The 112,412-nt window shown below is 44.2% G+C and carries 72 protein-coding genes and 4 pseudogenes; 43 read left to right on the top strand and 33 right to left on the bottom strand.

Features of this window, described 5'->3' with window-relative positions; translation table 11 throughout:
• A partial coding sequence (locus AB4585_RS10445) for a tandem-95 repeat protein (RefSeq protein ID WP_372169767.1) occupies positions 1–19,299 on the top strand: 19,299 nt, incomplete at its 5' end.
• 209 nt (positions 19,300–19,508) lie between these two features.
• Positions 19,509–19,862: a hypothetical protein gene (locus tag AB4585_RS10450; RefSeq protein WP_017072193.1), complete on the top strand. Its 354-nt coding sequence runs from the start codon at positions 19,509–19,511 to the stop codon at positions 19,860–19,862.
• Between the two features lie 187 nt (positions 19,863–20,049).
• Here AB4585_RS10450 and AB4585_RS10455 read toward each other — a convergent pair whose 3' ends face one another.
• The 5 genes and pseudogenes from AB4585_RS10455 to AB4585_RS10475 all read right to left on the bottom strand — a co-directional run bounded on the left by AB4585_RS10455 (position 20,050) and on the right by AB4585_RS10475 (position 26,182).
• The gene (locus AB4585_RS10455; RefSeq protein WP_229647550.1) at positions 20,050–20,946 is read right to left on the bottom strand and encodes an RNA polymerase sigma factor RpoD/SigA; all 897 of its coding nucleotides are present in this window, start codon (positions 20,944–20,946) and stop codon (positions 20,050–20,052) included.
• Between the two features lie 414 nt (positions 20,947–21,360).
• The gene (locus AB4585_RS10460) at positions 21,361–21,693 is read right to left on the bottom strand and encodes an Hpt domain-containing protein (RefSeq protein ID WP_017060508.1); all 333 of its coding nucleotides are present in this window, start codon (positions 21,691–21,693) and stop codon (positions 21,361–21,363) included.
• Positions 21,687–23,276: a response regulator gene (locus AB4585_RS10465; RefSeq protein WP_017064673.1), complete on the bottom strand. Its 1,590-nt coding sequence runs from the start codon at positions 23,274–23,276 to the stop codon at positions 21,687–21,689. The genes AB4585_RS10460 and AB4585_RS10465 overlap by 7 nt, the downstream gene beginning before the upstream one ends.
• 289 nt (positions 23,277–23,565) lie before the next feature.
• Complete coding sequence (locus AB4585_RS10470) at positions 23,566–25,116, bottom strand: DHA2 family efflux MFS transporter permease subunit (RefSeq protein ID WP_372169769.1); 1,551 nt, start codon at positions 25,114–25,116, stop codon at positions 23,566–23,568.
• A 3-nt stretch (positions 25,117–25,119) separates the two neighbouring features.
• Positions 25,120–26,182: pseudogene (locus tag AB4585_RS10475) on the bottom strand (HlyD family secretion protein).
• Between the two features lie 128 nt (positions 26,183–26,310).
• On the opposite strand from AB4585_RS10475, the gene AB4585_RS10480 reads away from it, so the two are divergent.
• The gene (locus AB4585_RS10480) at positions 26,311–27,213 is read left to right on the top strand and encodes a LysR substrate-binding domain-containing protein (protein ID WP_372154472.1); all 903 of its coding nucleotides are present in this window, start codon (positions 26,311–26,313) and stop codon (positions 27,211–27,213) included.
• 68 nt (positions 27,214–27,281) lie between these two features.
• On the opposite strand, the gene AB4585_RS10485 is transcribed toward AB4585_RS10480, so the two are convergent.
• The 4 genes and pseudogenes from AB4585_RS10485 to AB4585_RS10500 all read right to left on the bottom strand — a co-directional run bounded on the left by AB4585_RS10485 (position 27,282) and on the right by AB4585_RS10500 (position 32,628).
• Positions 27,282–29,678 (bottom strand): glycoside hydrolase, encoded by a 2,397-nt coding sequence (locus AB4585_RS10485; RefSeq protein ID WP_372154471.1) that lies wholly within the window; start codon positions 29,676–29,678, stop codon positions 27,282–27,284.
• A gap of 103 nt (positions 29,679–29,781) precedes the next feature.
• A pseudogene (locus AB4585_RS10490) lies at positions 29,782–30,594 on the bottom strand (DUF2861 family protein).
• Positions 30,594–31,241, bottom strand: coding sequence for a response regulator transcription factor (locus AB4585_RS10495; RefSeq protein WP_017066451.1), 648 nt, complete (start codon positions 31,239–31,241; stop codon positions 30,594–30,596). The pseudogene AB4585_RS10490 and the gene AB4585_RS10495 overlap by 1 nt, the downstream one beginning before the upstream one ends.
• Positions 31,219–32,628 carry a DUF3404 domain-containing protein gene (locus AB4585_RS10500; RefSeq protein WP_372169772.1) on the bottom strand — a complete coding sequence of 470 codons (1,410 nt, stop codon included), beginning with the start codon at positions 32,626–32,628 and terminating at the stop codon, positions 31,219–31,221. The genes AB4585_RS10495 and AB4585_RS10500 overlap by 23 nt, the downstream gene beginning before the upstream one ends.
• 242 nt (positions 32,629–32,870) lie before the next feature.
• Between AB4585_RS10500 and AB4585_RS10505 the strand changes: the two genes are divergently transcribed.
• Together AB4585_RS10505 and AB4585_RS10510 are read left to right on the top strand one after the other, a co-directional pair.
• Positions 32,871–33,404 carry a YbhB/YbcL family Raf kinase inhibitor-like protein gene (locus AB4585_RS10505; RefSeq protein WP_372154468.1) on the top strand — a complete coding sequence of 178 codons (534 nt, stop codon included), beginning with the start codon at positions 32,871–32,873 and terminating at the stop codon, positions 33,402–33,404.
• A 56-nt stretch (positions 33,405–33,460) separates the two neighbouring features.
• Entirely contained in the window at positions 33,461–34,258 is a 798-nt protein-coding gene (locus tag AB4585_RS10510) for a helix-turn-helix transcriptional regulator (RefSeq protein WP_102320430.1), read from the top strand.
• 14 nt (positions 34,259–34,272) lie between these two features.
• On the opposite strand, the gene AB4585_RS10515 is transcribed toward AB4585_RS10510, so the two are convergent.
• The gene (locus AB4585_RS10515) at positions 34,273–35,466 is read right to left on the bottom strand and encodes a CynX/NimT family MFS transporter (RefSeq protein ID WP_372055142.1); all 1,194 of its coding nucleotides are present in this window, start codon (positions 35,464–35,466) and stop codon (positions 34,273–34,275) included.
• A 133-nt stretch (positions 35,467–35,599) separates the two neighbouring features.
• Between AB4585_RS10515 and AB4585_RS10520 the strand changes: the two genes are divergently transcribed.
• The 11 genes and pseudogenes from AB4585_RS10520 to AB4585_RS10570 all read left to right on the top strand — a co-directional run bounded on the left by AB4585_RS10520 (position 35,600) and on the right by AB4585_RS10570 (position 48,552).
• Entirely contained in the window at positions 35,600–36,931 is a 1,332-nt protein-coding gene (locus tag AB4585_RS10520) for a D-serine ammonia-lyase (protein ID WP_372154476.1), read from the top strand.
• A gap of 267 nt (positions 36,932–37,198) precedes the next feature.
• Positions 37,199–37,999, top strand: coding sequence for a hypothetical protein (locus AB4585_RS10525; protein ID WP_372169776.1), 801 nt, complete (start codon positions 37,199–37,201; stop codon positions 37,997–37,999).
• 250 nt (positions 38,000–38,249) lie between these two features.
• Positions 38,250–39,311, top strand: coding sequence for a tryptophan--tRNA ligase (gene trpS / locus AB4585_RS10530; RefSeq protein ID WP_372154467.1), 1,062 nt, complete (start codon positions 38,250–38,252; stop codon positions 39,309–39,311).
• 397 nt (positions 39,312–39,708) lie between these two features.
• Positions 39,709–41,739 (top strand): annotated as a pseudogene (locus AB4585_RS10535) (M4 family metallopeptidase).
• 191 nt (positions 41,740–41,930) lie between these two features.
• Complete coding sequence (locus AB4585_RS10540; protein ID WP_371705855.1) at positions 41,931–42,308, top strand: VOC family protein; 378 nt, start codon at positions 41,931–41,933, stop codon at positions 42,306–42,308.
• Positions 42,309–42,444: 136 nt separating this feature from the next.
• A complete protein-coding gene (locus AB4585_RS10545) occupies positions 42,445–42,906 on the top strand; it encodes a hypothetical protein (RefSeq protein ID WP_029235242.1) in 462 nt (153 codons plus the stop codon).
• Positions 42,907–43,263: 357 nt separating this feature from the next.
• On the top strand, positions 43,264–44,127 hold the full coding sequence (locus tag AB4585_RS10550; RefSeq protein ID WP_372154465.1) for a delta-class carbonic anhydrase: 864 nt from the start codon (positions 43,264–43,266) through the stop codon (positions 44,125–44,127).
• 235 nt (positions 44,128–44,362) lie between these two features.
• Positions 44,363–44,988 (top strand): annotated as a pseudogene (locus AB4585_RS10555) (LysE family translocator).
• Positions 44,989–45,129: 141 nt separating this feature from the next.
• Complete coding sequence (locus tag AB4585_RS10560) at positions 45,130–46,080, top strand: LysR family transcriptional regulator (RefSeq protein WP_372122755.1); 951 nt, start codon at positions 45,130–45,132, stop codon at positions 46,078–46,080.
• Positions 46,081–46,519: 439 nt separating this feature from the next.
• Positions 46,520–47,575 (top strand): DUF1254 domain-containing protein, encoded by a 1,056-nt coding sequence (locus AB4585_RS10565; RefSeq protein ID WP_136973497.1) that lies wholly within the window; start codon positions 46,520–46,522, stop codon positions 47,573–47,575.
• A gap of 413 nt (positions 47,576–47,988) precedes the next feature.
• Entirely contained in the window at positions 47,989–48,552 is a 564-nt protein-coding gene (locus AB4585_RS10570; RefSeq protein ID WP_372133307.1) for a type II secretion system protein, read from the top strand.
• 113 nt (positions 48,553–48,665) lie between these two features.
• Here AB4585_RS10570 and AB4585_RS10575 read toward each other — a convergent pair whose 3' ends face one another.
• A complete protein-coding gene (locus tag AB4585_RS10575) occupies positions 48,666–50,048 on the bottom strand; it encodes an MATE family efflux transporter (RefSeq protein WP_050648643.1) in 1,383 nt (460 codons plus the stop codon).
• Positions 50,049–50,458: 410 nt separating this feature from the next.
• Between AB4585_RS10575 and AB4585_RS10580 the strand changes: the two genes are divergently transcribed.
• Together AB4585_RS10580 and AB4585_RS10585 are read left to right on the top strand one after the other, a co-directional pair.
• On the top strand, positions 50,459–50,758 hold the full coding sequence (locus tag AB4585_RS10580) for a hypothetical protein (protein ID WP_102331904.1): 300 nt from the start codon (positions 50,459–50,461) through the stop codon (positions 50,756–50,758).
• A 143-nt stretch (positions 50,759–50,901) separates the two neighbouring features.
• On the top strand, positions 50,902–51,693 hold the full coding sequence (locus AB4585_RS10585; RefSeq protein ID WP_372169781.1) for a DUF3800 domain-containing protein: 792 nt from the start codon (positions 50,902–50,904) through the stop codon (positions 51,691–51,693).
• A 329-nt stretch (positions 51,694–52,022) separates the two neighbouring features.
• Here the strand turns inward: AB4585_RS10585 and gcvP are convergent, their stop codons facing one another.
• From gcvP to AB4585_RS10600, 3 genes are all read right to left on the bottom strand, one after another.
• A complete protein-coding gene (gene gcvP, locus AB4585_RS10590) occupies positions 52,023–54,902 on the bottom strand; it encodes an aminomethyl-transferring glycine dehydrogenase (protein ID WP_372169783.1) in 2,880 nt (959 codons plus the stop codon).
• An 89-nt stretch (positions 54,903–54,991) separates the two neighbouring features.
• On the bottom strand, positions 54,992–55,372 hold the full coding sequence (gcvH, locus tag AB4585_RS10595; protein ID WP_017072176.1) for a glycine cleavage system protein GcvH: 381 nt from the start codon (positions 55,370–55,372) through the stop codon (positions 54,992–54,994).
• A gap of 51 nt (positions 55,373–55,423) precedes the next feature.
• Entirely contained in the window at positions 55,424–56,716 is a 1,293-nt protein-coding gene (locus AB4585_RS10600) for a serine hydroxymethyltransferase (protein WP_017072175.1), read from the bottom strand.
• Positions 56,717–57,156: 440 nt separating this feature from the next.
• Between AB4585_RS10600 and AB4585_RS10605 the strand changes: the two genes are divergently transcribed.
• The 3 genes from AB4585_RS10605 (at position 57,157) to AB4585_RS10615 (ending at position 60,702) form a co-directional block, all read left to right on the top strand.
• Positions 57,157–57,780 (top strand): helix-turn-helix domain-containing protein, encoded by a 624-nt coding sequence (locus AB4585_RS10605; RefSeq protein WP_017059847.1) that lies wholly within the window; start codon positions 57,157–57,159, stop codon positions 57,778–57,780.
• A 447-nt stretch (positions 57,781–58,227) separates the two neighbouring features.
• Positions 58,228–59,361 carry a glycine cleavage system aminomethyltransferase GcvT gene (gene gcvT / locus AB4585_RS10610; protein ID WP_017059846.1) on the top strand — a complete coding sequence of 378 codons (1,134 nt, stop codon included), beginning with the start codon at positions 58,228–58,230 and terminating at the stop codon, positions 59,359–59,361.
• A gap of 279 nt (positions 59,362–59,640) precedes the next feature.
• Positions 59,641–60,702 (top strand): trypsin-like serine protease, encoded by a 1,062-nt coding sequence (locus AB4585_RS10615; protein ID WP_136981868.1) that lies wholly within the window; start codon positions 59,641–59,643, stop codon positions 60,700–60,702.
• Between the two features lie 100 nt (positions 60,703–60,802).
• Here AB4585_RS10615 and AB4585_RS10620 read toward each other — a convergent pair whose 3' ends face one another.
• Complete coding sequence (locus AB4585_RS10620) at positions 60,803–61,129, bottom strand: hypothetical protein (RefSeq protein WP_029236416.1); 327 nt, start codon at positions 61,127–61,129, stop codon at positions 60,803–60,805.
• Between the two features lie 200 nt (positions 61,130–61,329).
• On the opposite strand from AB4585_RS10620, the gene AB4585_RS10625 reads away from it, so the two are divergent.
• Positions 61,330–61,647 (top strand): helix-turn-helix transcriptional regulator, encoded by a 318-nt coding sequence (locus AB4585_RS10625; protein WP_017059843.1) that lies wholly within the window; start codon positions 61,330–61,332, stop codon positions 61,645–61,647.
• Positions 61,648–61,740: 93 nt separating this feature from the next.
• Here the strand turns inward: AB4585_RS10625 and arfB are convergent, their stop codons facing one another.
• A complete protein-coding gene (gene arfB / locus AB4585_RS10630) occupies positions 61,741–62,151 on the bottom strand; it encodes an alternative ribosome rescue aminoacyl-tRNA hydrolase ArfB (RefSeq protein ID WP_017059842.1) in 411 nt (136 codons plus the stop codon).
• A gap of 87 nt (positions 62,152–62,238) precedes the next feature.
• Between arfB and AB4585_RS10635 the strand changes: the two genes are divergently transcribed.
• A complete protein-coding gene (locus AB4585_RS10635) occupies positions 62,239–62,844 on the top strand; it encodes a beta-phosphoglucomutase family hydrolase (RefSeq protein ID WP_372169805.1) in 606 nt (201 codons plus the stop codon).
• A gap of 63 nt (positions 62,845–62,907) precedes the next feature.
• Here AB4585_RS10635 and AB4585_RS10640 read toward each other — a convergent pair whose 3' ends face one another.
• The 4 genes from AB4585_RS10640 to AB4585_RS10655 form a co-directional block, all read right to left on the bottom strand.
• A complete protein-coding gene (locus AB4585_RS10640) occupies positions 62,908–64,812 on the bottom strand; it encodes a diguanylate cyclase (RefSeq protein WP_372155689.1) in 1,905 nt (634 codons plus the stop codon).
• Positions 64,813–65,019: 207 nt separating this feature from the next.
• Positions 65,020–66,768 (bottom strand): formate--tetrahydrofolate ligase, encoded by a 1,749-nt coding sequence (locus AB4585_RS10645; RefSeq protein WP_372155690.1) that lies wholly within the window; start codon positions 66,766–66,768, stop codon positions 65,020–65,022.
• Positions 66,769–67,062: 294 nt separating this feature from the next.
• A complete protein-coding gene (locus AB4585_RS10650; RefSeq protein ID WP_372155691.1) occupies positions 67,063–68,367 on the bottom strand; it encodes an inosine/guanosine kinase in 1,305 nt (434 codons plus the stop codon).
• A 129-nt stretch (positions 68,368–68,496) separates the two neighbouring features.
• Positions 68,497–68,976: a CreA family protein gene (locus tag AB4585_RS10655; protein WP_017064645.1), complete on the bottom strand. Its 480-nt coding sequence runs from the start codon at positions 68,974–68,976 to the stop codon at positions 68,497–68,499.
• A gap of 248 nt (positions 68,977–69,224) precedes the next feature.
• Here AB4585_RS10655 and AB4585_RS10660 point away from each other — a divergent pair, with 248 nt between their 5' ends.
• From AB4585_RS10660 to AB4585_RS10670, 3 genes are all read left to right on the top strand, one after another.
• The gene (locus tag AB4585_RS10660) at positions 69,225–69,719 is read left to right on the top strand and encodes a hypothetical protein (protein WP_017064644.1); all 495 of its coding nucleotides are present in this window, start codon (positions 69,225–69,227) and stop codon (positions 69,717–69,719) included.
• 60 nt (positions 69,720–69,779) lie between these two features.
• Complete coding sequence (locus AB4585_RS10665) at positions 69,780–71,594, top strand: HD domain-containing phosphohydrolase (RefSeq protein WP_372155692.1); 1,815 nt, start codon at positions 69,780–69,782, stop codon at positions 71,592–71,594.
• A 303-nt stretch (positions 71,595–71,897) separates the two neighbouring features.
• Entirely contained in the window at positions 71,898–72,623 is a 726-nt protein-coding gene (locus tag AB4585_RS10670) for an HAD-IA family hydrolase (protein ID WP_017059834.1), read from the top strand.
• A gap of 408 nt (positions 72,624–73,031) precedes the next feature.
• Here the strand turns inward: AB4585_RS10670 and AB4585_RS10675 are convergent, their stop codons facing one another.
• Together AB4585_RS10675 and AB4585_RS10680 are read right to left on the bottom strand one after the other, a co-directional pair.
• Complete coding sequence (locus tag AB4585_RS10675) at positions 73,032–74,456, bottom strand: methyl-accepting chemotaxis protein (protein ID WP_136973510.1); 1,425 nt, start codon at positions 74,454–74,456, stop codon at positions 73,032–73,034.
• A 148-nt stretch (positions 74,457–74,604) separates the two neighbouring features.
• Positions 74,605–75,828 (bottom strand): aromatic amino acid transport family protein, encoded by a 1,224-nt coding sequence (locus tag AB4585_RS10680; RefSeq protein ID WP_017064640.1) that lies wholly within the window; start codon positions 75,826–75,828, stop codon positions 74,605–74,607.
• 780 nt (positions 75,829–76,608) lie between these two features.
• Between AB4585_RS10680 and AB4585_RS10685 the strand changes: the two genes are divergently transcribed.
• Both AB4585_RS10685 and AB4585_RS10690 read left to right on the top strand, forming a co-directional pair.
• Complete coding sequence (locus AB4585_RS10685) at positions 76,609–77,220, top strand: ACP phosphodiesterase (protein WP_017059830.1); 612 nt, start codon at positions 76,609–76,611, stop codon at positions 77,218–77,220.
• Between the two features lie 57 nt (positions 77,221–77,277).
• A complete protein-coding gene (locus AB4585_RS10690; RefSeq protein ID WP_017059829.1) occupies positions 77,278–78,549 on the top strand; it encodes a DEAD/DEAH box helicase in 1,272 nt (423 codons plus the stop codon).
• Positions 78,550–78,664: 115 nt separating this feature from the next.
• Here AB4585_RS10690 and AB4585_RS10695 read toward each other — a convergent pair whose 3' ends face one another.
• Positions 78,665–79,408: a TetR/AcrR family transcriptional regulator gene (locus tag AB4585_RS10695; protein WP_017069888.1), complete on the bottom strand. Its 744-nt coding sequence runs from the start codon at positions 79,406–79,408 to the stop codon at positions 78,665–78,667.
• 150 nt (positions 79,409–79,558) lie between these two features.
• On the opposite strand from AB4585_RS10695, the gene AB4585_RS10700 reads away from it, so the two are divergent.
• The 3 genes from AB4585_RS10700 to AB4585_RS10710 are packed head-to-tail and all read left to right on the top strand — an operon-like array spanning position 79,559 to position 84,758.
• Positions 79,559–80,647, top strand: coding sequence for an efflux RND transporter periplasmic adaptor subunit (locus AB4585_RS10700; RefSeq protein WP_017064636.1), 1,089 nt, complete (start codon positions 79,559–79,561; stop codon positions 80,645–80,647).
• Positions 80,647–81,702, top strand: a complete 1,056-nt coding sequence (locus AB4585_RS10705; RefSeq protein WP_017065790.1) for an efflux RND transporter periplasmic adaptor subunit — start codon at positions 80,647–80,649, stop codon at positions 81,700–81,702. The genes AB4585_RS10700 and AB4585_RS10705 overlap by 1 nt, the downstream gene beginning before the upstream one ends.
• The gene (locus AB4585_RS10710; protein ID WP_372097482.1) at positions 81,699–84,758 is read left to right on the top strand and encodes an efflux RND transporter permease subunit; all 3,060 of its coding nucleotides are present in this window, start codon (positions 81,699–81,701) and stop codon (positions 84,756–84,758) included. The genes AB4585_RS10705 and AB4585_RS10710 overlap by 4 nt, the downstream gene beginning before the upstream one ends.
• Positions 84,759–84,937: 179 nt before the next feature.
• On the opposite strand, the gene AB4585_RS10715 is transcribed toward AB4585_RS10710, so the two are convergent.
• Together AB4585_RS10715 and AB4585_RS10720 are read right to left on the bottom strand one after the other, a co-directional pair.
• The gene (locus tag AB4585_RS10715; protein WP_029235240.1) at positions 84,938–85,675 is read right to left on the bottom strand and encodes an EAL domain-containing protein; all 738 of its coding nucleotides are present in this window, start codon (positions 85,673–85,675) and stop codon (positions 84,938–84,940) included.
• Positions 85,676–86,251: 576 nt separating this feature from the next.
• Entirely contained in the window at positions 86,252–86,887 is a 636-nt protein-coding gene (locus tag AB4585_RS10720; protein WP_029236415.1) for a hypothetical protein, read from the bottom strand.
• Positions 86,888–87,139: 252 nt separating this feature from the next.
• Here AB4585_RS10720 and AB4585_RS10725 point away from each other — a divergent pair, with 252 nt between their 5' ends.
• The 3 genes from AB4585_RS10725 (at position 87,140) to AB4585_RS10735 (ending at position 88,644) form a co-directional block, all read left to right on the top strand.
• Entirely contained in the window at positions 87,140–87,385 is a 246-nt protein-coding gene (locus tag AB4585_RS10725; protein ID WP_229647529.1) for a DUF2164 domain-containing protein, read from the top strand.
• A gap of 153 nt (positions 87,386–87,538) precedes the next feature.
• A complete protein-coding gene (locus AB4585_RS10730) occupies positions 87,539–88,078 on the top strand; it encodes a cytochrome b (protein ID WP_017059820.1) in 540 nt (179 codons plus the stop codon).
• Positions 88,075–88,644, top strand: coding sequence for a YceI family protein (locus AB4585_RS10735; protein ID WP_017059819.1), 570 nt, complete (start codon positions 88,075–88,077; stop codon positions 88,642–88,644). The genes AB4585_RS10730 and AB4585_RS10735 overlap by 4 nt, the downstream gene beginning before the upstream one ends.
• Before the next feature lie 273 nt (positions 88,645–88,917).
• On the opposite strand, the gene focA is transcribed toward AB4585_RS10735, so the two are convergent.
• The gene (gene focA, locus AB4585_RS10740) at positions 88,918–90,369 is read right to left on the bottom strand and encodes a formate transporter FocA (protein WP_017064629.1); all 1,452 of its coding nucleotides are present in this window, start codon (positions 90,367–90,369) and stop codon (positions 88,918–88,920) included.
• Between the two features lie 273 nt (positions 90,370–90,642).
• On the opposite strand from focA, the gene AB4585_RS10745 reads away from it, so the two are divergent.
• Together AB4585_RS10745 and AB4585_RS10750 are read left to right on the top strand one after the other, a co-directional pair.
• Positions 90,643–91,548, top strand: coding sequence for a LysR substrate-binding domain-containing protein (locus AB4585_RS10745; RefSeq protein WP_017064628.1), 906 nt, complete (start codon positions 90,643–90,645; stop codon positions 91,546–91,548).
• Positions 91,549–91,752: 204 nt separating this feature from the next.
• Positions 91,753–92,247, top strand: coding sequence for a DUF1097 domain-containing protein (locus tag AB4585_RS10750; RefSeq protein ID WP_017059817.1), 495 nt, complete (start codon positions 91,753–91,755; stop codon positions 92,245–92,247).
• Positions 92,248–92,418: 171 nt separating this feature from the next.
• On the opposite strand, the gene AB4585_RS10755 is transcribed toward AB4585_RS10750, so the two are convergent.
• Complete coding sequence (locus AB4585_RS10755; protein ID WP_372169791.1) at positions 92,419–94,170, bottom strand: ATP-dependent endonuclease; 1,752 nt, start codon at positions 94,168–94,170, stop codon at positions 92,419–92,421.
• Positions 94,171–94,408: 238 nt separating this feature from the next.
• Between AB4585_RS10755 and AB4585_RS10760 the strand changes: the two genes are divergently transcribed.
• The 7 genes from AB4585_RS10760 to AB4585_RS10790 all read left to right on the top strand — a co-directional run bounded on the left by AB4585_RS10760 (position 94,409) and on the right by AB4585_RS10790 (position 103,559).
• Positions 94,409–96,148 (top strand): bifunctional UDP-sugar hydrolase/5'-nucleotidase, encoded by a 1,740-nt coding sequence (locus AB4585_RS10760; protein WP_102333460.1) that lies wholly within the window; start codon positions 94,409–94,411, stop codon positions 96,146–96,148.
• Positions 96,149–96,722: 574 nt separating this feature from the next.
• Positions 96,723–97,724, top strand: a complete 1,002-nt coding sequence (locus AB4585_RS10765) for a TerC/Alx family metal homeostasis membrane protein (protein WP_017059813.1) — start codon at positions 96,723–96,725, stop codon at positions 97,722–97,724.
• A 313-nt stretch (positions 97,725–98,037) separates the two neighbouring features.
• Complete coding sequence (locus AB4585_RS10770) at positions 98,038–98,226, top strand: hypothetical protein (protein WP_017059812.1); 189 nt, start codon at positions 98,038–98,040, stop codon at positions 98,224–98,226.
• A 175-nt stretch (positions 98,227–98,401) separates the two neighbouring features.
• Positions 98,402–99,142, top strand: coding sequence for a DUF1223 domain-containing protein (locus tag AB4585_RS10775; RefSeq protein WP_372169793.1), 741 nt, complete (start codon positions 98,402–98,404; stop codon positions 99,140–99,142).
• Positions 99,143–99,343: 201 nt separating this feature from the next.
• On the top strand, positions 99,344–100,633 hold the full coding sequence (locus AB4585_RS10780; protein WP_372169796.1) for a DEAD/DEAH box helicase: 1,290 nt from the start codon (positions 99,344–99,346) through the stop codon (positions 100,631–100,633).
• A 214-nt stretch (positions 100,634–100,847) separates the two neighbouring features.
• Positions 100,848–102,566, top strand: coding sequence for an autotransporter assembly complex family protein (locus AB4585_RS10785; RefSeq protein WP_102319724.1), 1,719 nt, complete (start codon positions 100,848–100,850; stop codon positions 102,564–102,566).
• A 228-nt stretch (positions 102,567–102,794) separates the two neighbouring features.
• Positions 102,795–103,559, top strand: coding sequence for an aspartate/glutamate racemase family protein (locus AB4585_RS10790; protein ID WP_372169798.1), 765 nt, complete (start codon positions 102,795–102,797; stop codon positions 103,557–103,559).
• Positions 103,560–103,653: 94 nt separating this feature from the next.
• Here the strand turns inward: AB4585_RS10790 and AB4585_RS10795 are convergent, their stop codons facing one another.
• The 6 genes from AB4585_RS10795 to AB4585_RS10820 form a co-directional block, all read right to left on the bottom strand.
• The gene (locus AB4585_RS10795) at positions 103,654–105,117 is read right to left on the bottom strand and encodes a phospholipase D family protein (protein ID WP_372169800.1); all 1,464 of its coding nucleotides are present in this window, start codon (positions 105,115–105,117) and stop codon (positions 103,654–103,656) included.
• A gap of 79 nt (positions 105,118–105,196) precedes the next feature.
• Positions 105,197–107,479, bottom strand: coding sequence for a carboxylesterase family protein (locus AB4585_RS10800; RefSeq protein WP_372169802.1), 2,283 nt, complete (start codon positions 107,477–107,479; stop codon positions 105,197–105,199).
• A 251-nt stretch (positions 107,480–107,730) separates the two neighbouring features.
• Positions 107,731–109,389: a hypothetical protein gene (locus tag AB4585_RS10805; protein ID WP_104216369.1), complete on the bottom strand. Its 1,659-nt coding sequence runs from the start codon at positions 109,387–109,389 to the stop codon at positions 107,731–107,733.
• Between the two features lie 326 nt (positions 109,390–109,715).
• Entirely contained in the window at positions 109,716–111,071 is a 1,356-nt protein-coding gene (locus AB4585_RS10810) for an FUSC family protein (protein WP_017059804.1), read from the bottom strand.
• A gap of 9 nt (positions 111,072–111,080) precedes the next feature.
• Positions 111,081–111,947, bottom strand: coding sequence for an HlyD family secretion protein (locus AB4585_RS10815; protein WP_017059803.1), 867 nt, complete (start codon positions 111,945–111,947; stop codon positions 111,081–111,083).
• A gap of 10 nt (positions 111,948–111,957) precedes the next feature.
• Positions 111,958–112,170, bottom strand: coding sequence for a DUF1656 domain-containing protein (locus AB4585_RS10820; RefSeq protein WP_017059802.1), 213 nt, complete (start codon positions 112,168–112,170; stop codon positions 111,958–111,960).
• Positions 112,171–112,412 lie beyond the last annotated feature (242 nt).

A 112,412-nucleotide genomic window follows, 5' to 3' on the forward strand; every position in this document is an offset into this window, starting at 1 on the left:
TACGATGGCGGTGACGGTATTCTTACCGACAACGGTAATGGCACATACACCTTTGCGCCAAATGAAAACTTCAATGGTGACGTAAACTTCGGCTTCGATGTGTCAGATGGCACCGATACGGTATCAGCAAACATCGACGTGAGCGTAACTGCCGTTGATGATGCGCCAGTGTCTGGCGACCTAGCGTACTCAATCGACGAAGACGGTTCTATCCGTTTAAGCCAAGAGCAATTGCTATCGCAAGCGTCAGATGTTGAAGGCGATGACCTGACAGCTAGCGACCTTACGGTTGGTGGAGATGCAACGGTTGTAGCTAATGATGACGGCAGCTTCACGATTACGCCAGATGAGAACTTCAACGGTGACATCGATATCAGCTTTGATATCTCAGATGGCACTAACACAGTTCAAGCTTCGGCTGACCTTACAGTTAATCCTGTAAATGATTTACCAGTCCCTCAAGACCAACAGTTCAGTATTGCAGAAGACGGTACTTTACTGTTCACAGACGCGGACCTGCTTACAGGCGCGACAGACGTTGAAGGTGATAACCTGACGGTTGAAGGTATCACTTATGAAGGCACTGATGGCGTACTGACTGACTTAGGTGAGGGCTCATATAGCTTTGCGCCAAACGAAAACTTCAATGGTGATGTGAGCTTTAGCTTCGATGTGTCGGACGGTACCGATACGGTGTCTGCAAACATTGATGTTAGCGTGACTCCTGAGAACGATCCGCCTGTTGCGGGCTCAACGTCCTACACGGTCAATGAAGATAATTCGATTACCATTTCTGATGCACAACTATTGGCAACATCTTCAGATATTGAAGGTGATGTATCGATAGACAGCGTGACTTACTCTGGTAGCGACGGTGTCCTTGAAATCAATGGTAACGGCACTTACACCTTCTCGCCAAATGAGAACTTCAGCGGTGAAATTGCACTGGATGTGGTTGTTGCTGATGAAGATGGTGCGACCGACTCAACGACCGCGGGCATCAATGTTCTTGAAGTGAACGATCCGCCGGTTGCAGGCCCTACGTCTTACACCATTGATGAAGACTCAGTACTTACCTTCAGTGAGTCTCAAGTGTTGCTTAACGCCTCAGATGTAGAAGGGGATGTTGAGCTTGTTGGTATTAGCTACGATGGCCCTGAGGGTATCTTCTCAGTAAATGGTGACGGCACTTGCAGCTTCGCTCCAAATGAGAACTTTAATGGCCAAGTTCAGCTTGATGTCACCATTCGTGATGAAGATGGTGCAGAAGTGGAAACCGTCATCAATGTTGACGTATTACCAATCAATGATGCGCCAGTGTCTGGTGATTTGGCTTACACCGTTAACGAAGATGGTTCAATCACACTGAGCCAAGATCAGCTGTTGTCTCAAGCGTCCGATGTAGAAGGCGAAGATCTAACCGCAAGTGACTTAACAGTTGGTGGTGATGCGACGGTTGTAGCTAACGATGACGGCAGTTTCACCATCACACCAGATGCGAACTTCAATGGTGACATTGATATTCAATTCAACATCACTGACGGTACTGACACGGTTCAAGCAACCGCCGATCTTACTGTTAACCCAGTTAATGACTTGCCGGTTCCTCAAGACCAACAATTCAGTATCGCAGAAGACGGTACGCTTCAATTTACAGACGCCGACTTACTTACCGGTGCCACCGATATTGATGGCGACGACTTAACCGTTGAAGGTATTAGCTATACAGGTGGTGATGGCGTACTGACCGACCACGGTGATGGTACTTATACCTTTGCGCCAAACGAGAACTTCAATGGCGATGTGAACTTCAGTTTCGATGTGTCTGATGGCACAGAAACAGTCAGCGCTAACATTGATGTGAGTGTGACTCCTGAGAACGATCCGCCAGTTGCGGGTTCAACCTCATACATGGTCAATGAAGACAATGCCATCACAATTTCTGATGAACAGTTGCTAGCTAACTCTTCGGATATTGAAGGTGCGGTGTCGGTTGATACTGTGACTTACAGTGGCACTGATGGTGTGTTCCAAGATAACGGCGATGGCAGCTATACCTTCCTTCCTAATGAAAACTTCAGCGGTGATATCAGCCTTGATGTGATTGTTGCAGATGAAGAAGGTGCAATTGATGAAACCACAGCAGGTATTACCGTTCTTGAAGTGAACGATCCACCAGTTGCGGGTCCAACGTCATACACCATTGACGAAGATTCGGTTCTGACGTTCAGTGAATCTCAGATTCTTGTGAATGCTTCGGATATCGAAGGCGATGTAGAACTTGTTGGCATTAACTACGATGGCTCTGACGGTATCTTCACTGTAAATGGTGATGGAACATGCAGCTTTGCACCCAACGAAAACTTCAATGGTCAGGTTCAACTGGGTGTGACCATTCAAGATGAAGATGGCGCAACGGTTGAAACACACATTAACGTTGATGTATTGCCAATCAATGATGCGCCAGTATCGGGCGATTTGGCTTACACCATCAATGAAGATAGCTCCATCACGCTAAGCCAAGAGCAATTGCTAGCAAGAGCAGGTGATATCGATAGCGACAACTTAGAAGCTATCAACCTATCTACTGATGAAAATGCGACCATCCAACACAATGATGATGGCAGCTACACCATCACACCGAACGCAGATTACAACGGTGACCTAGATCTGAACTTCGATATCATCGATAACGATGGTGGTTCAGTTCAAGTTGGCCTAGACATTACCGTGAATCCGGTTAATGACTTGCCACAAGCGCAAGATCAACAGTTCACGATTGAAGAAGACGGTACGTTACTCTTCACCGATGCTGACCTGCTTGTAGGCGCGTCGGATGTTGATGGTGACGAGCTGTCGATTGAAAACGTGCTCTACACTGGTGCAGATGGTGTTCTTAGCGATAATGGCGACGGCACATATAGCTTTGCTCCAAACGAGAACTTCAATGGTGATGTTCAATTCTCATTCGATGTCTCTGACGGTACTGATTCAACATCAGCTGTTATTGATGTCAGCGTAACGCCTGAGAATGACCCACCAGTAGCGGGCTCAACATCGTACACAGTTCAAGAAGATGGCCAAATCACGATCAGTGATGAGCAATTATTGGCAAACTCTTCCGATGTAGAAGGTGATGTTTCACTGTCTGGAGTATCGTACTCCGGTGATGACGGCTCTTTTGTTGATAATGGCAATGGTACTTACACCTTTACGCCAAATGAAAACTTCGATGGTGATATTTCACTAGACGTTGTTGTCGTTGACGAAGACGGTGCAACCGCAACCACAACCGCTGGCATCGATGTTATCGCTGTGAATGACGGACCTGAAACTTCGGGCATTCAGGCTGAAGTCGATGAAGATAATTCAATCACCATTACTCAAGAGCAGTTACTCGCTAATGCGACCGATGTTGAAGGTGATGAGTTAACGGCATCTAACCTACAAACCAACGATCCAGATGCGACAATTGTTACTAATGACGATGGTTCATTCACTATTACGCACACAGAAAACTTCAATGGCGAGTTGGACTTCACATACAGCATCAGTGATGGTGAGAATGAAGTTCTGACGACACTCGACTTGACGGTTAACCCTGTCAACGATGCGCCAGAAGCGGGCGATGAAATCTTCATCCAAGCGCAAGAAGACCAAACAGTTGGTGTGACACTTCGTGAAGAACCAGCACTACGTTTAGACCAAGCGCCAGAAAACGGCATCATTGAAGCAAATGTTAATGACGAATGGGTGGTACTGGAAGTAGGACAAGAAGTTCCTGCAGATACCGAAGTGCGCTTTGTTCCAAGTGAAGATGCTCTTGCTGAAGGTACACACACCACACAAATCGGTACGTTTGACGATAACGCGAGTGTGGATGATTGGGGTACAGAAGTTGACCCTTATACGCGTGAGTTCTCAGATGGTGACTTAACGGTAACTGTTCAAAGTAACGATGACCCTCTTGGTGCCTGGAATGGCAACACCCACATTGGTCATGGTATCGGTGATACTGACCGCCAAGGCTTAAGTGGTGATGAGAAACTGACGGTTTCAGTTGAAGGTCAAGACATCAATGAAATCAGTTTCCACCTAGATGGTTTGGGTGGCTGGTTCATGGAAGAGTCTCGTCACTTTACAGAAGTAGAAATCAAAGCGTTCAATGAGGATGGCGACCTAATTGACTCGATGACTTACCACAAAGAAGACCGTGGTACTTTCGAGACAGATTACACGCTAACGGTTGATCAACCAGTGTCCTACTTTGAGCTCGGTACCGTGCAAGGTAATGGTACTTACGTCGTTCAAAACATGACAGTGTCACAAACTTGTCATGATGAAGCGGTGTTTACATCGATTGGTGTAGATGGCTCAGAGATTACTGAAACGGTTGAGTTGAATATCCATGCGGGTGACAACGAAATCGAGTTAACGGCTGATCTTCCGAATATTACTGTCGATACCGATGGTTCTGCCCAGTTTGCTTCGGTTGTGATTACCGAAGAGCAACTACTGGCGCAAGCATCTGATATTGATGGCGACGACCTTGATATTGAAAATCTAGAGCTAGTGGGTGAAAACTCAGAGCATGCAACACTCACCGATAATGGTGATGGCACTTGGACGGTAACACCGGATGAAAACTTCCATGGTGAAATCGAACTTGGTTACCAAGTTACCGATGGTGAGCTGACAGACAGCAATATCATCAATATCAATTTCGAATCAGTAAATGATGCGCCAATCGTTTCTGGCCCGATTGTTCTATCGACAGATGAAGATGAAGGTATCACGTTCAGTGCAGATGACTTGCTAGCGAACACCACAGATGTGGAAGGCGATACGCTGTCTATTTCTGACATCACTTACGGTGGTGATAACGGTGAGCTAGTTGATAACGGCGATGGTACGTTTACCTTCATGCCGAATGAAAACTTCAATGGTGAAATCGACATCGACTACAAGGTGTTTGATGGAACTGATGAAGTTGCAACGCATCTAGACCTAACGGTCGTACCAGTCAATGATGTGCCGGTTCCGGGTGAACCATTGCACACCCAAATGCTTGAAAACGGCTCCATGATCATCGAAGCGAAAGACCTATTGTCTGGTGCTACCGATGTTGATGGCGACATTCTTCATGTCGAAAACCTATTACTTGCAGACCAAACGCAAGGTACGTTAACGGATAACGGTGATAATACCTTTACCTTCGAACCTGCAGAAGACTTCTACGGTGAAGTGAATCTGACTTTCGATATCAGTGATGGCCAAGCAAGCGCACCAAGTACAGCAAGAGTTGACGTTGAAATTGTCAATGAAGGCCCAGAGGTTGGTGGTCCAATTGAAGCCGCTGTTGATGAAGATGGTTCAATCACTATCACTCAAGAGGATCTGTTAGCGAATGCGACGGATGTCGATGGCGACAACCTTGAAGCCGTTAACTTAGCGACCAACGATCCAAATGCGGTTGTTGTAGAAAACCCAGACGGTAGCTTCACTATTACACCAAGTGCAGATTTCTTTGGTGAGATTGAGTTTACTTATGATGTCACTGACGCGATCGAAACTGTTGCGGCTGACCTCAACCTAACCGTAAACCCTATCAACGATGCTCCAGACGTGCCTGACATGTCTTTCACTACGGAAGACGGTCAAGCGATTACCATTACCGAAGCTGAACTATTAGCACAAGCGACAGACATTGAAGGCGACGAACTGTCAGTTGTGAATGTGACGAGTGCAAGCGACACGGTAGAAGTCACAGACAATGGCGATGGAACATACACATTAACACCAGAGCAGGGCTTCTTCGGTAACGTTGACTTAGCGTTTGATGTGAGCGATGGCACTGATGTGGTTGCCGCAAACATCGACCTAAAAGTTGAGTTCGTCAACGATGCGCCAGAAGCGACGCCAATGGTGGCAGATGTCGACGAAGATGGTTCAATCCTCGTTACACAAGAAATGTTGTTGGAGAACGCGAGCGACCAAGATGACGATGAGTTGTTTGCAAGCGCGCTTGAAACTAACGATCCAAATGCCAGCATTGTAGACAATGGTGATGGCACGTACACAGTGACACCTTCAGAGAACTTCAATGGCGATATTGCATTCACTTATGAGGTGAGCGACGGTGAGCTGAGCACGTCTAATGATATGACATTGACCGTTAATCCGGTGAATGACATTCCAATTGTTGCTCCAGGAATGTACCACATCGAAGAGGATGGCAGCATCCTGTTCACTCAAGAAGATCTATTGAGTGGTGCAATTGATATTGATGGCGACGACCTAAGCGTTACCAGCATCAATTACTCTGGTGATGAAGGCACAGTAACCGACAACGGCGATGGCACGTTCAGCTTCGTTCCTGAAGAGCACTTCAGTGGTGATCTGCAGTTCAGCTTTACTGTGACAGACGGTACGGATGAAGTTGAACAAGACATTAATGTTCACATTGAAGCAGTTGCTGATGCGCCTGACTTAGTTATCACGGATGGTGATGGTGTTAACGTCGACGACCAGGCGATTTTGGTTGAGCCAGGCGGTATTGTTGAACTGAACATTGCTGCGGCACTTGTCGACCAAGACTTGTCTGAAACACTCACTGTTACAGTAGATGGTGTGCCAGAAGGTTCGGTTATTCAATACGATAACGAAGGCGTTCTGAATGACCAAGAGAACGGTATCACCAGTTACAACGACACTGAAATCACAGTAACGTTTGAAGGTGAGACGGCTGGCTACCAAAACGCTGCGGGTTACTACAAAGTAGACGAAGACGGCAACATCACAGGTGTTGAAGTTGTTTACGAAAACGCATCACAAGTTGGTGGTGGCGGCGACCTTGTTCCAGGGCAAGATCAATTCAGCTTCCAAGTCGAGGAAGGTGAGAGCTTTAACCTGTTCTTAATTCCAAACGGACATCAGCACAACGACTTTGATGCGATGCAAGACGGTCAGTACGAGTTCCGTGCTGAGGATGGTTCGCCTGCGAACATGGATACGGTTGATCCTCAACTTGTCTTTGTGGCTGCTGATGGAACCGAGACAGTGATTCAAGGCCAGAATGGTGACGCGATCTTCCATGGTGGTTCAAGCTCTCAGCTAAACCAAGATGGTATCGAACATACTCGTACTACGGTTAATGAAGACGGCGAGCTGGTTTACGGATTTGAAGATTTGTATGGCGGCGGAGATGCTGACTATTCTGACTTCAACTTCACAATCGATGTCGGTGAAGTGAACAGCCAAATCTACAGCGGTGAAGTAACGGTTGGCCCTGATGGTACGGTGAACTTACCAACAACGGCTATCGAAAATGCTTTACAAATCCAGTTACCAGAAGACTTCAATGAGCAGCTTGAAGTTCATGTAACCGCAACTGCGACAGAGTTATCGAATGATGATTCTGAAACGGTTTCCCAAACCATTTACATTAACGCGACAGGCGCACACATTGAGCATGCACCTGAAGCACTTCCTGTTGCAGCAACAGTGGAAGAAGATGGTTCTATCATCATTACGCAAGAAGACTTGTTAGCTAATGCTCGCGATTTAGACGGCGACCAACTCACAGCGCTTAACTTAGCGACTGATGACGACAGCGTTACGATTACCGATAACGGTGATGGTACGTACACATTAACGCCAGATGCTGATTTCAATGGCGATGTGAGCTTTACGTTTGATGTGTCTGATGGTGATGATGTTGTCTCTACCAACCTTGAGTTAACAGTTTCACCAGTAAATGACGGTCCAGAAGCACAAGACCACGCATTCACAGTCGGCGAAGATGGCGTGTTAACGTTCAATGACCAAGACCTATTAACAGGTGCAACGGACATTGAAGGGGACGACCTAAGTGTTGAAGGTGTAACTTACACTGGCGCAGATGGTGTCCTAACCGACAATGGCGATGGCACATACAGCTTCGCGCCAAACGAAAACTTCAATGGCGATGTCAACTTCTCGTTCAATGTATCAGATGGTACCGATACGGTAACCGCTAACATTGATGTGAACGTGACGCCAGAGAACGATCCACCGGTTGCGGGTAGCACGTCTTACACGGTTCATGAAGACAACTCTATTACGATCAGTAACGAACAATTGCTAGCGAACTCTTCGGATATCGAAGGCGAAGTCGCAATTGATAACGTGACTTACAGTGGTAGCGACGGTGTTCTGGAAATCAACGGTGACGGCACATATACCTTCTCTCCAAACGAGAACTTCAATGGCGAAGTTAGCCTAGATGTTGTCGTGACGGATGAAGATGGAGCGACTGAAGCAACAACGGCGGGTATAACTGTCCTTGAGGTGAACGATCCGCCAGTTGCTGGCCCAACGTCATACACCATCGATGAAGATTCAGTACTGACTTTTAATGAGTCTCAAGTTCTGCTGAACGCTTCTGATATTGAAGGTGATGTTGAGCTTGTTGAGATCAATTACGATGGCCCAGACGGTATCTTCTCTATCAATGGTGACGGTACATGTAGTTTCGCTCCGAATGAAAACTTCAACGGCCAAGTGCAATTGGATGTGACCATTCAAGATGAAGACGGCGCTCAAGTTGATACTCATATTACGGTTGATGTCCTACCAATCAATGATGTTCCAGTATCAGGAGACTTGGCATACAGCGTAGAGGAAGACGGTTCGATTACCTTGAGCCAAGAGCAGCTTCTTTCTCAAGCAAGCGATGTAGATGGCGACGACCTGACTGCTTCTAACTTAATTGTTGATGGAGATGCGACGGTTGTTGCTAACGATGATGGTAGCTTTACCATTACGCCAGATGCAAACTTCAATGGTGACATTGACCTAACGTTCGACATTAGCGACGGTACAGATACGCTGGTTGCGACGGCTGACCTCACCGTTAATCCAGTTAATGACCTTCCACAACCACAAGATCAAACGTTCAGCATTGGCGAAGACGGCTTCTTGAACTTCACAGATGAAGACTTGCTAACAGGTGCTACCGATATCGATGGGGATGACCTATCGGTTGAAGGTGTGACTTACACTGGCGCCGACGGTGTTCTTACTGACAATGGCGACGGAAGCTACAGCTTTGCGCCAAACGAGAACTTCAATGGTGATGTGAACTTCAGTTTTGATGTGTCAGATGGCACGGATACCGTTCAGGCCAACATTGATGTCAGCGTGACACCAGAGAACGATCCGCCTGTTGCGGGTAGCACGTCTTACACAGTTCATGAAGACAACTCAATTACCATCAGCGATGAGCAGCTTCTAGCTAACTCTTCGGATATTGAAGGTGATGTTGCCGTTGATAGCGTGACTTACTCTGGCACAGACGGCGTCTTTGAAGACAATGGTGACGGTACTTACACCTTCTCACCAAACGAAAACTTCAACGGCGAAGTTAGCCTTGATGTTGTCGTTACCGATGAAGAGGGTGCAACTGAATCGACCACAGCGGGTATTACTGTACTTGAGGTGAACGATCCACCAATCGCAGGTTCAACCAGCTACTCAGTCAACGAGGACGAAGTTATCACCATCAGTTCAGAGCAACTGTTGGCGAACGCTTTTGATATCGAAGGTGAAGTGGCGATTGATAGCGTTAACTACACAGGCTCAGACGGTATCTTTACCGACAATGGTGACGGAACATTCAGCTTCGCACCAAACGCTAACTTCGATGGCGATGTAAGCCTTGATGTTGTCGTTACTGACGAAGAAGGCGCAACCGTAGCGACCAACGCAAGCATTGATGTTCTGCCTGTTAATGATGCTCCGGTATCGGGCGACTTGGCGTACAGCGTGGACGAAGATGGTTCAATTACCCTGAGCCAAGAGCAATTACTTGCTCAAGCGAGTGATGTGGATGGCGATGACTTAACAGCGGCTAACCTGACCGTTGGTGGTGATGCGACAGTTACTGCAAACGATGATGGTAGTTTCACTATCACGCCAGATGCTAACTTCAATGGCGACATTGATTTGAACTTCGACATTACCGATGGTGATGCGACGCTTCAAGCAACAGCTGACCTAACGGTTAACCCAGTTAATGACTTGCCAACAGTCGGTGAGCCACAATTTGTGACTCAAGAAGACACCAGCTTTACCTTCACAGAAGAGCAACTGCTGCAAAATGCGGGCGACATTGATGGCGATAACCTATCGGTTGAAAATGTGGCTTCAGATAGCGGTACTTTGGTTGATAACGGCGACGGTACTTACACATTCGCACCGAATGAAAACTTCGACGGCAATGTAAATGTGACGTTCGACGTGAATGACGGTACAGCGATAGTACCAGCAGAAGCGACAATTGATGTTCAATCTGTGGTTGATATGCCAGAGCTGTCGATTGCGTCTGACCTAGTGATTGCGTCAGACAACTTCGAGTCTGGCTCAAACGGTTGGAATACCGGTACTGAAAGCTCACAAGGCTTCGAATCAGGTGACATGCTAGGTCGTATTGGTGGCACTGGTGGCGATGAAGCAGTCAGTAAAACTTACGACATTCCAAGTGATGTGAGCGAAGTTAATATCTCGTTCAGCTTCTACGAAATTGATTCTTGGGATGGTGAGTCATTCCAAATCTTTGTCGGCGGCGAAGAGCTTACTTCGTTAGACAACTCGGCATTCCAAACTCAAGATGGCACGACAACGTTGTACGATTCAGCGGGCAATGAAGTGGGTGAAGTCGTTCACGGCGTGTCGCAAGGTGAAGGCTTCAGTGGTTGGAACGACCAAGCACACCAAATCAACCTAACAGTACCAGTCGAAGATGGCCAACTTGAGTTAGGCTTCGGTTCAACCTTGAACCAAGGTGTGAGTGATGAGTCGTTTGGCATCGATAACATTGAAATCACAGTGTCTGATGCGGATTACCAAATTATTGGTACCGAAGATACGCCAGTACCACTGGATATTGATGCGGCGTTAACCGATACCGATGGCTCAGAAAACCTTGCTATCTTGATTGAAGACGTGCCAGAAGGCAGCTCGCTTTCTGCAGGTACCGATAATGGTGATGGCACATGGTCATTGCAACCAGGTGAGCTAGAAGGGCTAGAGTTTATCCCTTCAGGTGACTTCAATGGTGATGTGGTTCTAACCGTGAATGCGACATCGACTGATGTTGATACGGGCACCACCGCAACGGCAACGCAAGATGTGACGATTCATATCTCGCCAGCGAATGATGCTCCAGAAGTTGATGGTGATATCAGTGCCGTTACAGCCGAAGACAACAGCATCACGCTAACTCAAGAACAGTTGCTAGAGCATGCTGTCGACATTGATGGGGATGACCTATCAGCAATCAACCTAACCACCAATGATGAAAATGCGACCGTTGAAATGAACGACGATGGCAGTTTCACCATTACACCGAGTGAAAACTTCAACGGTAATATCGAATTTAGTTACGATGTCACCGATGGGGAAGAGATGGTCGCTGCTGGCCTAGACTTGACGGTAACACCAGTCAATGACGCGCCAGAGCCACAAGACCAAGCATTCACTATTGGTGAAGATGGGGTTCTTAACTTCACTGACGCTGACCTGTTAACAGGTGCAACGGATGTTGAAGGTGATGACCTGACGGTAGAAGGTGTGACATACACGGGTGCTGATGGCGTTCTTACTGATAATGGCGACGGAAGCTACAGCTTTGCGCCAAACGAGAACTTCAATGGTGATGTGAACTTCAGCTTTGATGTGTCAGATGGCACGGATACGGTTCAAGCGAACATCGATGTGAGCGTGACGCCTGAGAACGATCCACCAGTGGCGGGTAGCACGTCTTACACTGTGCATGAAGACAACTCAATCACGATCAGTAACGAACAGCTATTAGCCAACTCTTCAGATATTGAAGGTGAGGTTGCGATTGATAGCGTGACTTACACTGGCAGTGACGGTGTGTTCGAAGACAACGGTGACGGCACTTACACCTTCTCGCCAAACGAGAACTTCAATGGTGATGTGAGCTTAGCGGTTGTTGTTACCGATGAAGAAGGGGCAACAGAAGCGACCACCGCGGGAATCACCGTACTTGAGGTGAACGATCCGCCAATCGCAGGCTCAACCAGTTACTCAGTCAACGAAGATGAAGTTATCACCATCAGTGCAGAGCAACTGTTGGCGAACTCTTCTGATATTGAAGGTGAAGTGGCGATTGATAGTGTTACTTACACAGGCGCTGACGGTATCTTTACTGACAACGGCAACGGCACATTCAGCTTTGCACCGAACGCAAACTTCGATGGCGATGTTAGCCTCGATGTAGTGGTGACAGATGAAGACGGTGCGACAGTAGCCACCAGCGCAAGTATTGATGTTCTTCCAATTAATGATCCACCAGTATCGGGTGACTTGGCATACAGCATTGATGAAGATGGTTCGATTACTCTGACTCAAGAGCAGTTGCTGTCTCAAGCATCTGATGTGGATGGCGATGACCTGACCGCAAGCAACCTAAGCGCAGGCGATAATGCAACTGTTGTTGATAATGGCGATGGCACCTTTACGGTAACGCCAGATGCTAACTTCAATGGCGATATCGACCTAAGCTTTGATATTTCAGACGGCACTGAGTCAATTGTGGCGAACGCCGATCTGACGGTAAACCCAGTCAATGACTTGCCAACGACATCTGATGTTTACGCGAACGTTGATGAAGATCATGTCATCACTATCACGCAGGAGCAGCTACTTGCGAATGCCGCTGATATTGAGGGCGACGACCTTGTCGCTTCCGACTTAACCTTAGTGGGTGACGATGCAACGATTGTCGACAATGGCGATGGCACGTTCTCAATCACTCCAAGCGAAAACTTCAATGGCTACATCGATGTTGCCTACAGCATCAGCGATGGCGACACTCCAATTGCCGCTAACTTAGGCTTAACCGTTGACCCAGTGAACGACGCACCGATTGTTTCTGCTGATGTGGCGATAACCATTGAAGAAGATGGTTCATACACCATTACTCAAGAAGAGCTCCTACAATTCGCGACTGACATCGAAGACGATGACATGACCGCAATTATTGGAGAACAGGGCGATGAAACAACCGTAACCGGTACAGTGTTGGACGCTGAAACCAGTAATCCAGTGTCTGGTGCAGAAGTCACCCTGACCGACAGCGCTGGCAATAGCTACACCACAGTAACGGATGATTCAGGTAATTACTCTGTTACAGGTTCAGTCGTTGACCAAGGCACGGTAACCATTGAACAAGAAGGCTCTATTACTAGCAGCTTCCTAGTTCCAGCAGGCGAAGATACCAACGGTGGTGTAACCGCTATATCCGAAGTACTTGAAGAAACAGATATGCGTATCGTGGTCACATGGGGCGACAGTCCACGTGATATGGATAACCACTTATGGCTTTACGATACAGAGAATGGCAATGAGCTAGACCATATTTACTATCGCGACATGAGCCATGATCTTGGTGAAGGTAACGTTGTTCAGCAAGATGTAGATGACACAAATGGTGGCGGCCCTGAAACCATCACCATTCCAAACTACCAAGATGCGGACATGCACTATTCAGTACACAACTACACCAGCAGAAGTTGGGATGTAGATGGTGTTGAAGATGTACAAGTTCAGGTGTTTGTAGGCGATACATTGGTTGAAACCTTCAGCCCAGATTTATCTGATAACCCATCAGGTGACCATTGGCATGTATTTGATATCGTGAATGGCGTTATTGTTCCAAGCCAAGATGTAGGCAGCGAGAATGCGTTTGATTTACCAACGGCAGAAGAAGCGCTTGCGAATGAAAACGGCATTGATATCTCTGAATTGCTAACTGGCGATGAAGGTGATGACTCTGGTGATACGGGTGGAAACGAACCAAGTGTTGGAGATGTTTCCATTGAGAACGCTCTTATCACTGACAATGGTGATGGAACTTACACCATTACACCGGAAGAGAACTTCAATGGTGAATTCTCGATTAGCTACAACGTAGACGATGGCAACGGTGGGGTTACTCCAGCGGAACTAGACGTGACTGTAACAGCAGTTAACGACCTTTCTGTAATTTACGACCACGACTACACCATTAATGAAGATGGTTCGCTGACCTTTACCGATGAACAGCTACTGACTGGTGCAACGGATATTGACGGCGATGATCTTTCTGTCGAGTCGGTTAATTACGAAGGTACAGACGGTGTGTTCACGGATAACGGCGACGGTACTTATACCTTTGCTCCAAACGAGAACTTCAATGGTAATGTCGACCTAACTTACGATGTGAGTGATGGTACAGATGTTGTATCGGCGAATATTGATGTTCAAGTGGTTCCAATCAACGACGTACCGGTAGCGGGTTCTACGACTTACAGTGTTGAAGAAGACGGCAGTATCACCCTAAGCGATGCACAACTTCTAGCGAATAGCTCGGATGTTGAAGGGGAAGTGTTTGTCAGCGATGTAAGCTACAGCGGCACTGATGGTGTATTCACTGATAATGGTGATGGTACTTACACCTTTGCTCCAAACGAAAACTTTAACGGTGACATCAGTCTTGATGTCTCTGTAATGGATGAAGATGGCGCAACCGCTGAAACAACCGCAGGTATCGACGTTATTGCCGTTAATGACTTGCCAGTTGCAGGTTCAACGACCTACAGCGTTGACGAAGATAACGTGATTACCATCTCTGAAGCACAGCTTCTTGCGAACAGCTCAGACATTGAAGGTGATGTATCCGTTAGCGACGTTTCCTACTCAGGTGCAGACGGTATCTTCACTGACAATGGCGATGGTACTTACAGCTTCGCACCAAATGAAAACTTCAACGGCAATGTCAGCCTAGATGTCACCGTTGCAGATGAAGACGGTGCAACCGCTCAAACGACTGCGGGTATTGATGTTATCGCAGTCAACGACGCACCAGTATCGGGTGACTTGGCTTACTCAGTGGATGAAGATGGTTCAATCACGCTAAGCCAAGAGCAACTACTTGCTCAAGCATCGGATGTGGACGGCGATGATCTTACCGCTGCCAACCTAACCGCCGGTGATAACGCGACCGTTACGGCAAACGATGATGGTTCATTTACCATTACCCCGGATGCTGACTTTAATGGCGATATTGACCTAAGCTTCGACCTTTCTGATGGTACTGAAACGGTTGTTGCAACGGCTGACCTTACTGTGAATCCAGTGAATGACATCGCAGTTGTAGAAGATGTCGCTTACACCATTGAAGAAGACGGTTCGCTTACCTTTACGGACGAGCAACTGCTAGCAGGTGCTTCTGATATTGATGGTGATGAGCTTTCAGTTGCCGACGTGTCTTACACTGGCGCAGAGGGTGTGTTTACCGACAATGGCGATGGAACCTACACCTTTGCACCGAACGAGAACTTCAACGGTGACGTAAGCCTAGACTTCTCAGTATCTGACGGTACAGAGACGGTCGATGCTAACATTGACGTAACGGTAACAGACGTTAACGATGCACCAGTGGCAGGCGCAACGTCTTACCAAATGAACGAAGATGGCACCATCACATTGAGCCCTGAGCAGTTGATTGCTAATAGCTCCGATGTGGACGGTGAAGTGTCGCTTGATAGCGTGAGCTACTCAGGTGCAGACGGTATCTTGGTTCAAAATGAAGATGGGTCGGTAACGTTCGCACCAAACGAAAACTTTAACGGCGACATCAACCTTGATGTGACGGTTATTGATGACGACGGTGCAACGGCTCAGACTACCGCTGGTATTGAAGTTATTGCAGTTAACGACGCACCAGTGACCGGAAACGTGGCTTACTCGGTTGATGAAGACGGTTCAATTACGCTATCTCAAGAGCAGTTGCTGGCTAACGCATCCGATGTTGATGGTGATGCACTAACCGCAAGCAACCTATCTGCAGGTGACAATGCGACCGTAACAGCGAACGAAGATGGTTCATTTACTATCACTCCGGATGCTGATTTCAACGGTGACATTGATTTGAGCTTCGATGTGTCAGATGGCCTTGAAACTGTTCAAGCTGGAGTCGACCTAACGGTTAACCCAGTCAATGACCTACCAACAGCAGAAGACCAAAACTTTACTGTTGAGGAAGATGGAACGCTAATCTTCACGGATGCAGACCTACTAGCAGGTGCTGCAGACATTGACGGCGATGACTTGTCTATCGTTGACGTGTCTTACACGGGCGCAGAAGGTGTGTTCACTGATAACGGTGACGGCACTTATAGCTTTGCTCCGAACGAGAACTTCAATGGCGATGTCAACCTAGGCTTCACAGTGACTGATGGCACTGAGACAGTCGATGCCAATATTGGTGTGACGGTAACGGATGTTAACGATGCGCCGGTAGCGGGTTCTACGTCTTACCAAATGAACGAAGATGGCACCATCACAATCAGTCCTGAGCAGTTAATTGCTAATAGCTCTGACGTTGATGGTGAAGTGTCACTTGAAAGCGTGACTTACTCAGGCTCTGACGGCACCTTGGTTCAAAACGATAATGGGTCTGTGACCTTCACGCCAAACGAGAACTTTAATGGTGATATCAGCCTAGATGTGGTCGTGACCGATGATGACGGTGCAACGGCAACAACAACGGCAGGTATCGAAGTTCTGGCTGTGAACGATGGACCTGAATCTGAGGATGTGAAACTAACCACAGCCGAAGACAGCACCATTCTTATCACACAAGACATGTTGTTAGCTCAAGCTACCGACATCGATAACACCGCAGACGAGCTGTCGGCTTCTGGTCTACAAATCGACCCTAGCTTGGGTGAGTTGCTAGATAACGAAGATGGTACTTGGTCATTTACACCAAACGAAAACTTCAATGGCGATGTGCCAATGACGTTTAACGTTAGCGATGGCCAAGAGACAATTTCAGTCGACGGCAACATCGATGTTACGCCAGTGAATGATGCACCTGAAGCGCCAACCATTGAGATGCAAGGCGAAGAAGATGTGGTCATGGTGATTGACCCTGCTTACATCGCGGGTCAAGTGACAGACCTTGATGGCGACGAGATCAGCATTGAGAGCATCACAGTACGAGCACCAGCGAATGCGACCTTAACTCAGCAACCAGACGGCATGTATCACTTAGTGACTACTCAAGACTTTAATGGCTTAGTAGAACTCGGTTATCAAGCTACTGACGGTGAAGAAGTGGTTGATGGCTCGCTGAATGTGGATGTCATTCCGGTTAACGACGCACCATTCAATGTCGGCAACGCAATGATGACCACAGACGAAGATGGCGCGTTCACCTTCGATGCTGGCGACTTGATGAACTTGTTCGGTGACATTGATACCGCAGACCTTGTTGTTTCTCGCATTATCACCGCAGACGGTGAAGATGGCGGAGAAGTTACAGACAACGGTGATGGTACTTGGACATTCACACCAACAGGCGACTTTGCGGGTGTTTCTGACCTACAAGTTGTCGTGAGTGACGGTGAGTTCGAAACGGTTCTCGATGTTCCTGTGTACGTACGTCCTGTCGCAGATGGCGCGGTTATTTCAACTGACCATGACGGTCCATTAGTCTTCGGCGAAGATGAAACGGGTCACTTGGGACTGAACGTTGGCCTAGTCGATGATTCAGAAACACTAAGTAACTTGGTGATGACAGGTTTCCCTGTTGGATTCGAGGTAACAGATGGTGTGAATACCGTGATGATCACCGAGCCGGGTCAATACATCGACCTGTTCGACTGGGATATCTCAAACATTCAAATGACGCCGCCTGAAGACTTCCATGGTGAGTTCTTCGTAACCGTAAGCGCAACAACGGTTGATTACGGAGATGAGCCGGAAGCGTTTGATGATGGTATCGATTCAGGTGATTTCGAAACTGTGGCGGGTGATTCCATCATCCTAACGGCGGACGACCTAATTGGTTTGGCTGAGAATGTGGATGCAGACAGCGATGATGAAGTGAAACTGGTTCATCTTGCCGACCGCAGCCAAGGTGAGATTGTCGATAATGGCGATGGCACTTGGACGTTCACACCAGCACCAGGCTTCACGGGCGAAGCAGACATTGCGTACGTAGTTGATAAAGATGGCGTGCTTCATGATGAGCAAACTGGCGTAGTCGTGAAAGAAGGCGACTTGCAAGAGAATGCAGCACCAGAAGTTAACAGCATCACAACGACGGAAATCGCAGCGGATGCCACCTTGTCGTTCACTGATGAAGACATGTTAGCGAATCTGAGCGATGCAGAAGGCGACAGCTTGAGCATTGAGTCAGTAAGCTTGATGGAAGGTCAGGGCGTAATTGAGAGCGATAACCAAGGTAACTATCAATTCACTCCTGCTGAAGACTACACCGGCGATGTTCAAGTTGGGTTTATAGCGACCGATGGCGAAAATCGCATCGAAAGCTTCTTCAATGTGGATATCCAAAGTGGCGATGAAGCAGCGGCGAGCGAAGGTTATACCTTAGCTGATGATGGTTCACTAACTATCACGGATGCACAGCTGGTGGATGAGTTAGGCGTCAGTGATTCTGCACAAGTTGTTGATGTTGCAGACGCGAACGATGCTGGCTTCTTTGCCGAATCAGGTGAAGGTGAGTGGACTTACTGGCCGAACGAAGACTTCGATGGCAATTTAGCGATGAATGTTGAAGTTAACGACGGCGGTGAAGTATCAAGTCACAGCTTAAGCATCCAAGTTGAAGATGATTCAGTACAAAGTGATGAACCACAAGTCCAAGCTGCTCAAGCAACAGAAGAGCAACAAGTGGAAGTGGCTCAACAAGCTGATGACCAAGCTCAAGATGCTGAAACTGAAGGCAGCACAGCAGATGTAACCGCGGCACCGGGCGATACCATCTCTATCTCGATTCCAGATGAGGTGAGTGGTAACGAATCGGTTGATTACGCTGATATGTCTGGCTTACCTGAGGGCGCTACTGTGAACAACGCACTGGATAACGGTGATGGTAGCTTCACAATCAGTGGCAACCTAGAGCAGCCTGTATCCGTTGAACTTCCAGAAGGTTATGAAGGTACTAGCGAGATCCAATTCCAAGGTTACGACGAATTGGGTAGTTCAATAGACGGTGCTAGCGGTTCTGTTGAGGTTGAGGTCGATGATCAATACACCATGCAAGGTTCTACTCAAGAGCAGCAACCAGACATGGCGGGTATGGAATCTGGAGGCAGCGACTGGACAAGTTCAGGTGGTCAAGATCAAGGTGTTGACTTCACGGATGACTCTGGAAGCTTTGATTCAGATTCTCAAACTGGAACCGATCAAGGCAACGACTTCGACCAAAGCTCGATTTAATCGAGAGAGCTTAGTTTTAGTCTAAACCGACATTTAGTCTAAGCCAACAAGGAGATAGGGCAGCGTAAAGTTGCCCTCATTAAAGCCATGTAGAGTTATTGATACATGGCTTTTTTTAATTTTTTTGTTGTTTGTTTCGATAAATAAACTTGAGAACAGGTAAATATGTCCTTAATTATGAGAAGGGTCAGTTAGACAGGAGTGAGGGCATGTATCGTTATGTCAGTTCACCGCAAGCGTCGAAGTACATAGTGCCACCACCTCAACATCGAGAGTTGTCGAGTGTGGATGTGCCTGAGTCCGAATTAGAGATGCGAGAAATATTGAATAATTGGTTTGCTGATGGTTTAGCGCCCATTATTGAAAGTGAAGATGACTACATCTCTGCGAGCGATCACGTTCGATTTGAAAAGCTTAGCCGCACCGTTGGGATGTTGTTGAGAAACAAAGATTATTATTTTGCGGCTAAACGGATTTTATCAGTGTGGGAACAAGATTGTCTTGAAACCACTTATATCAATTATCTCATTTTGCGCAGTGAGCGAGTCACTTCTTTAAGGTAAGTTAATGGTGTGGCATTTGTCATTTTTCATTAGGCATTAGGGATTAGCGACTTAGGGTTCGTGTGCTTACGATCTTTTTATTTTTCTAACGAATCAGCAAACAAAAAGGGCAAGCTTGGAGGCTCACCCTAAAGGTCTTTGTTTTGGCTTAACGTTATTTTCAACTAATTCTCAACTGGGTTACGACTTACACCCAACCATCAAATTTGAGTCGTTTTTGAATTCTTTCGACCGCTTCTTTCTGCATTTGTCTAACACGTTCATTAGAAACATTCACATCCAACATTTGTCCGACCTCAGACAGCGTTTTCACCTTGTTATCAAAGAAACCAAAACGGTGGATGAGCACCTTTTGTAATTTTGGAGGAAGTGTATAGATGATTTGTTCTAGAGCTTGGGTAAAGGATTGATCCTCACAATCTTGTTGAGGGTCTGGGATATATTCACTTTCGCATTGATCAAGCACCATAGGCGCATGGCTAGTTCCAACCGTTGTCGTCACGTCAATAAACCCGCTTAACGCCACCAGTTGATCGACGCGTTCGGCCTTTACACCTGAACTGTCTGATAGCTCAGAAATTGAAACCTCTTTACTCATTTTTTTGCTTGCATCGAGCTTTTTTGAGGCGAGGCTGTTTATTTCTTTACACACGTGGGCTGGCAATCGAACGGTTCGACCCGTGTTCATGAGTGCGGCTTCAATGTTTTCGCGGATCCACCAAACAGCATAGGTTGAAAAACGATAGCCTGGTTCTGGATCGTATTTGTCGATGGCCTTAATCAAGCCAATGTTGCCTTCCTCGATCAGGTCGAGCAGGGTGAAATTATTGCCTTTACGTTTTAGGTAACTCTTTGCGATTTTCACAACAAGGCGCAGGTTTGATTCGATCATTACATCACGCGCTTTTTTCTCACCCGCGCGATTCAATTTTGCGTAATACACCTCATCTTCACGCGACAGCAGATCAATGCCAACAATATCTTTCAGATAATGAGCATAAGGGTCTGCACTGGTAGAAAATGATTCGGTAATGGGTGTTTCATCCGTGAGCCCCTGAAACGCAGCAAAACTATCGTTGTTCATTTCCTTGTCCTTATCTAGCCGACTGAACGTTTTAGTTTTTTTTATTATGCCACCAAGTGATTAACGCTTGGTTTCATTAGAGTGTAGATAACAATTTCTTCTTTACCAATAAATAAAATGCAATTTCGTATGTTTATGTCACAAAAAGATCTACAAATATTTAACTATTTTGCATCTCATCAAGTGTGTTGGTTTTTCGTTTAAAACATTAAGACGGATAGTTTATAAAGCATGTGTTATACATCGGTTTATCTAGATAAATGACGTGAATTTATAGGTGTGGGTTAGAACTATAATTGAGAGGAGAAATGATGAGAAAAATGTTAAGAGTCGAGGTTCAATGTTTCCAAGCACCTCAACTCTTTTAGCTGTGTCGGCTGTTAAGTATCGCCATGCACGTTTTAATTCTATCGACTAATAAGTGCTAAGAACCTCATCGATTTGCTGATTAATGATCTTCATTTCGCTGTAGATAACCGAAAGATCATCATCTTGCGGCGCAAGCTTATTGAGTGTGTTTTGTTCTACTCTTTCCAATGCAACTGTGGCCGTTTCTTCACCAAAGCTGGCTAAAATGCCTTTTAGGGTGTGCACGGTAAAATGAAGCTTGCCCCAATCTTGTTGTTGAACCAACTCTTCGATCTCTTGTAGCGAATTGCCATGGTCTTCTTGATATGTAGACAAAACGGCGTAAATGACGTCTCTGTCATTGTCTAAATAGGCGTTTAAAGCATCAAAGTCTAGCATGTGGACTCCTGTCGGCTGAATGTTGAAAATGGGCTAGGCGGCTTAGTGGAAAAACCATACCTTGATGAATCACTAATCCATTGATTCCATTTTGGAGGAAGTTCTAACTGTAAGATTTCTTCTAGATAGTCGTCGCTAAGTTTCTCATCTATATGAGCTTTATTGACGGCGTATATATAGTCAAGTTTGGCGGCAACTGAATATGGGTAACTGTGAATGTAGTCCTTTATTTCTTGGATCGAACCCAAATTTTCAATGTTTATACACGTTGAAGGGTCGACATTTTTGGACTCAAGTTGGTGATTTATGGCTTCTCCACGAGATTTGAGACATTCCACTGTTAAATGATAAAGAGAGTACTCACCAAAGTGGGCGAGCATGGGTAATAACTGAGTGAGCAAATAAGTCGGTTGGCTGTGGAAATTGTTCGCTAACAGTGTCGAAGCTCTAATCACTTTTTTGTGGGCAATCTGAGGGCTATTTTCGATGAGCAATATGCTGCTCTGAAATAGGGCAAGGCTGGCCAAAACTTGCTGCTGTTGTTTTACCGGAAGTTTCAGGTTTACCAACTCGGTGAATTGGTTGGCGTGCTCAAGCAAAATACGTTTGTACTTTAGTTGCGTCTCGCGCTGATACGTTGCTTTTAAGGAATTAAAGTGCGCACCAATGGAATGGATGACATCAATGTCAGCAGCTGAAATGTGGGTTGCATACATCTCACCTAACTTTATGATCATATGTGTGTTATCTGCGTTCTCAGCTAAGTCGATGGCCCTGATTGCACGATGGCTGATGCTGGGAGTCATCTCAAATGCACGAATCGCTAATTTAAGAGCAGGCAGCAGCATTTTATGTTTTTCATAGATACAGCTTAAGCAGTCAATCACGCTCAATGAGAGTGGCTGTGCTATTAGAAAATTGTGGAGCTTATCTATGGCTAAATTTGGCTTGCCTAAGCTGTCGAGAATCAGCGCCTCAGCCACCAATTTGGTTGGGTGCATGTTGGTTTTGGAGTTGTTAATGACGCTAGAGAGTAACTGCCATTTCTTACCTGCAATTAAATGTTCAATCAATGTCGCTTCGAACTGAACGCTAGTACCATTAGGGGAGATCGCCAAAGCTTGAGCTAATCTCTCTTGACTGGCAATGGGATACAAATCATTCAGTTGGGTGAGTTTCTTTGAAACGGACACGGCACTTTGGATCTTTTTACCCAACGTTTGAGTATTAATCGGTTTAGAAACGAAGTGGTGTGCTTCACCTGAAAGGGCGGTTAATACTGTTTCCTGACGCATATCCCCAGAGAGCAAGATTGTCGCCACAGTATGATCGATGAGGCGGTTTCGATACAGAATGCCCAACAGCTCAAAGCCAGTAAAAGACTGTTCTAAGTGGTAGTCAATGAGGAGTACATGAAAAGAGTGTGTCTCGACCGCTTTAATGGCTTTTCGATAGTCGGTCGCAATAAAAATACAGTCGCGCGAAACTCCCAAACTAGCCAGTTGCTGCTTAATAAGTATTGTTGCGCTTTTAGAGTCGTCGACGATCAAAATTCGAAGGTCTGTTGGTAAGGTCAAATCCATTTTCCTTAATACCAAATGTTATTTTTTAATTTAGGTGTCAAGTTGCACATTGTCAAGGTGCCTATATCACATACAAACACTCAATAAACTATTGGTAATTAAAGAGTATTAGATAACATTTATGAAAGCCTTCAAACGCAGGTGACTTTTACCTGATTTTAGTGGGGTTATACGTGTTTTAGAAATAAAAAAGAGGCAAGCCGATAAGCTCACCTATCTGTTTTATTGTTCGAGTTTTTATTCGAAATGTTGTTCTTTTCTTGAAGTTTTATTTACCGAAACTCTAGCGTTAATCACGCATGTTTAGAATCAATACTGCCGCTAGAGCCAAGAACGCCGTCATCATTAAGAACACATCGTTGTAAGCCATGATGGCTGCGTCACGTTGCATTGTGCCGAGCAAACTTGCTTGTGCTTGTTGCATCGCAGTTGCGGCATCACTTCCTGACTGAATGAAAAACGCTTGTTGTTGCTGAAGCGTCTGCCAACCAAGTTGACTCACTGAAGGTAGCGACTCCTTGATGTGTGCTAAGTGCTCACGGGTTTTGTTATCCAATAGCGTAGCGATAATCGCGATGCTGAAAGCGCCCCCTAAGTTCCGCATTACGTTGGTTAACGTTGATGCGTCTGGCGTGTCCATTTTGCTGATGTTCTTCATGGCAACCAAAGACAGCGGAACCATGATGAACGGACTACCAATAGCACGCAGAACCATAGATAAAATCAGCTGTTGCCCGCCAAAATCGATTGTCATGTGTGTATTTACGTAACAACTAAAACCGAACATCGCGAAGCCAAAGGTAACCAAGTACTTAGGCTTAATGATCTGTGTTAGCTTTGGCACAATTGGGAATATCAGAAGCTGTGGGAAACCCATCCACATTAGCACTTCACCAATTTCCATCGCGTTATATTGCTGAATTTGAGTGAGATACATCGGTAGAACATAGATAGAGCCGAGCAATGCCATTCCTAGAATCAAATAGGCGATACAAGACATCGCAAATTGCCCATCCCGCAATAGCCGCAGGTTAACCAATGGCTTCTTGTGTTGGAGTTCGTTTATCACGAAGTAAACCAAACTCACCGCCGACACGATACTCAAGCCAATAATAAAGCTCGAACTGAACCACTCTTCACGGTTACCTTCTTCTAACACCACTTCCAAACAACCTAGCCCTAATGCCATGGTGGCGATACCAAACCAATCGGCTTTTTTCAGCGTGCCAAGGTCGAGCTTTTCATCGTCCAAGCCATATCGGATCATGGTGATCACAAGCAAAGCTGGCGGAATATTGATGTAGAAAATATAGTGCCACGAGAAGTTCTCCGTCAGCCAGCCACCAAAGGTAGGGCCAATCGATGGAGCAAAGGTCGCGGTTACACCAAACAGTGCCATACCCACAGCACGCTTGTTGACCGGCAATAACTGAATCACCAGCGAGAAAGCAAGCGGGATTAGAGCACCACTACTGAAGCCTTGCATCGCGCGGAAAACGATCATCGAGGTCATGTTCCAAGAGAACGAACACAACAAAGATGAAATGGTGAAAATGGCTGTCGTCCACGTGATATAACGGCGTTTACCGAGCGCTTTAGAAAGCCAACCACTGAGTGGGATAGCGATCATCTCTGCGACTAGGTAAGACGTAGAGATCCACGAGCTTTCATCCAAGGTGGCTGATAGCGCACCTTGAATATCTTTGAGAGACGAGTTGGTGATCTGAATATCCAAGATCGCCATAAACGCGCCAATCAAGCCGCCAAATAGGGCGATCCAATGGCGTCTCGAAACCTCGTCATCATCATTTGTTTGGGTGACAACACCAGCGTTACTCATGGTCTAGCCTCGTTTATCGATGGTCGCTACCACAGACAAACCAGGAAGCAGTCGACCTTTCAACTCTTGCTGATCTGGAATTAATTTTAACCGGTACACGTTGAACGATTTTAGTGAAGTTACCGGTCGCGTTTTCTGGTGGTAGGAGCGCAAATTTAGCGCCAGTCGCAGGGGAGAAACTGTCTACCACACCTTCAAGAGGCTGCCCCGGGAACGCATCCAGCTCTACTTCAACCGTCTGACCTTTGTGAATACCACTTAGCTGTGTCTCTTTGAAGTTGGCTTCAATCCACACTTGGTTGTTTGGTACCAAGCTCATCAGTGGTGCGCCTGCTTGAATCAGCAAGCCTTCACGTACGCTGCGTTTACCAATCACGCCATCTGCTGGCGCGTAAATTTTGGTGTAATCAAGGTTAAGCTGTGCTTGATCTCTCTGGGCTTGAGCTTCGGTCACGGATGCATTTGCTTGCTCAATCTCACTAGCGATAACGGTTAATTGGTCATTGGTTGCAACGAGGTTTGCTTTTGCTTCTTCTAAATCTGCCTGAGTTACTTTTTGTTGTGCAACCATGCTATCGACTTCATCTTGAGACGCGTAGTTACGCTTTAGTAAGCTACGAGAACGTACCACTTGTTGAATCGCGCGTTCGTATTCAGCTTGTGCAGAATCAACGCGGCTTTCTGCTTGATTGATCTTGCTACGTTGTAACGTTTGTTGTGCCACTAGATTTTTGACGTCTGATTGCACGACGCTTAAATGGGCGTTTGCTTGAGCGAGTGCTGACTGGTAATCACGGTCATCGATTTGAACCAGCAAATCACCTTCTTTAACCGATTGGTTATCACTCACATAAGACTTAACAATATAGCCAGAGACCTTAGGGCTAATATTCGTGATGTCGCCTTGTAGGTAGGCATTGTCGGTAGATTCAAAGTACTGGCCATAGCCGTACCAGTATCCAGCACCGGCTAAACCCAATGACAGCATGATCGCAGTAGCAATAAGCGGAGCTTTTTTACGTTTTTTGGTGCTTACTGTTTGCGAAGCGTTGTTGTTCTCTGTCATTTTTTCTTTCTCATTTTGTTTTTATTTAGATGTAACGAATTGTAAATGAATTCGATTGATTGATAAGATAGGAAAAAAGGGAAATACTGTTGCAAAAATCTAACTAATGGCGCTTTGGGAGAAGTACGATGGATTTAAATGCTGTGACTGTTTTTACACAAGCTGTTGATTGTGGGAGTTTCACGCACGCAGCTGAAGCATTGAACATGACCAAGTCGACCGTCAGCCGAAAGCTAGACGAGCTGGAACAGCATCTAGGTGTGAGGTTGATCACTCGTTCGACACGAAGTTTAGTCTTAACGCCAGAGGGTGAGCGCTTTTATCAGTCGAGCATGCAGATGCAAGAGATCATGAACCAAGCTGAGCTAGAGGTTTCAGCCAATCAGGATTTGATCCGAGGGCAGTTGAATGTTGTGTTGCCTGTCGAATTGGGGCATCAAGTATTAGCCAAATACATCCACAGCTTCCTAAAAGAGCACCCAAACGTGACTTTGAACTTAGAACTGTCGAATCGAGAAGTCGACATCATTGCGGAGGGGATCGATCTTTACGCACAAATTGGTGAGCTAGTGGACTCGAGCTTGGTTTCTCGCTACCTCACAACATCAAAGCGTGTATTGGCAGCCAGCCCTGAGTATTTAGAGCAGTTCGATGACGTCTCTTCACCCGATGATCTTGAACCGCCATTCAGAATGATTGAGGTGGTGAACAAGGCCGCGCGTCTACCCAAGTGGCATTTACAATTAGAAGGCGGAGAGTCGATTTTGATCGATCTGCCGTGTCAGTTGCGGGTGAATACCATCACGGCATGCCTAACAGCGTGTGTGGATGGGCTCGGCTTGGCGGTGCTTCCTGAATTCATTTGTCGGGAACACTTTAAGACAGGTAAGCTGATTCGTCTGTTACCTGAATATGAGATGCCAGAAGTTTCAGTAAGCCTAGTGTATGCAGACAGGCAGTTGATGCCGAAACGTAAAAAGGTCTTTATCGACTATCTACTGACTGCCTTTCAAAATAGGAAGCAAAAGTAACGGGGAAAACCTTAGCGGTTAAGTGCTTAGGCTTCCTATTATTCGTTATTGTCTAAACCGTATCGAAGCTAACTATGATCGGGCTGCCAGTCGACGACTTGCCCATTCGCCAATATAGCTTTGACCGATAGGGCAGCAATATCGACACCGTTGTAACGAAATGCCTTGTTAGAAAAGTTAGCAATGATCTTACTCCCGTCACTGAACTCAGTTTGTTGAACATCGCCGCTCTTATCTAACCATTCGGAATCGACTAACTGTTTATCCCATAACTGTTCGTGCATTGGTTCAAAGCCATCTTGATAGTGTTTGAGTGCTTTGATTCTCTGGCTTGAACTTGATAAAGCTTCATCTCTGGTCAAGTGAACCATCGGTGGTGTGTTGTACAGCATGGCGGTTAAGTCACGTTCTGTTTGTACATTAGTGAACTTAAGGCTGTCTGAATGCCAATGGTGCGTATTGATTACTTCATCATGGAAAACGGCTTGGTAAAGTGGAATTCGATATTGTGGCGAAAATAGTAGCGACTTATAGGGCTCTTTAACCTCGGCCGGCTTAAAGAAGAAGTCGGGCTTTTGGTCTGGGTACCAACGACCTAAGTAATAGGGAGATTGGCGGTTCTCTTTCATGTCTTTGTCTGTCCAACCAAAACCAACCGTTTCTAAGCCGTGTGCAAACGCGATGCCTTTTGTTGTTAGGCTGTTGCCGTCTTCAGAGCCTAATACTAACGAAGGTTGCTCGCTAAGCCACTTCATTCGGTTGTTGAACGCAGAAAGCATGTCTGATTCGTCGTTTGTATTGCCATTACTGTCTATAGAGACGCGGTAATCTTCACGTGCCATGGCGGTTGCATCAACATCTAAGAACAAGCTGTTGAAGTTGCCGAATCTCATAATGTCTTGAGCACGCTGTTTTACGTATTCTAAATGGCAGTTCGGGTTTAAGTAAAAGCCGTTTCCACGAAATCCTTTTTTCAAACTCCCATCCGCTAGTTCAATCGCACAACTTTGACGCATCGGCTCTGGTAATTGAGCGGTTAGCCAGTTGTCATTGAGCTTCGCAGGAATTGCGGTGTTGTAGGAATCGTAAGTACCGACCAGATATCCGGACTGTTTTGCCAGACCCACAGCGTTAGGTTGATAGAATGCTGGCATCCAATTATCGAATCCAAGCCACAGTTTGTTTAAGCCTGCCTTATTTAGATTAGCGACCATGTCTGAAGACAACGCTTGTCCCCAAGTCTCTGACGAGTTTAGGTAAGGGGAAGCGTGCTCTAGCAACCAGTTCTTCTTATCCTGTGCTGCTTTATATTGCGCTTTAATCGTGTTGTCTTCGAGTGTCGGATTACCAACAGGATATAACACCTGCAATGACTGGCTAATAGAGTCCAACAATAGTTGTTTGTGGTACTGACTGAACCAATCTTTCCCCTTGGAGAGTGATGATAGCTCTCTTTTCGCTTCCGCAGAAACACTGAGTTTAGAGCCCTCTAGATACCATGTTTTCAATCCCCACCAGTCACTCACATCTTGGATGCTTAATGGGTCTTTGCCAAATAGGTAAACGTGGCTCGCGCCGATCAACTTAGTCACATCTGGATTGCGCTTTTGCTTTGCTACAAGCGTTTCAGACTGGTCATTATTGATGCGCCAATCTCGGTATTGTTTGGCACCATCTAACCACGAGTCTCCGAGGGTGATACGAACAATAAAAGGCTGTGACTGATTGAGCATCGTAAATTGGTGTGCTGCCTTCATATCAATTTTGGTTTTTGTATTTGAGGAAGCATTAGAGGATGCATCTGAAAAGAGCAGTTGATTGTTGGTTGCATTAACCATTTGATAGCTAATGAAATGATTGTTTTGCTGTACTGTCCAAAAAGGCATCTTCAAGTCTTGAGTAGTGTTACTTCCAGAATGGTTACCGACGAGATAACTTGCCCAAAGCTTGTTGTCAGTAGGCACGCGCATACCTTCACTAAACGGAAGAAATAGTGTCTGAGTTTGTTGTTCGGCAAGATCAAACCACGTCAATTCGATGGGTTTGTTTCGTTTCACCTGTATATTTGAAGGTAAGCTGAACTGAAAAGTGAGCTGGTCTTGATTAAGCTCTGCCTCAAGGTTTATCCCACTGGGCACTAAGGTCCAAGTGGCGATTTTTACTGAGTCAGCTTTATCGGAAAAGCCAATAACCAGATTGGTCGTTTTCTGTGGTTGGCTATCAACGGTGAGAGTACCGCTGTTAACGCTTAAGCCGTTCCAATCTATCTCTAGAGTATTCGACGATATAGAGATGGCATTGCTGGTAGTGGCGTTAGCGTTGTCGCGAATACTGCTGCCGCTAACGCTGCTATTACTTGTGAGCGTTATTTGGCTCGCTTGTGCATTGGATGAAAACAGACAAGCGGTTGCTAAAGCCACAATGGCACAAGTGAAAAGATTGAGTGGGTAACGTACGCTGAGCATATCTAGATTCCGTAAAGGGTAAGTACAGTTATTACACCTAAGCAGCGCTAGTGCTTTGTCACCTATATGTCTCTATTTTCTGTTTGGCTTTAGTGGTGTTCCATTAGAAAGGCACGGCGACGCGTTGCACATATTGGACTTCAATTGTGCCTTGGTATTCAAGCATTTCAACCGAAGCACTCAAGTGCTTGGCTTTAATTCCCTGTGGACTTTCTGTGGGAACGGGTGCTTGCGCTGTTTTGATTGGCACTTTGTAACCCAGCAGGTTGTAGTTTTCATCAAACCATTGCCAACTCACATTAGCGTCAGGGCAGTTGTCGATCACCTTTGGAGGCGAGAGCACGATATGTGGTTCGCTGAGTTTACTTTCGAGCGTCAGCCATCGATTACTGTTATTTAAAGCGACAATAATAGGGTAGTGATTTGAACCTATCTTTAGTTGATAAACACCAGATTCGGGTTTGATGAACATTTCATTGGTTTCAATCTCTTGATACTCATTATTGGAAGCGAGTTGTCCATCGAGAAGGACTTTACCTTTAGGCGATACCAAAGAAAGAGTTTGAGTTTCTGAGCCTTTGCTGAGTTACTCGGCAGAGACTTTGATTTGATAACCGTGCGACGACAGGCCATAGCGTCGAATGAAGCTGACTTGGATGTGGTGTTTTGGCTCAGCACTTTGTTTGAGTAAGGTTCCACATTGAGTCTGGCTCAGGATCTCTTGTTTGACTGGCAGCCAAAGCTCACTATCGAGTGATTTGTGATCGAGTGCGATTTGCAGCTCTTGCCACGCAACTTGAGGTTGGTCATCAAGTAGAGATTGATAGGTGTGCTGCAATGGCGTGTCGGTAAACCATGCCGCATGACTTGCGAGCGGCAATGTGTAGATCAGTGCGGTTAACGAAGTAACTTTCATTATGATTCCCCGGCCAAGCGGTAATCAACGCCACGATGTGTTTCTATATTCAATGTTGGCAGCTTCTGGCGTAAGCGCAGTATGTGATTATCAATAGTTCGGGTACTAGGAAAAGCCTGATATCCCCAAATCTTATTGAGTAATTCATCTCGGTGAAACACACGACTTTGGTTCTGAACAAACAGTACCAATAGCTGAAACTCTTTAGGTTTTAGTGTTACAGGGCTTTCATCCAGATAAGCGATCCGTTCCGACAAGTTGATTTGGATATTTGCGTAAGTTAAGAGGCTCACACCTAACGGACGTAGCTGGGTAATGACTCGAGCGAGTAATTCGTCGTTCGAAAATGGTTTAGTCACATAGTCATTGGCACCCGCCATTAAACCTTCAACACGTTGTTGAACTTCTACTTTAGCGGTCAACACAATCACAGGCAGCGCTTTGAGGAGCAACCAGTTTGGAAGGTGTTGCAAGCTGTCCCCATCTTCAAGCTGTCGATCCAGTATCACAAGATCGGCTCGAAACCATTTCTTACTGGCATTCTCTGAATCCTTCGCCCAAAGGCATTGGTAACCATTGGATTCAAAGAAGCTGACGAGGCCTTGTCCAAGCAGTTGGTCGTCTTCAATCAGCAGTAGGGTGTTCATAAGCAATTTCCAAAATACATCGGGTTGGGTTACGAAGAATAATGAGGCGGCCATTCGCTTGCTTCATCAAGTGCTCGACAATAGTCAGGCCAATGCCCATGTTATCCAGTTCGTGCGTTTCACTTGGCGTGACACCAGACATGAGCCGTTGTATCGGTGAAGGGAAGTGCCCCTCGTCTTGTACCTCAATCGTCAGCTTGTCACCGAGTTCGACCTTTACCAAAACCTCACCTTTACCATGTTGTTTGGCATTCTTGATTAGATTATCCAAGCAGATGGTTAGCCAGTAATAGGGAAGGTTCAGTTCAACTTCACGCGCTTCACATTGATAAGAAATATTGTGCTTTTCACAGACATGATCGAGCCACTCTTCTAATGAAGCGTTTTGCTTCAACAAAGGCTCTGACTGATCCGAACTTAGGTACACTTTGCTGTTTTCGGTGAGCTGAGAAAGCCTTTGATAGTCAGATATTAAACGCCAAACCGCACTTTGAGTTTCATCAGAAAAGTCATCGTAGCGATTTCTAAACATTTCGACGGTTAAGCCTAGGCTAGTAATAGGCGTGCGCAGTTCATGAGTAAGAAGCTGTAAAACGAACTGCCTCTCTTTTCGTTGTTTTGTTCTTAGGTATAAGACTCTAGCGAGCCCGGAAAGCAACGTTAGCAGCAATGTAAAGATCAACGTTTTCATGATCAGATTGTCATTGCTAGGCTCGTTTAAGCACACGTTACTGTAACAAAAAGTACAGGTTTCACCTGCCAAAGATACCTCTTGCTGCTCTGCGATAGGTTGCCAAACATCTAAGGGAATAGCTTTCCAGCCTTGTTCGCCACTTAACCAAAGCACATCATCTTGTTGCCAAGCGCGGTATCCATTGAGCAGTGCTTCTCTGCCTTGTGCACTTAGGCTTTCTAGTTTGTTATATAAAGGGTGCTGAGGGTTGGTAAGACTCAAAAATGGGCGTATCTGCTCGGTCACATCTGGGTAAGCGGCTAAATAACGACCAGCAAAGCTGCCACCGGCAGGGTGACGTTTGGAGTGTGCTGCAAACCAAATCGAATCCAATGTTTGTTGCTGACACAGAGCGAGCTCGAACTCGATGGCTTCATGTAATGAAGGGTTACTGCTTTCAATCGCTTGGCAGTGATCTTGTATTGACGCTAACGCTGCGATGTCGTCCCAACTGAATTGGTTGAAATCAGGATAGCGGCTATTTTCATGGAGCAGAACTTTCGGATACTGAGCCAACTCTTGTTGAGATACTAAGAGTGGGGATGATTGCCAGCTCAGTTGATACAGAGTTTGCCACTTATCTTGCAAACTTTGGGCATTGACTAGGGTTGGGAGCCAAAAGATCAAGCAAAGAGCTAATGTAAACCTGCGCATCCAATCATTCTCGTTAAAAGTCGTGGGGCGAGTCTAAAGAGTTTTGGGCGCGATTTGTAACCTGAATGTCAACAAGTGTTCTTTTAACAACAAATTGTCGAGTGGGTCATGCTTTTAAATAATAAAGTACAAATACAGTAAGTATCATTTATTTGAATAAAATAGATAATTGTGTACTTACTGTCATTATTGGGCGAAGTGAGGGGACTATACTGGGCTCATACCTAATAAGAGGAACCATCATGAAACTCATCATCAAATCAGTATTGGCAATCAGTATTTTGGCTACAGGCTCTGCTCATGCGTTCGAATTAACCAGCAACGATATTCAAGAAGGTCACCCAATGGCAAAGACTTTTGAATACTCTAGTTGGGGTTGTGACGGCGATAATCAATCACCACAATTGATGTGGAAAGATGCACCAGCAGGTATCAAAAGCTTTGCTATCACAGCTTATGATCCAGATGCACCGACTGAAAGTGGCTTCTGGCATTGGGTTGCGTTTGATATCCCTGCAACTGTGAACGAGCTACCTCGCGGTGTCGACATCTCTAAAGTCGGTGGCAAAGAAGGTCGCATTGATTACGGTACAGTTGGCTACGGTGGCGTTTGTCCTCCAGAAAAAGATGGTATGCACCGTTACCAGTTCACGGTTTGGGCATTACCAACGGACAAACTTAACCTCGACGAAAATACGCCGTCGGCTGTGGTTGGATTCACGTTGAACAGCATGGCTTTAGACAAAGCTAAACTGACCGCAACTTATACACGTTAATAGCTTATGTACGTTAAAGCTTATACACGTACATAATAAGTAAACAAGGGGATGAGATGAATCATCAATATCAAGTGACGATCTTTCGTGCAGAGCAGTTACAAAAACTGCGTAATGTGAGGATTCTATCCCCTAGTATCATTCAGATTATTACAGGCAGTAAGCGCCTGTTTTGGAAAGATTCAGCGGCAGAGCTCTCACATTCTGAGCTGTTGTTTTGTGAGGCATCAGCTTCACTAAGTTTTGAGAACATGCCCCACAAAGGGCGCTTCTTGTCGCGAGTGTTCAGCTTTCAATTCCAACCTTCTCAGGCGATGCTTGATTTAAGTGAGGAACGGTCGAATGATCTGGGACTGCCTACAGTAAAAGTGGATCGAAACTTACAAGACTCACTCAATGCTCTGTTCTCTTTTGATACACAGAGCATGAGCAAAGAGACTCAACAGTTTTGGTTGCAGGGCTTGTACCAGCAATTAGCTGAAAAAGGGGTGTTGCATCTATTGTTTGTCAGTGCCAACGTCTCGTTTAGCCAAAAGCTCAGCCATTACCTTTCACATTCACCAGATGAGAAACATCCATTAGAGTCGGTGGCGGAGCGTTTTGCGATGAGCCGAGCCACATTGATTCGGAAGCTCAAACTGGAAGGCATGCAATATCGAGAGGTACTGGCTGAAGTTCGCTTGAGTCACGCGCTTTATCTGATGCAAAACGGACAGCAGAATGTGGCGATGTTGGCTCAGTCTTGCGGTTACCAATCGGAAGGGCGTTTTAGTCAGCGCTTTAAAGGCAAATTTGGTTTGTCGCCAAGTGAATACATCAAAACCGTCGTCAGCCATAGAGTCGCGACGCCATAGTCATTATGTTTGGCTTAAACGCTCACTTTCTTATCTCGTGCTGCCAATGCCGCGAAAATCGTGCACGCAAAGGCAACAGATGCGATCAACAGAATCGGCACACTCCAAGAATCTGTCTGAGCATGAAGCTTACCCACCAGCGTTGGACCAGTGGCTGCCAACGCATAACCGATTCCCTGAGCCATACCCGACAATGATGCGGCTTGGCTGCTATTCGATGTACGCAAGCCAACAAAAGAGAGCGCGATAATAAATGTCGAGCAGTTGGCTAATCCAAACAGTCCCACCCAAAAGATCGCAAACTCAGGCAAATACAGAAGACCAATCAATCCAACAAATACACTCGATGCACATAGAGTGATGAGCCATTGTTGATTGTCACTTTTGGCTAAGAACGGCAGTAACAGCAGCCCCGGAACCATAGTCGAAAATTGCAGAAATCCATAAATGTAGCCCGCGTCGATTTCGCTGTAGCCAAGATCGTTCAATATCTGTGGCAACCAGCCAGCCAAAGAGTAGAAGGTAAATGAGTTAAGCCCAAGCGCTAACGTTACTTGCCACGCTACGCCGCTTTTAATCATCTGTTTCATCGGCAGAGGTTTGTCTTGTTGCTTGTTATTGTTGGCTGAAGGTGAGCGTTTTCTGATTTTAGGCAACCAGATCATCAAAGCTAATATTGGGAATATTAGGTTCATTAACAGTGCTAATTGCCAACCCGTGATCGTAAATAAGGTTAGATTTGAAAACGGCACCATCAAACTTGAGCCTAACGTCGACCCGATGCCCATCGTAAAGATGTACAGAGAAGTCACAGTAGCGATGCGTGTCGGGAAGCTAACTTTCACTACTACAGGCAACAACACATTACCAATCGCGATACCAAGCCCGATCATCACCGTGCCGATATACAAGGTTGGGGTTAACCCAGCAGAGCGCAGTGTAATACCCGTAGTGATCAAAACTAAGCCTAAAAGCAAGCTTGGTTCTAGACCAATTCGTTGGGATATCTTGGTGACTAATGGTGAAAATAAGGCAAAAGTTAACAGTGGCAAAGCTGTTAAGAAGCCAGCAGCCGACGACGTAAGGTTGAGGCCTTCCATAACCTGAGAAAGCACAGGAGCCAAGCTCGTAAAAGGCCCACGAAGGTTAAGTGCTAGGAATAGAATCCCTAACATGACGAAAATGCTATTACGAAGAGAGGCGCTCATAGGTTGTTCTACTGTTTGCTTATGAGAAGACAGGCTAGCCTACAGATCATTGAATGATTACACAAATACCGTTTAAATAGGTTTACTAATGATTGAACCTGCGCAGTACGCGCTTAGCCAGAAAAGGTCACCCATGATTGTATTAAATATCGACAAGCTCATCTCGGACTTCCCACTGCTTCAACAATTGATTGCATTGGAAGAAGTGGTTTGGTTTAACCCAAATGTGACGACTCTGGAGCGCGGTTTGCTTTATGTGGGTTTAGGCGAACAAGATATTCACGATGCGAGCATGAGGCTGCAAAGGTTTGCTCCTTATCTAGCCAAGGCGTTTCCTGAAACTCAAGCGACCAATGGCATCATCGAGTCTGAGCTTGTTGACATTCCATCTATGAAATCAGCATTGGGAGCACATTATCAGCAGCCAATAAAAGGGCGTTTGATGATGAAGAAAGACAGCCATTTGCCGATTTCAGGTTCAATCAAAGCGCGTGGTGGTATTTATGAAGTACTAACACATGCCGAGAAGCTTGCGATTGAAGCGGGGTTACTGTGTGAGAGCGATGACTACAGCAAGCTGCTCGAACCTGAGTTTCGTAACTTCTTCCAACAATACAGCATTGCGGTAGGTTCAACGGGTAACCTAGGTATGTCGATCGGTATCATGAGTGCAAAATTAGGCTTTACGGTCTCTGTTCATATGTCGGCAGACGCGAGAGCTTGGAAGAAAAGCAAACTTCGTGAGCATGGCGTCAACGTTGTTGAATATGAACAAGATTATGGCGTTGCAGTAGAACAAGGACGTAAAGAGGCAGAGCAAGACCCGCGTTGTTTTTTCATTGATGATGAAAACTCGCAAACGCTGTTCCTTGGTTACTCTGTGGCTGGAGAAAGGCTCAAGAAGCAATTCGAGCAACAGGGGATTGTGGTTAATGAACAGCATCCTTTGTTTGTTTACTTGCCTTGTGGTGTGGGTGGCGGCCCCGGTGGTGTAGCATTTGGCTTGAAGATGGCCTTTGGTGATCACGTGCACTGTATTTTTGCTGAGCCGACCCATTCGCCTTGCATGTTGCTCGGTGTTCATACGGGGTTGCATGATGAGATTGCGGTACAAGATCTTGGTATCGACAACTTAACAGCTGCGGATGGCTTGGCGGTTGGTCGGGCTTCTGGTTTCGTGGGTCGCGCGATGGAGCGCTTGCTTGATGGTTATTACACATTAACTGATGAACGCATGTATCAATTGCTAGGCGAACTGAACCAAGCTGAGGGTATTCAACTTGAGCCTTCAGCACTCGCAGGTATGCCGGGTGTGATTCATGTTGAGCAGAATAGAGAATATCTTGATCGCCTAGATATTGATGAGTCGACGCTAGCGAATGCAACGCATCTTGTGTGGGCGACTGGCGGAGGCATGGTGCCGAAAGAAGAAATGGCCGCTTACTTGGAAAAATCGTCGTTTTAACCTTAAAGCGTTTATAAGCTAGCTGTTTGTAAACTAGGTGTTTACAAGTATAAGCTGTTGTAAATATCAGCGTTAAAAAGATAAGTCATGATAGAAGAGTGTTGTTTATCGGTTGAACGCACTCTTTTTTACTCCTAAATCCAGTCGTTATTCAAACAATAACTTGCGCAGATCGTTATCCGAAACACACATTTTATAAATTAAGCTTCTTAGATGTTCTAACTATCAGTTAGGTTGAGTGGCATTCAACTTGATAGGGATTGAGCAATGCAAACGGATAAAGTGATGCAGACAAGACACATAAATACACCAGAAAAATTACTCCAGCGTTTAGATGCGATTGGGGAGTCTTTGGAAGCATCGGGTAAGGCTCATGCTTTACTGGGATTGGGCTCGGTAGGTATTGAAACAGAACGACTTGATCAGTATTCAGATGTCGATTTTTTCGCGATAGTACAAACGGGGCATAAGCAGTATTTCTTAGACAGCTTGCATTGGCTATCTGATATTCACCCAATCGACTACGCGGTGAGAAACACCGTCGATGGCTATAAAGTCTTATACGCTGACGGAATCTTTTGCGAATTTGCGGTGTTTGAATCCCACGAGTTAGCGCATATTCCATTTGCTGAAGGGCGCATTGTTTGGCAGCAACCTGAATTTGATACTCAGTGCTGTATCCCACCAGTAAAAGGGGAGGCAGATACTAACTCCGAAGAGTGGATCATAGGCGAAGCATTAACCAATCTTTATGTGGGTATGTCTCGTTATAATCGAGGCGAAAAGCTGTCGGGCAGTCGGTTCGTTCAATCTTACGCACTTGATCGTTTGATCGATCTTGTGGATCAAACTGAGCATTCTGAGCATGAATTCGTTGATGAATTTATGTCGGATAGAAGACTAGAAGCGCGCTTTCCTAAGTTTGCTCAATTGCTACCAACCTTTACCCAAGGTTACGAGCGCACGGCTGAATCGGCACTTGCCCAACTAGTGTTTCTCAACACCCACTTCACAGTCAACCAAGCCATGTGTGACCGAATCACTGAACTGTGTTCCAGTAAAGATTAAGCCTATAAACTGTTAATCTTAAACCTATTTTCTTGGTGTGCGTAAATAACAGTTGTCGCTCGTCTGTATTGTTGATAGGTTTTAACCATGAAATTTAATTCTGCTTCAACTTCAATTTTCTTTTGGTGGTGCTCTCAATAGAGCAGCACGGAATACTTACATTCTTTAGCTGCTGGACGGTAGCTAAGAATGTCATCAAAAATGTCGCCTCTTTTTATCTCCAGTAGCCTTTTTAACTTGGAGATACACCATGAATACCAACTCAAACAGCCATACCGACAGCAATAATATTGGCAGTAAGAACAATACCAACAAGCCTGAAATCATTCTGACTGGCGATAGAGCTACTGGGCCTTTGCACTTGGGTCATTACGTCGGTTCACTTAAACAAAGAGTCTCTTTGCAGCATATTCACGACCAAACGATATTGGTCGCTGACATGCAAGGGCTTACCGACAACGCCCATAATCCTTCGAAGGTTTCTTCCAACATTCTCAATGTAGTCGCTGACTATCTTGCGGTGGGTATCGACCCGACCAAGACCACGATTTGTCTGCAATCACAGTTGCCGGTGTTAGCTGAGCTCACCATGTTCTACAGCAATCTTGTTTCTATCGCTCGCTTAGAACGGAATCCAACAGTCAAAAGCGAAATTCAGAACAAAGAGTTTGGACGTTCAATTCCAGCAGGCTTCCTCACTTATCCAATCTCACAGGCGGCAGACATCACTGCTTTTAACGCGACTTTAGTGCCTGTTGGCGATGATCAATTGCCGATGTTAGAACAAACCAATGAGATAGTAAGGAAAGTGAATTCGCTCGCTGGCAAACCAATCTTGAATGAATGCAGGCCGCTTCTCAGCAATGCATCTCGCCTCCCTAGTACCGATGGTAAAAGTAAGATGTCTAAATCGATGGGCAACGCCATTAATTTGGGTGCAACAGAGAAAGAGATCAGAGCTTCCGTTAAATCCATGTATACCGATCCAAATCATCTTCGAATTGAAGAGCCAGGCAAGGTAGAAGGGAATATCGTGTTCACTTATCTTGATGCTTTTCACAGTGACGCTAACTATGTCAGTCAACTAAAAGAGCATTACCAAAGAGGTGGGCTAGGTGATGGACAAACTAAGAAAGTGTTGGAAGAGTGCCTGCAAGAGATGCTTCGTCCTATTCGTGAAAGAAGATCTGAGTTACTGGATGATAAAGCGCAACTCATCGATATTTTGCGCCAAGGCACACAAGTATCGAGAGAAAGAACAGAAACCGTGTTGTTTGATGTTAAAGAACTATTTGGCCTGAACATCTTGTAGGTCTCTTCAGCGATTATTATTCATCTTTCCCCCTTTCATGCTCACCTATTCATCGGTCGAGTGCCCGATAGCGATCTGATTTCGCCATCGGATACTCGACCTGTGTGAAACCACCAAAGAGGTTATCGTTTACGTGACTTCTTTGGATTGGTTTTAATGCTTGTTACTGTGCGATTTATCACTCCCTATTTATAGAAATAACACTTCAATATTTAGCTAACTATAAGATTTTAAATAAATTTTGGCTGTATATCTCAGTTCGAAATACATCATTAATTATGTTTTGAATTAATCTCACATATGCAACTTAGTTGGTTTCTTTATGTGTAATATCTATCGTTAAGATGTGCGCTCATCGATTTGATGAATTTATAAAACATAATTATAAAGGTGATGTATGCGTAGTACACATTTACTAATGCTATTTCCGATAGCTTTCACGTCTCAAGCTGCCAACGTTGTCGACTATTCAAAAGTTGACTTGTCTAAAGTACTTAATAATACAAAACAAGGGTTTACAGCCGTAAGTGAGCCGCTTTCTTATCAAGATATAACCCAAGTCAACATAGATACAACAACGCTGTTACGTAAGAAGCAATTCCATTATGGAGTACCTGTTTACGGACAATCTGTGGTCGTGGATCTTTCTAGGCAAGGTATTGCAACAGCCGTTGATGGCCAAGTCTTAACAGGCATCGAGTCTGATATTGGTTCAACATTACCGCTGATTAACGCTAAACAAGCCGTTGAAATTGCGAAATCAAAGTACAAAGGTATTGCAGCAGCGACCATTCGTGACCCTAATACCGAGCTTGTTATCTAGCTTGATCAACAGGAACAAGCACGCCTCATCTACAAGATTGATTTCTTACAAACCAAAGGAATGGGGCCTTCAAGACCAATTACGCTTGTTGATGCGAAATCGGGAGAGTTACTCGATCAGTGGGAAGGCATTGCTTTCATTGAAGCTGAGGGGCCTGGTGGAAACGAGAAAAGCGGTCGTTACTATTTTGGTTCAAATACGGGATTTGGAGGATTTCAAGTTAACTCTAATTGCCAAATGGACAGCCAGAATGTTGTCACTCTGAACATGAACAATCAGCAGAGTTCAGGACAAATACATCGGTTTAGTTGTAACGGTAACAATGGCGTGAACGTTAACAATTATCGCGCAGTGAATGGTGCTTATGCGCCTATGAATGACGCTCATTATTTTGGACAACGTGTATTCGACATGTACCAAGATTGGCTAAATACACGTCCGATTAAGCAAAAACTCACGATGCGTGTTCACTATGGTTCAAACTATGGGAACGCATTTTGGGATGGTCGCCAAATGACATTTGGTGATGGCGACCAATCTATGTACCCGTTAGCGACATGGGATGTAATTGCCCATGAGGTGAGCCACGGTTTTACTGAACAAAACTCCGGACTTGAGTACCGTGGAATGTCAGGCGGTATGAATGAATCTTTCTCAGATGTGGCCGCTGCCGCATTAAGTGAATTTGTGCACGGTAGCTTCAATTGGAAGATGGGCGAGCATGTAATGAAAAATAGTGATGCAATGCGTTACTTCATTCAACCAAGCCAAGATGGTATATCTATTGACCACGTCAACCAATACTATAGCGGCATTGATGTACACCACAGTTCAGGGGTCTTTAATAAAGCGTTCTACCATTTGTCGACAAGTAATAACTGGGGTATTAAAAAAGCGTTTAAGGCCTACGCGACGGCTAACCAGCTTTACTGGACACCTAACTCGGATTTTCAACAAGGTGCTGACGGTGTCTGCAAAGCCGCTAAAGATCTTGGTTATGAAACCTCAGCTGTAAGTTCAGCGTTTAGTCAGGTAGGTATTGATGTTCAAAACTGTGGTGCGGGCCAGCCAAATCCAAATCCTAACCCGCCAACTCCGGGTGTTGTAGAGCTAGAGATCAATACACCAACGCCTATACAAGGCGAAAGTGAGAATCAACAACAATTTGTGCTTAAGAACGCGCCGGCTGATGAAGTGTGGATTCAGACTTATAATGGCTACGGCGATGTAGATATGTACGTTGCAATCGGTCGACCAGCAACGATCAATGACTATGATTGTTCTTCGACCAATCAGGGTAACCGCGAATACTGTGGTTTTAGTGGGATACAGGGAAGTGACGTATACGTGATGGCTGCTGGGACTCAAGGTTCGATGGATGCGTATGTTGCTGTGAGTGCTGACTTAGAAACTCCTCAGCCTGAGCCAGAACCAGAACCACAAGCCTTGTGTGACAACCTTCAAGAGTGGAATCCAAACTACTACTATCCTACTGGTGCGGCTGTTCAATATTATGGCCACCGATTCACCGCATCGGCGGACAATTGGGGTGCAGATCCGTTCGATAATTATTGGTATTGGGTATTTGAAGGTGCTTGTTACTAGTTAAAACGGTTTAAAGTGACGTAATACCTATGATAAGGGAGCGCAGTCAGTGCTCCCTTTATTCGTTCAAAGTGAGAAGTGAAGATGTACGCTTATCTTGTGTTAGTAAATCTAACATTAGAGTATGTAACTTAGCGTTATTCAGCATTTAATATTCAACATTTAGTAACGACGAGACAAGGACGATTAAATTGGAAATCAGTCATTTAGATCATTTGGTATTAACCGTGAAAGATTTACAAGTTACGGTCGACTTTTACCAACGGGTACTTGGAATGAAGCCTATCGAATTTGGCGAGGGCAGGTTGGCGTTGTCATTTGGAACGCAGAAGATCAATTTACACCTCAGAGGTAGCGAGTTCGAGCCAAAGGCAAGGCGTGTGCAGGTCGGTAGTGCAGATCTCTGCTTTATTACCAATATGCCAATTGCTGAAGCCACTGAACATATCAAAGCACAAGGCGTCGTCATAGAAGAGGGACCAGTACAGCGAACCGGTGCGACGGGAAAAATTGTCTCTGTTTATATTCGAGATCCTGATGGCAACCTCATTGAAGTCTCGAATTATTAGTTTTAGACCTACAATCGTACGCTTTTCTTTACTCTTCAAGTACATGACATTTCACTTTTACGCTGCTTGGTGCTGGATGTCGTCAGCCAAATAAAATACAATCGAACAATGTTTTATTAATTCGTGCTTTATCATTATAATGAGAAACTTACTCATATTCATCGTTAGCCTGTTCTTCTTAACAGCCTGTTCTTCAACGAGTAATCATCAGCTAGACGACGAGACATTGAGCAACGAAGACGCTATGTCGAAAAGTATAGAGGGAGAGAGTAATCTCGAGACTTCAAAGGATACAAACGCTGAGACCAGCGTTGATTCTTCCCATGATTCAATCGTTAATCATCAACCACTCACTAACCTTGATTCAAATAAAGACACGATAGCTCACGCCAATGCAGAGCCAGAATCAGTGGAGCCTTCTCAAATAGAAGCGACAGAAACAACTGAAAGCGATGCTAAGAGTGGCGGTGAAAAAGGCATCGGAAGCTATTTTATTCGTCATAATAAACCGACTAAGACGGTGATTAAATCACTAGAGGGCGTGACAGATGCATTGAACGTCATGACGTTTGGGATATTTGCCACCGGTAACGGTTAAATCGTTAACTTAGAACCACAACCTAATAGATAGAATGAAACGTGAAGGCGAGCCAGATGGTTCGCCTTTTTTGATCTTCTAAATCTGGCCACCGTTGTTCCTAAGAATCATGCACACTTATCTGAGCGCTGAGTCAGGCGACGGTTAACGAAAATAGGAAATTATTAGTTCTGGAAGGGAGTCGCCGAATTTACCCTGTTTGACTTGTTATATGTATCAAGGGTTCTAATACTCATCCCAAAGTAAGTAATGAAATCTAATCTTACAAAGACAAGTCTTATATTCACTTACGAGCATAGTAAGATGTTTGCTGTTAAGTCGGTTTGGGTTTAGTTATCAATATTCTAGGGAAGAAAAATGAAGAATAAGAGTGTGTTTTTAAGTGCCGCATTGGTGATGTTGTCAGCTCATGCAAATGCATCAGACGCGAGCCATGAGTCTGTATCAGATGGTGTTATCGCAGAACAAAGAGCTAAGCTTTCTGAAAATACCCAAGGAAAAGGTTTTGGCCCGCAAGCCCCACGAGATTTGGGTTCATTAGAAGGAACCAATACCAGGCTGTTCTCGGATGCCCCTGATTCAACAGCGATGAACTTATGTAATATTCACTTCCATAAAAATGCTGAGCATAAAGGCGGCGAGTTTACTCAATACGCTGGTAACGGTGATGGTAAGGGATTCCAGAGTGGCTTTAAATACACAGGCAAGCTGAGTTCTGCTGAGCTGAAACCATTTGAGAGCAAGGTTTGTCCGAGCGAGCATGGTTCTTTGCATTCGGGTGACACCATTGAAGTTCACTATGTTTATTCAACGGCGCAAGTTGAACCGGGTGAAACATTGGGTGCTTGTTTTAACGACGCAATTACCAACCCGCAACTGCGTGTAGAAACCCAAGTTTACGTATTAGTGAATGACGACAGAGCACTCGACTTTGAAGCGCTCGCTAAACATTCAAAAGTGAACGGCTTACACCAAGCACCAAACATCCCACAAGATACTGGCTCAGCGATCCAATACGCAGGCTCTACAACGGGCCCTGGTTACAATGAGCAAGGTTCACCTTTCCAAGTAACATGGAGCGTTAGACCACAAGTCGCGAAAGTAAATATCGCGACAGTAGGTAGCTGGTGTGAAGGCAATGACTTTAACGAAGATCACGCCCACGGTGTGAGAAACTTGGTGGTTAACCCTGAGCTGTTATCACCTATTCGTAATGACTAAACGGTTCTGACGAATAAAATGATCAAGGCGAGCCAATAGGTTCGCCTTTTTTATGCCCTAACGAAAAGCACTTAGGTTTTAGGTTTAATTAAGTCTGGTGGGTAAATTACGTGCGACACTTATTCAAAACATGAGTTGTGTAAATAGAACTTAGTCAAAAACGTTCTTTACCAGAATCGAAGCTCCATGATACGTTCATGATCAATTATGTTGGGTTATAGAAAAGGACAGTCCAATGTCATTAGAAAGTGCGATTACATTCTTTATTGCCATGTTTGTATTTGGTATTACTCCGGGGCCTGGCGTCTTTGCCATTTTAGCTCGTGCTATGGTTCAAGGATGGCGAAAGTGCGTCACGCTTTCGTTAGGTATGATATGCAGTGATCTTATTTACCTTGCGCTTGCCTGTTTCGGTCTAGCAACGATTGCCGAGAATTGGTCGATTGCGTTTGAGGTGATTCGCTACGTTGGTGCAGCTTATTTGATTTACTTGGGCTATAAGATGTTTAAGATCTTACCTGAAGTGCAAGGCTCAGCTGAACTCGCCGCCAAACAGAGTCAGAAATCCGAACTCGCGAGTTTCGCGCAAGGCTTTTTGATTTCAGCATCAAACCCTAAAGTGATTCTGTTTTATATTTCGTTCTTGCCGACTTTCATTGATTTGACGGTTTACGCTCACAAGATATCGTCTTGGTTTCCGTTTTAGCATTTGTTGCTTTGATGTCTGGTGTAATGCTGATTGCGATGGGTGCGGGCAGAATGGCAGGTTTGTTAAAAACGCCACGCGCACATAAAAGGTTAAACCAAAGTGCTGGTGGAATAATGATTGCTGCTGGCTCATATTTGGCGATCAATCGATAAATACGAATCTTTAAACAAAAAGGCGAACCGATGGGTTCGCCTTTTTAGTTGGATATAAATGCCATCGTTTAAACAGAGACTTGTTTGTTAGTCACAATGGTGCAATTATTTAACGAGTGATATTACTCAGATGCATGTCTTATGATGACTATCGAACAACAGCTTTCTCGGCTGGATCTAAACTTATTGGTGTCGTTAAGTGTTTTAATCAAAGAGAGGAACGTAACGCGAGCTGCCAATACCTTGTATCTGTCTCAGCCTGCGATGAGTCGTACCTTAAGTCGCTTGCGAGAGTTGTTTGATGACCCACTGTTCTATCGAGAGTCTAATGGCTTAGTGCCCACGCAAAAAGCGTTAGAACTGCAAGCACCTTTAGAAGAGTTGCTATTGGCGATGCGAAGCCTAGTAACGAAATCTGCGTTTGATCCTGCTGAGTGTGTTCAAACCTTTGTTGTTTCTGTACCGCCATTAATGAGTCGGATGCTTTCTGTGCCCCTTGCTGAACGGTTCATGCACGATGCTCCAAACGCCAGTCTTATCGAATATCCGATTGCAAAAACGCCTACTAGCCAGCTGTTATCACGAGATGTGGATTTTACGATTCACATCGAAGCCCCGAGCAATCCAATCGAATTTCCATACGTGAGTCTTGGGCAGATCTATCCAGTATTTTACGTTTCTGAACATCACCCTTTAGCCAAAGCTGAAAATGTCACACTTGAGCAGTGCCTTGAATCTCGCTTTGTCGATCTCACGCTCGATATTCGCTCGAATTACGGACTGCAACACCCTGTAGACTCTTTTTTAGCTAAGAATGGAATGCAAAGAGACATTGCTTTTAAAAGCGGACAGCTTCTTACGTTAGTGGAAGTGATGCAGAGTTCGAATACAATTTTGGTTGCGACCCACAAATTGACGGAACTAGAGGGAATAAGCGACAAGATAGTGCCGATATTCTCTCTAGATAATGTTCCCGAGTTAATGTTCGAGCTGTTTTTAATTGAGCATAAAAGAACTGTTACTAGCCCAGCCCATCAATGGTTCAAGAACTTAGTCGTGTCGGTGATTGAAGACGTTGTTTGTGACAGTTGATTAAGGCTACGGACTTTAGAGCTGGCCTAAGCAATAACCAGCTAGAGCAATAACCGACCTCCAGTTTTCATATGGATCTGGTTTAGATACTTCAGCGCCTGTGATTCATAACATGACGTCTTCCTTTCCAGCTTTATTATTTCTAATCATCAGTTGGTTTGCGCTCAGCCAATTTCAACGACAGCCCTAAACTGGATTAATTACCCTACCTGTCTATTGTTAAGCAGTGAGCCTGTTGAAGGTAATCGTTCATCTTAAGAATAAATCGATAGTGGTGACATAACTTTCATGCATATCTCTTATACGGCGATGTCATTTGTGAATTTATGCTGCCTTGATAACATTGTTCACAAGTTGAGCGGTTAACGAACTAACTGTTCGAACAAAAACAAATGGACTATGTATTGATTTAGCGTTATCGATTTATTAGAGGTCAACAATGAAAAAATTAGCATTAGTAGTTTTAGGTTTAAGCGCAGTTTCTCTTTCTTCTTACGCAGCTGAAGAAGTTTCAACTCTGACAGAGTTCTTCAATGCCGATGGTGAAGTGACTACCGTCGACAATTACGCGGTGTACGAAACGTCACGCCAATATTTGAAAAACCAAGAGCTTGTTGGCGTTAATAAATTCCTACACAAACGCGAACTCACGCCAACCGATAAACAGCCTGTGGTTCGAATGAACCGAGACACTTACTACTCAATGGCTGTGATTAACGTTTCGCAAGGCGCGACGATTACGCTACCTGAGATTCCTGAAGGCAAATACATGTCGATGGAAGTGATTACAGAAGACCACCGCATTCAGCCAATGCAATACGGTTCTGGTACGTTTGATCTTTCTACTCATAGTGGAGACCACGTGTATGTCATCGTTCGTACTGATGCGACGTTCACCAAAGATGAAGTTCATAAAATCCAAGATCAGATGAGCATTGATGCAAAAGCAGACGGCAAATTTATGGCAATGCAAGTGGATGAGAAATCATTCGATGAGGTAGAGAAAAACCTTAAAATGGAAATGCCGAAACTACTGAAACGCGATGGTGCTCAGGCGACGTTTGGTATGTTTACCAGCCCTGAAGATGCTTCAAAAGAGATGTTTACCAAAGAGAAGTACGCAGTGGGTGCGGCTATCGGTTGGGGTGGCGCGCAGTTAGATGACAATATTTACGAAGTCTCTGGTAACTTCCCAGCAGACACTTGTCATCAGGCAACCTTTGATGATCCTAAGAACCAAGCGTTTTGGTCGGTAACGGTCTACAACAAGCAAGGTTTCATGTTTGGTGAAGTGGCGAACGTAAGCTCAAACACGGCTGAGAAAAATGCAGACGGCACTTACACCGTAAGCTTTGGTTGTGGTGATGATGCAGTAAACAACATCAAAACAGAAAACGATTCTGGTGTGTTTAACTTAGCTTTCCGTCATTACATTCCAAGCCAAAAAGTACGTGATGGATTCCGAGTGCTTCCTTACGTGAAAGCAGTGAACTAATGTTGCGATAGTCGTACAACGATTATAGATGCGCGTTATTACCAAATGGCAATAACGCGCTTTTTTATGGATTCTATTTCATTTCTTGCTTTCTTAAGTGTAGAAACACAAAGGGCGACTCAAAAATGGTCTAACTTTGATTATACGCAGCGAGCCTCAGTTCAAATAAATCAATTAAACCTTCTTCCATCGATACTTTCAGTTGCATCACGCATTTGATCGAATTTAAACCCGCTGACACCTTATGTGATAACGCTTCCAGTTATCTTTTCAGCCTCTAAAGGGAACAAATACCACAACCAGCGTTATAAAAAGCGATAGCCGTGGAGTGTTATGAGTCCTATTTGAGGTGTATAGTTATAGGTAATTCATTGGGTTATTGAATATTTAAGTTATCAAAAGATGCGGATGTCATGAAGAAAAACGGATTTACTTTAATGGAATTAATCATCGTGATCGTGATACTCGGAGTATTAGCGGTAACGGCTGCTCCAAGATTCCTTGGTATTCAGGAATCTGCGAGAGAAGCGGTACTTGAAGGTGTTGCGGGTGCGATGGAAGGCGTGATCACGCAAGTGACTTCTAAAGCTATTATCGCAGGGCTTGATCCTAGTGCGGAAAATCCAGATGACCAAGGTGACTATGTTATCGATTTCGGTATCGGTCGCGTTGAAGTAGATTGGGGGACGCTTTGCCCTGAAAGTGAAGGGGACAAAGGTGACGAACTTGATATGATTGATTTTCTGACACTATCTGAAGATGATAATTTAACATCGGCTGTTGGAAACCGACACACTGTCGTTGGGTACACTCATTCATTTAGTGAAGCAGACCTTGATAGCAACAATCTAATTGACGATGCTTTGCCTGCTGGGTGTTATGTTATCTATGATTCTTTTGGTGGGCGAGTTACCGGAAATGAATGTCCTGCTGGTGGTTGCGAATGTACCGTTCGTGTAGTGAACGATGAATGTTAACCAGAGCAGCTAAACGATTCTATTTAGATTAAAGCTTATTCTAATTCAATAAAAAAGCGCGTTATTACCAAATGGCAATAACGCGCTTTTTTGTATTGGCTTATTGGTCTATCTTAGCTTTCTATTGCAACATCTGCTGGTGGCAAGTCACGCTTCTTAATTACGTATCGCAAGCGAAGCAACATCAATGCAGCTGATACGCTTAATCCCGTCAGAATACCAATCCAAAAGCCTTCTTCACCCATTGCAGGCACAATGTGGTCTGTTAGGCCCAATACCATGCCCAGTGGTAATGCTAAGCCCCAGTATGAAGCGATAGCTAAGATCATTGGTATCTTAGTATCTTTATAGCCACGCAGTGCGCCGTTAGCAGACGTTTGCAATGCATCACTGAATTGGTACATAGCAGTAAAGGTCAACAATACCGCTGCCGTTGCGCTTATCGCAGGGTCAGTGGTGTAAAGCCTAATGATCCACTCTGGGAATAGCAGGAACATCGCAACCGAAAGCAATGAAATCAATGCTGCAACCAAGATACCGACTTTGCTACGTTCAATCGCGCCTAGTTCGTCCTTTTCGCCAAGAGCGTGTCCAACACGAATCGTAATACCAAATGAAATACTCATAGGAATCACGTAAGTTAGGCTGGAAATGTTAAGTGCAATTTGAGCTGCTGCTACGTTCTCAGCACCAATACGACCAATCATCAGTGCGATTACCGCAAAGATGCTGCCACACACTGCAATGTTCATCCCGATAGGTAAACCTAATCTTAGAAGGTGAAGCATCTCTTTTGCTTTTGGCTTCGCATCTGAAAAGTTGATGATGGTCTTGTAATGGTGATGACCTTTAATGTAGGAATACAGCATTCCCGACATTAACCAGTACACCAAGCTTGTCGCCCAACCACAACCTACAGCGCCCATTTCAGGGAAGCCGAACTTACCGTAGATAAGCACGTAGTTGACCGGAATATTTACCAATAAACCAACCACAGAAATGATCATTGGCACTTTGGTGTTGTTCATACCTTCACAGAAACCATTCAAGGTGTAGAAAAGGGCAATACCCGGTACACCAAAGGCGAGGGCAAAGGCATAGTCACTGCCGATAGGGATGATTTCAGCGGCAACACCAATCCATTCTAGGATCGGTTTCGCACTCACCAAGTAAGCGATAAGCAGCACGCTAGCAATTAATGCGAGCCAAACCATCTGGAAGAATTCAACAGAGATACTTTGAAAGTCACGTGCGCCACGGTGGTAAGCGACAACAGGTGTTAACGCCATAATCACGCCACGCAGTAGCAGCAACACAGGGATCCAAAGGCTAGTGCCGAGAGCAATAGCGGCGAGATCGGCAGGGCTTACTTGGCCAGCCATTGTCGTATCGACAAATCCCATCGCTTGGGTAGCTATTTGAGTCAAAATGATTGGAACCGAAAGATGCATAAGCGCACCCGATTCACGAGTAAAAGGACGAAGTTTCGTTAGCATGGAAGTTCACAACACCAATATAAATACACGAATGATGGCAGGATGGCCGGTGTGCATTTTAGGATGTGCCCCGTTGGGCGGGCGACAATATAAACACCTTACCGTATAGGGTCAAGCATTGGATTTATAGAGTTTAACTAACTCTGAGATAGGGATAGGTTATTATGGTTAAAACACTAGTTTAATGTGTGTAACTTAATGATTTTGTGGGAATCATACTAGACGGATAAATTCTATATTTGCCAGGCTAATCACTAAGGTTATGATATAAGTGATTGTTATGGAAAGATAAAGGCTAGTACAATTAGTGGCATAAGCAAGTGAGCAGAACAACTCTGTCGATTAGTACAGAGTTTGTTGGTTTCATAACAGTTATGTTGAGTATTCAATATCACAATAAGGAAAAAATAATGGTTAATAGTATTAACTTTCAGAGCTTTATAGATTCTGAGTCACTGTACTTTTCAAAATACGGAAAAGGTGGTGTTCTAATATGTGCAGATAATGAGCAAACCTACAGCTTGGCCAAAGATTTCAATTCTAAACAGGACTTAGATTCTTTTCTTGGCGATAGCGTTAAGAAAGTTATTAGTATTCAAGTTAACGACGAAAATATTACTGTAGTTCTCGAGTTATCAGCTCCTTACGTAGTGAAACGAATAATGCCGAAAAATGAAGTCACAGTCGAAGTTTACGAAGTGCACCTGTAGGCATATTAATAAGCTATTCTAGTGATTCGCAACGCATGGCATTTTTATTATGCGTCGACTTTTGTGATTTAAGTTGGTGTACGGAAGCATCGATATTGCGTTGCTCACTAAAGCTTTCGGATAGAATATACATTGGAGGTTATATGCAAAATGGTAAGCTGATTTGGCATGTTGCATGCGATGAATCGGGTGTTGATGGTCAAAAGTATTATGGATTCGGGTCACTCTGGATGAAATATCAGCGGCGTGGAGATTTTGTTCGAATAATTCGAGAGTTAAGAGAAAAGCATAATTACCAAAATGAAATAAAGTGGCAAAAGGCACACAAGAAGCATTATGCAGGTTTCTATGAAGAGTTAGTCGAAATGTTTTTCAAGCATCAGTGGTTGGCCTTTCATTGCATTGTTATCCGAAAAGGAATGGTAGATAAAAAATATCATGATGGTGATTACGACTTAGCGATGCGAAAACACTTTACGAAACTAATTCAAACTAAGATCAGCGCTATACATAAAGCTCACCCTAAGCGCCAATGTGAGTTTCGCATTGAGGTCGATCCCTTACCTTCACGATACAAAAAAGCGGATGAAGCTTTTCATAAAATCGCCAATAGTATGCTTAAAAAGCAATTTGGTGGTGAGGTACCTATTCGCTCTGTCGTCACCAAAGATTCGAAAGACTCAGAACAAATCCAAATAGCAGACTTCTTATTGGGAGCCGTTATGAGTGCGTTCCAAGGAAAAGCGAGTTCACCAGCAAAGCTAAAAGTTGCCGAGAATATCGCTAGTTACCTAGGCTGGGAGTCTTTATTACACGATACAAAGCCAACTGAGCGAAAGTTTAATATTTGGTATTTTTACGATCCGACTAAAGGACCTCGTGAAATTGAAACTCAAGAGGTAAAACTCAAATACCAATTGCCAAAACGGACATGACAAACGGCTTTAGCACCAATATCAACTTGGCGCTATCCATTACACCTTTAAACCTAGCGCCGTATAAGCTTCTCACTGCCACAAAGCCAGCAGAAACACAAAAAGACCAATCCCAAGCGTGACTTTTAGAAGTAAGCCGAGAGGGGCACCACCTTTTGGTGCTTTGTTACAACATCCCATAATTGATTCCTAATTCAGTGTTGGTTTAGATCAACCTTAAACCTTTCCCTTACGGTAAGGTCAATGCTTAATTAGCCATATAATCTGGAATCAAAAAACAAAAAAGCGAACCAAGTGGTTCGCTTTTGTTTATCTAAAATCTACAAAAATTAGTCTTCGTAGTTGTCGATGCTTGGGCAAGAACAGATTAGGTTACGGTCGCCGTATACGTTGTCTACACGGTTAACTGTTGGCCAGTACTTCGAGTTCTTGGTTGCTTTCGATGGGAAGCAAGCCAGTTCGCGAGAGTAAGGGCGATCCCATTCTGCGCCTGAAAGGTCAACTTGTGTGTGCGGTGCGTTCACTAGAGGGTTGTTGTCTAGTGGCCATTCACCCGCTTTCACTGCTGCCATTTCGTGACGGATTGCGATCATCGCTTCACAGAAACGGTCTAGCTCTTCTAAATCTTCAGATTCAGTTGGCTCAACCATTAGCGTGCCTGCTACTGGGAAAGACATCGTAGGCGCGTGGAAACCGAAGTCCATTAGACGCTTAGCGATATCTTCTTCGCTGATGCCTGTGTCTTCTTTAAGTGGACGAATATCGATAATACATTCGTGCGCTACGCGGCCGTTAGTGCCACGGTAAAGAACAGGGTAGTGAGGGCGTAGTTTCTCCATCACGTAGTTCGCGTTCAGAATCGCTACTTTCGTTGCGTCTGTTAGGCCAGGTTCGCCCATCATTGCGATGTAAGCCCAAGAGATAGGTAAGATTGAAGCACTACCTAGATCTGCAGCTGATACTGCGTAGTCAGAACCTTGTACACCGTTTTCGATGTGACCTGGTAGGAAAGGTGCTAGGTGTGATTTAACACCGATAGGACCCATACCCGGACCACCACCACCGTGTGGGATACAGAATGTTTTGTGTAGGTTCAAGTGAGATACGTCTGAACCGATGAAGCCAGGTGAAGTTAGGCCTACTTGAGCGTTCATGTTCGCGCCGTCTAGGTAAACCTGACCGCCCGCTGCGTGCACTTGTTCACACACTTCTTTCACTTGCTCTTCGTATACGCCGTGCGTAGAAGGGTAAGTGATCATGATGCTTGATAGGTTGTCTTTGTGCTTCTCGATTTTCACTGCTAGGTCTGTCATGTCGATGTTGCCATCTTCATCACACTTAACAACCACTACCTTCATTGAAACCATTGATGCTGTTGCAGGGTTAGTACCGTGCGCCGAGCTTGGAATCAGACAAACGTTACGGTGACCTTCACCGCGGCTTGCGTGGTAGCGTTGAATCGCGATTAGACCTGCGTATTCGCCAGATGCTCCAGAGTTAGGCTGTAGTGAGAAATCGTCGTAACCGGTGATTTCACATAGCTTCTCTTTAAGATCTTTTGCTAGTGCTGTGTAACCCGCTGCTTGATCAAGAGGTGCGAATGGGTGAATTGAACCAAACTCAGGCCATGTTACTGGGATCATCTCAGCAGCAGCGTTCAGCTTCATCGTACAGCTGCCCAGTGGGATCATGCCGTGCGTTAGTGAGAAGTCTTTGTTCTCAAGCTGTTTTAGGTAACGCATCATTTGCGTTTCGCTGTGGTGCGTGTTGAATACTGGGTGAGTTAGGAACTCTGATTCACGACGGCAGTTTTCTGGAATTGCCGCAAATTCGTTTGATGCAATGTCAGAAGATAGTGCTTGAACGTCTTCTTTCACCTCGAAGATAGCGAACAATGCGTTCACGTCGTCGACTGTGGTTGTTTCATCTAAGCTGATACCGATCTTACCTTTAAGAAGGCGCAAGTTGATGTCTGCTGCTTGTGCTTTCGCGTACAGTGCATCTGTCTTCTCTTCAGAGTTGATTGTGATGGTATCGAAGAAGCTGTTGTTTGTTAGCTCGTAACCCGCTTTAGTCAGGCCAGCCGCTAGGATAGCTGTCATGTGGTGTGTACGACGAGCGATAGTACGTAGGCCTTCTGCACCGTGGTAAACCGCGTAGAAAGACGCCATGTTTGCTAGAAGTGCTTGAGCTGTGCAGATGTTCGATGTCGCCTTCTCGCGGCGGATGTGTTGCTCACGAGTTTGCATTGCCATACGTAGCGCTTGGTTACCGTGAGTATCGATAGAAACACCGATTACACGACCTGGCATTGTACGCTTATGCTTTTCACGAGTACCCATGAATGCAGCGTGTGGACCGCCGTACCCCATAGGAACGCCGAAACGTTGTGCTGAACCGATTACTACGTCTGCGCCCATTTCGCCAGCAGGCTTAAGTAGAGCAGATGCGAGTAGGTCAGTAGCAACTGTAACCAGTGTTTTGTTAGCTTGAGCTTTTGCAATGATGTCTGTTAGGTCACGAACTTCACCCGTTGTACTAGGGTATTGAAGAAGCGCACCAAATACGTCTTGCTCTGGAAGTGTTTCAAGAGCACCAACCATTACTTCAAAACCGATGTACTCAGCACGAGTTTTAACAACTTCTAGTGTTTGAGGGTGAACATCGTCAGCAACGAAGAATACTTTGCTCTTGCTTTTGCCAGCACGCTTACACAGAGTCATTGCTTCGCCAGCCGCTGTCGCTTCATCAAGAAGGGATGCGTTCGCGATTTCCATACCGGTTAGGTCCATTACCATTTGTTGGTAATTGAGTAGAGCTTCAAGACGACCTTGAGAAATCTCTGGTTGGTATGGTGTGTAAGCTGTGTACCAGCCTGGGTTCTCTAAAACGTTACGTAGAATAACGTTTGGAGTGAATGTGTTGTAGTAGCCTTGGCCAATGAAAGTACGTTTCACTTGGTTTAGGTTAGCGATCTCTTTAAGAGAGGTCAGCATGTCCATTTCGCTCAGTGGCGCAGCAAGTGTCATTGGTTTTTCAAGACGGATTTGTGCAGGAACCGTTTCGTCGATCAGAGCGTCTAAGCTAGTCGCGTTGATCGCATCAAGCATTTTTTGCTGGTCTGCTTTATTTGGGCCGTTATGACGAGCAACAAACTCGTTTTGAGTACCCAGGTCTTTCAGTAATTGGCTTTGAAGTAATTCAGTCATGATATGTTCTACTTTCTCTCTGGAGCCGTGAGCTAGCCCCTAAAATTAAGCTGCTCAAAAGAGCAGCTTTATCGTAATGAGGTTACCTATTAGTCTTCTTCGATAGAGCTTAGGTATTCTTCCGCATCTTTAAGGTTGTCTAGTTCAGACGCATCAGACATCTTCACTTTAACAATCCAGCCACCTTCATAAGGTTCTTCGTTGATTAGCTCTGGGCTATCTTCTAATTCTTCGTTGATTTCTACGATTTCGCCAGAGATTGGTGCGTAGATATCAGAAGCAGCTTTCACTGACTCAACTAGAGAGAAGCTTTCGCCAGCTTCGATTTCGTCGTCAGTGTCAGGCAGGTCAACAAACACAACGTCACCTAGCATCTCTTGAGCGTGCTCAGAAATACCGATAGTTACAGTACCGTCACCGTTGTCTTTTACCCACTCGTGGCTGTCTGCAAACTTTAGTGTATTGTCCATTGCTTATTCTCCAAAAATTTATGAGGTTTTAATTTAAATCTTAAAAACGGTCTAACGGTAAAGAGGGAAGCGCTTGCAAAGCTCTTTAACTTGCTTGCGAACACGTTGCTCAACTTCAGCGTTGCCTTCAGGGCTTTCAACTAAGCCATCAAGTACATCGCCGATCCATTCACCGATAAGTTTGAATTCTTCAGTGCCAAAACCACGACTGGTTCCAGCTGGCGTACCTAAACGAATGCCAGAGGTAATCATAGGCTTCTCTGAATCGAATGGTATACCATTTTTGTTACATGTGATCCCTGCACGCTCTAATGCCTCTTCAGTTACGTTACCTTTCAAGCCCTTAGGACGAAGGTCAACCAGCATTAGGTGCGTGTCTGTTCCGCCAGTCACAATGTCACAACCGCGAGTTTGCAACACTTCAGCAAGAACTTTTGCGTTGTCGATCACTGAATCAATATAAGTATTAAATTCTGGGCCAAGTGCTTCGCCAAACGCCACTGCTTTAGCCGCGATAACGTGCATGAGTGGGCCGCCTTGTAGACCAGGGAACACTGCAGAGTTGATCTTTTTGTTGATGTCTTCGTGGTTCGTCAGAATCATACCGCCGCGTGGGCCACGAAGTGTTTTGTGCGTTGTTGTTGTAACAACGTGTGCGTGTGGTAGTGGGCTAGGGTGAGCACCTGTCGCGATAAGACCCGCGATGTGTGCCATATCTACCATAAGGATAGCGCCAACTTCGTCAGCGATTTCGCGGAATTTAGCGAAGTCGATAACGCGTGGGATAGCACTACCACCTGCAATAATCATTTTAGGTTGGCATTCGATAGCGAGAGCGCGTACCGCTTCGTAATCGATTTCAAGAGTGTCGCGGTCTACGCCGTATTGAACTGCGTTGAACCATTTGCCTGAAAGCGCAGGGCGTGCACCGTGCGTAAGGTGACCACCAGCGTCAAGAGACATACCTAGGATAGTGTCGCCAGGTTGAAGTAGGGCAAGTTTAACTGCGCCGTTCGCTTGAGCACCTGAGTGAGGTTGTACGTTCGCGTATTCACACTTGAATAGCTGTTTAGCACGTTCAATCGCAATAGCTTCTACTGTATCTACGTGCTCACAACCACCGTAGTAACGACGACCTGGGTAGCCTTCTGCGTATTTGTTGGTAAGGCAAGTGCCTTGAGCTTGCATTACTGCTTTAGAAACGATGTTCTCAGAAGCAATAAGTTCGATTTGTTCGTTTTGACGAGTGTTCTCTGCTTGGATTCCAGCAAATACTGCGTCGTCAGTCGCAGATAGGTTCGTAGAGAAAAAACTGTCTAAGCTATGGTTTTGATAAGCGTTCATTGTCGAGACCTTTCATTAAGCTAATGGTGATTGTTTTTATAGTCCATTAGGTCTTACGTTGATTTCTGCATCGGTATCGTTTGCGTTATATAGGTGTATAAATAGTGCGTTGCTTCTTATTTATACGACCATAGCGTCAAAGCGATCGTTGTAGGGTCAATGCAGCACGAATTGGTTCCCAAAAATTTCGGGTAAAAAACAGCTCTTACAAATGTTAAATCTATCACTTGCTGCAAGCTGAAGTAGCATCTCTTCATCTAACAAGTCGATAACATAGCTCCGATAAAATCAATTTTCAACAAAAATTTCCAATAGGAAACAGATTTTCTCGTTTTGCTACAGGGAGCACGCTTTATTTCCCTGTGTGCTCTTTAATCAACAAAGCGCTTCATGCAACAATGAAATCAATAGACAGGAAGTAAGAAATGAATGAGGGACCTATGTCAGAAGACATTTATGATGAGTACCCATCTTTAACGTTGGCGAAAGAGACGTTAGATCAGAATATCGAACCACTTAGGCTCGGCCAGCGTATTAAAGATATCCGCAGCAAGCTGGGCATTACGTTAGAAGAGGCGAGCCAACGTACTGGTTTGGCGCGCTCTACGCTGAGTAAAATCGAGAACGAACAAATCTCACCGACGTTCCAAGCGATGCAGAAATTGGCTATGGGTTTGCAAATTGATATGCCGCAACTCTTTGAGCCACCAAGAAAAAAGGTTGCCACAGGACGTCGTGACTTAACTAAAGCAGGTCAGGGCAAACCTCACCCAACTCCGACTTACGAGCATGAACTGCTCGCGACAGAACTTTCGAATAAGAAGATGATGCCGTTCAAGAGCCGAGTGAGAGCACGCACCTTTGAAGAGTATAACGATTGGGTTCGCCACGATGGTGAGGAGTTCTTGATGGTGATCTCTGGTGATGTGATGTTCTACTCAGAATTCTATGAGCCGGTACCCATGAGCGAAGGTGACAGCATGTATTACGACGCCAACATGGGGCATATGTTGATTTCTACTAGTACAGAAGATGCACTGATTTTGTGGGTGACTGCAAAATAAGTTAACAAAGTTAGAATTTCTTATAGTGAATGCAAACGTTTGCTTTTGTTTCTAACGTTTGCCAAAAGACGCGATGTTGGTGTGAAAAGCATCAATATCGCGTTTTTGTATGCGACTGAAAGTTGTTTTTAAATTGTTAAATATCACATTTTGAGCTGTTTTAATCTTGTTAAGGGTGTAAAACTGACTCAGGCTTGTTTACTATAGTGAACACGGTTTACTCATGTTGATTGAAGTTTACTGAAGTGAATTCTTAGAAAGTGAGTCGTATAGCTTTTATACAGAAGCCTCTTTTTATATCGCTAGTAATAAAAGCCTATATAGAAGACATCACTTTTTACTATCTACTGTTTCTAACGTTAACCCATATCGTTAGAGGCGACTCTAAATAGAGATATAAGCGGCAGATTCGATTTGGAAAGCCTGCAACGCTTCATGGAGAATAAAATGACTCAAGAACACGCTAATCAAGACCTACTAAAAACACCTCTGCATGCACTTCACGTTGAAGTCGGCGCAAAAATGGTTCCTTTTGCTGGCTACGACATGCCAGTTCAGTATCCACTAGGTGTAAAGAAAGAGCACTTACACACTCGTGACGCTGCTGGTCTTTTTGATGTTTCTCACATGGGGCAACTGCGTCTACACGGTGAAAATGCAGCCGCTGTTTTAGAATCTCTGGTTCCAGTAGATATTATCGACCTGCCTTCTGGTAAGCAGCGCTACGCCTTCTTTACTAATGAACAGGGCGGCATCATGGATGATCTTATGGTTGCTAACCTTGGCGATCACCTATTTGTTGTTGTGAACGCGGCGTGTAAAACACAAGATATCGACCACCTAACGGCTCACCTTCCTGCAGACGTAAAAATGGAAGTGATTGATGACCGCGCTCTATTAGCACTTCAAGGTCCGAAAGCGTCTGAAGTTCTGGCTCGTTTCCAACCAAGCGTTGCAGACATGCTGTTCATGGATGTTCAAAAAGTCGATATCGACGGCGTAGAGTGCATCGTAAGCCGCAGTGGTTATACCGGTGAAGATGGCTACGAAATCTCAGTACCGAACGATCACGCTGAAGCACTTGCTCGTAAACTAACATCAGAAGCAGAAGTAGAGTGGATTGGCCTTGGTGCTCGTGACTCACTTCGTCTTGAGTGTGGTCTATGTCTGTACGGTCACGATCTAGATACAACAACAACGCCGGTAGAAGCTAGCCTTTTATGGGGTATCCAAAAAGTGCGTCGTACTGACGGTGAACGTGCAGGCGGTTTCCCTGGCGCTGATATCATCCTTGAGCAAATCGCGACTAAAGACGTTCAACGCAAGCGTGTTGGTCTTGTTGGTCAGACTAAAGCACCAGTACGTGAAGGCGCTGAGCTGTTCGATGCTGAAGACAACAAGATTGGCGTTGTAACAAGTGGTACTGCGGGTCCTAACGCGGGCAAGCCTGTTTCCATGGCTTACGTTCGTACTGACCTAGCGGTTATTGGCACTGAAGTATTCGCTGAAGTTCGTGGCAAGAAGCTACCAATGACAGTAGAAAAAATGCCATTCGTACCTCAGCGTTACTATCGTGGCTAATCTCTTTTAAGAGAAACCACTAAGCTAAATGAAAGCCTATTGTTTGCTTCTCTTTATTGGGAAGCCTAACGGTAGGCTTTTTTGATTTTGGTAGCGTATGTCTTTGGTAACGTATTGCTTTTAACGTTACCCACTAACAACGGTTACTTAAAATTCGTTTATAAAATGAGATATGTGGCGATATCGTTACAAATACTTACTATAATCACGATTGTGACGTGTTATGGTGACGATTCATCATTTTTGTAAATAAGTAGTAGGGGTTACAAGGAGTTAACTATGAACGTAAACCATACAATGAGTCCGGTTCGTAAAGCCGTTTTAGGGCTTTTAGCGCCATTAATTTACACATCAAGTGTTATGGCAACGGAAAACACGGACGAAAGTACTCCTGATTTGGGTGTAACACCCTATATTGTGAATGGTAGCGACGCTTCAGTCACGGAATTTCCTTCGATGGCAAGCTTGTTCATTGATCGTATTGATTATGACGGTGTTTACTCAACAGGCCCTTACTGTGGTGCGACAATTTTAGATAACTATCATGTACTGACTGCTGCACACTGTATTTATGGTGATGAGAATGCTCAACTTTTCACGGTAGTTGTTCCTCAATTGGAAGATACTTCTCTATTCCCTAACGGTAGCATCCAGAAAGTACGAGTATCTGAGGTGTATTATCGAACGGATTATTCAAACAGTATCAATCAACTATTAAGAAATGATATTGCGATTTTAAAGTTAGAAGCTTCTCTTAACCTTCAATCCTCAGCTGAAACTGTTATCCCTCAATTTGATACATACCTTAATGCTGCGAATGATTTCGTTGCAGTTGGCCATGGTGACATCGAGACTGATGTTGATGGTACGACATTGCTACAACAAGTTGACCTGACATATGTTGATACTCTTAATTGTAAAGCTGTTTTCGGTCCGTTAGTCACTGATAAACAAATTTGTTTCAACGGTAACGGACCGAATAATGGCTTATACGGGGGTACATGCCAAGGCGATTCTGGTGGTCCGGTGTTTTGGAAAAATGGCTCTACATATGAACAGGTCGGTATAACGAGTTTTGGGCCGACTACTTGCGGTGATGACATCGGCGTAACATCTGTATTTACAGAGGTATATGATTATAAAGATTGGATTACGGATGTAACTAAAGGGGTAAATGATAGCACGGAAACTGTCCAGTTTACCGCGACAGAGGCAAAACGAGTTGCTGTTGCTGGGACAAGTGCGTCAACTGGCTCTGGTAGCAGTGGCGGAGGTATTTCATTTGGTTTGCTAGGGATGCTGATGTTGATTGCTGGTGTTAGAAAAGCAGTTAAACGTTAGATCTTCAATGTTTTGAACAAGTCGACGCTTTATTTAAAGATAGCGTCGACTTTTTATTTTTTACTTTTGCAGGTGTGCAGTTGGTTAGTTGCTTGTAGAACTAGTTACTCAGCTCGATAACCGCTTTACGGCTGTATCTTTCTAGAATCTCATCCATCTCTTTTATCGCAGCATTGATGCTTTTAATCCCACCTTGAGCCACACCTTTTTCATTTTCGTTCAATGCAGAAAAAGCTTGCTTTAATTCCTTACCTTCCAACATGTTCCCGTGCAGCAACACCTCTTTGTACGTGAGTAGCTTATGTTGTATTGCAATAATTTCTGGGCGGGGATTGTCTGATTCTAATGCGTGACTAATGCAAGGAAATGCCAATGTATAGCGATTCGCAATTTCCAATTTGACGTCTTTCTTATTCGCAATATGCAATTTTTATTATTTCCCAACACTTGAATACTCAAGTTACCTAGCCTGTACGTTCACAACTGATATCAGTGTGAAGGTTTATGAAACGTAACGGTTTTATTAAGCGAATAATATGCCTTTGATGGCTTATGTAAACCATCACAAGTCAATATGGTCTGCTTCTTGCTGAATTTAGGACATAACTGTCTTTTGAGGATGAGCTTATGTCACAAGAACCCATAATATTGGCGCTGATTGAGCGTAGGAAACAAGCCAACTTGTCTCAAGAAAAGTTAGCCTCGAGTGCAGGAATGAGCTTAAAAACCTATCAAAGGATTGAACGCGGAGAGGCGGACATCAAGATGTCTCAGTATCGTTCAATCACTAGAACCTTAAAAGTGACGGATTTGGATGTGGTGCTTGATATTGTTGGCGCATCACAAGTAACAGCGGAAGATGTAGCTGCGGTCAGTCGTCTGCTGACCAGCGAAGAGCGCCTGTTGTTGATCAAGCTGATTTTGTCGGTCAAAAAGAAGCAGTAGTCTTTCTTTCAAATAAACAGCGTAATAGATCGATTCGTTAGTCAAATTGACAGATACTTCTAGGGTAATGTGTTCTCTGAGGGCATGAAGCCATCAGCTCACTCTTCCACGCAGCTGTTTGGTGGTGCTTCTTTGTTTTTTGCTTTCTAAACGTCTTTTCTGAGAGCCACGCGTCGGCTTAGTTGCTCGTCTTACTTTTTGAACCTTTGTCGCTTCCAAGATCAATTCTTTCAAGCGCACTAAAGCATCATCTCGGTTTTGTTCCTGAGTTCTATACTGTTGCGCTTTAATGATAATCACACCGTCTTTGGTGATGCGGCTATCTTTGTGTGCGAGGAGCTTTTCTTTATAGAAGTCAGGTAGGGTAGAGTGCTTGATATCAAAACGTAAATGTATCGCGCTCGATACTTTATTGACGTTCTGACCGCCGGCTCCTTGTGCTCTGATCGCTGTTAACTGGAGTTCCCAGTCTTGAATCGAAACAGAGTTAGATATTTGTAACATAAACATCCATTTTGAACGGTAATATGGCGCCATGATACTGAATATTGGTTATGGTATCAGTAACTTTATTTAAGAGTGGTAGTAGTGATGAAAATAGATTTAACGGCATATGAAGGATTAATCTTTGATATGGACGGTACGTTGATCGATACAATGCCTGCACATGTAAAGGCGTGGGAGCGAACGGCTGAAGAGTTTGGCTTTCATTTTGAAGCGTCTTGGCTGCATAGCTTAGGTGGCATGCCGAGTTATAAGATAGCCGGTGAGGTGAACAGCAAATACGGTTTATCGCTCGACCCACAAGCGGTTTCTACGTTTAAAATGGCGTCGTTTGCGGCTATCGAAGACAAAGGAGACGTTATCCCTTGTACTCACTCTCTGTTGTTAGAGCATCTGGGTAACAAGAAGATTGCAGTCGGAACGGGCAGTCAACGTAAAAGTGCCGAACAGTTACTGGATAAGACAGAGATCTTGAGTAAGCTCGATATTCTCGTGACAGCAACAGACGTTAAGAATCACAAACCAAATCCGGATACTTTCTTAGATGCGAGTTTTGGTATGGGTTTGCAGCCAAAGCAGTGTGTTGTGTTTGAAGATACGAACCTAGGTAAGCAGGCTGCTCATGCTGCGAACATGGATTGTATTCTAGTGGTAGAGGGGAAGAAACTAGAGTTCTATCCTGCACCAAGCTGATTGCAAGGATTGGGTTGTTAAACCGCCAAACTAATAGCCTAGCGGAACAATACTGATTTTCTGTTAGGCGATTTCGCTCATTTCGCTATCTAGGAACAGGCACACACTGTTTCGACCTGCTGCTTTGGCTTCATAAAGTGCTAAATCGGCGCACTTGTAGTTAAGAGCAGGGTCGTTGGTCAGGTTGGTAATTCCACCACTGACCGTCACCACGTTATCGAGCTCAATACTGACTGCGATTCTCAATCTGTTAAGTACATACTCAGCTTCTTCTGTTGTGGTATGAGGCAGAATAACGCCAAACTCTTCGCCACCAATACGAGCCACAAAATCAGTTTCTCGGCACTCTCGTTGTAATACTTGAGCAACGGTTTGAATGACGCGATCTCCATAATCGTGACCAAATCTGTCGTTGATGCGTTTGAAGTGGTCTATGTCCAAAATCGCTAAACAAGACTGTTCGCGAGTAGGGTAACGATTAACACGAGAGCACTCATCTCGCAGCTCAAGATCGAATTTACGGCGGTTCCAACACCCAGCTAAGGCATCTTTTTCACTCAGGTTTCTCAGTTTGTTTTCTAGCTCTTTGTGTTTACTTATATCCACAAATGAAGCGACATAAAACTGAATCACGTCTTTCGAGTCTTTAATGGTTTGGATTCGCAATATTTCCGTGATCAAAGACCCGTCTTTACGACGATTAACCACTTCGCCTTCCCACATGCCTTTCTCTTTGATGATGCTCCACATCTTGATGTAGAACTCTTCGTTGTAGCGACCAGAGGCAAACATGGACGGTTGGCGGCCTTTTACGTCTTCTAACTCGTAGCCACTCACACGGGTGAACTCTTGGTTTACTTTGATGATTCGGTTGTTTCTGTCGGTAATCACCAAGGCAGACATGCCATTCATTGCGGCCTTAGCAAGTTGGCTCTCGATACTGTTCTTCTTGTGGTTGCTGTTCCACAATACGAAGCCAGCGGAGATCATCGAAATCAAGAAAGACAAGGTGATGATCTGAACGACGATCGCTTGTTTTTCTTGTCGGTATTGACTGCTGAACTGCTGATTTTCAATGTGAAGAACCATGTAAATAGGGCCTTCAAACTGTTTGATTTTAGGGCTGATGTCGGAATGAAAATACCAGTTCTCACCATCGAAATAGCTCGAAGATGTCTTGTCTTGAATCGCAGTCCAAAGCTCAGGGTATAACTTTGCGTAAGTCTGCTCTGAACGTGATTCAATTACATGTCCGAAAGATTCCGTAGGATCCGGCCCCATGATTATGTGTCCGGTTTTGTTGAGAATAATAGGAACAGCAGAAGATGCACCAATTTGATAGTAAAGGCGCTTATAAATCTCAAGCATGTTCAGGTTTGCGATGAAGTAACCAATAATGCGGTTGTTTTCAGCGACTGGCGTCATAATGCGTAGCGCTGGAATCAAAGGGCGAACGATCTCTCCGTTTTCGACTTCAAGATCAATACCGCGAGAGCTAATCTCACCAATCTTTAATTGCTGTAGTACCTCATAGTAATCACGCGAAGACTTGTTCTGCAGTTCACTATCTGGAACCACGATTGCTTGATTGTCTTTATAATTAACGCGAAACACTTCGTTGCCAGCTAGATCGAGGTAACGAAGATGGGAATAGTATTTTTGGCCACGAGCTAACATCACCCAAAGATCTTGCAGGGTTTCTTTATGGATAATAGAAGGTTCTCGAATCGCTCGGAGTAGTGTTTGAGAGTCGGCGATTGAAGGAACAGAGTTAGAGATTTGCTCAACAATAACAGCGAGTTCATGAAAGCTGTATTCGATTTGATTTTGGCTAGACTGCTTAATATTTAGAGTGTGCTGAGCATCAATTCTGTCAAGTTCAGAATTGATGTAGAGGGCAGGGACTAGTCCTAGGGCAAAGATGGTACATAGAAATTGGCTGACTAGTTTTTTTATACTTGTATTCATCACTGTCCTCAAAGAATCAGCGCAATACTATATATTTTATAGGTTTTTTAATGTGATCTTGACCGAGAAGTTAAGACAAGATTCGCATATAACTACGATTTAAGTGCAACTTATTGCACTTAAGCTTGATTGCTCAATATGGAACGATGTTCCGAAATATTAGCCAAATTAATCGCGATTAATTGCCGCTTATCTAACTAAGGACAGCTAGCTTAGGCCTACGATATTTCCATTACTATCAATATCTAACGACATGAACGCCGGTTTGTCAGGCAAGCCTGGCATGGTCATCACATTGCCGCACAACGCGTAAATAAAACCAGCACCAGCACACAATTTTAGTTCTCTAACGGGCACGTCAAATTGGATTGGTGCACCTTTTACGTGTGCTTCTGTCGAGATCGATAATGGTGTTTTTGCTAAACAAACCGATAGGTCGTTATAGCCATGCAGTTTGAATTCGGCCAGTTGTTTTTTAGCCAGTGGAGATAGCGTAATACTTGCTGCGCCATAGCCAACTTCAGCGACTGCCATCAGCTTTTCTTCTAGGCTTTGCTCTGAGTGATACAAAGGCTTAAATCCACTCTGTTTTTGGCAAGCTTTTACCACGGCGTGAGCCAGTTGAGTCGCCCCTTCGCCACCTTGACCAAATGCTTCGCTTACTTCAACGCTAACGCTTGGATCGAAGTCGGTGATCATCTGTTTCAAAGCATCGAGCTCTTGAGCTGAGTCTTGTGGGAATCGATTAATCGCAACAACTGTAGGCACTTGGTATTGCTTAACGTTAGTGATGTGCCATTTTAGGTTCTCAAACCCTGCAACAAGCGCGTCTTGGTCATCATTAAAGATTGAATCAGGTAACGGAGTGCCCGGTCTCAAATCGTATAAACCAGAGTTAGCCTTTAATCCACGTAAGGTTGCGACAACCACAGCGCAATCGGGCTTCTTATTCGACGCTTTCGCTTTTATGTTGCACGCTTTCTCAAAGCCCATGTCTGAGCCGAAACCACCTTCAGTTACCACAAAGTCACTCAGCTTTAACGCTATTTTATCGGCAATAATTGAAGAGTTACCATGTGCGATGTTCGCGAAAGGCCCGGCGTGAATTAGGGTAGGAACGCCTTCAAGGGTTTGCATCAATGTTGGTTCAATAGAATCCTTCATGGTCACGGTCATTGCGCCTGCAACGTTGAAGTCATCTGCGGTTAGCGGCAAGCCTTGTTTGTTGTAAGCAAGTACCACCCGTCCGATACGCTTTCTTAAATCTTGAAGGTCATCAGCTAGAGCAAGAATGGCCATTAGCTCAGAAGCGGCTGAGATATCAAATCCATCTTCGCGCTCAAAGCCATTAATTGTTTTGTCTGCTTCGTTCTTGCCAACCGTGATCATGCGTAATGCGCGATCATTATGGTCAAGTACACGTCGCCAAACGATTCTGCTTGGGTCGATATTCAATGCTTTTAAGCCTGAGCGCGTTTCAAAGGCGTCTAACCCTTCACGCTGTTCATGATACAAACGTGCATCAATGGCGGCGGAGGCGAGGTTGTGAGCGGCCGTAACAGCATGAATATCGCCCGTGAGATGCAGGTTTAATTGTTCCATAGGGGCAACTTGAGAGTAACCACCGCCCGCTGCGCCGCCTTTTACACCAAATACCGGGCCCATTGAAGGCTGACGAATGCAGGCCATTGCAGATTGGTTAATCTTTGCGAGGCCTTGTGCTAATCCGATAGTAGTGACGGTTTTGCCTTCACCAAGAGGTGTCGGTGTGATCGCCGTGACTACGACTAACTTACCATCTTGTTGGTTGGCGAGGCGTTCAAGTGATGTGAGAGACACTTTAGATTTGAATTGCCCTAATGGCTGATGTTCGTTGTGGTGCAGGCCAGCTTGCTTGGCAACCTCACTGATGTTTTTAAGGGGAGTAGAGCGACAAATATCAATATCAGACAGCATATTTGATCCTTATATCAGAACCGAAAGGCGGTACGTAAACGTTTGCGTGGCGATAGTACTGTATAAATTTGCCAAGTAAAGGCAAACCACACGAATTATGTGCTGGAAGATAACAGATCTAAAGAGTCATTGCGCGAGATCAAATCTTAAACGAGCAAAATATTCGATATGATTAACTTCAGCTGCCGTTATATTGGTGTTGAATACAAAAAGGGCTGCATATAGCAGCCCTTCAAGGAATGGGTAATCTCACTTGGCGTTAACCTTTAAGAGGTAACTGCCTAATATGGTCGATTAACGATCCCAGTATGTTTCTTCTAAGCTATCTTCGCGTTCAGGTAATGCACGAGAAAGGCGAGGAGAGTGCTGAGTCAACACTTCGTAGCTTACACGGTTTGCGTACTTACAAATTTGAGACAGTGAAGAGTAAGTTAGACAAGTGTGCTCGTGTTTCTCTGAGTTTGGTACATTCACGTGGTGGTAGCTGTTTGCTGCCATGTCGTGAAGTAGTGCTGAAAGTGCACCATCGCCAGCGCCATTGGTATTCTTAATCTCAAGTGGGCCACCTAGGTAAGGGCCAATGTGAGAGTACACTTTTACTGGGTCTTTACAGTCTTGCTTATGCATCGCACGGCTGAATTCGTATTTATTGAACTCAGGGATGTTACCCGGTAACAATGGCAGTGTGGTTTCGCGTTTCGCTGGTTCGTCAGTGTAACCTGCCATGTATAGACCAATAGGGCCTGCAGTACATAGAACTAGGTCAACCCACTCAAGTGCCTTGTTAGCAGCCAATAGAGGATCTTTTTCACCCGTTAGCGCTTCACCTTCATCTTCGTTCATCGCGACGATGGTTACGTTTTCTTTCAGGTATTCTTGCCACCATTCAGCGTTGCCTTCGATCACATACTTAGTACCAAGTGTTAGTACAACAGGCACATTGTGCGCTTTCGCGTATTCAATCGCTTTTTGTACCGCTTTTGGCATCGGATCTTCAGGTTTGCCACGCATTAGGTATGACGACACAACCAATGCAGACGCTTTCTCGAAGACTTTTTCAGGAATGCTTTCTGGAAGAAGTTGGTTCATGTGGCCTTCGTTGATTGCAAACGTACGTTCGCCATCTTCAGAAATCAGCGTGTAACAACGACCAATTGGACCATCAACAGTTTGAAGGTGGTTTAGATTCATACGAGAAGAAGTGCGGCAAAGGTAACGATAACCAAATGAGCCAACTTCAATCTTCTTAGACATTACGCCAAGCAGGACAGATTTGCTGTCCGCAAGTACGGAATAGTTGTGCAGTGTGTTGCCGATAGTATCGCCAGGATATTGATGCGTGATCAAACCGCGCTCAACTAACTCTTCATACAGCGCATCTGCTTTACTTTCTTCCAATACCAGTGAGTGACCTTTACTCAGCTCGTATTTTTCTAGGAACTCGTTGTCAACACGGGCTTCGATATCAACAATCGTTTGGCCAACACCCACAATCGTTGCGCGGTGAAGCTTAGGCGTTTGTTGAATTTGGTTGACCAACGGATCACGTGCGTGAGTTGGAAAGTAGTGCTTAGATTTACGCTGTCCAGGAAACTTCATATGAAAAATACAGTGAAAAAATTTTGCCGCATGATATCACATTTTGTTTCTGTTTCTTTCATTTTTATTACATTTTGAATCACCTGCACAATGTCTGTACAGGTGATTCAACTAACTATATGTTTGAAACTACTCGGTTGGCTGTACTAACGTCGCTGGATCAACGTAAGCCTCTGTACCCCATAGTGGAACAGTTGAAAGGCTGTGTTTGAAGCTACCTTCTGTTTCTTTGGTGGTGTAAGACAAGTAAAGCAGCGACTGATTCTCTGCATCGTAGATACGACGAACCTTCATTGTTTTAAAGAAGATACTTTTCGATTGCTTGAATACCACTTCGCCAGACTTACTCTTGTCTATTTGAGCAATCATTTCTGGTGTAATTTCACCTGTTTGACGACAAGATATAGAGCTATCACTTGGATCAGAAAGGCTAAGGTTTGCTTCGATTGATGCGATATGACAGGTAACACCCGCGATCTTATCGTCATCTAATGAAGACATCTTGATATCCTTCATTGTGAAGAAACCCAGTGAGACGTCGCCAACCTCGTTGTCCGAACAGCCAGCTAACATTGTCACGATACCTGCTGCTATTAAGGCTTTTTTCATAAGAAGTCCTTTTTATTTATATAGTTCTGTTTACTATAAGGATATTGAAAGCTTGGATACGAGTGTAGAGCTTTTCGTTAAGTTCTTAAAGGATGTTGTTGGATAATGAAAAATATGAAGCATTTAAAGTACTTGTTGGCCTTGGTCATGCTCTGTATGCTCTCTGCTTGTAGCTCGGCACCTCAGCCGACCGTATGTCTTCCAAATAACTGCGATATTTGGGGATACTAACCGTAGGTACTAAAAGAATGAATAACGAAATACCTGAAATTGCACACAAGAAAAACCAATGGCTATTTAGTCAGCTCGATATTGCTTACCCCGCAAAAGAGAGCCTCCTCGGCCGTGAACTTTATCAAAGCAAACTTCCATCCAAGACATACCAACTCCTAGCACAAGATCAAACTCCTTCCCAAATTGATGAACTGCATAAAGTCGATTTCCATAAATTGACCGTGCTATTTTCACTCAACCAAGCAAGCGTTTACCAAGATGAAATCGAAAGGGCACACATGCTTGAGTTCTTGAGCCAAATTATGCTTTCTGACGATCATGTATTATATATTGGTACTCAAAACGGTGAAGTTGTGGCGAGCGCTATCGTCACAGAAGCGGATGGTTCCCTATTGATCTCGGATGTCGTTGCTGAAAATGGTCAAAGTATCAACAACTTTGCTAAGCAGTTACACGATTTTTGGGCACAAGATCATGCTTCTTGCGATAAAGTATGGATCGAGAACTAAAGATTCTTTGACAAAGCGTTAATCTAAGTACAATACCCCGTCTTATTTAAAGGGTATTGTATGTACAAGCTATTGATATCAATCGCTGTATTATGTGTTAGCGCTTATTCTTCACTCAGTTTTGCTAACGACTGGGATATTAAACGCATCCTAGTTTTACACTCATACGAACCTTCTTATCAATGGACTGCTGACTTCCAAAAAGGGATAGACAGTGCGTTCAGCCAGTCTCAAACCGAAGTTAAACTCTCAATAGAGTATTTGGATTCAAAGCGTGCCCACAGCCCAGAGTATTACGACTCTCTCGCGAACTACTTACGTGCGAAGTATGCAGGTTATAAATTTGATGGCGTAATTGCGACGGACGATAACGCAGCCAATTTTCTTGAATCTCTGCCTAATTTGATTGATCGCTCCACACCTGTCGTTGCAGCCGGCATCAATGATTTCAGCACCGACATGTACGCGGTGTCTGACAGAGCAACTGTGCTTTACGATAACGATCAGATAGACGTTAATATTAAGCTGATCTCCAAATTAAGACCTAATCTAAAGAATCTCTATTTTGTAAATGATTACAGTGTCACGTCTGAATTGATTCATAAAGAAATGAACAAAATGATGGCTGAATTTTCAAATATCAATCTCGTAGAAATTCGCGACTTGTCGCTGGAGCATACGAGCCAATTTTTGGAAGGGATCTCTGCGGACGATGCGGTATTGCTCAGTCATTACAACACCGAGTTAAAGCAAGGGGTTTATCACACTTACCAAGAGATTGCGGATACGTTGTCAAAAGCGAGTGCTGCTCCGGTGTTTGCTTTATGGCAGTTCTATATTTCGGGTGATGTACTCGGTGGTTACGTTAATCACTCACAAAGCATGGGTGAACAGGCCGTCGATGCGTTGGATAAATACCTTCCACTTGGTTTTACTACACCGTTAACTCCCGGAGACAACAAACGTTTTGTATTCAATTACCCTGCAATGAAGAGATACGGGATTAGTGGAAACGCGTTACCTGACGAAGCGGTTTTCATTAACGAGCCTTCATCCTTTATTCGCAAAAACTTCCAGTTGTTATTGGGGCTGTCGATGGTGATTGCGGGTTTGAGCCTGATCATCTTGATGCAATTTGTCACTCTGCGCCAAAAGAAAGAGTTGGCGAATAAGAACAAACGAATCTTAAAGCTTCAGAAACAGACCTTGAATATCCAAAAGGATATGATTCATGTTCTCGGAGAGGCAATTGAAACCCGCTCTGGCGAAACTGGTAATCACGTTAAGCGTGTAGCCAAGTTGTCTGCACTGCTTGCTAAGTATCGTGGCTTGAGCCATCGCGAGGTCGAGATGATTGAGATCATCAGCCCAATGCACGATGTGGGTAAGATTTCAGTCCCTGAATCAATCTTGGATAAACCTGGGAAATTAACCGACCAAGAGTGGGAGGTGATGAAGCTTCATACTACGGCTGGCTATAACTTACTAAAGAGCGGAGCGGGTGATATTACCAACCTCGCGGCAATCATTGCTAACGAACATCACGAGCGTTGGGATGGTGCTGGATACCCGAATGGAAAAGTGGGTGATGAAATACACCTGTTTTCTCGTATCACTGCCGTAGCCGATGTGTTTGATGCGCTGCTTAGTGCACGTTGCTACAAAGAACCGTGGCCGTTAGATATGGTGGTCGATTTGTTTGAGCGAGAGTGTGGCTACCAGTTTGATCCTCAGCTAACTAAATTGCTACTGAAACACTTATCCGAGTTTGTCGCTATCCGAGATTCGTACCCCGATACTGGAACTGTAGAATATGCGTCTTCACCTTCACCTTCGCTTGAAGCTAAGGTCTTAGAAGAGTCGGTTGTTAGCTAATTGTCGCTCTATCTGAGTAGCCTATAAGCCATTTTTTTTATCGATTCACCACGATCCGGCTAGGAAGTAGTGATTTATATTTTCTCCTGAAATTGAGTAGCTTATGTAAAGCTCGCAGTATTTGGTTTCGTAGAATCTGGGTTAATTTAATGAAAACTATTGCTTATGCTGAGCGATAAAGTGATCAACTCCATATTTCGCGAAGAGAAATAAGCCTGTATCTGCAAACTGTTACCTCAATCATCTCGCGCATTGAAAGAACACTATAGGATAAAACTTGGATTCAATCTGAGTGAGATACCTATGCGGTTAGAACAGACTAAATGTGTGATTTTCGATTGTGACGGAACACTTATCGATAGTGAAAAGCTGTGCTGCCAAGCTTTGGTGAACGTTTTCACTGGCTTTGGAGCGGAGCTAAACGTCAACGACTGCTATGCGCACTTTCAAGGCGGGAAGCTAGCCGACATCTTAATGGATACACAAGAACGTCTTGGGTTATCTATCTCGATTGATACACTTGAGCCGTTATATCGCAATGAATTACAAGCACTGTTCCAGCGTCATTTAAAACCGATGGATGGCGCTATCGAACTTATTGAATTCCTCAAACAACAAGACATCGAGTTTTGTATTGCTTCCAATGCACCGAAATCTAGGGTTGAATCTTCATTGGCGATGACAGGCATGTTAGACGACTTCAAAGGCAAAGTGTTCTCAGCTTTTGATGCTAACAGCTGGAAGCCAGAGCCTGATCTAATCATGTACACGGCCATGAACATGGGCTTTCTGCCAAATGAGTGCATCTACGTGGATGATACGTTGAAAGGGATTGAGGCTGGTGTTCGCGCGGGTATCCAATCGTTTCGATTACGCCCGAGTATTGATGAAGCAATCGTAGATCCCGAAGCCGACTCAGCAGAACTCGCGGCTCAGGATATCTACAGTTTAGAAGAAATTTCAGTTTGGATTAATGGCAAGCACTGCTCAAATGGTGGTATATCGAATTCTGCAGCTTTGGTGGGGTAGAGCTTAGTTGAAGGCTGACTACCTTACTAAATTGTTTGGTGTGGAAACCGCAAGATGCACAAGTAAACTTTTCTCCACTTTCTGAAAGCAGATACTCGTCGTGTTGGCATAAAGGGCATGTAATGTCGTCGGTGTTTGGTGTTTCTGTTTTATTCATTATGTGTCACCTGCAGCAAGGGGGTAAGCGAAAAAAGACCCGTTCAATTAGATTACTCCTAAGCTCGAATATTAGACAGTTCTGACACTTCTTAATCTCTCCTTTGCGACTTGCTTCATGGTAATTGATAATGTCATCGTTATCGACCATGGTTCTTGTAATGTTATTAAACAAAAGCCAAAAAGAAAGGACCCATTACGAGTCCTCATTAGTTTGTTTTCAATTCACGCCGCTAGTTCACCAGTTGATCCTTAAGTTCGGTAGCGTGCCAATGTCTGAGATAGAGAAACCGACGCTTCTGTTAGCCTAGATACGCCATTTGAAGAATTCTGAGCCACGTCTTTAATCACATCGGATTGGCTTCGAATATCGTTAAGCTCTGCTGCAATCGTATTGGCAACGTTACTTTGCTCATCGGCTGATGTTGCGATTTGGATACTCATGTCCATTAGCGCTTGAGCTGAATCTGCAATCGAGTTTACGTCGTGACCAATGTCCGAAATCAACTGGCTACTGGTTTGCGCTTGATCAACCGTCTGTTCGGTGATCTTCGCGATATTTTGGCTCTCTTGCTGTAAGCGCTCAATCATCGCTTGGATTTCTACCGTTGCCGACTGAGTGCGGCTTGCCAGTGTTCTTACTTCATCAGCAACAACAGCGAAACCTCGGCCTTGTTCGCCCGCACGAGCGGCTTCAATCGCGGCATTCAAAGCAAGTAAGTTAGTTTGCTCTGAAATAGCATTGATCGTCGTGATGACCTCGTTAATTTGGCTCGTATTCACATTCAAGCTAGTAACAGAAGATGAGGTTTGCTCAATCAAAGAAGAAAGGGTGGTGATTTCTGAGATCGCTTGTTGAACTTTCGCGTGGCTATCGTTGATTTGCTGCGCGTCTTGCTCGGTTTGTTCCGTTGAGCGTGCAGAGATGTTAGAGACTTCATTTGCTGAAGCTGTCATCTGATCCATTGCTGTCGCTACAGAGTCTAGAGAGGCATTTTGGCTCATGATTTGTGTTTCGCTGCGCTTCATCTCTGTTTCGAAAGAAGCTGACGTTTCACTTAGCGTTGCTGCACTGTGGTTTACGTTGTTGACTAACTCGCTAAGCGTGTCCATTGAACGGTCAAGCGCACAACCAATCGTGCCGAACTCGTCACGGCCAGGGTGGAAGCCAAGGCGTGATGTTAAGTCACCATCACCAATCTTTTGAGTCGTTGAATAAAGAACCCAAAGTGCGCCGCCTAGGAAAGTCGCTACCCAGTAACAGAAAAGACCAAAAGGCACACACCACAAAAAGCTCAGTAAGAAAGTGTACAGTGCTTGCTGCTTTTGATTCTGTATATCGTTAGTTGAAACGGTAAGTGAGTAGTAGTTGCCATCTTGTGCGAGTGCTGTGGCAGTCACCGAACCATTGTTTGAAATAGTGGTTTGTTGAGCGCGAGTTTGCTGGCTAACAGAGCGAACAGAAGCAGGGGAATCTGATGCTGATAAAATGCCTTGCAGTTGATACTCGACCTGCTGTTTTGCAGTTACGTCAATGTGTTCCATTTTGTTGACGTAGTTCAGTCCAGCTAGGCTTGCCAAAGCGGCAAAAAAGATTAAGAAAATGACCCAAAATTTGTCGTTGATCGACATCTTGATAAACAGTTTGTCTATCGTTCGAAATTGTACTTCTTTCATAAAAACTCCACGGTAAATCCTTTACCGTGGACTCTAAATAACCGACCTCAATAAAAATGTGACTTCAATCGACTAATTGTGAAAATTAATGATAGTGACATGTTATTTGTGAGATCTGGATCAAGTAAATTAGTTCTGTATAGGTTTATTAGCCCAAAGAAGGCAGTAACCCTACTGAAATAAGAACTTGAATGGCAATGATAAATACGCCAACGCTACCTGCTAAAAACAACGCTTTGCTACCGCCTAACACTTGGTAACTGGCTTCTGCAGATTGAGGTTTGACAGAGAAATCAGTGTAACGAACCTTGTAGACCATCACTGTTGGTAACAGAATCGCGAGCACTGAAAGTGCAATGGCTGCGTAGCCTAAAGCCATGATGAAGCCTTGTGGGTAAAATAAGGCAAAACCCAGTGGCGGTAAGAAGGTGATAGCAGCTGTCTTAACACGTTTTGCGTTACCTAGTTTCTTGCTCAGTGAGTCGCCCATGAATTCAAATAAGCCCAAGCTTACACCAATAAAAGATGTCAGCAGTGCAAGGTCCGCAAACACACCGACGATCACGCTTAGGTTGGATTGATGAACAGTTTGCGATAGTGAGACTAATAGCGCGCCTAAACTTGTATCAGACAATAATTGCTCTTGGCTAATCACACCCAAAGTAACACTTTGCCAGAAAACGTAGATAACCAGAGGCAGTGCCGAGCCAATAATCATTACCTTACGTAAAGAACGAACGTCACCATCTAGGTATCGAACAATTGATGGGATGCTGCCGTGGAAACCAAAAGAGGTAAACACAACCGGAATCGCCGCCACAATCAGGCCTTGCTGTAAAGGCATGCTCATTAGGTATTGAGAGGTAATGTTTGGCGCCAGGAAGCTGAGTACCAAAACCATCGCGATAAGCTTTAAGCCAAACAAAACGCGGTTAACTTTATCAACACTGTGTGTACCAATCGTCACAACGCCGGCAACTAATAGGGTAAATAGAAGCGTGGTGATTTGAGCATTGAGTTCGATACCCGCGATATCCGAAATTCGTTGGTTAAATTGCGCACCGCCGCCAGCTATGTATGCCGCACACAGAGCGTAGAAAAGAAACATCACCGCGAAGCTCGCAATCCACTTTCCTTTTGTTCCTAAAATGGTATGAGCTAACGTGTGTAGGGTAGCGTCAGATTCTGCGAATTGGTGAAGCTCTACCATTAATAGCGCCGTAAAGGCCATTAACGCCCATAAACCCAGCATCAAGAAAAGTGAAGTTGAAAAGCCAATACCCGCAGAAGCAAGTGGAAGAGCGAGCATGCCAGCACCAATGGTTGTGCCTGCAATGATCAAAGTACTACCAAAAACCTTTGATTTATTCATTGTATATAATTCTTTACGTTAGGGTGTGTTTTCATTGTAATTCTTCTAGCTTAAGCGCATAAACCTAAAGAATATCTCGATTTTGAAGTATTCTGATTGAGTTTAATTCCAAATGCAATTCTTATTGTAATTAAAAACATCCACTGTAAATTAATATTTACACAAAGGGGCGTGTCAGCATTCAAATGAGCAAAGCAAACGTTTGACCATGATCGGTTTCAAAATTTATAGAGTAATTTGTTGTACTTGGTGTAAGGTGGCAGTACATATGTCGTTCGCGTATACCCCTTTAGCGCAAAAAAGCGTTAATGATCGCGAGTAGCTTTAAGCTATGAATATGGAATGGGTAGAGTAGAGTGCGTTCATCAAAGTGACATAATATAAGTCCAAGATGGTGCACTAGTTAATCGGACATCATGTCCACATCAAGGAATAGAGGGGGCACAATGAGTGACCAATCTTATAATGACGAAAGTCTAGAGTTGTTAGATGCTATGGAAATTGGCATTGATTTGTCTGACTATGAGCAGACAGTGAAACAGTTAGCAGGAGAGCTTTTCAAGTCTTCGAACTAAGCTTTTAAGATCTTTAATTCAGTTTCAACTGAAACGTTTTAAAGCTAAAAGTTTTCTTAGCTAAAGCTTCTCAAAGCAAACAATTCTAAACTGAGCAAATCGTATTCGCTCACACGTCATACCAAAACTATCCTCATTAAAGTTCGCGAAGATAAACGAGTACGTTTACCATGTTACTTAGTTCTCGATACTTTAATGAGGTTCAATGAACTTTCTCGCACACCTTCACATCGCCAAGCACTGTAACAGCAACTTAGCAGGTAACCTGTTAGGTGATTTTGTTAAAGGCGACCCTAATAAACACTATTCTGATTCCCTTTCTGACGGTATTAGGCTTCATCGATTTGTTGATAGCTATACTGATCGTCATGATGTATCTCGTTCTGCAAAATCACTTTTCTCAGACCAAACACGACGCTTTGCGCCTATCGCACTCGATGTATTTTGGGATCACTGCTTAGCCAATCATTGGGATCAGTTTTCACAGCAGACATTAGAGCGTTTTTGTTTAGATAGCCATGAGCAGATCTTTGAACATCAAGAGCCACACTGGCCTGAAAATTTCGTTATGGTTCATCAGAAAATGGCTGAGCATAGATGGTTAGAGAGCTATCAAGACATGTCATCTATAGAGGTGGTGTTGCAGCGAATGGCGTTGAGAAGGCCTAAGCTCGGTATGCTCGAGGCATGTTACGATGACCTCGAACGTCACTATGATACGTTGCAGTGTCACTTTAATGAGCTTTATCCCAACGTTTTAGAGGAAGCTAAGCAGTTTAATGCGCTTCAAATGAAGAAAAATCAAAAGGAAAGGTAAACAGCGTAATGCAGGTTTGCTACAATCCGCGCCTATTTAATCTTTGAGCATCATACTATGTCTGAATCTACAAAATCTTTTAACCAACTAGGATTATCTGAGCATCTTCTTGCCACGTTGTCTGAGCTTAATTTTACGGCTCCTACCAGTGTTCAAGAACAAGCAATTCCATTGGTATTAGAAGGCAAAGATGTACTGGCTGGTGCTCAAACGGGTACAGGTAAAACGGCTGCGTTTGGTTTACCGATTATTCAAAGATTAATCGAGACAAAAGACAACGTTATTCCGAACCCTAAGCTCGTTCGTGCGCTTGTATTAGTGCCAACTCGTGAATTGGCACAACAGGTTTTCGATAACTTAACTAGCTACGCAAAGGGCACCGACATTAAAGTCGTGGTGGCTTACGGCGGCGTTAGCATGAAGGTGCAAACTGATAACTTACGCGGTGGCGCAGATATTCTTGTCGCGACGCCTGGTCGTCTTATTGATCACATGTTCACTAGAAACATCATGTTGAGCCAAACGGAAGTACTGGTACTGGATGAAGCTGACCGTATGTTAGATATGGGCTTCATGCCTGACATTAAGCGTATTCTTTCTCGCATGAACGAAGTGCGTCAAACTCTGTTCTTCTCTGCAACGTTTGATAACAAAATCAAAGCGATTGCACACCGTATGATGCAGAAGCCAAGTGAAATCCAAGTTACGCCAAAAAACAGCACCGCTGAAACCGTAACACAGATGGTTTACCCGGTAGATAAGTCGCGTAAAAGTGAGCTATTAGCGTATTTGATTGGTTCAAAAAACTGGCAACAAGTGTTGGTGTTCACAAAGACTAAGCAGGGCACTGATGCTCTCGTTAAAGAGCTTAAGTTAGACGGCATTAAAGCGGCATCAATCAATGGCGATAAGAGCCAAGGTGCGCGTCAAAAAGCCCTAGACGATTTCAAGTCAGGCAAAGTTCGTGCGTTGATCGCAACCGACGTGGCAGCTCGTGGTATTGATATTCAGCAGCTAGAACAAGTTGTGAACTATGACATGCCATTTAAAGCAGAAGATTATGTTCACCGCATCGGACGTACTGGCCGTGCGGGTAACAGCGGCTTAGCGATCTCTTTGATGAGTCAGGATGAAGCTTACCTATTGGGTGACATTGAGCGATTACTTGATACGCGCTTGCCTCAAGAGTGGCTAGAGGGCTTTGAACCAAGCCTTGAAAAAGATCTAGCGCCCGATCGTGGTGGTCGCAGCAAGAGCCGTTCATCAGAAAAACGTAAGATGAAAGCGAAGCTTAAGATTCACCAAAACCGCGGTAAAGCACGTCGTTAACAAGCTGGACAAAGCTCCAGTTTAAAGATCTATACATATAAAAATGCGCCGTTACAGTGACTTCTGTAACGGCGCGTTTTTGTATCTTATAAGCTCATCATGGGTATGAACCCGATTAAGCTTTATGTTCCTGGTTACACTTCCATTCACATGGCACTTCATAAATCAGCTCTTCAATCGAGGTTGGGTTTAGAACCCACTCTTCATCAATATTGAACTTGCTGACCATCTGCGTGTTGAAAAGCTGCCAATGCTTAAGTAGAACATCTTCAGGAGAGGTGACCATATCGCCTTCATTCCAAGTGCTTTCCATAAAGGGAGTGAGGCATACAGCGCCGTTTGCGTACATGATCATTTGCCATTTAACTTCGTAAATGTTGATCATTTTGTCTGGGTTAGCTGCATTGTACTCAGCGGCAAGCCCGTTAATCTCTTTTTCAACATCGCCGACATTGTCGATGAAGTAATCAACTAGGTTGTCTTCTTGGCGAACAGAGTCTGAAATAAGCTGCATTGGCCTACGTGAGTGAATCATGTTGGTGAACAGACGCATGCTAAACAGGTAGATAGCGATATTTGGCGCAACATCTTTTGGCAGCTCTTCCATAATCTTACTGATGTAAGACTGAAAATAATCGTGTAAACAATCACTTATTGCATGCCAAATCTTTTCTTTGCTACCAAAGTGGTGGCGGATAAGGCTATGCGAGACGCCTGCCTTTTCACTGATGTTTCGCAGTGATACACGATCGTAGCCAAAGTCACAGAACATGTCTGCGGCAACGCTCATGATCAAAAAACGCGTCTCTTCGGCGTCTTTTGCACTTCTTCTACCTTGCTTCTTTTCGGTCATCTTCATTTCACATAATTACCTGATTACAACATTCTACACTGTTTTTACTGAAACAAAAAATACTGCACAAGTGGAAAGTAAATCTTGAGAATTATTTAATATTAAATATACTGCCCACCTGTGTAATAAATCATAGTAATTAAACGGAGAGGCATCATGCAGTTCAATTTGTCTATCAATGCCATATCGAGCAAGCGCATGGGAGCTGTTATTGCAGCACTATTGCTCGCAGGCTCTCTAACTGGATGTGACAAAGTTCAGTCAGAGGAAAATGTGCAGGTAATCAAGCCAGTCAAGCTGTTCGAAATCCCACAACAGACTGATATTGATCTCGATAGCTTCATTGCAAAGGTTGATGCAACCGACCGTGCGGCACTTTCTTTCCAAGTGGGTGGAGATATAGAAACCTTCGATGTTCGTATGGGACAAGAAGTGAAGAAAGGTCAGGTGTTAGCCGTATTAGACGCGACGGATTACCGTATTGCCGTTGACGCAGCCCAAGCTAAATTTGATCTGGCGAACAGCCAATACAAACAAGCTTCTGAGTTGTATGCGAAAAAACTGGTCAGTACCGATTACTACGACCAAGCCGTAAACACCTTTACTGCCGCTGAAGTTGAGTTGGACCAAGCAAAAACAAACCTTGGCTACACTACCTTAGTTGCTCCATTCGATGGCGTGGTATCGATGGTGTTTGGAAAGCAATATCAATTGATCGCAGAAAAGCAGCCTGTACTGAATATTTTGAATCACAGTGAAATGGATGTGACGTTTTCAATTCCAGTATCAAAGCTTGAAGACCGTTCTATTCAAGACCTAACGAGCTCAAACATGTGGGTTGTGATGGACAGCCACCGCGGCATTCGTATCCCGACTCGCTTTAAAGAAATCTCAACGCAACCAGATGAAGATACCAACAGCTACCAAGCGGTTGTGTCTATCGAAAAGCCAGAAGGCATCAATCTACTTTCTGGTATGACAGCGCAAGTTGAAGTTCAGAAAAGTAAATCTGACTACGGCATTGGTATTGTGGATTCAGCTTGGTTAAACAAAGACGTAGGCCATGGTGAACTATGGCGTTATAACCCTGACTCTCAACTGATTTCTAAAGTACAAGTCCTTCTTGATGAGCAAGGCAAGGTTATCGACGGATTGTCGTCTGGTGACCTTATCGTTGAAGCGGGTGTGGATGTGTTATCAGACGGACAACAAGTAAAAGCTTGGCTTCGTGAGGGCGGTATTTAATGAACCTTTCAAAATTATCAGTTGTTGTCGCGTCGGTTCTGTTACTTCAAGCCTGTAACAATGAAGCTGTACACCGTGAACAACCACCTTTGTTGGTTTCTACCTTTGAAGTTGGCGCACCGCTTACTAATCAGTTCAGAAGTTTTAATGGACAGGTGATGCCAGCTGAATTGACTCCCTTGGCATTTAAGCTAGCAGGCGAGATTCAACAAGTATTAGTAGAAGCGGGCGACAATGTCGAAAAAGGGCAGTTATTAGCCACCTTAGATAACGCAACGTACGTACAAGATCTGACTGATGCTCAATCTCAATTCAAACTGGCAAGCAAACAGTTGGCCCGTGGAACGGAGATGTTTGGCAGCGAAATGTTATCGCAATCAGAACACGACCAACTGACGGCTAACTATAAGCTCGCATCGGCGAATTTGGCGGCGGCGAAACGCAAGCTGAGTTACACAGAACTTTTAGCGCCGTTCTCAGGAACAGTTTCAACTGTCGATAAGCAACGATTCGAAAATACGACGCCTGGAGAAACACTACTGAGTGTGTACCAGAACGACAAGGTGTATGTGCGAATTCAAGTATCAGATTCGATCTTGGCGTCAATTAGCCCAGACATGCGTTCAAATAGCTATCGTCCTGAGGCGACCTTTGGCGGTCACACAGGCCAATATCCACTGACGTATCTAGAACACACCAGTGAACTGCACCCACAATCCCGTACCTACGAATTTTGGATGCAGATGCAGCAGCCTGAAAGTGAAATCCTGCCAGGCACGAGCGTTACGGTCAATGTAGATATGGCGAAAGCGGGCCTGAGCGATGTTCAAGGCTACCAATTACCAATGACAACGCTAGAAGCGGGCTCTGAAGCGAATCAGTTCTATGTGTGGAAAATGGAAGACGGACAAGCATTCAAAAGCGAAGTAGAAGTCGACAAGATCAGTGGCCAAGGCGCACTCATCGCTCATGGTGTTGAGCAAGGTGAGCTACTCGTAAATTCGAATTTAAGAAAACTCCGTGACGGAATCCAATTGTCAGGAAAAGCAGAATGAACATCGCAGAATATTCAATAAAGAACAAAGTAATCAGCTGGCTGTTTCTAGTCATTTTGGCCATTGGCGGTGTGACGTCTTTTGGTAATCTATCCCGTTTAGAAGACCCAGCTTTTACCATTAAAGATGCAATGATTATTTCAACTTACCCTGGCGCTACGTCAATGGAAGTTGAAGAAGAGCTGACTTACCCACTAGAAAAAGAGATAAGACAGCTTCCGTACATCGACAAGATTACCTCGACATCATCGAACGGTATGTCCCAAATTATGGTCAGTATGAAGATGGACTACGGTCCAGACGAGCTGCCTCAGATCTGGGATGAAATGCGCCGTAAGATCAACGATCTACAACCAACACTGCCAAGTGGTGTAAATTCCGTTCAGATCATCGATGATTTTGGTGATGTGTTTGGTGTGATGATCATGCTGACCGGTGATGGTTACGATTACGTTGAGCTCAAACAGTACGCAGATTACCTAACGCGTGAAATCGAACTGGTCGACGGTGTCGGTAAAGTAAGCATTGCAGGTGACCAACAAGAACAACTGTTTGTTGAGATGTCACTGGAACGCTTAGCCGCATTGAACCTAGATATGTCGACGGTTACGTCACTGCTAGCACAGCAAAACAGTGTGGTATCGGCAGGCGAGGTGATGCTGAATGGTCAAAGCCTTACGATCAAGCCAAACGGCACCTTAAGCACGGTTGAAGAACTAGAAAACCTGATCATTCATGGTCGCGATACAGGTAACCTGATTCGCTTGAAAGATGTCGCTGAAGTAACTCGTGGTATTCAAGAAAAGCCGGGCAATGTATTAACGTACAACGGTAAACCAGCAATCAACTTGGGTATTGCGTTCTCTTCTGGTGTAAACGTGGTTGAGATTGGTAAAGCACTGGATGCGGAACTGGATCGCCTAGAAAGCATTAAGCCAGCGGGTGTAGAACTGAATTACTTCTACAACCAAGCGCAAGAAGTAGACAAATCTGTGGCTGACTTCTTAATCAGCCTAGTTGAAGCGGTAGCCATCGTTATCATTGTATTGTTGTTCGCAATGGGCTTACGCAGTGGTTTGATCATCGGTTTGGTTCTTCTATTGACGGTATTCGGTACCTTCATCCTGATGGATTACAACGATGTTGAACTGCACCGCATCTCTCTGGGGGCACTGATCATCGCGCTGGGTATGCTGGTGGATAATGCGATTGTTGTCGTTGAAGGTATTTTGGTGGGCTTGAAGAAAGGCAAAACCAAGCTTCAAGCAGCGAAAGACATCGTCAAGCAAACACAATGGCCACTGTTAGGTGCGACCATTATCGCTATCACAGCGTTTGCACCGATTGGTTTGTCGAAGGATGCGACAGGCGAATTCATGGGTTCACTGTTTTGGGTACTGTGTTTCTCACTGTTTTTGAGTTGGGTAACTGCACTAACACTAACGCCATTCCTTGCCGAGATGTTGCTTAAAGAAGAAGACAAGGTTGATGAGAACGAAGACCCATACAAAGGCATCCTGTTTGTGGTATTCGGTGCGTGTCTGAAAGTAGCACTTCGATTTAGATGGCTTACTGTAGTTAGTATGGTCGCTCTATTAGCAGTTTCTGTCGTCGGTTTTGGTATGGTGAAGCAGCAGTTCTTCCCGCCGTCAAATACCCCAATGTTTTACGTAGACATGTGGATGCCAGAAGGCACCGATGTTCGTGAAACGATCAAGCAGACAGAAAAAGTTGAAAGCTACATTCGCCAGCAAGACGACGTGGAGTTTGTAACGACAACGGTTGGGCAGGGCATGCAACGTTTCGCACTGACTTACCAACCAGAGAAAAGCTACGAAGCGTACGCCCAGTTACAAGTAAGAACCACTGACCGCGACACTATGTTTAAGGCTCTAGCGGCGCTAGACAAAGACTTAGCGAACGAATTTGAGCAACCAACGTTCCAGTTCAAGTTGATTGAGTTTGGTCCGTCACCCGCTTCAAAAATTGAAGCGCGTATTATCGGTGCCGATCCACAAGTACTGCGTAACATTGCAGTTGAAGTCGAAGACATCTTGCTTGCCGATCCAGGCTCTCGAAATGTTCGTCATGACTGGCGTGAACGCACTAAAGAACTTGTACCACTGTTCAACGAATCTAAGGCTCGTCGCCTAGGCATTTCAAAAACTGACTTGTCTGAGACATTACAGATGGCGTTTGGCGGTTACAACATCGGCCTACTGCGTGATGGTACTCATATGTTACCTATCGTGGCGCGTTTACCGGAAGAAGAGCGTTTTGATTTCGAATCGCTAAACAATGTGAAGATTTGGAGCCCATCACTACAAACTTACATCCCAGTTGAGCAAGTGATTGATGGCGTAGAGCTTCAATGGTCTGAGCCACTGATTCAGCGTCGCGACAGAAAACGTACGCTAACAGTATTGGCTGACCACGATGTTCTTGGTTATGAAACGCCAGCGAGTCTGTTTGCTCGTGTGAAACCAAAGGTAGAAGCATTAGATTTACCAGAAGGCTACAGCATTAGCTGGGGTGGTGAGTACGAAAGCTCTAAAGATGCGCAAGAATCTCTGTTTGGTTCACTGCCAATGGGTTATTTGCTGATGTTTATCATCACGATGCTTCTGTTTAACTCGGTTCGTAAGCCGCTTGTGATTTGGTTTACGGTTCCACTCTCTATCATTGGTGTTTCAATTGGTCTGTTAGGTACCAATATGCCATTCAGCTTCACAGCGTTCCTTGGCTTATTGAGTCTAAGCGGCATGATTTTGAAGAACGGCATTGTACTGCTTGACCAGATCAACAGTGAGCTATCAACAGGTAAAGACCCATATTTAGCGGTTGTCGACAGTGCGATTAGTCGTGTACGACCGGTATCTATGGCAGCATTAACGACTATCTTGGGTATGATTCCTTTGGTATTCGATGCATTTTTCGGCTCGATGGCGATTACCATCATGGCAGGCTTAGGTTTTGCTACCGTACTAACGCTAATAGTAGTACCGGTGATGTTCGCTATTTTATATAGAATCAAACCGTCCACTGCGGGTTATTAGGGAATGATATAAAACAGATTCTTTTAAGCCAGCCCAGTCAAATTTGACTGGGTTTTTTATGCGTGTTGTCCCGTCCTGAAATGTGTTGACACGTGAGAGCGGTAAGAGGGTACGAATAGGAAAGCATTAAAAAATCCGCTACTCAATGGGCAAGCGGCTTTAAGAACAATAGGGCGATTCTAAATTGCTAGCCGTATGTCTAACTCAATCGGCTTTGGCATGGCTAAGTGGTAGCCTTGATACATATTGAAGCCTAAGCCCTGCATCGCTTCGAGTTGTTGTTGGGTTTCAATACCTTCAATCACTGTCTTTGCGCCAATTTGGTTTGCAAGATCAAGTACTAACTCCATTTCTCGAGTGTCGCCTTGTTCAAAGTCCAACATAACCGAGCGGTCTATCTTGATGATATGAGGGTTAATGTGACGAACGCGTTGTTCGGTTGATGCTTGCGTTCCAAAATCATCGACCGCTATTTGAAAGCCATTATCCGCAAGAGAAAGAGCGGCATCTTTCAAACGCTCTTCACTTTCTGCGTTCAACTCTACCAACTCCATCACTATCTGTTCGCATGAAAGGTTAAGCTCGTGAAGGCGTTTAGCTAACAAGCTATCGCTGACCTTTTCTGCAGCAAACAACTCACCAACGTTTGGAAGAACGTTCAAAAATAGATGTAAATGACGGATTGTCGATTGTGCGAAGTTACGGATATGAATCGCTCGACTCAACCTCTCTACATTGATTTTGTCTGTGCTTGAGGTTTCGTCGGAATGGAAGAAGTGATCAGGACGAACAATATCACCTTTGTTATTTGAAATGCGCACCAAAGCCTCAACACCTATTTGAGTCATAGAAGAGTCGAATATAGGTTGATAGACGCTTCTAAGCGTCAGGTCTTGGTATTTCGCAATAAACTGCATATCAGCACCTACGGATATACAGCTAATAAATTCACTTCTGTCTGATAAAATCATAGTCGCTAGTAAAGAGGGTTTATTCAATGGCGGACGTACATGTCGCGGCTGTCACAATATTGACAGGTGTAAGTAAATTGTCAATTAATAAAAACTCATTTGTAGAGTTAATATTTAAATAAATATAATTAACGAAAAAACAGCATGATAATTGATATTAATCATTAAAATTACTTATCATTCACCATTAATAATGACTATTGTGAATTTAATCTCTGAGTAATCTATCTCATATCAACACCAATCAATATAAGCTTTCAACGCCAATACACCAGGTGAAAGTAAGGACAAAGCCCCAGGTTATGGGGGAATGTCAAAGTTGCAATATCAACAAGCAGCTCCGTTTGCATATAAATGATATCTACTTCTCAAAATATGAATGATGATCTGATAAGTTATTATTATATCGAAGATAAACTTTGATTGATTATTGGGCAGGGCTTGATGTGTGTTTTATAAAATATTGGGATAGAGGTCTAACAATGTACTTTCAAAACTGATTGAAAAAGTTGACCCGTATTCTTACTGCCATTGAAGTACCGCATAAAGTTGCAGGTATTTACGAACCAGTTGTTGATTTCCTGACCGTTTTAAAGGGTGTCCAAATTTAATAAAGCAAGGGCTGATTTTAAAGTTGTTATTTAACTCAGTGGCGAATTGAGAATCACTCTCTCTTAGCGTGATACCTTGTTGACTATATTCCGTGATCTCATCTGGGAGTTCACCCATCCACCAATGCAATAATTCGCCACTGTTTTTACTTCGGCTAATCCAATGGTCGGAGACAATGATCAAAACGTCATTGGGTTGAATGGAAAATCCATACTCTTGTTGCCAATTATGGATGTCCAACATCAACTTTCTACGACATGTTTTCCCGGCGCTCACCATATGATGACTGATCATCCAAACGGTACCGATTTCGGAAGATATTCGGAAGTGTCGAGGCGTTTCTCTAGAGGAAAGCATTTCAAGTGGGCTGATGTTGCTTGCATGATTAAAGCTAACGAAGGTGTGCTCCATTCGGCGGGCAAATGCCTTACCTATATGGTGCTCACTGATCCCTTGATTGTGTACCGTAGGGTAGTGGCGTTCACAGAGCTTTAGGCAATCGTCTTGAAATTGATTAACGCTTTTAATCACTAGATCTAATAACAATGAAGTCCCTTATACACAGCTACTATCTTATTGATGGGCAATAGTACGGTAATTGCGGTTCCGTTACCTATCGTCAAAGTGCGAGTTCTTGATCTCTCTATCAAAATTAACCATTGCTGAGTGATTTTATGGATAGCACTGGCGCCCTACAGGTCAGTATTCTAAATTATGAGGAATTCTAGCTAGTTACCTCGACTATAGTCTAGTCAGCAAATCACAATTGATCTACTTACTCTTTATTTGGAAACATTCATGACCATTCAATTAGATTCGAAACAAAAGTCTGAGCTTACTAATACGCTCCAAAAGTACCTGCAGGATGAACTTGATGTGGAGCTTGGTCAGTTCGACACGGAATTCTTGGTCGACTTCATCAGCAAAAAATTTGGCGCAGTGTATTACAACAAGGGGATAGAAGACGCTCAGAAAGTGATGGAACGCAAAATGTTAGACATCTCAGATGAGCTCTACGAAATCGAGCAAATTGTTGAAATTTAACGTTTAGCCCAAACTTGTTCAAATAATTTGAATAACTCGTTTAATTTGCAATGATGTAACTATTGTAAAGCTTGGTAAATAATATGTTACACAAACTTAGTGTAGGGTACGCTTTTCAAAACTACACGATTCGTTAACATTCGGAAGAGATGCATGGACAACAACGTTAGAAATTACAACCCTTTAGCTAGAGCGATGCATTGGATTTCAGCTCTCGCAGTATTTGGCTTATTTGGTGTAGGCCTGTGGATGGTTGATCTTTCATATTACAGCGAGTGGTACAAAACAGCGCCAGACTATCACCGCTCGGTAGGCATTCTTTTGGCTACTGTTACTGTTATCCGCTTGGTTTGGAAACTAGTTACCGCGTCACCTAAAGTAGAAGGTAAAAGCTATGAAGTTGCAGCAGCGAAGATCGCTCACGGCTTTATGTACATTAACTTAGCGGTTTTATTTATTTCAGGTTATTTGATTTCAACATCAGATGGCCGCGGGATCGACGTATTCAATTGGTTCACTGTACCAAGTATGGGTGAACTGTTTGCAAACCAATCTGATCTCGCAGGAACGATTCACTACTATGCTGCATGGGTACTGATCATCATGGCATCAGTACACGCCTTAGCGGCGATAAAACACCACGTTATCGACAAAGACGATACGCTACGAAAAATGATAGGAGCTTCAAAATGAAAAAGTCAATTATCGCTACAGGATTAGCATTTGCAATGGCAATGCCTTTCGCTGCGAACGCCGCTGATTACGTGATTGATACAAAAGGTGCGCATGCTTCAGTTAACTTTAAAGTTAGCCACCTGGGTTACAGCTTTATCCAAGGTCGTTTTAACACATTCTCAGGTGACTTCTCATTTGATGAAAGCAACGTTGAAGCGTCTACAGTAAACGTAACGGTTGATACTACAAGCCTTGATTCAAACCACGCAGAACGTGATAAGCATATCCGTAGCGGCGATTTCATCGATGCTGGTAAGTTCTCTGATGCGACATTCAACAGCACGAAAGTTGTTGATAAAGGCGACGGCAAACTTGAAGTAATGGGTGACCTTAAGCTTCACGGCGTAACTAAGCCTATCGTTATCGAAGCTGAATTCATCGGTGCTGGTCAAGACCCATGGGGCGGTGAGCGTGCAGGTTTCGTTGGTACAACTCGTCTAGAACTTGCTGACTTCAACATTCCAGTAATGGGCGCTTCAAGCTATGTAGATATGGATCTACACGTTGAAGGTGTAAAGAAGTAATCTAGCTATTGTTGATCGCTAACTAGTATCAATCTCTTATGTAACACCAAAAGTTAAATAGATACTTAGAAAGCAACAGTTAGAAATAGAGAAAGGCGCAAAGTTTTCACTTTGCGCCTTTTTTATTGAGATAAATGGCAACGCGTTTAGGTCTGTTTTGTGTCAAACCGTTTAGTACGTTAAAAGCCACCGTTTACCTCTAGCCAGTCAACGTTGCCATGACTGAGTTATCTAATTGAACTACTAATCCCTAATAGTTCAACTTAAGATTAGTTAAGCCGTTTCTAGTTCAGCTTGTGGAACCACGTTTAGTCGGTCACCGTAGATTGGACGTAGTGCTTGCATCACTTCAATGCGAGTCAACACACCTACCATTACGCCGTTTTCTAACACTGGAAGCATATGTGGTTGGCTTACTTTCATCGCTTTTGCACGCTCTTCTAGAGAAAGAGATGTCAGGCGAGTAGCGAAGCCCATGCTTGTCGTCGGGTACAGTTGCTCTTTGTCGATGCATAGGAACTCAGCAACGTCCACTAGCTTGTCGTTTGCGTCGATTGCCACAACGTCACGGCTCATTAGGTCTACAACTTTTTGGCCTTTAGTTGGGATGTAATCTTGGCACCAAAGGTCAACCATTACGTCATGAACAGAGAAGATACCCACTAGACGACCTTCAACATCGCAAACAGGAGCGCTAACAAGTTGCGCGTCTAAAAGTGTATCAATCGCGACTGATGTTGGCATTTCTACGCTCAGTGTAATTGGTTGAGTGTTCATGATTTGCTTGATAGTAGTTGCTGTGTTCATAGTAATTTCCTTAACTGACGTAATTTCTGTTGTTTGTGTAATAGCGGTAATTTTTGCTGCTTTAAGTTGTGGGCGACGGTAGATGCTCCAGTTGGCTAAGCCGACCAATACTGAACCACCTACGATGTTGCCGATTGTCACTGGTATTAAGTTTGCTGTGACAAATTGCATGACGTTTAAGTCTGCGTACTGCGCCGGTGTTGCACCGATTTGCATCCAGAAGCTTTCCGGGGCGAATGTTTGAATCGTGATGCCTAGAGGAACCATGAACATATTCGCCACACAGTGTTCAAAGCCTGAGCTTACGAACATTGCAACGGGTAACACGGTCATCATTGCTTTGGTCATTGCGTTAGCAGAGCTGAACGTTAACCAAATCGCTAAACACACCAACAAGTTACAAAGCACACCCAAAGCAAACGCTTGAACTGGGCTGTGGTGCAGCTTGTGTTGAGCAATGTTTAGAGCGTTTAAGCCCCATTGGCCGCCATCCAGTTGATATAAGCCTGCTGCGCTTACCAAAGCCAATAGGAACATGGCACCGATAAAGTTGCCGACATACACTTTGCCCCAGATAGACAGCATCTTAGTGAAGGTGATTTGCTTGTTAGCCCATGAGATGCTGGATAACACTGAGCTGGTAAATAGCTCACCACCGCAAATCACAATCAAGATCAAACCCATACTGAATGCAAGACCGCCGGCTAAGCGACTCAATCCCCATCCAGCATCAGCGCTGCCCGTGGTTACCGTGATGTAGAACAAAAAAGCAAGCCCGATGAATGCGCCAGCCATGATTGCCAAACTCAATGTCATGCTGCTGGTTTTATTTGCTTTACTTAATGCAAACTTCTCTGCTTCCGCCATCATTTCTGTTGGTGAGAACAGTTGATGATTTTCAGAAGTGCTGGTTGCCATATCCCCCCCTTGAACAATCCGTCATGTGTAATTCCTAGTGTTAATGACTTGGTTAATCCGTAATGGTTAATCAGTAATGTTTTGCAGGGCTCGTTGTGTCCTGCCATTCCAGATTAGGGCGTTGATGGGTAGAGGTAAAATTGATAATTTTTAGAAACCACATCAAATTTATTGATATAGATTGGGTTACGCGTAGAATGAAATTGATTGCTCATTGGCTTTATAAAAAACGAGCATCAGGACACAAATAATTAAAAGCATTAAGGATGAATTTTGCGTTATTCATTAAAGCAACTCGCGGTATTTGATGCAGTAGCAGACTCCGGGAGCGTTAGTCAGGCAGCAGACAAATTGGCGTTGACTCAGTCGGCGACAAGTATGTCTCTTGCACAGTTGGAAAAAATGCTCGGCAGGCCTTTGTTTGAAAGGCAGGGCAAGCAAATGGCTCTTACTCATTGGGGGATGTGGCTAAGGCCTAAAGCGAAGCGTTTACTGCAAGATGCGCAGCAAATTGAGATGGGTTTTTATGAGCAGCATTTACTAAGTGGAGAGCTCAAACTCGGTGCAAGCCAAACACCAGCGGAACACCTAGTTCCTGACCTCATCAGTATTATTGATAACGACTTTCCTGAGATGCGAATCTCGCTCGGCGTACAAAGTACCGATGCGGTTATTGATGGCGTATTAGATTATCAATATGACTTGGGTGTTATCGAAGGTCGTTGTGATGACAACCGAGTTCACCAAGAAGTGTGGTGTACGGACCATTTAACGGTGGTTGCATCGGCTCATCACCCGTTTGCGAAGCGTGAACGAGTAAGCTTGGCGCAATTAGAACAAGCAAAATGGGTATTACGTGAACATGGTTCGGGTACTCGCAAAGTTTTTGATAGCTCTATTCACCATTTAATTGGTGATCTTGATGTTTGGCGAGAGTATGAACACGTTCCTGTTTTAAGAAGTTTGGTTGCAAACGGCCCATATTTAACGTGTTTACCTTATCTCGATGTCGAACAGTTTGTTGAGTCTGGTCAACTGGTCACATTAAATGTCCCTGAGCTTGAAATGGAAAGAACCTTGTCCTTTATTTGGCGTGCAGATATGTCTGAGAACCCACTTGCTGAGTGTATTAAGCGAGAAGGTAAGCGCATGATGAAAGGCAAGCCATCGGTTCTGTAACGATAAATTGATAAAATACTGATAACCAAATATGTTGAATAAGCGATTTCGGTCTCTATCTAGTGATAAATGCACATCTGCATACATTATTAATGTGATCGTGATCGGCTAAATAAGGGCTATCTTCCCATAGTATGCTTACTTGATTTTAAGTGAGGCTAAATCCGGTTGCGTTCAATTACGTAATTAGGCTTTAGAAATAGTATGAGTACATTAGTCGCGATTTCATTAACAACAGGTATTTTGTCAGGTCTATGGGGATGGATTGCTATCTCTTTCGGCTTATTGTCATGGGCAGGTTTCTTAGGTTGCACCAGTTACTTTGCTTCGCCAACAGGCGGCGTTAAAGGACTAGCAGGTAGCTTATTGACCAACATGACTGGCGTATTCTGGGCAATGGTGATTATCGAAAGCTCAACCTTCGCAGGGTTAGAGATTTTAGGCTACATGATTACTGCTATTGTGGCTTTCTTTATGTGTATTCAAGCGAAACAAGCGTGGCTAGGTTATATCCCAGGCACCTTCATTGGTTGCTGTGCGACGTTTGCTGCAGGTGGTGATTGGCAACTTGTAGTGCCATCTTTACTGCTTGGTGGTGTATTTGGATACTTGATGAAAGCAACGGGGCTATGGCTTCACGAGAAATCGACTCAATCTTCGGAAGTTGTTGAACAACACGCTAAACAGGCAAAGGCTTAATTCGTTAACCTAACCTTAGTTAGTCACTGTGAACTCTTGCAAGATAACCCCCAATTAATTTGTATATCGATTTATACAGGCACACCGTTTGGTGTGCCTTTTTTGGTTGAGGCGACTAGATAAATATTTCATCAGTAGAGCAACTGATAGCATCTATAAAACAAATTATGTTTAGGTATTTCCATTCGCCATGGTGATCACGCGTTTTAATGTCCACCTTAATAAAAGCGGAATGCATTCTTGTCCTTGATTCTCGCAATGAGAAACAATGGCGAGTGCAAGGTCGGGTTTTGCATGTTTCTTCAATACCTTGGCAACCACTTTCTTTGGAGGGATAGGGTGATCGTATGGAATCTTAACCATGTCACGGAAAAAGCTCTCAAACCCATTCATATATAGGTAATGCTCGATATCTTTATCTGGCAGTTCCGTGAGTCGATGTCTTTCCTGATCATTACCAAGCTTCGATAGCACCGTTGCTGCGTATTTTTTACCCGCCGCATCTCCGTCAGTTACCACATGCCAATCGATGCCAAACTCTTGCGCGACCTTAATCAGTGCCTTAAGTCCTGATTGGGCGAACTCAATAATCTGCACACCTTCTGCTGCTAGGTTATAGCCACATTGGTTGGAAAGTTCATTGAACAACCAAACCTCGGTTTCACCTTCTACTAATAGCCAACAGCGAGCAAATAGTGCCCCAGAGCGGTGGAAGCGGATATGAAAACCAATTCGTCGAAGTTCATCCTTACTGAAATGGTTCATGTTGAGTTGATTGGCGATGGTTTTGTCTGACTGACGAACCAAGCGACGAATCGATTGAAGTGGGACCGCCGCAAGTAGGTCGCCACTGTTGGTGGTCAGGATTTTCTGCATGGGCAATTTCTGCATCAAGCTCCAAGCCCTTGCCAAGTGTGTTGGGTGCAATCGACCTTCTGGATCTTCAAGGATCAACAGAGGGCGCGCACATCGCCTTAAGTCGTTTGGCCCTTTAGCTTGTAGATAAGCGTTAAGTAACCCCATGAATAATAAGCGAGTTTGTTTGTTCTTGGTCTCTTCGACGAGTTGATGAATACTCTGATCATTGGTACCCGCAGAATAAAGCAATCCGTCTCGCTGTTTTCTAGGGTTACGACGAGAAGTACTTTTGAAAGAAAAATAGTGCTCAATCAAACTTTGCATCGACTCTAGGCTACTGCGCATTTCACCTTTATTAACATGTCCGGGTATCGCCATAAGACGGCGGCAGGTGTTGTCTATTCGTTTTTCTATTCTTGCTTGTCGACCATTACCGTTATTGGCGCCGTTTCCATTTGTTGTGCCATTGCTCGTGTGATGGTTCCCGTTCCCGTTTGAATTTGCATTAGTTGCGTGAACATTAGTCGGCAGGTGAGCATTGTGGTTAAGGGACTTGCCGTTGAAAGGACGATCAAAGTGCCTTGCATCACGCAAACGGATAACGGGATGTAAGGTCATTAATTCTTGAGCAAGCTTTTCTGAATGATGAAGCTTGAGCGGATTACCGTCCAAACCAAGAAATGCATAGTGTGTTGTTGTCTCATACTGTTCTAACGTCGCGCTGATGCGATAGTAGATGCGAAATACGCCAAATTCATCTTGAACCCAAATAGGTTTGAGTTTGCGATAACGACCTGCGTTAAGTTCGCTCTTATCGTTAGCTTTTAAAGCGAGAACAATTTGAAGATGTTGAGACTGCGGGTGTGAAACAGAGTAATCGACATGAAAATCGGTCATTTCAAAGTGATATGGCACACCGTCTGAGGGCAGAATGACGGAAAGGGCATCCAATAATGAAGACTTACCCCAAGTATTTTCACCAATAAGCGTGGTTAGCTCGTCAAACGCGAGTGACATGCGCTTGATACCTCGAAAGCCAGAAATCTCGATTCTTTCTAGTTGCATAGGCTTACTCCTAACGGAAGGCTCTGCTAATTATTTGAAAGCTAACAGATATCTTTAATCATAATCGAAAAATCCAAATCCGGTATGCTCACCTGTCACAAAACCCGTTGTTTATTAATACGGTGCAAAATGAGATTTTTGATCTATCTCGAGTATTTTTTTGCAGTGCAGTTTCATAAAATTCACGATTCTGTCATGATTCTCGACCTAGTATGAAGGGACAAAGAGAGAAGAAAATATGACTAAAAAGAATAAGCCGACAAAAATAGTGTTGGCACACATCAACGACACCCACTCATACTTTGAACCAACCTCGTTACAGCTATCACTTAAAATGAACAACCACATCATTGAACCTTATGTCAGTGCTGGTGGCTTTGCTCGAATTTCAACACGCTTCAAACAAATAGAACAAGATGCCCAGCGTCAGAAGGTTGGAACCTTGTTCTTGCACGCTGGTGACTGCTTCCAGGGCACGTTGTACTTTTCCTTATTCAAGGGAAAAGCCAATGCCGATTTGTTGAATGCCCTTAATATAGATGCCATGACGCTCGGTAATCACGAGTTAGACATGGGTAATGAGCCCGTTGCGATTTTCGCGAAAAGAATCAAATTCCCGCTGTTGGCCGGTAACTGGAATCTATCGAATGAGGATATCAATAAAACTCATACGCTAGCGGACAACGACATTGTTAAGCCTTATCTGCCTGAAACACGAAGTGCTTCTTTTATAACGAAAGAGTTTGATGGCGAGAAGGTCGCAATATTCGGCTTAAGCATCGACAAGATGGCAGGCATCGCTAACCCAGATATCGATACACCGTTTGAAAATGCTTTGGAAACAGCAAAAGGGACCATTGAGCAAATCCATCAAGCAGGTATCAACAAGATTGTGTTACTTAGCCATCTTGGTTACGAAGCTGATTTAGAGTTAGCAGCCAACGTAACAGGTATTGGTGTCATCGTTGGTGGTCATAGTCATCGCTTACAAGGTGATTTCTCTGATATCGGCTTAGTTAAAGATGATGAATACGGTGTGAAAATTGGCGATACCTATGTTGTGCAAGCGGGTTTCCACGCCATGAGCTTAGGACACTGCGAAATCGAGTTCGATTCTCAAGGCAAAGTGACGCACTTCAATGGTAAAAACGAACTGTTATTAGGCCGTCGACTCTTTATAGACGCGAAACTGAGTGAAGTAGGGCAAGACGATGCCCACGATATGGCGTGTGAGTTTTTAAACAATCACCCTAATATTGCAGTGTGTAAGAAAGATCCTGAGCTGCAGAGCATTCTGACGGATAAATACCAGCCGCGAGTTCGAAAGCTTCAGCAACAAGTGATTGCTCATGCAGACACTAAACTTCGCCATGTACGTATTCCAGATGCTAAAGGCCCGAGTCAACTAGCCCCCTTGGTTGCTCAATCATTTCACCATCTAATGAACAAGAAAGGGCATCAGGTTGACTTTGCCATTCACAACGCCGGTGGTGTAAGAAATTCACTGAACAGCGGCGATGTCTCTGTTGCCGATATTGCCGGAAAACTACTACCGTTTGCCGTACCTATTGGTGTGTATGAAGTAAAAGGTGAAACGATCGCTGGCATGCTTGAAGGTGCAATCAATAACGCGATTGATAATGGTGTCGTGGGCACAGGTTCAGGTAGCTTTCCTTATACACATAATTTGAGGTTTTGTTACCACAAAGAAGCGCCTATAGGACACAGGATTCACCATCTAGAAATTCACTCTGATGATTCAGGTTGGCAAGCTGTTTCTCGCAACCGTATTTACCGGGGCGCGTCGTCAGCCTATACAATGAAAGGCAAAGAGGGCTATAACGCTGTGTTGGATATGATCGGTGATGGCACGGTCACCACTGACTCTATGGCAGACTGCTTCATCGAGTTTCTGCAAGACCACCCAGAGTCGCTTCAACTCAATGAACCGTTGAATTGTATGGAGTGTTTTAGATAACTAAAGCTGATACTGATATTTAACACTATTACTTTGGGTTATTTATAAAATTGGCATTGTTTATGCTTTATCTCTGCAGGTCGCCTTCTTGTGGAGATATGCATGGATAAGAAAGATTGGTTAGATGCGGTAGCGGTTGTCGGTTGGGTATCAGTTTGGTCAGCGTTAGTGTATTTAATACCTGCCGCAGGGCTGTAAATTGCTCTTTTTGCAACTTCATTACGCAGTGCAATAGTGTGTTTGACTTGCGAATTTATTCTTAGAATCAATTCGCGTGTTTATTTGACAAAGTGGCATCAATCAGAAAGGAGCGTTTGCTCCTTTTTTGCTTTTTCCGTGCAAATTTATATAGACGAAACACAACCAGAGGATTATTATCCACGCGTTTGGGGAGTAGTTAGCGCAAGTTTACATATCGTCATCTCGTTAGGCCAAGAGTCTATCCGGTATGTAAAAGTGAAATCCCATATTTCACTTCAACGAGACCAACGCAATCACAGTCAAGATCCGTAATGGAGCTTGATATGCTTTGTTTGCGGAAGGTCTTTGTACAGTTCTTCCGTCCGGAGGAATAATGAACTCAACTCAATCTCTATTATCTACCAATAGTGAATCCTTTTTTTCATCGCCAATCATGACGACTTATGCGGGCTTTTTCCTGCTAACGGTTATTCTCGTCTCTATTGATATCTATCAGACTCGTGGCGGTAACGTTACTATCAAGAAAGCGGCAATCTGGAGTGTTTTCTGGTTTGTACTTGCGTTTTTGTTTGCTGGCTCGATTTACCTATTTTGGGACATTTATGCGCCGAACAGTGACTACACAGCGCAAAAAGCAACCGTGTCATTCATTACGGGTTACTTGTTAGAAAAATCCCTTAGCGTAGACAACTTGTTTGTTTTTGCGATGATCTTTGCTCAATACCAAGTTCCTGAGCATCTAAGACCTCGTGCGCTTCTTTGGGGCGTAATTGGTGCATTGGTGCTTCGTGCAATTATGATCGCACTAGGCGCACAGCTATTGGCGGAATATCACTGGGTGCTTTACGTGTTCGCTGCGTTCTTGATTGGTACAGGTATTAAGCTGGCATTAGACAAGGGCGAAGAGGAGAGTGTGAATACTCTGCCTGAAAAGCTACTTCGTAAAGTGATGCCGGTAACAGAGGACTTCCATGGCCCTGCATTAATGGTTAAACAGGGTGCTAAATGGGCATTCACTCCAATGATGTTGGTCATCGGTGCGATCGCAGTCATGGACGTGATGTTTGCATTAGACTCTATCCCTGCGATCTTTGCGGTAACACAAGAACCGTTCTTGGTACTTGCGGCTAACGTGTTTGCGTTACTTGGTCTTCGCTCGTTGTATTTTGTACTGCAAGGTATGATGGACAAGTTCATCTATTTGAAACCCGCGCTTTCATTCATCATGGTGTTCATTGGTGTGAAAATGCTTCTGGTTGATAGCGAGTGGGCTATCCCAACTTACTGGTCATTGGCGGTATTGGTTTCTACGATGACGATTGCGGTTATAGCGTCGGTTTATGCGAAGAAGCCAGGCATTGAACAAGTAAATTAAAAACAAATATAACTTATCGAAAAGTCGATAATGAACACGTGGCTGATGAAGTGGAAAATTAATTTATGTAAATTTTCTGTGACATTGGCCACTGTTGTTTGCGGGGTATTTGTACTAAATGCATGATTTAAACACTATATTGAATTTGTACTCACATAATCTGCATATCTATTTTGTGGCATTGTTAATGGTTTGTTTTATTAGAAAAACTAATCCCAAAATCTAATTTTAGTCATTTTTTAACCTGCAAAAGATCACCTATTATTCTTGTCATCAGAACGAAACACATTAATAAATTTATAGAGAGGCAATCATGGCTCAAGCAGTACAAATGAATACTATCGCTGTTCCTAACTCTATGGATAAGAAAACCTACTCGGTTAACTTCAAAGGATTGATTGCACACATTTTCGATATTCTTTTCGTAGACAACTCTCCACGTAGTTACTACGCAAGCGACCTATCTGGTCACATGCAACGCGATATCGGTATTAACCGTTAATCTCAGCGTTAACATGTAAATATAGAATTTTAAGAAAACGCCAGCCTCTAAAGCTGGCGTTTTTGTATCTGAAATAAACTCAATCTCTTCGTAAACTAAGCACCTGAAAGAAAAACCTAGGCATAACGGTCTGTATTTGAGCGCCATTCAATTCGCTTTGTACAAGGATCTCGGTATGTCACACGCCAAACGCAATTCATCATTGATTAAACTTTGTTTATTTGCCTTACCGATCGGCTTCTATTCCTCAGTGTCGCTTGCACAAACCTGGAGTAATGAAGGCCAGCCCGCACAGGTTATCGAGCTCTTCACCTCTGAAGGTTGTTCAAGTTGTCCTCCCGCTGATGCGTATCTAAGTACATTTGAAGATGACCCACAACTGTGGACACAAGTCATTCCTCTCGCTTATCACGTCGACTATTGGGACTACCTCGGTTGGGGGGATAAGTTCGCGAGCAAGGCGTTCAGTCAGAAGCAACGACTGTATAAAGCTTACGGCTTAACAAGTGGGGTTTACACGCCGGGCTTTGTTGTCGATGGAAAAGAGTGGCGCGGTTACTTTAACTGGTTAGACAGAACGTTGCCTTCGCTCAAACAACAAAATAACCTCAAGCTAACGGTCAACTATAAAGGCGATACGTTCAGCGTAAGTTACGAAGGCAAAGGGGATTATGTTGCTCATATAGCTTTGCTGGCGATGAACGAAGTCACCAGCGTTAAGGCGGGCGAGAACAGGGGTAAGAAACTCGAACATGATTTTGTTGTGGTTTACGATGGTTATCAGCGTGGTGAGTCTGAATGGCAATTTAATATCAATTTTGAGCCACTTGTCGCTACACCAGACGCAGTCGCTGTTTGGTTAACCGAGCCGAATTCGTATGCACCGGAACAAACGGTAGCAGGTTGGCTGAACTAACTGCAACCCACGACAATTGTGTAGCTGGAATACTCTTAGACGAAGTTGGTACGGCGAGTATCGAGGTTCTCACATCGATAACTTCGCTTCTGACGGATATTAATCAGTGAAATAGAAGCGAAAGGGCGATTTAGTTACGTAATACTGCTGAAATACGTTAATATAGCGCGCTATTATTTTAGCTTTGAGTTCCTGCAATTAATGACTAACACCACTACACCAACCAACTTCTCTGATCTTGGCTTAATCTCTCCTTTGATGGCTCGTTTATCTGAGCTTGAATACCAACAGCCAACGCCTATCCAAGCGCAAGTTATTCCAAGTGTGTTAGCAGGACGCGATTTAATTGCAGGCGCAAATACCGGTTCAGGTAAAACCGCAGCATTTGCACTTCCACTGTTACAAAAGATTCATGAAGACGCCCCTCTGGACCGTCGTTCAGGCAAAGGTAACTTTGTTTCTGGCCTTATCTTGGTTCCTACTCGTGAACTTGCTAAGCAAGTGGCTGACAGCGTTAAATCTTACGCTGTGCATTTCAATGGCGCGATTAAAACGGTTTGTGTGTTTGGTGGTGTATCGGTAAACACTCAAATGCAGGCGCTACGTGGCGGCACTGATATATTGGTGGCAACACCGGGTCGTCTGCTTGACCTTATTTCGAGCAACGCTATCAAACTAGATAAAGTGAAAACGTTAGTGCTTGATGAAGCTGACCGAATGCTAAGCCTAGGTTTTACCGAAGAACTTGATGCAATCTTGAAGCTCTTGCCGAGCAAAAAACAAACCTTGTTGTTCTCTGCAACTTTCCCAGAGCAAGTTAAAACGCTGACTCACGAACTTCTAAGCGATCCAATTGAAGTTCAACTTCAAAGTGTCAATGCGAGCACACTGGTTCAACGTGTATTCGAAGTAGAAAAAGGTCGCAAGACAGCGTTACTCGGACACCTAATTCAACAACATGAATGGCGCCAAGCTCTGATCTTCGTTAATGCGAAGAACAGCTGTGAGCACCTAGCAGACAAGCTTTACAAGCGCGGTATCATCGCAGAAGTATTCCACGGCGATAAAGGGCAAGGTTCACGTACTTGTATCCTAGAAGATTTCAAATCTGGCGAGATTGACGTTCTGATCGCGACAGACATCGCGGCACGTGGTCTGGATATTGAGAAGCTTCCAGTGGTAATCAACTTTGACTTACCGCGTAGCCCGTCAGACTACATGCACCGTATCGGCCGAAGTGGTCGTGCAGGTGAAGTTGGTCTTGCGTTATCTCTGATCGATCACGAAGATTACCACCACTTCAAAATCATCGAGAAGAAGAACAAGATTCGTCTTGAGCGTGAGCAAATTGAAGGCTTTGAAGTGGATGAAGAAGCGACAGCTGAACTGATCGCAGCACTAAAACCTGTTGCGCCACCGGCCGGTACTGGCAAGAAGAAAAAGAAGAAGAAAGCTCCAAAAAACCAAGATGTGTGGCTGAACAACAACTGATCTTGAGTCAGCAAGCCATATAAATCAATAAGTAATAGACATTCAAAAGGTGCTTAATTGCGCCTTTTTTGTGTCTGTAGGGCTGGGATTTGAGTCGTTAATAAACGACTGTTGCGGTGTTAAACAACCCGATAATCCGTTCGAAGGATAGCGTCCTCCATAAGAGATTCAGCGATTTAACGCTTTGCTTATAACCTGTTCGGGTTTTGAGCAATTGGGTAACCGCGTGAAGACCTCGATTAAACAATTAGTGCTGGCCACTTCATTTTTCCTGTTTACCCAACACTCTTCTAGTGCTGCTGAATTTGAGGTTAAAGGGGTTAATAAAACTCTCACCGAAAATGTAGAATTATATTTAGAACCTTTAGCCGATGTTCCTGCATCACAGCTATCGAAAACGAAGCTATCTAAACGTATTCAAGATGCACTCAACCCTTATGGTTATTATCACCCACAGCTCGATATCGACCTCAATGATTCTGATAACGTGATCATTAACATCGATTCTGGTCCTGTCATGCGCATCGCAGAATCGATAGTAAAAATAACAGGTGAAGCTAGCCTAGATGCGGAGTTCATCAATATACTCAATCAAAGCAAGTTAGGCTCAGGTTTAACTTTGTCTCACCAAGAATATGACCAAACTAAGCGTGCGATTTTCTCTTTAGCAAAGCGGAAAGGTTATTTTGACGGCAGGTTTATCGAGTCAAAGATTGAAGTTATTCCTAGCGAGAACATCGCGAATATACACTTGTATTTTGCAAGTGGTCCACGCTACAAGTTCGGTTCTATAAGTATTCCTGATGATGGGGTTGACCCTACTCGTATCGAGAAAATACCCACCTTTAAAAAAGGTGATGACTTTGACACCATCAAGTTAGGTGAACTGCAATCTGATTTGTCAGACACTCAATGGTTTCGAAGTGTCATCGTACATGGTGACTTTGACAAACTTGATGACAACCTAGAAGTTCCAATTGAAATCATTGCCGAGCCAAGTTCTCGAAATATCGTGCAGGTCGGTGGCGGCTATTCTACAGATCTCGGTTTACGCGCCTCTCTCAGTTGGTCAAAGCCTTGGTATAACCGGAGAGGCCACAGCTTTGAAACACAGACATATTTGTCTGAACAGGAGCAATCACTTCAGTTGGGGTACAAAATCCCCACAGAGAAAGTCACAACGGATTACTTTGGTATTCAGTTTGAATCGAAACGAATTGATCATCGAGACACCAATAGCTTTACAAACGATCTTAAGTTCGAACGTTACTGGCAATTAGACAGTGATTGGCAAAGCACCATTTATGTCAAATACTTGCACGAACAGTACCGTCAGGCGTCTGAGGAAGAGCAATCGCAATTACTGTTACCTGGCATCAGTTTTTCTCAGGTTGATCGTAAAAATGATCAGTTGGAGCTCAATCATCGACACATCTATTCTGTCGAGTATTCTGACCCTAGTCTGTTCTCTGACTCAAGGCTGTTGCGGTTGGAAGGAAACAGTGTCCTTTCATGGGATATTAGTGACAGGCAGAAGCTCCATTTCCGCTCCAACGTAGGCATCAACATTGCCAAATCATTATCTGATGTGCCGTCGTCACTGCGGTATTTTGCTGGTGGCGATGGAAACCTGCGAGGTTATGGTTACGAATCTATCTCCCCTAGAGACGAGAATGGTGAACTAACGGGGGCACGTTATATGTTAACTGCTGGGCTCGAATATCAGCATCAAGTCTATCGTTCAATTTGGTTGGGCGCATTTCTTGATGTGGGTGATGCATTTGATCAACAAGCGGATTGGAAGCGTGGGACGGGCGTGAGTTTGATTTGGAACTCACAGTTAATGCCAGTTAAGCTCGATTTTGCTTACGGCTTAGATGCGCCTGAAGGCGACGAATTTCGTATTCATTTTTCCTTGGGTACTCAATTCTGATTTTTGTACGCTGTTTATGCACTCGCGAGGATGCGAACCATCTAATAGGATTCAAGTAAATCGAAAGAGCGTAATAACCTTTGTGCTTTAGCAAACACAAAGGTAAAAACAATGAAAAAGCTACGATTCGGTGTATTTGGTAATATGGGCCCTGAAGCAGATGCTCTGTTCCAAGATATCGTCGCCAAGAAAGAAATTGAACACGGCGCACTTAAAGACTAAGACCACATGGCCATGATAGTGGTGAAAAACTCAGATATCCCCGATCGTTCTGAAGTGATTAACGAAGGCGGTACCGATCCTGTGCCTGAACTGATTGAGTCAGCGTGCATTTTAAAACATGCCAATGTTCAGTTTGGCGTAATGACCTGTAACACCGCTCATTACTTTAGACCTGAGGTTCAAAAGCACACCAACGTTTATATCGTCGACATGCTTCAAACCACCGTTGATCAAATCAAAGAGCAGAACTCTGAATCTGTTGTTGGTATTTTATGTACCAACGGCACATACAATTCGGGAATCTATGATCGTTACCTAACGGACGCGAATCTGGTGTTCGTTAAGCCAGATTCCTTTGAGCAAGAGCATAACGTGCATAGTGCTATCTATGGTGAAGTAACCGGTGAGATGACAGAGTGTGGACAAGCAATCCGAGAAACCAACGGGATCAAAGCGGGCGAGTTTGAGCGTAATGCCGCACTGCTTGCTGTAGCGATTCAATCCATCGTAGAGAAGGGCGTTGATACGGTTATTTGGGGATGCACGGAACTTCCTTTGGTTAGAAAGCAACTTGAAACGGCATTTCCAACAGTCACTTCTATTGATCCTATGGAAGCGGTAGCTGAGCGTGTCGTTGATATTTACCGTCTCGCTGAGCAATATGTGGAGCGTGGACATGTGGATTACAACATTAATGATGTTAATTCGATCTTCACAACGCTTGATATGGTGAACTACGTAGCCCAAAGAGCGATGACCTACCGTCTATAAGCTCAGATACGTGTATTTGAAACATGAAAAAGCCGCGAATTACGCGGCTTTTTTACATTTGGACTGGAGAAAATTAAGATTCGAAGCTGAACACTTAAAGCTCGAACTCGCCATTCATTTTTCGAAATAACCAATCAGGTACCTTGTTCCATGAACTGTAGTTCGGGTTCTTAGTATGGATTTGTTCCTCTGAAGCCCAGATGGTGTCACCTGATTGTTCTCGCGACACAGCCCAGAACAACTCCTCTTTCTGACGTGTTAAGTAGTGTGTCACTTGCTTCGCAAACTCTTCACTGTCAACCAACACCCCAAACTCAACGTTGAGAAAGTCTGATCTTGGATCGAAGTTAGAAGAGCCAATATAGGTGACACGCTCATCTAAAATTACTGTCTTGTTGTGGTAGTAGGTATCAACATGAAAGTAGTGATCATCATTGATCGCTTGGCTTTTGTACTCATAGATACTTACGCCCTTGTCGAGTAGAGTCTCACGGTGTTTTTCGTAATACGCAGGCACAAAGCCCGAATCATTAGAAGCCGATGAATTCGTCAGTAAGGTGACTTCGGCTTCGCTCTCTCTAAGTGCATCGACGAATACAAACTTGTTATCGCTTGGCACCATATAAGGCGTAGAAATAATAACCTTAGAAGGTGTCGGTACTTTTTGCTTCATCAAGTGTTCAATACGTTGGCGAAAGTAGGGCTTGTTGTCATTGAGTTTCTCCAGTGAGTCAAATACCGGCGTGACAGAGGCTGAAATGAACTTCGGTTGGTTTAAGCTCTTTATCTGCCTTTCGACTTCAGACGTGATCAATGCTTGATTCTTTTCACCTTTGTTCAACGCTTTGGTGAACGCTTGGTATTGCTCTTTCTCTTTCTCTTTGATTTTAATGCGTTCTTGAATTGGCACTACATGCTCACTGTTCCACAACGCTTGGTAGTTTCGGTCGAAAGCAGCAATCACGTCGCCTTTAAACAGCACATCCATATCAAAGAAGTTGGCACTTTCGCTGTAGCCAAAGTAGTCATCACCGATGTTGCGCCCACCGAGGATCATCGATTGGTGATCAACGTTAAAGTATTTCTCATGCAGTCGATTATCTAACTGTTTTTGATGAGTAGAGAAGTTGAGCGCACGACCAATCCAGCCAGCTTTACGTGACTCAAAAGGGTTGAACAGTCGAATCTCAATATTGGCGTGTGAGTCCAACTCCGCAAGCCATTTGTCATTGAATACCAACAAGTCATCCAGTGTGAGGCGCACGGCCACATCGCGATCAGCGGCGTGTTTTAGCTCGTTTAACAGCATCAAACCCAGAGTGTCGTTTTCCCAAGAGAAGTAGGTCATATCTACGGAATGTTGGGCTTGGCGAACCAGATCAATGCGGCGAGCAAAGGCTTCAGGCGCACTAGGGATCAAATAGACTTGAGCTTGATGTTCTGTGCTTTGCCAGTTAGCTTCGAAGTCGGGTTCAACATCGGGGTAAGGTTGGGCGCAGCCAGTAACTAAGATCGACAAAAATAGCACCATCAGCGCGTGAATACGTGTGAAGTACATTGTGATGTTCCGTAAAAATAGGGTAGAGGTGACAATGGCCAGATAACTGGCCATTGTGTGAGTGATTGATGATTAAGCGTTAGTTCTGATTAGGAATTTCGTAATCAGGCATGTATTTTAAGGTAAGTTCAAGATCATTTAAGCCTTGAAGTCTGCCGTTAAGCATATTGCCATGTGCAGCTCCGTTGAATCGAGCGTCCCAATTGTCTTCAATGATGATTTGACCATCACCATCGACGAACATTACGTTATCTTGTTGCTGGCTGTACTCATAGTCTGTAAACAGATTGTCGCTGAACCATAGGCGAGACATGTCGTTCATCAGAGCTTGGTCTTTTGAACTTAGGCTCACTTCTGAACCGTCTAGTTTATACGGTTTGTTGAAAATAAACGGCAGTTCTGAACCACCACAAGCACCGGAGATACAAGCAAACGTTTTTAGCAGGTCACCGATATCTAAATCGCCATCTTCACCTTGAGTATTGTATGTCCAAACGTTGAAGCTAGGCTTGAACGCAAAATGGTACATTGAAACTGGCGCGTATACGTCTGCATTTTCAGTTGAACGAATCGCTTGGTTACGTGCTGGCGCTTGGAATAGCATGTCATTCATCAGCATTTTGAACTCAGTCATGTTCTGTGTTGCACCACCCAGTTCATTTTCCAACTCAGGCTTGTAGTCTGCAAGTTCCAGTAATTCGTTGTTCATGTCAGAGTTACCTAGGCCAAAAAATAGCTTGGTCACGGCTTCATATGCGGTGGATGGTAGTAAATTCAGCACATCACCGAGTTCAATCTGCGCTTGAACTTCTTCAGCAGACATTGCTGACACCATATCGATAATGCGTTGCTTATTGCCATCAAGTTGCAGCCATACCGCGAGTTCTAAACCTTGATTGTTTTCGCTTAGCGATTCAAAAGTACCGCTGTCTACATCTTCCTTTAATAGCTCCAAAATGGTCGGAATTAAGAATGTAAGACTAGGCAGCATAGCCATCGTGTCCGCATCTTTTTCATTGTTACCAATGACGGTTGGTACTGAAAGGTTATCCAGCGCAGGTTGTGAGATCAGATGGTAGCCAAGATCCTTTCCAATAAGTTTTGATTTATATTCGACATAGGGTGCGAAAGGTAACAAATTTGTCATTGGCGTATTATTGTCTGCTCTTAATACTGGGATTTCGTTCTGTAACGTTAATACGCTGTCGACAACCCAATCTAATGTCTTATTAATAGGGTTGAGTAATACCTTATCCTGTGCATCCATAATCACACTCAGAGGTAGATCTTTTTGTAGTTCAATGTAGTTGTCTACACAAACGGTAGTATCCACTTGATCAGGCATCCCATCGACAATCGGCTTTAATATATCGCTGATATCATCAGGTAGTATCCCTAGTGACATTATTAAATTTAGAGTCTTCTTGATTCCGTTCTCATCAGTCTCTATTTCGGAAACACCAGTCGCTTCACAAATAGAAGTACTATTTGTTTCTGCTGAATCATAACTTTGATATTCAAAACCATACGCATTACTTTGCATTATTGAACGTTTGAAGTAACCATTGTCACCGGCGATTGGCTCTTTACTATCGGTTTGTTGAAGTATGCCAACCGACATTGCTCCCGAACCTTGGCCCATCAAAGTGACGTTTCCAGCATTACCACCAAACTTATCAATATTCTGGTTAACCCACTGCATCGCACGCTTTTGGTCACCAATGCCAAAGTTGCCACCTTCTTTGAAGTCTCCACCGTCGACCCACTGTTTGCCCAACAAGCCTAAACGGTAGTTAAATGTCACGTAAATGAACGGGTTACCTTCATCCGCGCCTTGCGCTACAACCGTATCACCTTGGATGAGCGGCTCTGCACCAGAACCGTATTCGAAATCACCACCGTGAATGAATACATAAACCGGTAGTTCTGCGTCAGCATCTACGCCTACTGGACGCCAAATGTTCAGATTCAAACAGTCTTCAGATGTGTTCTGTGAAACGGTCTTCAATTGAGGACAAGCATCACCAAACGACGTTGCTTCAACAATGCCTTCTGAATTGATCAGTTCAGTTAAATCGACAGGATTGCTGTGTTCAAAACGCTCTGCATCGGCAAACTTAATGCCTTTAAAAGACTCAACAGAAGCCAGTTTGTCGTCTTCGGTATTAGACGTAATCACCAGCTCTTCTTTAGACGCTGTGATCATCGCGTCGCCGATTTGAGTAGTAAACGTTTCAGCAGGGGCAGGTACGAGAGGTTCAGGTTTGTCTGGCATTGGAACCGTTGGTTCAACGTCTGTGTCACAACCAGCAAGAGCGGCCGCAATAGCGAGCGCGATGAGAGAACGATATGCAATAGTCATAAAAAAGGTGTCCACAATAAAATTTGGTAAAGTAACGAACAGCGCATCGATACCGTCAAACCTGTCCTTCCATCAGGTGATTCGCTCCATCATTGGTGCGTTTGACGTGGTTGTTTATTTCACTTGCTCTCTGTTGAAAACAAGGGGGCGCAATGTCGTTGGTATGATGTCGGCGCAAGTAAACGTGAGATTTACACCGATATCAGAGTTCAATGAGCTAAGAGCTTATTAGGTCTAGAAGATCAAACGTTCTAGAAGCGATAGCCAAGGTTCAATGTCACAGCCGAACGAGTTTCACCTTTGTTGTACAACACGGTCATGTTGTAATGCTTGCCAATCTGTTTGTTGACTCCGGTTAAAAATGCCCACTGGTTAATGTCGACACCAACGTCGTAATCAAACTCAATATCGTCTGTCTTTACAGTACCTTGCATACGTGAATCTAAACCTTGGTATTCAGCACCAACGAAGAATTGAGCGCGATAATCAACTAATTGGTAGCCCAACATTGGCTGAATCGTGACAATGCCGTCACCCCAATCATCCATCCCTTTCAGACGGGTTTGTGAATAGGTGCCGGTCAGTGATGCAAAGAACTCTTTGTAACCAACAGATAGTGTTGTACCCGCACCGCGTAAGTCATATTCGAGATGCAGTGGTACATTTAAACGCCCACTGTTACACAGTGCTGATACGCCCTCGCACAGTTTGTCACCTAGACCAGGTAGTTTGTTATTGAGTTTATCTTGTAGATATTCTCCCGCAGCGCCGGTGTAAGAGGCATCAACATTCGCGTCAACGTTTACCTTTCCTACATATCCGAATACATTCCAGAACGGCAGAATATTCACATCACCACGTATTGAAAGACTTTCTGCTTTAACCGTTGCAACGCTATCTTCAGGGTCGAACAGGTCATTCAAGCGCACACCGCCAATCACGTAATCGGTCATAGGAAGGTTCATGTCTTGATTGCGATAAGCAACTGAAACACCGAATGGTAATGGCAAATCGATACCTTGACGACGCACCATGTCACCCATTAAAGGGAATACTCGATCTAACTTAACACTCGCTTCTTGCATACGAGGATCTGAAACTTCTTTTAGACGCTCTTCATGCAGGACATTAACGCCGTTGTCGTCTTCATAAATTGCGACGGGTTCAGTTACAGCGCTCATGGTCATCGGTTTCGTTTTAGACGTACCCTCGATGTTAGTTGTCTTACGTTCAATAACGACTTTACCAGAGTCTAACGTTTGGAAATCAATCACTTGGTAATAGGTATCGACTTTTGACTTACCAAGATTAAATGGCTTGTCGTTGGTGATTACCATGCGTTTTGGTGTGCCGCCTACAAGTTCAATATCAACATTCAAGAAACGGAAATAGGCGATGTCTTGTGGTAAGCCGTATTTCGAATAGTTGAAGCTAATGGTCACGTCGCCGTTGTCTTTTTCATTGACTTTCACTGACGATGGATCGAAGCTTTCTGCATAATTTCTTAGTCGATACTCAGTGCGCGTAAACTCTTCAATTTCATCGATCAGTTTTTCGTTTTCATCCAGCTCTTGCGGGTTGTATTTGACGCGCAGGTCGATGTTGCCTTTGCTGTCTGTGTTTTTTATCAGATAGACGCTTGAGTCACGAACCTCATCGCCAATTTGTATGGTTCGATGTGCGTGTTCAACTAGGTGTTCGCCCTGTACGAGCGAACTGATTGCTAGCTTTGGTAAATCATGACTGATGCCATATTTGTCAAATAGTGCTCGACCCTTTTCCATAACTTCGCTGTAAGTATTGGTTTCTGCCGCAGACGCAAAATTGGGGGTGGTAAGTAATAGGGCGCTCGCTAACACAGAAAGAGTATGGGTCTTACAAGCGCTGGTGCGTATTTCAAAAAAACTCATGACGGTTTCCACGCTGAGTGGCCTCAAACCTTCGAGACTCAAACAGTCGATGTAATACTGAACGTCGTGTTCAGTTGTTATGTATTTATCCGTTAGGATTGCTAGTGTGAATGTCGCGACTAAAAATGCATTGCGTCAATCAATGAGAGGATTTTAAGAGGAGGTGGCAGATCGCGTTAATCGCTTTTGATGGACGCTATCCTCACTTAGTAATAATTAGCGTTAATCAATTGATTTATAATGATTTTCAATAGATAAAAAAACGGCCTGTGAAGTAAAAATACTTGGCAGACCGTTTTGTTGTGAGTTGTTAAGCGCATTTAGTTCTAAGCAGTTACCCTCACTCTAAATAGATCAGTAAACAACTTCGCTATCATCAGAATAATCAAAATGTTTACGAGCATCAAAAGTGGCGTTTCAATTCCATAAACAGGTGTGAGGTTGAGCGCACCAGATGTGAGAACAACTAATAAGTTAATACCCAATATTCGGTGTACCATGAGCTTAGGTGTCGCGAACACTTTCCATATCACCATAATGTTAAGGAAGTAGAATAGTCCCAGCTCCCATAGTTCTGTCATTAATGGCATCACAAAGATGTATTGCAACAGAACCACCGACCCTGTACCCAACACACCATAAAAAGCGTCCTTAATAACGCTTGGTGGCATGGTCGGCACCATAGAAGAGAATACACCGGCTAACATAGGAAATATGAAACCACCTGGAACTGGAAGATAAATCCAAACCAACAGCGATGTGATAAACATCGACACGCCTTGCAGCACTTTGCGCCCATCTTCATTCAAATGTTCAACAAACGTGCGATGTGCATGATGCCAAGACACGTCTTTATGATCACCTATGACATTGAGTTCACCCTCAACAAGAGATTGTTCTGGTGTTAATACATCGAACGTCTTCAAGTTGTGAGTAAGAACTGCCCATTGGATATCTAAGTCTGATTCGCTGTTACTTTGTTTGAGTAATGTATCTTGGATATGTGCCATTTCATCGATACGCAAGCGCCATGTTTGGATGTTCTCTTTAAGGTGGTAGCTTCCGGTCAGTGGCAGATCTAAAAGTTGATACAGCTTATCAATATTCGCGGTGTTGCTTTCAAGTGCGGCAATGTCGATGTTGTCTGTTTTTTCCATCGCATCTAACAACGCTTGTTTACTGGTTTCGAAACGTTGTACAAAGTTGAGTTCAGTATTCACAGGCCACACGATGCGATACACAATAGAGAACACAACAACACCTAATAGTGTTTCTTGAAGTCTAAGTACAGCAAAGTGAAAGGTGGTTTGGTTATCAAACCCGCCCATACAAGCAACAATCGAACACACGGTAAATCCTATTGAAAAGATGTAGCCGTATTTCTCGTCACTAGACATGAAAATACAAGTGCCTAAGAACACGGTAAGAAATGTTAGAAACAAAAATCGATCTTGTGAAAACATCGCAATGAGGAAAAAGGCATAACCGGTCCCTAACAAGGTTCCCATTAACCGGTTATGGCCTTTGTTTATTGAATGGGCGAAGCTCTCGTTCAATGCCATCACTGCGACGGCTATCGCAGCCCAATACGGTTTTTCCCAACCAAACCACAACGCTAGGCAGATTGCGATAACGATAGAGAGTGCGACTTTAATCGCGTCTTTAGTCGATGCAGTGAACATAAGAATCACCTAGCTATTTTTGATTATTTTGATCGAGGCAGTCATACCAACACGCAGTTGTACGTCTTCTGGTATTTTGTCTAACTTCACTTTGATAGGGATGCGTTGAGCTAGGCGTATCCATTGGAAGTTTGGATTCACGTTTGGCAATAAATCATTACCTGTGCTGCCGTCTTGCTTCGCGATACCAAAACCAATACTTTTGATATGTCCTTCTAGCTGAACATTGTTGTGCATCATTAAGGTCACATAAGCAGTGTCCTGAGCATCGACACCGACTAAATCAGTCTCTTTGAAATAACCTTCAATCCAGAAGCTATCTTCATCAATTAGCGCAACCACAGGTGAATTCGCGACAACTTGAGAGCCAACACGTAGGTTCAGATTGGTGATATAGCCGTTAGTAGGCGCATATACCTTGGTGTACTCAAGGTTGAGATGTGCTTCTTCTACGTTCGCTTTTGCCAGTTCGACATTTGCGGCGCTGGTTTCTACCGCGTTGTTCAAGTTGTTTAGTGTCAGCACGGGCACGGCACCGGGCGTTCTTTTCTCTAAATTCAACGCGCGTTGCTCTTCGTTTTTGGCTTTGGCGAGTAGGGCAAATGCTTGTTTTTGAGTCGCAAGTGCTTTTCTGTAGGTCGCCTTGTAAATACTCGGATCGATCTCAAAAAGAAGATCGCCTTTTTTTACCTTCGAGTTGTCTTCGACATGCACTTCAATGACTTGACCCGTGACTCGAGGTGTAATCGAGACGATATAAGCGCTGACTTGTCCGTCTCTGGTCCATGGGTTACTTGAGTACGACTGGTAATAGCTATAAACCACAGTTCCCGCAGCAGCCAATAATAAAAGTGTGATGAGATAACGTTTGATCACAGTAAGTGCCTCAAAAAATGGTAATAAAATGGCCGATAGCGCCAGTAAAAATCACGATCAAGCTCAGTTCTGCTATTGCAGGAAAGGCGACGTACTTATGAAGGCCAAACCGTGTCGCGATTGACCCTGTTAGCATTGTCAGTATGTAAGCCAGTGCGATAACCAATAACAGCGGTGGGAAGTAGACTTCATCCCACACAAGCTCATGCGGCATGGTATTCATGGTTCTGTTCTCTATTTGTTTGATGAATGCAACGGTAACGGAGTTCGATTTATTGTGATAATCGCTTATAGAGGATCGTACCCATCAAAATCCAACTTTATTCGGTGATTATGCCAACTGCCTCTTTGTTGAGAGCCGTAAGCCAGTAAAACAACGGTAGGTAGGTTGTCGTTCTTGAAGTGGAAACACTTAATTGAAATTGATTTCGAAAATCATCTACTTTTGCCGGTTTAAGATAAATC

This window comes from Vibrio sp. 10N.222.49.C9, from assembly GCF_041474985.1.
In the GTDB taxonomy this organism is placed as follows: Bacteria; Pseudomonadota; Gammaproteobacteria; order Enterobacterales; family Vibrionaceae; genus Vibrio; species Vibrio crassostreae_C.

Bases quoted from the DNA above. Each gene is read 5' to 3' on its own strand.
- AB4585_RS10450 (WP_017072193.1), top strand. From the start codon at position 19,509: ATGTATCGTTATGTCAGTTCACCGCAAGCGTCGAAGTACATAGTGCCA.
- AB4585_RS10455 (WP_229647550.1), bottom strand. From the start codon at position 20,946: ATGAACAACGATAGTTTTGCTGCGTTTCAGGGGCTCACGGATGAAACA.
- AB4585_RS10460 (WP_017060508.1), bottom strand. From the start codon at position 21,693: ATGCTAGACTTTGATGCTTTAAACGCCTATTTAGACAATGACAGAGAC.
- AB4585_RS10465 (WP_017064673.1), bottom strand. From the start codon at position 23,276: ATGGATTTGACCTTACCAACAGACCTTCGAATTTTGATCGTCGACGAC.
- AB4585_RS10470 (WP_372169769.1), bottom strand. From the start codon at position 25,116: ATGAGTAACGCTGGTGTTGTCACCCAAACAAATGATGATGACGAGGTT.
- AB4585_RS10480 (WP_372154472.1), top strand. From the start codon at position 26,311: ATGGATTTAAATGCTGTGACTGTTTTTACACAAGCTGTTGATTGTGGG.
- AB4585_RS10485 (WP_372154471.1), bottom strand. From the start codon at position 29,678: ATGCTCAGCGTACGTTACCCACTCAATCTTTTCACTTGTGCCATTGTG.
- AB4585_RS10495 (WP_017066451.1), bottom strand. From the start codon at position 31,241: ATGAACACCCTACTGCTGATTGAAGACGACCAACTGCTTGGACAAGGC.
- AB4585_RS10500 (WP_372169772.1), bottom strand. From the start codon at position 32,628: ATGCGCAGGTTTACATTAGCTCTTTGCTTGATCTTTTGGCTCCCAACC.
- AB4585_RS10505 (WP_372154468.1), top strand. From the start codon at position 32,871: ATGAAACTCATCATCAAATCAGTATTGGCAATCAGTATTTTGGCTACA.
- AB4585_RS10510 (WP_102320430.1), top strand. From the start codon at position 33,461: ATGAATCATCAATATCAAGTGACGATCTTTCGTGCAGAGCAGTTACAA.
- AB4585_RS10515 (WP_372055142.1), bottom strand. From the start codon at position 35,466: ATGAGCGCCTCTCTTCGTAATAGCATTTTCGTCATGTTAGGGATTCTA.
- AB4585_RS10520 (WP_372154476.1), top strand. From the start codon at position 35,600: ATGATTGTATTAAATATCGACAAGCTCATCTCGGACTTCCCACTGCTT.
- AB4585_RS10525 (WP_372169776.1), top strand. From the start codon at position 37,199: ATGCAAACGGATAAAGTGATGCAGACAAGACACATAAATACACCAGAA.
- trpS (WP_372154467.1), top strand. From the start codon at position 38,250: ATGAATACCAACTCAAACAGCCATACCGACAGCAATAATATTGGCAGT.
- AB4585_RS10550 (WP_372154465.1), top strand. From the start codon at position 43,264: ATGAAGAATAAGAGTGTGTTTTTAAGTGCCGCATTGGTGATGTTGTCA.
- AB4585_RS10560 (WP_372122755.1), top strand. From the start codon at position 45,130: ATGATGACTATCGAACAACAGCTTTCTCGGCTGGATCTAAACTTATTG.
- AB4585_RS10565 (WP_136973497.1), top strand. From the start codon at position 46,520: ATGAAAAAATTAGCATTAGTAGTTTTAGGTTTAAGCGCAGTTTCTCTT.
- AB4585_RS10570 (WP_372133307.1), top strand. From the start codon at position 47,989: ATGAAGAAAAACGGATTTACTTTAATGGAATTAATCATCGTGATCGTG.
- AB4585_RS10575 (WP_050648643.1), bottom strand. From the start codon at position 50,048: ATGCTAACGAAACTTCGTCCTTTTACTCGTGAATCGGGTGCGCTTATG.
- AB4585_RS10580 (WP_102331904.1), top strand. From the start codon at position 50,459: ATGGTTAATAGTATTAACTTTCAGAGCTTTATAGATTCTGAGTCACTG.
- AB4585_RS10585 (WP_372169781.1), top strand. From the start codon at position 50,902: ATGCAAAATGGTAAGCTGATTTGGCATGTTGCATGCGATGAATCGGGT.
- gcvP (WP_372169783.1), bottom strand. From the start codon at position 54,902: ATGACTGAATTACTTCAAAGCCAATTACTGAAAGACCTGGGTACTCAA.
- gcvH (WP_017072176.1), bottom strand. From the start codon at position 55,372: ATGGACAATACACTAAAGTTTGCAGACAGCCACGAGTGGGTAAAAGAC.
- AB4585_RS10600 (WP_017072175.1), bottom strand. From the start codon at position 56,716: ATGAACGCTTATCAAAACCATAGCTTAGACAGTTTTTTCTCTACGAAC.
- AB4585_RS10605 (WP_017059847.1), top strand. From the start codon at position 57,157: ATGTCAGAAGACATTTATGATGAGTACCCATCTTTAACGTTGGCGAAA.
- gcvT (WP_017059846.1), top strand. From the start codon at position 58,228: ATGACTCAAGAACACGCTAATCAAGACCTACTAAAAACACCTCTGCAT.
- AB4585_RS10615 (WP_136981868.1), top strand. From the start codon at position 59,641: ATGAACGTAAACCATACAATGAGTCCGGTTCGTAAAGCCGTTTTAGGG.
- AB4585_RS10625 (WP_017059843.1), top strand. From the start codon at position 61,330: ATGTCACAAGAACCCATAATATTGGCGCTGATTGAGCGTAGGAAACAA.
- arfB (WP_017059842.1), bottom strand. From the start codon at position 62,151: ATGTTACAAATATCTAACTCTGTTTCGATTCAAGACTGGGAACTCCAG.
- AB4585_RS10635 (WP_372169805.1), top strand. From the start codon at position 62,239: ATGAAAATAGATTTAACGGCATATGAAGGATTAATCTTTGATATGGAC.
- AB4585_RS10640 (WP_372155689.1), bottom strand. From the start codon at position 64,812: ATGAATACAAGTATAAAAAAACTAGTCAGCCAATTTCTATGTACCATC.
- AB4585_RS10645 (WP_372155690.1), bottom strand. From the start codon at position 66,768: ATGCTGTCTGATATTGATATTTGTCGCTCTACTCCCCTTAAAAACATC.
- AB4585_RS10650 (WP_372155691.1), bottom strand. From the start codon at position 68,367: ATGAAGTTTCCTGGACAGCGTAAATCTAAGCACTACTTTCCAACTCAC.
- AB4585_RS10655 (WP_017064645.1), bottom strand. From the start codon at position 68,976: ATGAAAAAAGCCTTAATAGCAGCAGGTATCGTGACAATGTTAGCTGGC.
- AB4585_RS10660 (WP_017064644.1), top strand. From the start codon at position 69,225: ATGAATAACGAAATACCTGAAATTGCACACAAGAAAAACCAATGGCTA.
- AB4585_RS10665 (WP_372155692.1), top strand. From the start codon at position 69,780: ATGTACAAGCTATTGATATCAATCGCTGTATTATGTGTTAGCGCTTAT.
- AB4585_RS10670 (WP_017059834.1), top strand. From the start codon at position 71,898: ATGCGGTTAGAACAGACTAAATGTGTGATTTTCGATTGTGACGGAACA.
- AB4585_RS10675 (WP_136973510.1), bottom strand. From the start codon at position 74,456: ATGAAAGAAGTACAATTTCGAACGATAGACAAACTGTTTATCAAGATG.
- AB4585_RS10680 (WP_017064640.1), bottom strand. From the start codon at position 75,828: ATGAATAAATCAAAGGTTTTTGGTAGTACTTTGATCATTGCAGGCACA.
- AB4585_RS10685 (WP_017059830.1), top strand. From the start codon at position 76,609: ATGAACTTTCTCGCACACCTTCACATCGCCAAGCACTGTAACAGCAAC.
- AB4585_RS10690 (WP_017059829.1), top strand. From the start codon at position 77,278: ATGTCTGAATCTACAAAATCTTTTAACCAACTAGGATTATCTGAGCAT.
- AB4585_RS10695 (WP_017069888.1), bottom strand. From the start codon at position 79,408: ATGAAGATGACCGAAAAGAAGCAAGGTAGAAGAAGTGCAAAAGACGCC.
- AB4585_RS10700 (WP_017064636.1), top strand. From the start codon at position 79,559: ATGCAGTTCAATTTGTCTATCAATGCCATATCGAGCAAGCGCATGGGA.
- AB4585_RS10705 (WP_017065790.1), top strand. From the start codon at position 80,647: ATGAACCTTTCAAAATTATCAGTTGTTGTCGCGTCGGTTCTGTTACTT.
- AB4585_RS10710 (WP_372097482.1), top strand. From the start codon at position 81,699: ATGAACATCGCAGAATATTCAATAAAGAACAAAGTAATCAGCTGGCTG.
- AB4585_RS10715 (WP_029235240.1), bottom strand. From the start codon at position 85,675: ATGCAGTTTATTGCGAAATACCAAGACCTGACGCTTAGAAGCGTCTAT.
- AB4585_RS10725 (WP_229647529.1), top strand. From the start codon at position 87,140: ATGACCATTCAATTAGATTCGAAACAAAAGTCTGAGCTTACTAATACG.
- AB4585_RS10730 (WP_017059820.1), top strand. From the start codon at position 87,539: ATGGACAACAACGTTAGAAATTACAACCCTTTAGCTAGAGCGATGCAT.
- AB4585_RS10735 (WP_017059819.1), top strand. From the start codon at position 88,075: ATGAAAAAGTCAATTATCGCTACAGGATTAGCATTTGCAATGGCAATG.
- focA (WP_017064629.1), bottom strand. From the start codon at position 90,369: ATGGCAACCAGCACTTCTGAAAATCATCAACTGTTCTCACCAACAGAA.
- AB4585_RS10750 (WP_017059817.1), top strand. From the start codon at position 91,753: ATGAGTACATTAGTCGCGATTTCATTAACAACAGGTATTTTGTCAGGT.
- AB4585_RS10755 (WP_372169791.1), bottom strand. From the start codon at position 94,170: ATGCAACTAGAAAGAATCGAGATTTCTGGCTTTCGAGGTATCAAGCGC.
- AB4585_RS10760 (WP_102333460.1), top strand. From the start codon at position 94,409: ATGACTAAAAAGAATAAGCCGACAAAAATAGTGTTGGCACACATCAAC.
- AB4585_RS10765 (WP_017059813.1), top strand. From the start codon at position 96,723: ATGAACTCAACTCAATCTCTATTATCTACCAATAGTGAATCCTTTTTT.
- AB4585_RS10770 (WP_017059812.1), top strand. From the start codon at position 98,038: ATGGCTCAAGCAGTACAAATGAATACTATCGCTGTTCCTAACTCTATG.
- AB4585_RS10775 (WP_372169793.1), top strand. From the start codon at position 98,402: ATGTCACACGCCAAACGCAATTCATCATTGATTAAACTTTGTTTATTT.
- AB4585_RS10780 (WP_372169796.1), top strand. From the start codon at position 99,344: ATGACTAACACCACTACACCAACCAACTTCTCTGATCTTGGCTTAATC.
- AB4585_RS10790 (WP_372169798.1), top strand. From the start codon at position 102,795: ATGGCCATGATAGTGGTGAAAAACTCAGATATCCCCGATCGTTCTGAA.
- AB4585_RS10795 (WP_372169800.1), bottom strand. From the start codon at position 105,117: ATGTACTTCACACGTATTCACGCGCTGATGGTGCTATTTTTGTCGATC.
- AB4585_RS10800 (WP_372169802.1), bottom strand. From the start codon at position 107,479: ATGACTATTGCATATCGTTCTCTCATCGCGCTCGCTATTGCGGCCGCT.
- AB4585_RS10805 (WP_104216369.1), bottom strand. From the start codon at position 109,389: ATGAGTTTTTTTGAAATACGCACCAGCGCTTGTAAGACCCATACTCTT.
- AB4585_RS10810 (WP_017059804.1), bottom strand. From the start codon at position 111,071: ATGTTCACTGCATCGACTAAAGACGCGATTAAAGTCGCACTCTCTATC.
- AB4585_RS10820 (WP_017059802.1), bottom strand. From the start codon at position 112,170: ATGAATACCATGCCGCATGAGCTTGTGTGGGATGAAGTCTACTTCCCA.